The following is a 112,225-nucleotide window of genomic DNA, read 5'->3' on the forward strand; positions in this document are numbered from 1 at the left end:
CGATCAGTTGGGCTGTTTTTGGAAGTGAGGGGGGGATTTACGTCGGTCGACGCCGGTCGTGCGGGCGCTACGCCTCGACGCGGACGTCCGCGCGGGCCGGGATCACCACGGGGTGCACGCCGGACATGCGCTCGAGCACGCGGACCACCTGGCAGGAGTAGCCGTACTCGTTGTCGTACCAGACGTAGAGCACGAGGTTCTGGCCGTCGGCGACGGTCGCGAGCCCGTCGACGATGCCGGCGCGGTGCGAGCCGACGAAGTCCGTCGAGACCACCTCGGGCGACTCGATGTAGTCGACCTGCTGGCGCAGCTTCGAGTGCAGCGAGACGCGACGGAGGTAGTCGTTGACCTCCTCCTTGGTGGTCGGCTTCTCGAGGGTCACGTTGAGGATCGCCAGCGAGACGTCCGGGGTGGGGACGCGGATGGACGAGCCGGTGAGCTTGCCTTCGAGCTGCGGCAGCGCCTTCGAGACGGCCTTCGCGGCGCCGGTCTCGGTGATCACCATGTTCAGCACCGCCGAGCGGCCGCGCCGATCGCCCTTGTGCAGGTTGTCGATCAGGTTCTGATCGTTGGTGAACGAGTGCACCGTCTCGACGTGGCCGCGCTGGATGCCGTAGGCCTCGTCGAGGGCCGCGAGCACCGGGGTGATCGCGTTCGTGGTGCACGACGCCGCCGAGAGGATCGTGTCCTCGTCGGCGATGGTGTTGTCGTTGATGCCGTGCACGATGTTCTTCAGCGGCGCCTTGCCGGGCGCGGTGAGCAGCACGCGCGCGGCTCCCTTGCTCTTCAGGTGCTGGCCCAGGCCCTCCTCGTCGCGCCACTTGCCGGTGTTGTCGACGATGAGCGCGTCCTTGATGCCGTACGCGGTGTAGTCGATGGCCGACGGGTCGTCCGAGTAGATCACCTGGATGCGGGTGCCGTTGGCGATGATCACGTCGTTCTCGGCGTCGATCGAGACCGAGCCGGCGAACGGGCCGTGCACCGAGTCCCGGGCCAGCAGGCTGGCGCGCTTCTCGAGGTCGTTCTTGACGCTGCGGCGCACGACGATGGCGCGCAGGCGCAGGCCGTGGCCGTTGCCGGCGTGGCTGATCAGGATGCGGGCCAGCAGGCGGCCGATGCGGCCGAAGCCGTAGAGCACGACGTCGGCGCCGTCACCGTCGGAGACGGGCACGTTGCGCTTGGCGATCTCCGCGCGCAGCAGCTCCTGCACGGCGTCGTCGGACTCGAGGTCCGCGGCGAGGACGGCGAGGCGGGCGATGTCGATCGACGCGGGCTCGGGCTCGATGGCGAGGAGGCCGCGCAGCACCTTCTCGGTCTGCGAGAGCGTCAGCGCCTGGTGCCCCAGCTCCTCGGCGCGTTCGTGCGCCGAGATCACGGCCGAGGTCGAGAGGTTGATCAGGCGATGGCCGTGGATCGATGAGACGACGCCGTGCTGGCGGTACAGCCGGCCGATCATGGGAATGAGGCGCTCGGCCTGCTCCTCACGAGCGACCCAGGCGTCGCGATGGCTGTCGTACGCGCCGCGGGCGGTGGCGTCGTAGGAAGGGGATTCCGGATCCAGCTGTTGCGTCATGGGTGACATTATGCGTGGGCCGCTCAGCGGGTCGGACACCCGCTGCCGATGCGGCCCCGCGGTCAGGTTCCGCAGTCGCAATCGCAGCAGTCCCCGCAGTCGCAACAGTCCCCGCACTCGCAGCAGCTTCCGCAGCCGTCGCAGGTCTCGCAGTCGCATTCCTCGCACCACGAGCAGCCGTTCTCCCGCTGCTTGCCGGTGCACGGATCGGTGTGATCGCAGCACAGGGCGTAGCCGGTGCAGTAGACGCCCACCCACGCGAGCGTCCGGTACGGCAGCGAGCGCTCGGTGATCGGCCGCTTGTTCTTCGTCCCGCCTCCGGCCGCGGCGGCGATGGCGCTGCCCATCGCCGCGAGCAGCAGCGGCCGCACCAGCCGGTCGTCGCGCAGTTCGACCTCCGCCAGGCGGTCGACGACCCTGCGGCGCAGCTCCCGCATCCGGCTCACGGCCTCGGCGGGGGTGGTGCCCGTCGCATCGAGCGGGTTGTAGGCGCCCCGCGCGCGATCGCTCTCCAGGTCTTCGAGCGCGTCGGCGAGGTGCGCGAACTCGCCGTACGCCCGGCCCGCGTCGGCGAGGGCGGTGGCGTTCTGGGGCCGGCCCGCGAGATCCGCCGAGGCCGCGAACATCGCCGCAGCCGCGTCCGCCGACGGTGCCGTGACCTCCGCCAAGGTGGCCAGGCCGGCCTCGATCGCGGCCTGCGAACGCAGCCGGCCGAGCACGGACTCCACCTTCGCTGCGGACGCCACCGGCGGATCCGCCGACGCGGTGCCGGCCAGGTGCCCCTCCGCCCGCCGCAGCAGCCCGACGGTGCCCGCCCGCCCCGACCGTCCGGCGAGTCCGTGCTCGCGTTCGGCCGCACGGTCACCCACCTTGGCCGATGCGAGCGTCAGCGCCGCGGTCGCGCCGAGCCGGACGCTGAGCTCCGTCGGTGCGATGACCCGGGCCCGGCGCATCCCGCGCAGCGGGCACGGTCCGGCGGTGCGGGTCGCGGCATCGTCGGGCTGCTGCGCCTCGACGAGGACGGACAGCAGCACGGCGTCGGTGTTGGTGACCGCCCGCGCCGGCTGACCCGCGGTGTCGCGGAGCGTGAGGCACAGGCCGCACAGGTGGGCGCGCCAGCGGTCGCGGAGCTCCGCGTCCAGGTGCGTGGAGCAGGGACGGACGAGTCCGAGCACGGTGGTCTCCGATCAGTGCGCGGGTAATCGGGGCGGCGGGTGGCGCTACAGCCGCGCGGCGACCAGGACCAGCGTCAGGACACCCAGCAGCGCGATCACCCCGGACATCCCGCTGGCCAGGGACCTGGGCAGGGAGGGATCCCGATCGCGCAACCTGGTGACCTGCTGCCGGTGCTGGAGCCAGGCCAACACCAGGCCGACCAGCCCGATCACGATCATCGTCATGCCGATCGCCCACGGGCTCGCCAGCGTCTGGCGGTGCTCTTCGGCGATCAGGGTCTGCGCGAACTTGTAGATGGTGAACCCGAAGCCGATCAACGCGACGGCGGTGCGGACCCACGCCATCATCGTGCGCTCGGCGGCCAGGTAGGTCCGCTCGATCGCCAGCTGGGTGTTGGTGTCCAACGGCGGACGCTCAGACACCGGCCGGCCCCGCCTCCACCGCGCTCGGCGGTTGGATGTGTCGTGCGCGGGCGAGCAGCAGCACGGAGACCACCGCGACCCAGATCGGGAACGCGAGGGCGGCGGCGGGGTTGTTGTCCGCGATCACGAGCAGAACGATCGCGCCGAGGTAGGTGACCACGGCGAGCCACTTCGGCATGATCGAGGTCTTGAGCCAGATGGTGGCGAGCGAGATCATGAACACCGCGCCCATCCGGAGCGCGTAGGTCTGGCTGATCGCGACGAACACCGACTTGCCGAATTGCACGACCTCGACGTGCGCGCGCGGATCGATGACGACGTCGTTGCTGGCGATCAGTCCCGCGGCGACCGATGTGGCGACGAACATCATCGCCAGGAAGAGGATGCCGGCGGCGAGGAACACGGTGGAGAAGAACCGGTCCTCGAACCGGCCGAAGCCGTCACGGACGACGGCGAGGAACCACAGGAAGGCGATGCCGGCGAAGGGCATCAGCACGGTGGCGGTCTTGATCCCGGTGTGCTCGTTGTTGAGCCAGTCGATCACGTCGTTGGGCCCGTCGGGCATCCGGGTGTGGTAGAGGATCAGCGCGGCGCTGAACAGTACGGCGAATGCGACACCGGCGAGTGCGGCGGCGTGCGGGGTCTCGAGTTGGGTGGGGGCGGAACCAGTTTTCTTCGGCACGAGCGTCATCGTGCCAGACGGTGCGGTCGGCGTAGCCGCATCCCTCAACATATGGTCCCGTGCTCACGGCTGACGGTGACACCCGGGTCGCGGGCGGGCCAGAGTCGACGGCGTGCGCTTCGGCTCGGAACGGGATGACGAACGGCGGGACGGATCGTGAAGTCCGTCCCGCCGTTGACCGGATCGAGTCCGGTCATGAGGGCGGCGATGTTCATCGCACGGTCCTGCGACGCGGATGTCCGACCGCCGGCTCTCACTCGTCGTGGGACCCGCGGCCGTTCTTGAAGTACGTGAGGACGAACGCCAGGAGTCCGGCGATCGACGACATTCCGAAGACGTACGGACCGGCAGCGTCGGCCACGTCGCTCGCCCCGGCGCCGTCCGCGGCGACGACGAGAACGGTCTGTGCGAGAACGATTCCCACGCCGCCGATGATGAACAGGACGGTCGTGAGGGCGAAGAGGTGGCTGATGATGGCGTGCGGACCGCTGCGAGCGGTCCCGGCGCCACCCTGATCGTCAGACATGGGCTGATTCCTTTCGTGTCATTGAGGGCTTCACACCGGGAGTATTTGCAGCGCTATCAGCGTGCCGAGGCCGAGGAGGGGTATGCAGTAGTACTTGATCAGGGGCATGAAGGTCTTACTCGGATCCACTTCCGCGATACCGGCGGCCACGTAGATGGGAGCACCGGACGGCGGCGATGCCCCCTCGGACGACGCGAAGATCAGTGCGGCGGCCGCGGCGACGGGGACCGGAACGCCGGTGCTGGCCAGCGTCATGACGGCGACGGGGCCGATCGCGGCCATCGTCGCGCTCGCCGTCAGCGGGATGGCGATGAGGATGATGATCACGCCGATGGCGATCGCCATGAGCCACTTCGGAACATCGAGCCCCTCGAGGAGCGACTTCAGCTCGCGGGCGAGACCCATGTCGCCGAGCAGGTTCGCAGCGGCGAACGCCGCCACGATCGTGATGCCGATGACGCCGAAAGCGGGGGCCGACTTCTCGATCAGGTTCCACCAGCCCGACGCGCGGCGCGGCAGCGACTTCCGGCCGAGGAAGAGGACGAAGGCGATCATCAGAACGGGGATCCACGTGAGCAGGCTGATGACATCGGCCATGGTGAGCGATGTCGGGCTGAGCTTCGTTCCGTCGCCGAGAACCCTGCCCGGAACGGTGATGCCCGAGATCCCGGTGAAGTTCCCCAGGAACGTCGCGAGCGGCCCGTGGGTCAGCACCAGGGGGATGAGGATCGGCAGGACCAGCAGCAGCGTGGTCCATCCCCGCCCGAAGCTCTGCTTGATCGGCATGATGTCCTCGGCCGGCACAGCCGGGATCTTGTACTTCCGGATGATCCAGTACGCGACGACGATGCGGTAGACGAGCGCCCACAGCCCCGCGAAGAACAGCGGGACGATGATCTCGTCCGATGTCATGGCTCCCTGGGCGACCAGCCCGCCGACGAGGATGAACATCGTCCCCGAGAACGGGAAGCTGACGCCGAAGCCGGCGAGGCCCGAAGCAACGGTGGCCGCGATCTCCGGTTTGACTCCCGACTTCTTCATCCAGGGGATGGTGATCGATCCGACCGCCGCGGTGATGGCCGCTCCGATATGGGCGATCGCGCCGAAGATCGCGCCCGCGATCGTCGTGGTGTAGAGGCTTCCGCCGCGCAACCGACCGAACACCGAGTTGAGGAGGTCGACGAGCCGGGGGAGGACGGGCGTGTGTTCGAGTACGTACGCCATGAAGACGAACGCGAGTGCCGCGAACATGATCTCTTCGGTCAGCGCCTTCTCGATCGCCGTCCAGATCGTTTCGGGGAGGGGGTGCTTCCCGTGAGCCCCGGTGATGGCGGCCGTGATGCAGATGACCACGAAGCCGAGCGACATGGCCTCGCCGATATTGCGCTTGACCACGGCGTTCCAGAAGATGATCGTGACGATGAACGCCACCAGAGCGATGACGGCACTCATTCCGACACCATGTCGAGAATCGCCTTCCGGCGATTCGCCTCGTCGACGTTGATGGCCCGGGCCCGTGCCAGAGTGGCGGCGGCCTCGGAGGCGGGAACGACGATCACCCCGTCGTCGTCGGCGACGACCAGATCGCCCGGTGCCACCACGACCCCGCCGATGGCGACGGGGACGTTGATCTTGCCCGGTCCGTTCTTGAACGGACCGGCGGGCGTGATCGCCCGGGCCCAGGCGGGGAAGCGCATCTCTTCCAGGTCCTGACGGTCCCGGAGGGCACCGTCGACGACGATGCCGACCGCGCCGAGCTTCTTGGCCCGCTCGGCCATGAGTTCGCCGAGCAGTGCGCGCGCGGTGTGGCCGTGTCCGTTGACGATGAGGAAGTCGCCCGGGCGGACCTCCGCCAGCGCGGCGTGCAGGTACTTGTTATCCCCGGCGGTCACCCACACCGTCTTGGCCCAGCCCACCGCCTTCGCGCCGGGCCAGATGGGCCGGATGCCGCCGTCGAACATACCCATACGGTCCCGCGCGTCACCGATGTTCGCGACCGGGATGCTCGCATATTCCCGACGGAGCTGGTCCCGGGGCAGGAGATCGGCATCGGCCTGCTCATGGTGGGACAGCGCCGCCGCGCGGGTCATCGTGGCCCGTGCGCCAAGGCGATCGAGCATCTCGGCCGCTTCGGCGGCCTCGTGCCCGCGCCGGTCGGCGTGCTTGATCGTCCCCGCGTAGAGGCGTTCGACCGCTGCCACGCCGCCCGAGTGCTGTTGCGCGATCTGCGCGAGCGCCCAGTCCCGCGCGCCCATGGCGGCTCCGGCGTCGAGGGTCTCGACGATCAGGGCGCCCAGCCCCTTCATGAACGAGCTCCGGAGCAGCTTGCGCTCCGCGGCGTCACCCGGTTCGCCATGAATGTCCTCGACGGGAGCGCCGAGGGCGGTGAAGACCTCGGCGGCCTTCGTCGATGCCCGGCCGCTGATGACGACGGCGGTCGCCGCCCGCCCCTCCGGGACCGACCCTACGACGGCGACGTCCGCGTAGGCGTCTTCGCCGACGGCCGACGCGACCTGTTTCTTCGTCGCGGCCGACGCCGAGTTCATGTCGATGAAGATCGTGCCATCGCCGATCAGGTCCACTACCGACTCCGCCGCCGGCACCGCAGCCCGCCCGCCGACGAGGCACAGCACGGCGTCCGCATCGGACGGCAGGTCACCGGGGGAATCCACCCGGGTCACCCCGGGCGGGGTGTCGACATCGCCCGGGTCGTAGCCCGTCACTCTCCACCCCAGATCGACGAGCCCCTGCGCATACAGCGCCCCGGCTTCGCCCAATCCGATGATCACACCATGCATATGACTTCCATTCTATGGTAGAAAAAATTACACAGTGATGGTGGCATGGCTCACAAACGAGTGTCAAGAGCGACCGTCGACACGCTGAGCTCTCCTGGTGGGGGCTGAAGATGCCGAGGTGGGTGGGCGATACGGCTGAACGACGACACGCTGCGGCCTTGGGAGAGGGGCCGGCGATGGCGCTTGATCGGGCGGCGTATGGCGGGTGCCAGGAGCCGGGTGCGTGAGATGTCTAGCGCGCAGGCGAGACGGCGGCGACTCTCAGTGCGCGCGGCCCGCGGCGGCTGGGCGTGCCGCACTCTCCGGACTGATTTCGAGAAGGTCGAACGAAGCCGCGCACGCGCGAATGCCCGATAGGGGCGCTACAACGGGAGAGCGGGCGGACGGGTGGAGAACCGACGGCGGTCAGGCCGCGGTCAGCTTGAAGACCCGCAGCTGTCGATCCGTGCGGGCCAGGTACGTGCGATAGGTCTCCACCATGTCGACGAAGGCATCCAGGATGCGCTGCCGTTCGTCGCCCTCGAGCAACTCGGCGGTGACCGGGATGTCCGCGCCGATCCGCACGGCCGCCGGGCCTCCGGCCAGGAGGTTGTACGTCCACCCCGGGTGCTTTGCGCCGCCGAAGTTCGAGCCCACCAGGTAGAGGTGTGGATCCTCCCGGTAGTACAGCAGTGGGCTGACGCGCTCTTCGCCCGACTTCGCGCCTGTGCTGACCAGCAGCATCACCGGTAGCCCGAACGGTCCGAGAACCGTGAGCTTGCCGCGGGACCTCTCCAACAGCCACCGGTCCAGCGGAGCGGCCGTGCGGATCGTGGCGGACCCGACGCCAGTGGACGCGAGCCGCGCCACCAGGTCGTTTACCACCGGGATCTCGCGGCCCCACCGCACATCCGGGAACGGGCTGTCAGCCATAGCGGAAGTGTAGGCGGGTTCGACGTCGCGGCGCGGCGGATCGACGGCGGTACGCCGCCCAGTTCCGCTCGGGAGGAGGAGACGACGGCCGGAAGTCCTGCGCCCCCGGGCCGTCGGCGTATCTTTAGCCCGTTTAGCTGCGTCGATGTGGTGGGGCGGGCGGGGCTCGAACCCGCGACCTACGGATTATGAGTAATAGCGCTCGCCTCCGTCGGCAGCGCCGCGACCAGGGATATTTCGTCGGCGAAAAGCGGATATGTCCCGCGTAACGCTCTCGACCAGTACGGATTCGGTAGGGATCGGGTCGGCTCCGGTCGCTCTCGCGTCGGGTCCGGTAGGTTCTGGTCTCCCGCACGGGGGATTAGACGGGGATAAGACCACGACGCCCCGAACTTGTCGGTGACGCATGCAAGGATCGCCGTATCTGGCAAGGCTTCAGGAGGCAGGCATGTGGGTCTGGATGAGCATTGTATGGCTCTGGATAGGCATGTGGGACTGGGTGGACGATGTGTGGGACTTCTTCTTTGCTCTGAGTTCAGGTGCGTGGAGCGCGCTGGCTGCATGGTTCGCTGTCGGTGCGGCTCTCATCGCAGGAGCAATCGCATATAGACAACTGAGAGTGGCTCAGACGCTCCGCAAGGAGCAGGCACAACCGAACGTCGTGGTCTTCATGGAGCCGACCAAGGATCATTGGGGCTTCATCGACCTCGTGGTGAAGAACTTCGGCTCCACTCCGGCGCGTGACGTGCACCTGTCGTTTACGCCAGAGCTCAACGTCGCCCCGATAAGCGACACGGCTGGTGAGCTGATGACCAAGATGGGACATCCGGAAGTGATCCCCTTCCTCGCTCCGGGCCAGGAGTGGCGCAGCCTCTGGGATCAGGCGCGTCGCCGGAATGAGGCCATTGCGGAGACGACGCGCAAGAACGAGCTAGTCGGGGAGGCAGAGCGCGAGCCGGTGCTGGCGAACAGCTTTCTCGCAAAGGTTAAGTTTGAGGACTCAAATCACACGGTTCTGGAGACCGATAGCATCCTTGATTGGGACCACCTGAACACAAGGATGACGGTCGACACCAAGACTATTCATGACGTGGCGAAGACTCTGGACAAGCAGCTTAGGGAGGCAAACAAGAAGCTCGGAAAAGTTGAGGTTGCGGTGAGTGCTCTCCCCGATGAGCGCGCAGGGCTATGGGTGTACGTCGGTGACCCGCAGCAGCTCCGTGCCGACCATGCTGCCGCGCAGGAGCAGGTGGCAGCGGAGTTGCAGCGCATGACTGACGAGATGTGGCGTAGCCGAAGAGGGGGGCAGCCGGCGCGAGGTGCGCCGAATCCTCCTGCCGATCCTGGTCAGGGTGAGGCTGCGGAGCGGTCACAATCTGAGGGCGCGTGAGCGGTGCGGCCTTGCCGCCCTCCTCGCTGGAAATGTAGTCGCCATACATGTTCAGCGCGGTGGTGAACTGGGCGTGGCTGAGCCACTTCGACACCTGCATGTAGTACTCCCCGGCGGATATGTTCAGCACCGCGAAGGGTGTGGTGGAGGTCGTGCCAGCGGGAGTTCGGCATGCCCAGCTCCGCGAGCGCTGTCGAGTTCGAGGGCCTGAAGCTCAGCCCTCGCGGAGGCCGGTGTACGTGGAGGACAGCACCGCAAGCGCATAGATCGGGTGGCCCTGGCGATCGGTGATGTCCGCGGCCACGGCGGCCGCAGTTAGCGGGCGCGCACTGAATCGCTCGGTACGGGTAGTCCGGACGACCGGCGTGGGGGTTTCTGTCGCGGAGGTCTTGGGGGTGGTATCGGCACTATTGTTGGCCACGAGCTCCATGACTTCCTGGCCCGCGTGGACGGTGGTTTGGCGCGGGAACGGCAGCGAGTGGACCGGGTTCGATGGCAGCGCACCATCAACCACGGCCACATCGAGAATCGGGTCTGCCGGGAACTTTGGGTAAGAGCTGTGGCGTGTGGTCCCAGGTCTGAGTCTGGGGTGGGAAGAGATCACGTTTATGCGCGAGCACCGTGAGCCGATGTAGTCGGCGCAAGAGAACACCGACCTGCCGGGGTTGCCGGCGTCGGACCTTTCTGAGCTGGCGCAGCAGCTGGTGGCGGCGTCAGGTCAGGGCGTCGGCTGCAAGGGTTTCGTGACGTCCTCGGGTTGTGGGTCGGTCCCTCGGGAGGTGGACGGGCTAAGCAGTGGGTGAACATGCTGACCGACTTGAGAAGCCGTGGCATCGTGGATGCATGCATCGCCTGCTGCGACGGCCTCAAGGGACTCAAGCGATCGAGGCGACCTGGCCGCAAGCGACTGCGCAGACCTGCGTTGTGCACCTGGTTCGCGACAGTCTGCGCTACGCGTTGAAGAAGCGCTGGGGCCAGATCAGTCGCGATCTCAAGTGGATCTGCCACAGCCCCACGGTGGCAGCGGCCGAAGCCGAGTTCGACGAGTTCGCCAACAGCTGGGGCGAGAAGTACCCGGCCATGATCGCGGTATGGCGAAGGTCCCGGCCCGAGTTCATCCCGTTCCTCGACTTCCTGATCGCGATCCGCAAGCTGATCTACACCGCCAACGGCACCGAATCACTGGACGTCCGACTCCGGGCCGCGACCCGACGGCGCGGGCACTTCCCCGACGAACAATCAGCATTGAAGGTGCTCTACCACGCTTTCCTCGAAACGCAAGCCCAACCGGCCCAACCCCACCGGCCAAATCGCCGGCTGGAAGTCCATCCTCAACACCCTCGTCATCACCTACGGCGACCGTCTTGAGGTCGATTAGCCATGGCCTCTTACGGAGAAAATCTGGCAGACTCATACTTTAACTCGAAATAGATAGGGCTGAGATGGGATTTGATTCTGCTGGTATGCGCATTACGGACCTGTTCCAGGTTGCGGTCGGCGCAGACGCGGCGTCGGTAGCGAGTTCTGAGGTGTTCGGAACCGTTGAGGTGGAAGCACTCAGACAATGGCATGCAGAGTGGGCATCCAATCCTGAAACCTTCACGCATTTGCCAGGCGAGCTTTGGCCACTTATTAGCCACCACGGGGACCCTGGTCTCGCGCTTCGGAATTTCGGTTTGGAATCTAGACATCTGGAAGGGGAAGCGTACCTACACGGACTTACAACTCATCTGATGGCGTGCCATGGTGTTGTTCTAGCTGATCCGCTGCAGCGGATCTTCTTTAATGCGGACGGGCAACCGATTTTGTCGCCGAGTATCGCTAGTGTTCAGACCGCTGCAAGGGCAATCGCAAGGGTTGCGCCGCTGATTGATTCAGGCGTGGTGCAGGTTACGCGTGTGCATCCTGCTCTGTGGACAGAGGAAAGGCAGAGGTGGATTCGTCCATTCAATCTCGGACCGAGGCTCAAAACGTTAATAGATGTCATGCAGCAGGGCGAGTTAGACGCCAGTCCCATGGAGAATTGCACTTTTGAGTCGAATGCCTCTGAGCTACTCCGGGTCTGCGGGATTAGGGAGCGAGGTTTCGCCGAAGGAACCGGAGGACGGGATCGGCTGCAACAGTTCGCCAGAGCGTTAATGGAAGTCTCGTGGCAGCTAGCGAATGTGACCGAGACCGATGCAGATCTATATCTCACCAGCAGTCTTGAGATTAGAGTTTTCGAGGTGCTCCTCGAAGACGCTTTGGATGAGCAGGCGGCGGGCATAGATGTTCCCGTCAATGCTGCATACCGCGCTTTTGGCGAGGGTCGTCACCTTCAGAGAATGGCAAGATTCGGACTGCCGGCACTTGACGCAAGCAAAGTCTCTTCAAAAGAGCTCGTCGACATCCGGATGTCGGATGAGTTCTCAGACTGGCGCACTACTCTAAATGGTGCGCTCGACAGGTACAGTCATGCGACTAGCTCCGACCGGACGGAGTCGTGGCGGCGGTCAGAGAATCGATCGTTGGGTGAGTTCCGTGACGAGATGCGCGCTGCTGAACATGCACTGCGGCGTAGGGCGAAGACTGCAAGCTGGCGTAGCGCGGCGAGTGACATACGAGGGGAGGCATCGATTACGCTGTTGAGTACGGCGACGGCGGCTACGCTCACCGGATCCTCCTACGTCACTGCCCTTGTTGCAGCAACCGCTACTGCGGCAGGCAGACTACGCAAGTATCTGAATGCGCGAAACGCCGGCGAGCGCGCTGCAGTTCGATTCATCGCCGCCTTCGATCTGTGACGCGATGTCGAGGTATTCACATAATTGGGCACGAGCTGATCCGCGAGCGCACCCGTGCAGCTGCAGCGAAGGCCCGCAGCCCGTCAGAAGTTGTCCGGAATTTGGAGGACGCCGAGGTCGGCCGTGATGTGCTCGCCAACGACAAGTACGTCGGCACCGGCTCGCGGATTAGCGTGTCGCGGAGACTCTCCCGTTTGGGCACTACGCGCAGGAGTTTTAGCCCAGCCGCCAAGTCTGGTATCTTCATGCTCGCGCGAAGTAGTAGTCACAATACTACAACGTCGTCTTCGAGTGCGAAATTGAGGCCTAGTTCCTTCCTTGTGGCTCGAACGAAATCGGAGTATGCCAGAGAGGCATGGGCCTGTGCGAGTTCCCGTCGCTCGCGCAATTTCTGCTGGTCGAACTCGAGTTGCTGCTGTTCCTGGACGGTTATATTTTCTTTCCTTAGGCTGCTCTTCCACTCTGAACGGCGCTCATCGACCAACGCGTCAACGACTATCTTCAACTGCGTCTCCACTAAGAATAGGGAGCTCATGAGATTGTATGAGAGGACAGAGAGCTTTGCCGCAGATTCGCGAATCATCCCGACGTCCTCGTGGTACTTATTTAATATTTTCGGTCCGGGGTCGGTGGAGGAAGATATCTTGAGTTGAACCAACCTGAATTGAAGGTCTCTACATAGGTTTAGTGATTCCAGAGCGGCAGCCAGAATCTCATTCCTTCGCCACTTCTCCAAGTCGCGCTTGTCGGCGGCAGCGATTGCTTCGCGGTTGGTCCTATTGTTCCGCCACATGGCTACTAAGGCGACGATGGCGACCATCGCGGAGCCCAGTACTGGTAGCCAGGGGAGCCACCATGCGGAGCTGTTGATGATTTCGATCTTCACAGGCTCACCCATGCCCGTAATCATCCCACGCGTCACCGACACCTCGGCTGGGTTGCGCCTTGCAAACTCCCCGCGCCGGGTGGCGGGACGGTAAGCCAGGGAAGACCGGGCGAAACCCTGCCTACCTGCGTCGATGTGGTGGGGCGGGCGGGGCTCGAACCCGCGACCTACGGATTATGAGTCCGCGGCTCTAACCGACTGAGCTACCGCCCCGCGTCGACATGACTCCATCGACGGCGGAGCAAATCCTACCCAGCCGGTACAGTTCCCGGTCGGCTACCCTGCCGCGGCGTGCGGACGGGGCTGGCGTCGGCGGTAGTGGCCGGTCTGCGGGCACTGCAGGACGGGCGTCTGCCACTCCCGCCGGCCGTCGGCGTCCTCGGTGTACGGCCGGCGGATCACCATGAGTCCGCCGCACACCGGACAGGGTTCTGACGTGTGCGATTCGGTGTACATGAATCCGACATTACGCCCGTCCGCGCTGCCTGTCAGGACCCTCGAGCACGGCACCGTCGGGCGACGGACCGGGTCGTCCCTGCCGGACAGGAACCGGTCGCTCGGCGCGTCGTGACCGAATCGCTCGCCGGACGCCGCCGCACCGACTTACGCTGTGAGCCAGATCACTGAAGGCATGGACGAAAGGTGCGGCTGTGCTCGACCACTACGACGTCCGGAGCGGAGGCTTCAGCCTCGGGATCCGGCCAGCCGCGGGGCGGAAAGCCGGGTTCGGGCTCTGGCGGGTCGTCAAGGCGGTGCTGGAGTCCGCGGCGGATCTCGACGCCCACGTCTACGGCGCGCGGCTGTGTGCGCAGGCGGGCCGACGGGCGCCGTCGTAAGGCCCGGGGGCACCGTCGCACCGGGATAGTGTGTCTCCCATGCTGGAGGACGCACGCGACGTGCCCGACGATGCCGGGGCCGCGCCGCAGGGGAAGGGCCGGGCGCTGCTCGCCAAGGGGGCCGAGGCGGCGCACCGGGCGAACCGGAGTAAGGCGATGACGGGGCTGGTCCGTTCCGCCCGTGAGAACCTCCCCGGCGGTCCCAAGAAGGAGCTGTTCGAGCCGGACGCGGCGTCGACGGAGCGGCTGACCAAGCTGCTCGACCGGATCGTCGGCGACGAGCCGACCGTGACGCGCGAACTGGGGAACCTGGCGACGGCCACGTGGCAGGCGATGATCAGCCGGCGCGATCGCGACTACCTGCCGCCGCAGCCGATCACCATTCTCTTCACCGACCTCGTGAGCTTCTCGACCTGGGCGCTCGAACGCTCGGACGACGACATCGTGCGCCTCCTGCACAGGGTGAACCGGACGACGAAGGAGATCGTCGAGCGGCACGGGGGAGTGATCATCAAGACCATGGGCGACGGTGCCCTGATCGCCTTCGACGGCGACACCGCGATCGAGGCGGCGTGCGAGGTGATCGAGGCGGTGGTCGCGATCGACATCGCCGAGGGCTACCGGCCGACGCTGCGCGCCGGCCTGCACACGGGTACTCCGCGGCGGGTCAAGGGCGACCTGATCGGGGTCGACGTGAACATCGCCGCCCGGGTGGCGGAGGCGGCGAACGGGGGCGAGGTGCTCGCGTCGGAGACTGTTTTCACGATCGCAGACAGGTCCCGCTACCAGGTGCGACCTCGACGTTTCAAGGCCAAGGGAGCCCCGCAGAAGCTGCAGGTCTTCTCCGTGCGTCCTCGGTACTGAGCGCCCCGGATCGACTTCGAGTTCGCAACTTCCTCGGATCGGGCTGTAACGAACCGGTGCATCGTCCCTATAGACGCTGTGACTTGAGTCGTAGAGTCCAGCGGCGGCCAGCGTGCCCCGTCTCCATTTCCAACGATGGGATCGAAGATGAATACGAAGAAGATCGGTGCTGCGTCGTTCGCCGTCGTGGCCGCCGCGGGTCTTCTCGCCGGTTGTGGCAAGTCGACCGAGGGTGACAGCCCCGTCGCCTTCTCGCCCGTGACCGGCGACCAGTTCACCGCGAACCCGGGCGCGTTCCAGACCGATGGCATCGCAGTCCCGGCGAAGGGCGTGACGATGGTGGGCAACCCCGTCGCCGCCCAGGCCGTCGCGAACTCGGGCCTGCCGCAGGGCACGATCACGTCGACCTCGAACAACACCACCGTGTACTACCCGCCGGTGCCCGCCATTCCGGGCGTGCAGGTCGCGGCTCAGGTCGCGCCTCCCGCGCCGATGGTGCGCCCGGCGAACTACCGGCCGTGGAACTACCCGCAGCAGCAGGTCGAGATCTACCAGCAGATCTGTGAGACGGGTTCGTGGAAGCAGACCACGACCACCCCGGGTGGCACCGTCAGCCGCGAGGTGCAGACCCAGACCTGCTACTCCCTCTACGGTCGCCAGCTCGGCGTTCGGCCGTGGGTTCCCGGCCAGCCGAAGCCGTGGCTGCGCGCCGACTACCCGAAGCCGTGGTTCTCCGCCGACTTCAAGGCCGACGTCCCCGTCATGTGGGTCTACCCCAAGGACTGGACCCAGCCGAAGCCGCAGCCGCTCATCTCGGCGTCGATCAGCCTGAACCTGGGCAACAACCCGTACCGCCGCGTGAACCCGGCCTACGACCAGCCGTACTACCCGATCTGGGCCGTCACGCCCGGCCGCGTGGTCGATGCCGGTGCCCAGGCTCGCGTCGTCGCGCCGATCTACACCGGGATCTCCGGCTCGGGCTCCGTCGGGGTCAACGCCCCCGTCTTCCCCGGCACGGTGCTCGCGCCGCTGCCGACGTCGGCGACGGTCACCCCGATCGTGGCGCTGCCCGGTGCCAAGGTCGCCGGCAACGTCAACCTCGACGCCAACGTGACCGCTCCGACGGCCGCCGCGCTCAAGGGTGCGACCATCCAGGCCGGCTCCACCGCGTCGCTGAACGCGGCCCTCGGCACCTCCGTCGAGGCGACCGTCGCCAAGCCCAGCGCGGACAACGCCAACCGCGTCCTCCTCGAGGGTGACGCCGGTGCCGCGGTCTCCGGTGGCGCGAACGCCACCGGCGGTGCCGGTGCGAACGTCACCGGTGGCGCGGGTGCGAACGCCTCCGGCGGTGCGGGCGCAGGTGCGACGGTGACCGGCGGCGCCGGTGCGTCCGTGGGGCGCTCGGGTGGCTCGGTGTCCGGTGGCGTGGGCGCGACGGTGACCGGCGGTGCCGGCACCACGACCACCACCAAGCCGACCGAGCGTCGCGTGGCTCCGACCCAGGACACCACGGAGCCCACGAACACGCAGCCGCAGCAGACCACGACGCAGCCGACGACCACCACGACGACTGCGCCGGCCGCGACGGAGACGCAGGAGGCCACGAAGCCGGCCACCAAGCCTGCGACGAAGCCCAACTGCACGCCGGCCCAGGTTTCCGCGGGCACCTGCCCGACGGGCTCCTAGCCGGTATCTGAACCACCGCTCTCGGGGAGGTTCTTCGGTGCGCCATCCGCGCTCCGGAGGCCTCCCCGAGGTGGTTCGGAGGAGTGCTTCGCCAGTGGTGTGGAGACGAGGCGTCGATACCGCCCCTGACCAGGCGATTGGTGTCGCCGCCCGCCTATGCGCTAGAGTCTCTTCTCGGTCAAAGTTCAATCCCCCATAGCTCAATTGGCAGAGCATTCGACTGTTAATCGAAGGGTTACTGGTTCGAGTCCAGTTGGGGGAGCAGGTGAATAGCAAGAGGGCGGGGTCTTCGGACCCCGCCCTCTTGCGTTTCTTCTCATGGCCGCGTACGTGCTGGTGCGTACGGTGCGACCCCGCTCCGATCCGATCGTCTTTCCGGCGCTCGTGCGAGGGCATCGGAGGATCAGCCGGCGCCGCCCGACGAGCCAAGCGGGCGCTGCCGGCCGGAGGCGACGGTGACGGCGGCGTCGATCCATTCCAGGACGGTCGCGCCCGACGTTCGGCGGGGCAGCCGCGCGAGCCGCAGGGTCAGCGTCGACGCGCCGGCCTGATCGCACATGGGGACAACGATGGACGCGATGTCGTACGTCGCTTCCCGCTCGGGTTTCCGGGGCGTGTAGTCGATCGTGGCGCGGGTGATCGCATCCCGGACCCGGCGTTCGCGGGCGGGCGTCACATTGCGGGAGTCGTACTCCCGCGTCGCCTCGTTCACTCCCGCGTAGGCGGTAGGGGAGTCGACCTCGCCGTCGGGCAGGAACGCGAGTACCCATCCGTGCTCGCGGAGGAAGTCGAGGCGCGCACGGCAGCGATCAATGACGGACTGATCGACGTCCTTGCCGAGACGGCGCAACCATCGTTCCTGTTCGGCGGTGTCGCGGTCGAAGACGACCGAGTCGCCGAACGGAGGTATCAGGGGGATCCGGCTCGCGAGATTGGTACTGTGGCTTTCGCCCGGCGCGGCGGCCGAGATCACGGCGGCCATCTCGTTCGGTCCGACCTCGGTGAAGACGGTGGCCTCGCAGCCGATCTCCAGGGCCAGGCGCTCCACCTCCGGTCGCAACGCCGCCAGGGACTCGGCGATCGGGGCCATCGAGTGGTCGAGCCGGGCGACCAGCGAGCTGCACACGAAGGTGCCGTAACCGCCCTGGAGGAAGATCAGTGGCGGCTCGGGCTCGGTGACCTCGACGTCGTGTACCGCGCACAGAACGATCCAATGGTCGCCCGCCTCGATGATCTGGGAGATCGATGTCTCCAGCCACGCGATCGAGACGTCGAGGACCGGGGCGCCCGACGGGAGCGACCGCCAGCCGATCCCGTCGAGCTTGTTCTCCCAGCGGCGGGCGATGTTCCCGACGATCTCCTCGTCGCCGCCGCCGACCACGTTGATGCACAGCGAATCACACTCCCTGAGCCGATCGAACGTCTTGGACGTGCGCATCGGCATGAAGGAGACGAGCGGCGGGTCGAGTGAGACCGAGCTGAACGTACCGACAACCATCGCGAGGATCTCCCCGTCCGGTGCCCGGCCGGTGACCACCACGACGCCGGTGGGGTAGTGCCCCATCACTTCACGTAGCCGAGACCCGTCGAGCGCCTCGAGGGCGCGGTTGTTCGCGCGTGTCGAATCGATGGCCATGTCACTCCTTCTCGGTGAGGGTCTGGAGCTTCGCGCCGAACCGCTCCGGGCGGAGGAAGGCGATGCAGAGGACGCCGCCGACGATGAGGAGCACGCCGGTCATGGTGAACGCCTGGTTCACCCCGGAGGCCATCGCGTCGGTCATGGCGGCTGAGGGTTTGGTGCCCTTCGGCGGTGCGATGTAGCCGGCCCGGTCCATCAGCCAGCCCACCAGGGTCGGGGAGATCACCGCGCCCACGGAGGCGATGCCGCCGAGCGTGGCCAGCACGAGCGGTCGTTGCCGTGCGCCGACGGCGTACGCCAGGGCGGAGGCCACCATCGGGTAGACGATGCTGCAGCCGGCTGCGACGGAGAGGAGTACCACGGCGACGGTGCCGGACGATGCGGGAACCAGGAGGAACGACGCGCCGGCGACGAGCGCCGCGGCCCCGAAGGGGACGGCGATCGCGGTGTAGGCCGTAGCCCCGCGAGCGAGGAGTCGCTGTCCGACGGCACCGAGCCCCACCAGGAGCACCGCGCCGACCACCCAGGGGGCGACGGTGACCGTGCCCACGGCGCCGGTACTGAGCCCGATGACGGTGCCGAGGTACTGCGGCAGCCAGGTGGTGAGGAAGCCCTGCACGAAGAAGTTGGAGCCGCCGCCCACGACCGCGGCCAGGAACGTGAGGCTGAGGAAGATCCGCAGCACGGGCACGGGCCGCTGGGTGTCGATGGTCGCCGCCTCGAGGGGCTCATCGCCCCGTGCCTCGGCGCCGTTCGGGCCTTGCCGCACCCGCTTCTGGCCGAACGGTCCGTCGCCCCCGAACAGCAGCCAGGCGGCGGTCCACACGAGGCCGACGATGCCGAGCACGCCGAACGCCCAGCGCCAGCCCCAGGCCACGATCACCATCGTCAGGAGCGGCGCGGCGATCACGGGTCCCAGGGCGGAGCCGGCGGCGACGAGGTTGGACGGGAGGGCACGCCGGTCGGGGGCGAACCAGGAGTGTGCCGAGGTCAGCGACATCGCGGTGGCGGGGCCCTCCGCGCCCCCGAGGACGATGCGGGTCACGAGCAGAACGGCGGCACCGCCGCCGAGCAGCATCGGGAACTGCATCACCGCCCAGACGATGCCCAGGGTCAGGAGCACCCACCGGACGGCCACGCGAGTCGCGATCACACCGGTCAGGATCGAGACGATGGCGTACAGGAAGAAGAAGGCGCTGCCGATGAAGCCGAATTCGACTGCGGTGAGACCGAGATCAGGGATGGCGCGGGAGGCGACGAGCCCTAGGACCGCCTTGTCGGCGAAGGCGATGATCTGGAACAGGACCAGCAGGGCGATCACGACCCACGCGGTTCGGCTTCCGGAGGACGCCGTCCTCGCCCCGAGCGACGGTACGGACGAAACAGATTGGGTCATGAGCTTTCTGGGCCTTCCGGGGGCGGAAACGGCGGGCCGGCTGCGGGCGCACCGATCGCCTCGATCGGGAGGCGATGACACCGGAATCTATGACCGGGATCACTTAACCCGATAGGGGGGAAACCCTTACTAGTAATCCCCAGCACATGTGATGACACTGGGAGGGTGAGCAGTCCGCAGCCCCACTCCGTCGCGCGAGCCGTCCACCGTCGTTCGGTCCGCGCGCAGGTCAATGCCGTCCAGTCCGGTACGACATCGGCCCTCGACTCGGCCCGCGCCGTCCGTTCCCGGATCGAGGAGCGCGAGCCGGAACTCCGGGCGTGGACAGCGCTCTCCGACACGCTCGACGCCGATGCGGCGGAGGTGGACCGCCGGATCGCCGATGCCGGCGACATCCTGTCCCTCGCCGGCCTATCGGTCGGTGTGAAAGATCTCATCGATGTGGCCGGATTGCCCACGCGCGCTGGGTCGGACGTCACTCCGGAGGCCGCGGCCGCCCTTGACGCCCCGTGCGTCGACCGGCTCCGCTCCCTGGGTGCGGTGGTCCAGGGGAAGACGGTGACCACGGAGTTCGGCTACTTCCGGCCGGGAGCCACTCGTAACCCGCGCGCCGTCGGCCACACACCGGGAGGCTCCTCGAGCGGCTCCGCGGCCGCCGTCGGATCCGCAACGGTACCGCTCGCGCTGGGCACGCAGACCGCAGGGTCGCTGACGCGGCCGGCGTCCTTCTGCGGGGTGGCCGGGATGGTGCTGGCCCACGGGAGCACCGACACCTCCGGGATCACCGGGCTGAGCCACTCCCTGGACTCGCTCGGGCTCCTCACCCGGACGATCACCGATCTCCAGTACGCCTTCGAGGCGTTCACCGGAGCGGTGCTGACGCCGCCCGCGCTCGCGGGGATCGAGGTCCGGCTCTGGTCCGGCAGCGCGCTCGACGTCCTCTCGGAGGAGATGCGACGCCTGCTGCACACCCTGCCGGTTCTCCTGGGCGAGGCGGGGGTGACGACTACCGCGCTGCAGCGCGACGACCACATCCGTACCCTCACCGAGGACCAGATGACGGTGATGGCGTACGAGGCGGCGCGGACGCGCGCCATGGAGGCGCGTATCCACGCGGACCGGCTGAGTGCACAGCTCCTGGAGCTGCTGCGAACCGGGGCGAGTGTCTCGACCGAGGCGTACCGTGCCGCCCTCGTCCGTCGGGACCGCTCGCGCTCGATGGTCGCAGATGCGCTCGGCGATCACGCGGTCATCGTCGGCCCGGCCGCTCTCGGGGCGGCACCGAAGGGGCTCGGTGCGACGGGATCTCCGGTACTGAGCCGGGCCTGGCAACTGCTCGGGTGCCCGGTCGTGACCGTGCCGGGCGCGCGTACCAGGCAGGGGTTGCCGATCGGCCTGCAGGTGATCGGCGTCGCCGGCGGCGAGGCCGGTGTGTTCGCCGTCGCCCACGCGCTGGAACAGCGACTCGGCTCGATCGTCGTCTGACGATCACAGCCGCCCCATCGGATCACCGTGAAAGGATCGCCACCATGTTGCTCCCTCCCCGCCCGATCGAGCACCACCGCATGTTTCTCACCTGCTACGAGGACACCTTCAGGTACGGCTGGCATCACGTCGACCTGTTCGTCCACGACGCCCACGGGCGCGAGGTGAACTGGGTGCACTGGACCGTGGAGGCCGACGGCCCGGAGGCGGCGGACGAGTCCGTCCGGCGCGAGGAGCCGCAGCTGCGCCGACTCTCCGACTGGGAGCATCGGGTGAGCGCTGCGGGGCAGGACTACTGGACCGCCGACGCCGCCTGGGGCGATGATGTGTCGATGGGAGCCGCATGAGCTGCGCAGGACCCGCCGATCCCGCCGATACGGCCGTGTACGTAGTGGACGACGATCCCGCCCTGTGCGACTCCGTCGACTGGCTTCTCGGGAGCATCGGCATCCGCCCCGTCATCTGCCATAGCGCCGATGAGCTGCTGGAGCACTACGACGGCAGCGGACCCGCATGCATCGTGCTCGACGTCCGGATGCCGAAGACCAGCGGAACCCGCCTGCAGGAGACGCTCAACGAGATCGCCCCGCATGCGGCGATCATCTTCGTCTCCGCACATGGCGACATCCGGATGTCGGTGTCGGTTCTGCAGGCCGGTGCGATGGACTTCCTCGAGAAGCCCTACGACCCGCAGCGACTGCTCGACACGGTCCAGGCGGGGATGCAGCGAGCCGCGGAGTCCTTCACGGAGTTCTGCAATCGTCGTGCCGTGCAGCGCAGGGTGGCGCTGTTGACCCGTCGCGAGCGCGAGATCCTCGCCCTCGTCGTCGAAGGGATGCCCAGCCAGAACATCGCGCGCCGCTTGGAGATGAGCGTGAAGACCGTGGACGTGCACCGCGCGCGGATCAAGGCGAAGACGGATGCGGAGTCGATCAGCACACTGGTGCGCGACATCCTCCGTTTCGATGTCGACGTCCCGGCCGACCTGACCACCGACTGAGCCGGCGACGACCGCGCCGTCGGCTCCGCGGGGATCAGTAGTAGTCCAGGACGATCCGGTCGTCCCTCGTCCTTGACACGCAGACCGCCATGGTCTCGCCGGCGGCCTTCTCCGATGCGGTGAGCACGTTGTCCCGGTGTTCCGGAGTGCCGGAGAGGACCTGCATGATGCAGGTGCCGCAGATGCCCTCCTGGCATGACGTGTCCACGTCGCAGCCGTTCTCCTGCAACACCTCCACGATGCTGCGGTCCGCGGGAACGGTGTACACCTCTCCCTCGAGCTCGACCTCGAACGAGGTGTTCGCGGAATCGTCCACCTCGGCCGCGGAGAACCGCTCGGAATGGATCGCCGTCTCGGGGAACCGTTTCTCCGCGGCGATGCTCACCTTGTCCATGAACGGACCCGGTCCGCACATGTACACGTGCGAGCCGTCCGGCGCCTGTTCCACGATGGATTCGAGCCGGGCGTCGTGATCGTCCCACGCCACACCGAGGTTGGCGTGCAGCTTCTCCGGGCACCTCTCCTGGAGCAGCGGCAGGAACGCCGCGTGCTCCGCGCTGCGGGCGAAGTAGTGCAGCTCGAACGGGATGCCGTGGACGTCCATGTACCGCGCCATGCTCAGCATCGGAGTGATCCCGATACCAGCGGCGATCAGCACGTGATGGGTCGCGCCGTCATCGATGCGCAGGACGTTGCGGGGCTCGCTGATCTGCAGCGTGTCCCCCACCTTGAGGTCGTGCAGCGCCGCGGACCCTCCGCGCGACTCCTCCTCCCGCTTCACGGCGACGGTGAACGAGTCGGGTGCGTCCGGTGTACTGCACAACGAGTACTGCCGGGTGATCGCGGTCGGCCCCACCACGTCGATGTGGGCGCCGGGTACGTACGTGCCCAGCGGCGTGCCGTCGGTACGTACCAATCGGAAGGACTTGATCGTCGGGGTCTCCTCGACGATCTCGGCGACGGTGACGTCGATCAGGGACATGGCGAACTCCTGGACTGAGAGAGAAAAAAGGGCTGTGTGACCGTCCGTCCGGATCCCCGGCCGGACGGTCCGCGTCACCGGACGTACAGTCCGCCGTTGACGTCCCAACACGCGCCGGTGACGAAGCCCGCGTCCGGTGCGGCGAGCAATTCCACCATCTTCGCGACGTAGCCCGGGTCGCCGAGCCGGCCGACGGGGATCCCGGCGATCACCTTCTCGAGCTTCTCGGCGGGCACCGTCCGGCGCACGATGGGCAGGTCGTGCGGGCCGGGGGAGATCGCGTTCACGGTCACCCCGCGGCCGGCGAGTTCGCGGGCGAACACCTTGGTCATGGTCAGGATGGCGCCCTTGGACGACGCGTAGTGCCCGCCGGTCGCGGTACCGCCGTTCTGCCCGGCCAGCGAGGCCATGTTCACGATCCGGCCGTACCCCGCCTCCGCCATCGCGCCGCCGATCACCTGGCAACCGAAGAAGATGGCGTTCGAGTTCGTGGTGAGCACCTTCTCGAAGTCGTCCTGCTGGAGCGTCATCAGGTCGGCCGCCTGCGTGATCGCAGCGTTGTTGACCAGGATCGTGGGTGTCCCCCACAGGCGCCGCGCCTCGGCCAGCGCATCCACGAAACTCGTCCGCCGGCCGACGTCGAGCCGGAATCCGCGCGCCGTGGCCCCCGACGGATCGATGTCACCGGCCAGCGACTGCGCTGCCGCCTCGTCGATGTCGGTCACCAGCACGCGGTTCCCCGCGTCGTGCAGCCGCCGGACGAAGAGCTCGCCCATGCCTCCGGCCGCACCCGTCACCACCGCGATGCCGGCAGAACTGCTCGCGTCTGTCATCGCTGCTCCTTACACCAGGTATCCGGAGGCGCGGGTCGCGTCCTCGCTGTCGAGCATCCGGACCACCTTGCGCTCGATCCGGTCACCGTCGGGCCGCAGCGCGATGGTGTGCTCGGTGTGCGCGCCGATGGTGACGAACTCGTTGCGCTTGAACGAGCTCAGGATCTGCACGCCGCGCAGGACGATGCGCTCGTCACTGAGCGAGTCGACCGTGAACCGCGAGACGATCCGCGCGGTCCGGGCCGCCGCGACGGCGGACGGCGAATACCCCTGGAGCAGGCGCTGGACCCGCAGCATCCGCATCCGCTTGTCGTCGTAGATCATGTTCAGCGTGCCGGCGAAGTCCGTGGTCTCCGAGTCGATCGGCACGATGTAGAGCCCGTCGTCGGTGAAGAGCTCCTGCCACGCCTCGTAGTCCTTGTCATCGAGCAGCTTCGCCTCGTGCCAGACCAGTTCGATGGCGCGCGCCACCCGCTGGTCGGAGAACAGCGAGCCCGCCGTGGTCGTTTCAGTCATCGCTCATCATCGCCTTCCACATCGCGTAGGACTCCCGCATGCCGGTCTCGTCGGTCACGTGCGAGGTGAGCCACCCCTCGGGGGACGGAACCTCGCGCGCCTCACCCCGGTTGACCAGGATCGGCATGTGCGGATCACCGCTGGCGCCGAGCTGGACCCGGTCCCAGCCCTCGGCATCGTCGGGGCTGCCGAACCCGAACGGGCCCTGGAAGTGCTCGTGGATGCGGAGCCGTTCCCGGTTGATGGACTCCGGGCCGCCGTCCATGCCGATCGCCATGTGCCACACCTCGGTGACGTCGACGGAGATCGGGATGATGACCCGGAAGAACGACGACGACATCGCGATGTTGGGGAACATGTTCAGGTTGAACCCGCAGCCGTGCATCGACCGCATGTACCGCCGGATCCGCGCGGGATCCTCGCCGGCGGCGACGAGCTCGTCCACCAGGTGCTGGAAACGGGGCTGCACCTCCTCGGTGCCATCGTCGACGTCGAGGTCGGCGTGCGCCGCCGCCATGATCGCCACGCTGTGCCCGTTGCCGAGCGCGTGCGTCACGGCGGCGGGGTCGTCCATGAACGACATCATGTTGGCGGTCTCGGCGTCGACCGAGGTCATCCACGACTTGTGCACCATCGGGAAGTGGTAGCCGTCGGTGGTGTTCTCGAGCTGGATCTTCCAGTTGCCCTTGAACCGGAACTTGTGGGTGCCGATCACCTTCGTCGGGAAGCCGTTGGACTGCTTGAGGAAGCGATCCATCCAGATCTTCGCGTCGCCGAGGAAGTCGGTGAGCGGCTCGGCGTCCTCGTTGAACGTCGCCCAGATCATGCCCAGGTAGCTCTCGGTGCGCAGCGTCTTGAGCGGATAGTCCTTCTTGTCCACGACCCCCTCGTAGCCGTCCGGGTACGGGATGCCCCGCAGCCGGCCGTCCAGGGCGTAGGACCAGTTGTGGTACGGGCAGGTGAAGCCGTTGGCCTTGCCGCTGCGCTGATCGCACACCGACGCTCCGCGGTGCCGGCAGCGGTTCAGCAGCGTGTGGAACGCGCCCTTGCGGTCGCGGCTGACGATCACCGGCTGGTCGCCCACCATGGTGGTCTTGAACGAACCCGCCTCGGGGATTTCGCTCTCGTGTGCCACCCAGACCCAGGTGCGGTCGAAGATGCGCCGCATCTCCTCCGCGTAGATGGCGGGGTCGGTGTACAACCGGCCCGCGACGCGGTCGGTCTCGACCAGGTCCGCGTAGTTCCGCGCGTCGCCGATTTCAGTGCTGGTCATCTCGATTGCTCTCCTTGTGCTGGGCGGGCCTAGACGTCGACGTCGTCGCGGATCGTGAGCTCGCGGCCCATCCGAGCCTCGACCTTGAGGTACCGCCACAGGGCGTGCTCGCCGATCATGGTGGTGCGCAGCAGATTGCAGGCCTCGCGTACCGTCTCCTGATCCCGGACGTCCGCGAGCACGTAGCACGTCCAGGGCCATCCGTCCGACGGGCCGACCATGTGCGCGTCGTCGTCGAAGGTGCCGATCACCTCGACACCGTCCATGTTCTTCAGATTCGAGAGCATTGTGGAGACGCCCACCCAGACCGGGCCGATGTCGGCTTTCGGGAGGTCGAAGAAGTTCTGGTTGTTGCCGAAGCAGAACAGGGTGCGCAGGGGCGTGGACACGGGATCTCTCTTTCGTCTGGCTGGACCGGGCAGGGCGGGCGTGGTCAGGGGAAACTGGGTGCGCCGGAGGGCATGCCGAGGAGCACGGCGCCGGCCGCCTCGTACGTCGCGGTCGCGAGCATCGCGTGCTGGGCGGGCACGATGCCGTCTTGGAGGTACCGCTGCAGGGGGTGCCCGCGGTAGATGGCGCCGGTTCCGGCCAGGTCGAAGGCCTCCATGATCGCCCGCCGGCCCGCGTGCGCCGCCTCGGTCGCGCCGAGCCGGAGCAGGGCGCGGTGCCGGTCGGTGATCTCCTCGTCGCGGACCGCCAGATCCCAGACCTCGTCGGTGATCTCGTAGAAGAAGGACCGGGCGGAACGGAGCGCGGCCTCGGCTCGCGCGAACCCGATCTGATAGGTCGGCTTGGCGCCCTTGCCTCCGCCGCCGGTGATGGAGGTCTTCGCGGCACCGGCACGTTCGGCGTACCGGAGGGCGCCGCGCGCAGCTCCGAGGGTGACCACGGCGAGCACCTGCGCCGCATAGGCGAGCATCGGGTAGCGGGTCAGCGGCTCCGAGACGGTCGGTTCACCGCCGCGGATGAAGGTCATCTCCGCCGGGACGAACACCCCGTCGGCGCGGACGACGTGCGATCCGGTGGCGCGCATCCCGGCGACGTCCCAGTTCTCCACGATCTCCACGTCCTCGGGACGGACCAGCGCGGTGATCGGCTTCCCTTCGGTCTCAGGCCCGCCCGCCAGACCCACACCGAGGAGATCCGCCCCCTTGCAGCCGCTGGCGAACTGCCATTCGCCGGTCACCCGGAAACCGCCGGGCACCGCGTCGGCCTGCTGCATGGGGAACATCCCGGCCGCGAACGCGAGGTCCGGGCCGTCCGCGTACACCTGTTTCTGGGATTCGACGGACAACGCTGAGAAATAGCTGGTGGCGGAGCCGAAACTGGCCACCCAGCCCGTGGCGGGGTCGACCTCCGACACCCGCTCGACCAGACGCATGAAGTCCGACGGGGGTAGGGGCTCGCCGCCGAACCGTTCCGGGGTCGCCACGCGGAAGAGGCCCGCTCGCTTGAGCAGATCGATGTAGTCGCTCGGCACGTAGTGCTGGTCGGCGAACTCGTCGCGCCGCTCCGACAGCACCTCCAGGGCGTGCTCGAACGCCTGGTCGCGTTCTGCGCCGGCAGGGGCGGCACAGACGCGGACCCGGGCCTGGTTGATCGCCATGGGCATCTCCGATTCCTTCTCGATGTCACGGGCTGGGCGTGATATGGACCACGCTATGGAGGTCGCAGTTGGATCGGTATCCGCACTTCCTGCGGCGCGGCTAAGGTAATCACCTATCGTCGCGGCGGGCCCACTGCCGATACCGTCGGTCGATCTCGCGCAGCGGCCACCGCCGAGCGGACGACGATCGGAGGAGAGGCGATGTTCCCGACCCAGCAGGACGCCCTCGAGATGGTGGTGAGAACGTCGACGGGCATTCTCATCCACGACGCCGTCACCAAGGACATCCTCTGGGCGAATCCCGCGGCGCAGAAGATGTTCGGCTTCACCCTCGACGAGCTGACACCGCTCAAGGCGCATCACATGAGCAGTCAGGAGCGGCAGTTCCGGCGCGAGGTCGGCGTGGGTTGGTTGCACGACGCGGTCCTGCACGGATCCAGCCGGCGGCAGTGGAAGTACCGAACGAAGTCCGGGCGGGACTTCCTCACCGACGCGAGCGCCACCCTGGTGGAATTCGATACCGGTCCCGTCGTCATGGTCGAGTTCCGCCTCACCGCAGCGATGGAGCTGCAGCAGGAGCTGGACCGGGTATCGGATTCACTGCAGCGGTTGATGACCTACACCGCGGCCGGCATCGTCGTGCTGGACACCGACGGCGTCATCGAGGACATCTCCCCGGGGGCGGCGCGGCTCTTCGGCCGGGCGGCCGACGAGCTGATGGGCGTCGCCGTCGAGGAACTGGGCGACTGTGATCCGCGGCCATCCGCGCCGGAGGTCACCGCCCGCCTCGTCGCCGGGACCGGCTCCGTCAACATCAGCCAGCGGCTGATCTCAGCGGACGGCGAGATCACCTGGCTGGCAGGAGAACTCGAGCGTGTGGCGCATGACGGGATCACCTCGCTCGTGCTCACCGTGCGCGACGTGACCGACCGGGTCGAACTCGAGCGTTCGCATGCCTACCAACAGGCGAACCTCCAGTACCTGAGCCGCTACAACGCCATGGGCGACATGGCGATGATCCTCGCGCACGAGCTGGGGCAGCCGCTGGCCGCGAGTACGAACTTCCTCCGGGGCCTGCAGGCGCGGACCGTCGACGGTGCGCCCGCACCCGAGGCCCTGGCGTACGGGCTGGACGCGATCGCCAAGCAGCTCTCCCGCGCGGGCGAGATCGTCGCCTCGGTCAAACGCTACGTGCGCCGGATCGAGAGCACCATGGCCACGATCGACCTCCGGACGACCGTCGACGAGTGCCTGTACTTCGTCCGGCTGCGCGCCGCCGAGCGCGGCGTCGACCTGGACGTGCAGCCACATCCCGAGGCGCTGCTCATCGAGGGGGAGAGCGTGCTCATCGGCCAGGTGATCATCAACCTGTGCTTCAACGCGATCGACGAGATCGTGCTGCCCTCCGTCGCCGACAAACGCCTGACGGTGCGTGTCTTCGTCGAGGACGGCACCGCGTGTGTCTCGGTGATCGACCGCGGGAGCGGCATGCCGGTCGCGGGCGCGCGGTCCGACGGGGACCGCCTCGCGTCGGGCGCGTTCAGTACCAAGCACGACGGTGCCGGGATCGGCCTGATCCTCTCCGAGCACATCGTCGAGCGGCACAACGGTGAGCTCCGGTACGCACCGAACACGCCGACGGGCACCGTCGCCACCATCAGGCTTCCGCTACTGGTCTCCAGGCCCAGTGCCGACGGGTAGCCGGCGCAGCGGCCGTCCCCGATGCCGGTCGTCGCTGCACCGCCTGCGTCGGTGCAGCGACGATCCGCACGTCACGACGCGTCGAGCAGTGCGATGTCCGACGGGTGGGTCGACAGCGGTGTCACCTCGATGGTCATCCAGCGGAATAGGGGCAGGCCCCAGAGGATTTCGTGCAGTCGCTCATTGTCGGTCACGTCGAAGACGGAGATGTTCGAGTACTGACCCACGACTCGCCAGATGTGCGGCCACTCGCCGCTGCGCTGCAACTCGTGGCTGTACGCCTTCTCCTGGGCGATGGTCTCGGCCCGTAGATCGGGATCCACGTCGTGCGGGATGGCGACGTCCATGCGGACCGCGTACAGCGGCATCAGACGGTCTCCGGATCCAGCACGAAGTCGTAGACCACGACCTCACCGTCGCCCGCGGCCTGCGGGTCGAGCATGAGTTCGGGCTTGACGGCCGAGGCGATGTCGTCGTCGTTGTGCGGGTCACCCGGGAAGTACAGCTGCGCGGTGAGCAGGTCCATTCCCGGTGCGGAGACCTTGAGATGCAGGTGCGCCGGGCGCCAGGCGTGCCAGCCCGCTGCGGAGATCAGCTTGCCGCAGGCGCCGTCCGTGGGGATCATGTACGGCGCCGGGCGCACGGTGGTGATCTCGAACCGTCCGTCATCGTCGGCGACGATGGTGCCGCGCAGGTTCCATTCGGGCAGACCGGGCGCGTACTGGGAGTAGAACCCGTGCGCATCGGCGTGCCAGATCTCCACCTTCGCACCGGCCAAGGGGGCCCCGTCGAGGTTCCGGACCTGGCCCCGGAAGACCAGCGGCGTGCCGGCCTCGTCGGCGCGCATGGGCAGCGCGCCCTTGCCGTTCTCGCTGACGACGGGTGAATCGGGCACGTAGTAGGGGCCCTCGATGGTCCCCTTGTTGCCCTTGTGGTGCGCGTTGTTGACCTCCTCGACGGCGTGTTCGATCCACACGTCCAGGAACAGGGGCCACTCACCGTCGTTGCCCACGTTGATGAGCCAGGACTTCAGCGCGTCGTACTCGGCGTAGGTCACGTTGTGGCGGCGCACCACGTCGTGCACGGCGGTGATCACCTCGGTCGCGAGTGTCGAGACCCGCTCGGGCGGTGTGTCGGCGACGGAACCTTGCTTCTTGAGGAAGGCGGCGGTGGCCCCGGCGCCGGACTCGGCGGCCTTGGCATCGAATTCGGTACTGGTCATGGTGTTCTCCTTCGTTCTGGGGCTGAGGGGTTCGGGGAGTGGACCGGTCAGGCGAGTCGGTAGTGCGCGAGCTTGTCGGGATCGACGGTGACGCCCAGTCCGGGCCCGGTGGGCGCGGCGATCTCGCCGCCGACGATGTGCAGGGGCTCGGTGAGGAGATCGTCGGCCATGTCGAGGAAGTTCGACAGCTCGCCGGCGCGGGCGCTCGTCGCCGCGTGGGCGGCGCCGAAGGCGAGGGTGCAGGCGGTTCCCAGTTGCCCGTCGATCTGATTGCCCATCACGACCTCGATGCCGAGGCCGGTGGCCAGGTGCAGGATCTCCTGGGAGCCGGTGAATCCCGTGCGCGCGGTCTTGATCGAGACGGCTGTGGCGCCGCCACCGAGGAGCTCGCGGGTGACCTCGGCGGGCGTGGTCACGGATTCGTCGCCGACGAACGGGATACGGCAGTTCGCCACCAGTCGGCGCCGCCCGAGGACGTCGTCGGCGGGGCACAACTCCTCCGCCAGGGTCAGGCCGACATCGCCGAGCAGGTCCAGCGCGTGCTGCGACTGCGAGGCCGTCCACCCACGGTTGCCATCGATGTAGAGTTCGGCCTTGTCGCCCAGCGCGTTCCGCAGCGCGCGGACCACTTCGACGTCGAGGTCGACAGGATGACGACCCACCTTCACCTTGAACGTGTTGATGCCGTGGCGGTCGCGGATCTCGCAGGCCTCCTGGGCCATCGCCGCGGGGGCGTCGAAGCCGAGCATGTGGCATACGCGCATCCGATCGGTGTAGCCGCCCAGGGCCCGGCTCACTGAGACTCCCCACGCCTGCCCGAGCACGTCCCAGAGGGCCATGTCGATGGCGGATTTCGCGGCGGGATTGCCGATCGTGCGGTGCATCCGATGCTTCGCGAGCTCACGATCAGTGGCGTCCAGCCCCATCAGGGCCGGCGCGAAGACGCCGTCGATGACGGCCACGATCCCGGCCTGGGTCTCGCCGTAGGTGAACGGCCGCGGGGGAGCGTCCGCGTGACCGACGAGCCCGCCGGCGGTGCGGACCCGCACCAGCACGTGATCCGCGTGCGTCACCTCCCCGGAGGCGAACTTCAACGGTTTGACGTACGGGATCCGGTAGGGGATCGCGTCGATCGCGGTGATCCGCAGGTCGGGGTCCGTCGGGCTCATGCCGCGGTCTCCTGTTCGTCGGTGAGGTCGGTCGTGCCGAGTGCGTGTAGGACGCGAGTCAGCAGGGGGGACACGCCGTCGGCGCGCCAGGCGAGCGCGAGCTCGACCTGTTCGGTGTCGGGCACCGCGGTGAACCGCACGCCGGGCAGCTGTACCGAGCTCGCGCTACGCGGGACCAGGGCGATGCCCAGGCCCGCCGCGACGAGGGTCAGCAGGGTCGAGGTCCGGCCGACCTGATGCGCCCGCCGCGGCGTGAATCCGGCAGTGGCGCAGGTGCGGACCACGGCACCGTCGACGACGGAACCGGTGTCGGCCGGGTAGGTGATGAAGGGCTCGTCCGTCAGATCGGCGACGGTGACGTCCCGGCGTCCGGCGAAGCGGTGTCCGTGTGGCAGTGCCAGGATCAGCGGTTCGCTGAAGAGCACGCGATGGGCTATCCCCGCGACGGCGACCGGGGTGCGCAGGAGCGCGAGGTCGAGCCGGCCGTCCGTGAGGGCCGCCGCCTGGACGGGGGTGAGGAGCTCGGTCTCGATCGCGAGCTCCACGCCGGGCAGCTCGGCCGTGATCCGGCGCACTACGCGAGGGAGGACCCCGTAGGAGGCGGAGCCGGTGACGCCCACGCGGAGCACCCCGCTTGCGCCCTCACCGATGAGCCGGGCGCGGTCGACGGCACCGTCGAGCTCGGTGAGGAGGGCCCGGACGTCGCCGGCGAAGACCCGTCCGGCCTCGGTCAGCTCGACCTGCCGGGTGGTCCGCTCGAAGAGGGGTGTACCGATGTGGTCTTCGAGCTGCCGGATCGTGCGGGACAGCGCCGGGCCCGCGACGTGCAGGCGGTCCGCGGCGCGTCCGAAGTGCTCGGTCTCGGCCACGGCGAGGAACTGGCGCAGATGCCGTAGGTCCATGGTGTCCTCCCTCGATCTGTGAGCTGCATCTCATACGCTAGGAGGCCTGATTGGGAAAGACCAGGACCTATTTGATTACGATTAGGACCTTCTGAGCACCAAAGGGGCCGGGTGGGTGAGCGCTACGTCAGGGCCGCAGGAGCACCGACGTCGACGGGTAGTCGCTCGCGAAGCCGCTGGGCAGCGTGGCGACGAAGACGTTCTCCGTACGGGTGCGACTGATGTACCAGCGACCGTCCTCACGGCGGAAGGCGTTGTTGAGGCGGCTCGAGCGGAGCAGGCCGGTCCCGTCGGCGAACAGCCACGGCTGCATGTGGATCCACTGTCCATCGGCCTCGTCGCCGCGCACGTGGATCTGCTCGGCGGTCAGGTAGTGGGCGTTGAGCACGAGGGTGGGATCGCGCTTCGGCGACCAGAACTGCTCGAAGTGCTCGCGGATGGCGGCCGCGCCCTCCAGCCGGCCGAACTGACGGTCGTAGTACTCGCCGACTCCCTCCCAGACCGCGTCGGGCGTGTAAAGGGCCATGATGGCGTCGATCCGACCGGCGTCGTCGAGGCCGTACTCGGGACAGGGCGTGTCGCAGAGGAACATGTAGCGGGACTGCAGTCGCCGGATGTCGGCCTCGGATTCCAGCCTGTCCACCCGCAGGCGCAGTTCATCGATGGCGTCCGTGTCGGTCACGGCCCCTCCTCGTTGGTCGGAAGTACGCGCGTGACGACCACTTCCGCCTCCGCACTCCGTCCGATGCTGAACCGATTCGGACGATGACGACTACGAGAACACATCGATTGTGTTCGGGGCCAGAGGAGTAAGGGTTCCCGCAGTCCGCGGAAGGGAAACCGCCGCGGACCGCTGCCGGGGACGGGAACGGGACCGTCGCCCTCGGCAGGCGATGGCGGTAACGCGTGGCGGCGGCCGCGAACGAGGCGATACTGGTGCCATGGCGACCCAGTACGACCAGATCACCGAGCGGCTGCAGGAGTTCATCGCGGCCCAGCAGATGTACTTCGTGGGCACGGCGGCCCCCGACGGGCGGGTCAATGTCTCCCCGAAGGGTCTCGACTCGCTGCGTGTGCTGGGACCGAACCGGGTGGTCTGGCTCAACGGCACGGGCAGCGGCAACGAGACCGCCGCGCACCTGCTGCGGAACCCGCGGATGACGTTGATGTTCTGCGCCTTCGAGGGCAAGCCGCTCATCCTGCGGCTGTACGGCACGGCGCGCGCCGTCCACGCCGGTGACGCGGGCTGGGACGAGCTGCTGGCGCTCTTTCCGCCGATGCGCGGCGCGCGCAACGTCTTCGACATGGCCGTCGATCTCGTGCAGACCTCGTGCGGCTTCGGCGTCCCGCTCTACGAGTACGAGGGGCAACGGAGCCTGATGGACTCGTGGGCGGCCAACAAGGGCGCCGAGGGTATCGAGAGCTATCGGCGCGACCGCAACACCCACAGCATCGACGGCTTCCCGACGGGGCTGCCCGTGCAGTAGACGGCGACGACCGGCCCGGAAGGATGCCCGGGCCGGTCGCCGTGGTCGGGGAGTGTCAGGCGGCCTTGTCGGTCCCGGTTTCGTTCGTGCTCGTGCTCACCGAGGTCGTCGAGGGCGAATCGTCCGTCGACGGTGCCGTCCCCGCCACCGTTGCGGGCTGCTCCGGGGCGGCCGGCGTCGCCGGGGTCTCGGGCTTCGCCGGCTCGGGCGCAGGAGCCGGCGCGGGGCTCGGGTTCGGCTCGGTCTTGCCCGCATCGGCCGGCTTCGCACCCTGGAGACGGGCCAGCAGGTCGGGGAACGGCTCCCCGCCCTTGTCGAGGCTGTGGTCGCCGGTCCCCGTCGCCGGAGTCGTGGTCGGAGCCGGTGTCGGCGCATCGACGGTGCCGGAATCGCTCTGGCCCGTCTCTGCGAAGCTCGCTGCACGTGCCGCGTTGTTCGCACCCGCAGCGTTGTTCGACTCCGCGCCGGACGGCGCACCGGGGAGGCTCCCGGTCCGCTCGGACAGCGTCTTCGACAGGTCCAGGAGCTGCGCCGCCGAGCCGTTGACGAACGGGCCGTACTGGCTGGTCGCGAAGTCCGACAGCGGCGTGAGCGTGACCGCCGAGACCACCTGGTAGACGGGACCGAACGCGGTCATGACCGGCTTGATGATCGCATCGAGTCCGAGGACCTGCGTCAGCGAGCTCACCCCGAGCGGCCCGGTGATCCCGGTGATGAAGCCGCTCATCGGATCGGTGGGAAGCAGAACGGGAGGAATCACGCCGGCGGACGAGTTCGGCCCCGCCTTCGTGCCCACCTGCAGGAGATCGTCCGAGAACAGCTTGAAGCCGAAGAGCGACGGCGAGGTGAGGCCCGCTCCCGTGACGCCGACGTTGTAGCCGCCGAGCCCGTAGATCAGCGGCAACGGAATGCCCAGGGGATTCTGGACGAGCAGGAGGTTCTGGCCGTTGTTGACGTTGATGCCGTTGGTGCCGACGTAGTTGCCCGTCGTCACGTTGATGTTGGTCAGGCCGAACGGCAGGATCGTGTTCAGGTTCGTCATGGTGAGGCCGACCGGGGAGTACACCCCGTTCGCGGTGGGGAGCAGAATGTTCGCTCCGACCACGCCGGCCTCGGCCAGGTTGAACGGGAGGCGGGCGCCTGCTGCGTAGATCGGTACCGAGATCACCGTGTCGATGGCATCGCCGCCGGTCAGCCACGCGGGGAGCTTGAGCGCCGCCGTCGGCGCAGCCGCCCACCAGCCGAGCTGGGCGCCGAGCGGAAAGTTGTACGTCCCGTCGCCCTGCGGCACCCACACCGTTCCTGCCGGTAGCGTGCCCTCCGGCAGGATCTCGACGTCGGAGAGGTTGTTCCCGACGATCGCCTTCAAGGCGAGTTGCAGCGTGGGGCTGTTCGCGACCGCCGGGATGCTCAGCAGATCGAGCGAAACGCCGCTCGGAGTCTGGAGGAAGGTGTTGAGGAAGTTCGTCTCACCGTCGAGGCCGAGCAGCTTCCAGGAGTACCACCCGCGGTAGTCGGACTGCGTGATCTCGAGACCGTTGATCAGCTCGCTGGCAGGTGGCAGCTCGTCGAGGATCAGCTGCACGGCCGGGTTGCCGAGAACGAGGTCCAGCTGGTCTGCGATCTGGATCAGCAGTTGCCCGCCCGGAATGGACGAGGTCACAGGCAGAACGATCTTGCCTCCGCCGGGGAGCACGACGTTCGGCACGGTGCCGGGCACGGACGTGGGGAGCGTGAGCCCGCCCAGATTCCTGAGGATCTGCGGAAGATCGGAGAGTTTGGTGGCGTCCGAGAGCGTGAAGGTCGAGCCGAAGGTCGGGAGGATGCCGCCGGAGCCGTTGGCGATCGGGCCCCACACGCTGTTCAGGCTGCCGTTGACGTTGTTCGAAGCGCGCAGGAAGTTGTCCAGGGCGTGCGAGTAGTCGCTGATCGCCTTGCTGTAGTCGGGCGGGGCGGCCGCGGCCTGCGCCGGTGCGCCCATCAGGCTGATCCCGGCGGTGGCGCCGATGGCGGTCGCGGCGACGGATGCCCGTTTGACGGCCAGTTTCGATGCCCTGCGATGCTTCGCGCTCATGCTTGCTCGTGTTCCTTTCGAACGAAATGCAGACGCGGCAATGGCGCATCCCTAGATGAGGATAGAGCCGGTGAGCCTCGTCGGTGTCCGTTTCCTGCGATCACAGAAATCGGTCGTTATTCGGGCATGCGGGACGCCGGTGCCGGCGCTGAGCGGTCGCGGGGAGGAAGGGGGCTCGCGATAGGGTGGCGGCAACGATCGAAAGGATGCGGATGAGCCTCGCGGAACTGTCCGACTGGCCCGTCGACAACGCGGCCGGCGCCCTGCTGCGGATCGACGCCGGGCGCACCGTCGAGACCCACGGCGATGTGGAGCGGCAGTTCGAATTGGCCTCCGTCACCAAGCTTCTCGTCGCATACGGGGTTCTCGTGGCCGTGGAGGAGGAGGCGGTCGCGCTGCGCCAGCCGGCCGGGCCGGAGGGGAGCACCGTCGAACACCTCCTGGCGCATGCCTCGGGGCTCGCCTTCGATTCCGAGGCCGTGCAGGCCCCGCCCGCGACCCAGCGCATCTACAGTTCGTACGGCTACGAACTGCTGGCGCAGCTGATCGAGCAGGAGACCGGCATTCCGTTCGCCGACTACCTGCGTGAGGCCGTCTTCGAGCCCCTCGGTATGCGGCGCTCGGAGCTCGTCGGCCCCGCCGGTCACGGCGCCCGGTCGACGGTGTCCGATCTCGCCCGGTTCGCCGCGGAGGTCGCCGCGCCCACCCTGCTCGCGCCCGCCACCGTCGACGGTGCCCGCACCGTCCACTTCCCGGGCCTGCCGGGCTTCGTGCCCGGCTACGGCAAGTTCGCGAACAACAGCTGGGGCCTCGGCTTCGAGGTCAAGGGTGACAAGCGGGCCCACTGGACGGGTACCCGGAATTCGCCGCGCACCGTCGGGCACTTCGGGCAGGCGGGCACGTTCCTGTGGCTCGACCCGGACCTCCAGCTGGGTGCGGTGGTCCTGACGGACCGTCCGTTCGGAGCGTGGGCCAAGCCGCTGTGGTCAGAGTTCAACGATCGGCTGATTTCTCAGGAACTCCAAGGCGGCGAGTAACTGGCGCAACACGCGCATCATGGTGCACAATGGCTTCATAACTACATGGATGTGATAAAGCGCGGCTGGTAGCACCGCACGTTTCGACAGGTGGCTTGGGGAAGACGTCCTCGTCGAAACGAAGAAGGTGGCAACCATGCAGCAGCTGAATCAGTTTGCAGAGGTGACGACGGGAGTCGTCTGGATTCACGCCGCACCTGCTGCTCTGTGCCCGCACGTGGAGTGGGCACTGTCGAGGACCCTCGACGCCCGGGCCACCCTCAAGTGGTCGGCGCAAGAGGCGATCCCCGGCATGCAGCGTGCTGTTGTCGACTGGGTTGGCCCGGTCGGCAGCGGCGCGCGGATGGCGAACACCCTGAGGGAGTGGAACTCCATCAGGTTCGAGGTCACCGAGGACCCCTCCGAGGGGGTCGACGGTGAGCGGTTCTGCTATGCCCCGGGGCTGGGGCTGTGGCGCGGCACCATGAGCGCGTCCGGCGACACCCTGCTGGGCGAGGCGCAACTGCGCTCGATGATGCTCGAGCAGGGGCCCGAGGGCATGCAGACCGCTCTCGACTCGCTCCTGGGCACGGCTTGGGACGAGGCGCTCGAACCCTTCCGCATGGGCGGCCAGGGCGCCGAGGTCACCTGGCTGTCGCAGGCCGTCGGCTGACGGCCGGACCGGACCAGCCGGAAACCCGGCCCCGGCGGGCGAGCGCGGCCATCGTGCTGGCGCCCCGTCGGGACCGGGGTAACGGCCTTACTTGTCGGACCGTTCTGCCACCATCGGGCCATGGCACTCGCATCGCTCCAGAAACAGGAATTCCTCGCGCAACCGCACGTCGCGGCGTTCTCCGTCGCCGAGCCGGGCAAGGGCCCGCTGACGGTGCCGGTCTGGTACTTCTACGAGCCGGGAGGTAGGCCGTGGATCACGATCGGCCCCGCATCCCGCAAGGCTCGCGCACTCGAGGAGGCCGGGCGGTTCTCGCTGATGGTCGACACGGTCGAGCCGCGCACGATGTACGTGAGCGTGGAGGGGCCCGTCGCCGAATCCCGCTTGTCGTCGGAGACCGAGATCCGCGCCATGGCCGCCCGCTACCTGTCCGGGCCGGCGCTCGAAGGCTACCTGGAGTTCGCCTTCGGCCAGTTGGGAGAGCACCTCACCGTCGTCCTCGAGCCCGAACACTGGCTGGGCGCGGATCTCACCATGTGAGGCGCCGGGGTCGCCGGTAGTCGACTACTCGCGTTTCGCAGAACACCGTCTGCGCTGCAGGAACAGGTCTCGCGGGATGGACGGGCGGACGTACGATCGGGCGATGACGGTGGCGTCGAGCGCACTGGTCGGCCGGCAGGACGAGATCGCACTCGCCCGCGAGGCGTTCGGTGCACAGCAGGGCGTGCGGGGAGTGTTGCTCGTGGGCACCGCGGGCGTGGGGAAGACGATGCTGGCCCAGCACCTGGTCCGGGAGCTGGCCGCCACCGGAGGACACCGCACCGTCGTCGGAACCGAATCGACCCGGGCCATCGCTCTGGGGGCGATGGGACACCTGGTGTCGGTCCGCGGTGAGCAGGACCCGGTGTCGCTGCTCAGTGCCATCGCGATCCATCAGCTCGTGTTGGCCGGCGGCACACCGATCGTCGCGACGGCCCGCACGGACGAGTCGCAGCCGGACCCGGTGACGTCGCTGTGGAAGGACGGTTTACCTGCGCCGGATGGACATCGCCGCCTTCCGCGAGGAGCAGACGGCCGAGCTGATCGAGACGCTGCTGGACGGCCCCGTCGAGGCCCGGACCGTGCGCGAGCTGCAAGGGGATGAGCAACCGCGCCATCGCCGAGGAACTCTCGGTCTCCGTCCGCACCGTCGAGGGACACCTCTATCGGGTGTTCGCCAAGGCGGGGGTGTCGGATCGGCGCGCGCTGGCGCGGCTGCTCTAGCCCGACGGTGCCGGGGTCGTCCGGATGCGACCCGTCAGTAAGTGACGTAGCGGGACACGGTGTAGGCGTTGCCGCAGTCCACCGAGATCACGTATTTGGTCCCGGTGGGATAGGCACCCGGGATGTACACCTGGTAGGTGGCGCTCGGGCCCAGCCGGAACGGAATGTTCACGGTGTTGATCTGCCACGTGATGGGGCGCGAGCGGTAGGTGCACCATCCGGCATCCTGGGTGGTGAAGTTTCTGACGGTGACCATGGCGCCGACCGCGCTGGATATGGGCGAGCCTAGGGATAAGTTTGCCTTCGCGGACGCGATGCCGGCCCCGGCGAGGCCGGCCAGGGGGAGCAGGGCGAGGGCGCCGACGGTCGTGGCTGCGACCCTGGTCGTGATGTTCATGGGAGTGTCCTCTCCGAGACGGTTCGAATCTGGCTCCACCAGAATGCGATCCGTGCCCTGCGCGAACACGCGTAGCGGGCTACTCGAAAAGACGGGACGTGCCGTGCGGACTACTCGGGCGGCATCGTCGGGAAACGCGAAACCGGCCGCCGGGGGTATCCCCGACGACCGGCCTCTGGAGTAACGCTCTAGTACTTGCCGAACGCCAGCGCCACGTTGTGGCCACCGAACCCGAAGGAGTTGTTCAGCGCGTAGTTGATCTCGCCCGTGCGGCCTTCGCCGTGGACGACATCCAGCTCGATCTCCGGATCCTGGTTCTCCAGGTTCAGGGTGGGCGGGATGATCCCGTCCCGGATCGAGAGCACCGTCAGCGCGGCCTCGAGCGCGCCCACGGCACCGATGGAGTGCCCCAGCGCGCCCTTCGGCGCGTAGATCGCGGCATCCGTGCCGACGACCGCGTTGATGGCCTTCGCCTCCGCGATGTCGCCGATCGGGGTGGCCGTGGCGTGCGCGTTGATGAAGTCGATGTCGGCGCGGGACAGGCCCGCCGTCTCCATCGCCCGCTTCATCGCGCGCGCCGCGCCGCCGCCCTCCACGTCGGGGGAGACCATGTGGTACCCGTCGGAGGTGATGCCGGCGCCGAGCAGCCGGGCGATCGGCTTCGCGCCGCGCGCCAGTGCGTGCTCCTCGGTCTCGATGATCATCAGCGCCTGCGCCTCGCCGAAGACGAAGCCGTCGCGGTCCTTGTCGAACGGACGCGACGCGGCGGCGGGATCGTCGTTACGGGTCGACAGCGCGCGCATCATCGCGAAGGACGCGATGGGCGGAGAGTCGATCCGGCCCTCCACACCGCCGCAGACCGCGATGTCGGCGTCGCCGAGCACGATCTGACGCCAGGCGTGCGCGATGGCCTCGTTGCCCGTCGAGCAGGCGGAGACCGGCGCGATGGCACCCGCGCGAGCACCGATCTCCAGCGCCGAGACGGCGCAGGCGCCGTTCGGCATGGACATCTGCACCGCGAACGGGGAGACCTTGCGCACGCCGTGGTCGCGGAGCGCGTCGACGGCCTGCACCATCGTCTCGCCACCGCCGAGCCCGGTGCCGACCACCGCGGCGAGGCGGTTCGGGTCGACGTCCGGGCGTCCGGCCTTGTCCCACAGCCGCTTGGTCATCACATGGGCGACCTGCTCGACGTAGGACATGCGCCGCTTCGAGACGTGCTGCTTGCTGATGTCCCCGGCGTGCGCGCGGTCGGGCCGCTCCGGCACGTCGTCCGACGGGTCCGACAGCAGCTGGCCGCCGAACCGCACCGGCAGATCCGGGATCTGCACGCCGATGAATTCTCCTTCGAGCGGGCGGATGCCGCTCTTGCCGGCGAGCAGTCCCTGCCAGGTGGAGTCGGTATCGACACCGATCGACGTGGTCAGCTCGATGGCCGTGACGACGACGCTGGGGAAATCACCCCCCAGCGTCGAGAAACTCCTCAGCGACGACAAGGGCCTACTTGCCCTTCTCAGCCTCGTACTTGCCCTTCAGCTCGGCCGCGAGATCAGCGTTCTCGGCCTCGAGCTTCTGGATGTACGCCACGGCGTCGCCGACGGTCTTCAGGCCCGCGAGGTCCTCGTCCGGCACCTTGACGCCGTACTTGTCCTCGAGCTGCACGGCGATCTCGACCATGGAGAGCGAGTCGATGTCCAGGTCGTCGATGAACGCCTTGTCCAGGGTGACCTCGGAGGGCTCGATGCCGGTGACCTCTTCGATGATCTCGGCGATGGCGGCGACGATTTCGTCCTGGCTGGTGGCCACAGTGGGTCCCTTTCCTTGTGTGACCCGACCCGCGGTTTCGCGGAGACGGGAGAATCTGTGCGACGTGTGCGTCGCAGTGTTCGACGGTGCCGGACGGCCCGTCGGGTGGTCTCGACGCTACTGCGCGGCGGCGAGCAGCTCGGCGAGGTCGGCCGGGGTCTTGACGGCGACCTGCGGCACACCCTTGAGCTCGCGCTTGGCGATGCCCACGAGGGCGCCGGCCGGCGGCAGCTCCACGAGCATCGAGACCTCGGCCTCGCGCATCGTGGCGGTGCACAGGTCCCAGCGGACCGGGCGGGTGACCTGCGCGACGATCTGGGCCAGAGCGGCCTCGCCGGAGGTGACCGGCTTGCCGTCGCGGTTCGACAGCAGCGTCAGCTGCGGGTCACGCGGGGTGATGGACTGCGCGGCGGCCGCGACGGCCTCCTGCGCGGGAGCCATGAACTCGGTGTGGAAGGCGCCGGCCACTGCGAGCGGGCGCAGGCGCGCCTTCTCGGGGGCGTTGTCGGCCAGCTTCGCCAGGTTCTCGACGGTGCCCGCGGCCACGATCTGCCCGGAGGCGTTCATGTTCGCCGGGATCAGGTCGAAGGACTCGAGGGTGGCGAGGACGTCCTCCTCGACGCCGCCGAGCACGGCGGTCATCGACGTGGGGACGAGGGCGCAGGCGGCGGCCATCGCGCGACCGCGGATGGCGGCCAGGCGCACGGCCTCGTCGGCGGTGATGACGCCGGCGACCGCGGCGGCAGCGAGCTCACCGACGGAGTGTCCGGCGACGACGGTCTCGGCCGGCTGCGCGCCCATCTGCTCGAAGGCGAGCAGAGCGGCGGCCACCACGAGGGGCTGGGTCACGGCGGTGTCCGTGATCTCGTCGGCCTCGGCGATGGTGCCGAGGCGGACCAGGTCGAGATCGGCGATCTCGGACCAAACGCGCAGGCGCTCCACGGCAGAAGGCTGATCGAGCCATGCCGTCAGCATGCCGGGCTTCTGGGAACCCTGTCCGGGTGCGAGCAGTGCAATCACGTGTTCCAGGAAACACCCCGGGAACCTGAAAAGAAGGTGTCGGAGCCTGAGAACCTTGCTCATCGAATTTGTGGGGTTTCCACAAAAGTGCTGCTCAGCGAGGCCTGGCTGTTACCAGAGTGTTACGTGTGACTGGATCAGTTCAGCGTGATGTCTGTGATTCGGGTCATAGCGGCGGGCGTGAACCGCTCCGGATTCGCCGCGGCGAGGCGCCCGATCGTCGCCGCCACGCGCAGGACGAAGGCGTCGCGGGGGTCCTGCGGATCGCGGCCGGTGATCTCCGCGATCTTCTTCAGGCGGTAGCGCACGGTGTTCGGATGGACGAACAGCTCGCGGGCGCACGACTCCACCGCGCCGCCCGAATCAAGGTAGGCGTCCAGCGTGTCGGACAACGCCGAGCCGGCCTCCTCGAGGGGCTTGACGAGGAGCTCGTACAGCGTGCGGCCCGCGTGCGTGTCGCCGATCAGCGCCCGCTCCGGCAGCAGCTCCCAGCTGTGCACCGGACGCGGTGCGCCGGGCCATCCCGCCACGGCGTTGACGCCCGCGATCGCCTCGACCGCGGACGCGTGCGCGTCCTCCAGCGTGGCGGTGGTGTGCCCGATCACCACGGGACCGTCGGAGAAGTGCCGCATCAGCGCGTCGGCGAACGGCCCGCCGGAGGTGACTGCGCCGCTGACGATGACCACCAGCTTGGTGCCCTGGACGACGGCCAGGGCCGACCGGCCGTGCGAACGAGCCGTGTCGTGCACGGACCCCGCCACCGAGACGTTCTGGTCCGGCGGGGGGTTGCCGACGATGACGGTGGCCGACGCCACCGGGTCCCAGTTGAGCGCCGCCGCCCGGGAGAGCAGGTTGGCGCCGGTGTCGCCGCGGACCACCGCGTCGACCACCAGCGCTTCCATCCGTGAGTCCCACGCGCCCCGGGCCTCGGCGGCCGAGGCGTAGATCGACGCGGCGCCGAAGCCGATCTCCCGGCCGTACCGGAGAACGGCCTCGGTGAGCGCGATCAGCTGTTCCTCGTTCCGCGCGAGCAGGGGCAGCCAGCGCTCGAAGAACTCCATCGCCACCCGGACCATCTCCACGGTCTGCAGGAGCGAGACCTTGCGGGCCAGGTCCTGCGGCACCGTCTGGAAGGAGGCGACCGTGTACTCGACGTTGCTCGGGTTCTCGATCCACTCCGCGAAGTTGACCACCGCGGTCTGGACGACCAGCTGGATCGATGCCCGCTGGCTGGCCTCCAGATCCGCGAAGTACGGCAGCTGCTCCTCCATGGAGCGCACCGCCTCCGTCGCGACGCGCCCCGAGTACTGGCGGATCCGGGCGAGGATCGCCTCGGGGAGGACGTCGCGAGGCTCGGGTCGCTTCCGGTTGAAGCTCCCCTTCCCCGGCTTCCCGGGGAGCGGGAACGAGCCCGTATCGGCGGTCATGGATCCCTAGGCTACGCCGGGGTCCGATGTCTGCTTCGGGGCGGCGAGCACGTCGTCGATCCGGTACCGCTTCGCGGCGTCCGCGGCGACCGAGAAATCGAGCGCACCCTCCCGCGCGAGACCCAGGAGAACGGCCACGACGATCGACTCGGCGTCGACGTTGAAGTAGCGCCGCGCCGCCGGTCGCGTGTCCGAGAAGCCGAAACCGTCCGTGCCGAGGGTGATGTACGTGCCCGGCACCCACTGGCGGATCAGGTCCTGCGTGCCGCGCATGAAGTCGGACGCCGCGATGGTCGGACCCTCGGTATCCGCGAGGACCTTCGTCACGTGCGGAGTGCGGAACTCCTCGCCGGGGGCGCGCAGTGCCGCCTTCTCCGCCTCGATGCCGTCGCGCGAGAGCTCGACCCAGCTGGTCACCGAGAACACGGACGCGGAGACGCCCCACTCGTCGGCCAGCATCTCCTGGGCCTTGAGCGCGTCGGGCATGGTGACGCCCGAGGCGAGGATGTTCGCCTTCTTCTCGTGGTTGCTCTCGGCGGGCTTGAACAGGTACATGCCCTTGAGCAGGCTCTCGACATCGAGATTCTCGGGCTGCGCCGGCTGGTGGATCGGCTCGTTGTAGACGGTGATGTAGTAGTAGATGTTCTCCGGGTTCTCGCCGTACATGCGCCGCAGGCCGTCGATCACGATGTGGGCGAGTTCGTACGCGAACGCGGGGTCGTAGGCGACCACGGCCGGGTTGGTCGACGCGAGGACGTGGCTGTGGCCGTCGGCGTGCTGCAGGCCCTCACCGGTGAGGGTGGTGCGGCCGGCGGTGGCGCCGAGCACGAAGCCGCGGGCCATCTGGTCCGCCGCCGCCCACAGGCCGTCGCCGGTGCGCTGGAAGCCGAACATCGAGTAGAAGATGTACAGCGGGATCATCGGGACGTCGTGCGTGGCGTACGAGGTGCCGACCGCCGTGAACGACGCCGTCGAGCCGGCTTCGTTGATGCCCTCGTGCAGGATGACGCCCTGCGGGTTCTCCTTGTACGCCAGCATCAGCTGGGCGTCGACCGCGGTGTAGGTCTGGCCCAGGCGGTTGTAGATCTTCAGCGTGGGGAACCAGCTGTCCATGCCGAAGGTGCGTGCCTCGTCGGGGATGATCGGCACGATGCGCGGCCCGACCTCCTTGTCGCGCAGCAGCTCCTTGAAGATGCGCACGACGGCCTGCGTGGTGGCGACCTGCTGCTTGCCCGAGCCCTTGAGCATCACCTTCACCGCGTCGATGCCGGGCGTCTTCAGCGCCTGCGCCTGCGTGCGGCGCGAGGGCAGGAAGCCGCCGAGCTGCTTGCGGCGATCCAGCATGTACTGGATCTCCTTCGACTCCGGTCCCGGCGTGTAGTACGGAGGCAGGTACGGGTCCTTCTCGAGCTCGGCGTCCGAGATCGGGATCCGCAGGTGGTCGCGGAAGGCCTTGAGATCGTCGAGGGTGAGCTTCTTCATCTGGTGCGTGGCGTTGCGGCCCTCGAAGTTGTGACCGAGGCCGAAGCCCTTGACGGTGTGCGCCAGGATGACGGTCGGCTGGCCCTTGTGCTCCATGGCCGACTTGTAGGCGGCGTACAACTTGCGGTAGTCGTGGCCGCCGCGGCGCAGGCCCCAGATCTGCTCGTCGGTCATGTCCTTGACCAGTTCCTTGGTCCGCGGATCGCGGCCGAAGAAGTGCTCGCGGACGAAGGCGCCGTTGTTGGCCTTGAAGGTCTGGTAGTCACCGTCGGGCGTGGTGTTCATGATGTTCACCAGGGCGCCGTCGCGGTCCTTGTGCAGCAGCTCGTCCCACTCCCGGCCCCAGATCACCTTGATCACGTTCCAGCCGGCGCCGCGGAAGAAGGACTCGAGCTCCTGGATGATCTTGCCGTTGCCGCGCACCGGCCCATCGAGGCGCTGGAGGTTGCAGTTGACCACGAAGGTGAGGTTGTCGAGGCCCTCGGTGGCGGCGATCTGGATCTGGCCGCGCGATTCGGGCTCGTCCATCTCGCCGTCGCCCAGGAACGCCCAGACGTGCTGCTCCGAGGTGTCCTTGATGCCGCGGTCGTGCAGGTAGTGGTTGAACCGCGCCTGCTGGATGGCGTTGATCGGGCCCAGGCCCATCGACACCGTCGGGAACTCCCAGAAGTTGGTGAGCAGCCGGGGGTGGGGGTAGGACGGGAGGCCCTTGCCCTTGTCCTCGTGCGACTTCTCCTGGCGGAAGCCGTCCAGGCGCTCCGCGGGGATGCGGCCCTCCAGGAAGGCGCGGGCGTAGATGCCGGGGGAGGCGTGGCCCTGGATGAAGATCTGGTCGCCGCCGCCCGGGTGGTCCTTCCCGCGGAAGAAGTGGTTGAACCCGACCTCGTAGAGCGACGCCGCGCCCGCGTAGGTCGAGATGTGGCCGCCGACGCCCACGCCCGGTCGCTGCGCGCGGTGCACCATGATCGCGGCGTTCCACCGGATGTAGGCACGGTAGCGACGCTCGATCTCCTCGTCGCCCGGGAACCAGGGCTCGAGATCGGTGGGGATGGTGTTGACGTAGTCCGTCGAGGTGAGCGACGGGATGGAGACGCGCTTCTCGCTGGCGCGTTCGAGCAGGCGCAGCATCAGGTAGCGGGCGCGCGCGGGCCCGTGCGTGGCGATGAGGTCGTCGAGCGACTCGATCCACTCGCTCGTCTCCTCCGGATCGATGTCCGGCAGGTACGAGGCAACGCCCTCGCGGATCACGCGGACGCGGTCGGGCCGACCGTCGTTCGACGGCGCGGGGCCCTCTCCTGGGGCGGGTGCCGGGGTGGTGGCGGTCGAGTCTGTCACTGGTGCTCCTCACGGGTCGCGAAGGCGGTGCTGGTATGCCGGGGGTGCGCGGTGTGTCGCAAGTCCCATCCTGCCGCATACGCAAGCTACTCGACAGTCGTATTCCGCGTGGTGGAATTCGGCAGGTCTGCGACGCCACTTCGGTGTACCGCGCTTGCGCGGGGGCGTAGGTGCCGTAAGTTGACACGGAACAGTGGTATGCGGACGGCATCGGGCCGGCCGCGCGAACGCGAGGAGGCTCCCACCGGTGTCCACGAACGGGGCATTCGCCCAGAAGATGGGCCTGCAGCCCGGAAACATCGTGCAGGAGATCGGCTGGGACGAGGACACCGATGACGACCTGCGGTTGGCCATCGAAGAAGTCATCGGCGGCGAGATGCTCGACGAGGACACCGACGAGGTCGTCGACGTCGTCGTGCTGTGGTGGCGCGACGACGACGGTGACCTGGTCGACACCCTCATGGATGTCATCACGCCGCTCTCCGACGACGGCTACGTCTGGGTCCTCAGTCCCAAGACGGGGCAGCCCGGTCACGTGCAGCCCAGCGAGATCGCCGAGGCGGCGCCGACCGCGGGGCTGATGCAGACGTCTTCGACGAACCTCGGCTCCTGGATCGGCTCGCGCCTGGTGCAGCCCAAGTCCAGCCGCGCGGCCAAGAGGTGACCTCCGCGTCGTCCGCAGGTCCGCTGGCGGTCGGTGCCGTCGCGCCGTCGTTCACCCTGCGCGACCAGAACAACCGCGCCGTCTCCCTGGAGAGCTACCGCGGGCGGAAGAACGTGCTCCTGGTCTTCTTCCCGCTCGCCTTCACCGGTACCTGCGAGAGCGAGCTGGGGGGCATCCGCGACTCGCTGCCGTCCTTCGAGAACGACGATGCCGCCGTCCTCGCCGTGTCCGTCGGCCCGCCGCCCACGCACAAGGTCTGGTCGGGGTCGCAGGGCTACCTCTTCCCGATCCTGTCCGACTTCTGGCCGCACGGCGAGGTCTCGCGCGCGTACGGCGTGCTCAACGAACGCAACGGCTACCCCAACCGCGGGACCTTCGTGATCGACCGCGACGGCGTGATCCGGTTCTCCGAGATGAACGAGCCCGGCGTGCCGCGCGATCAGTCGCTTTGGGAAGACGCCCTCGCTGCGCTAGCCTCATCCGGCAAGCGCACATAGCTCAGTTGGTTAGAGTCCCGGTCTTACACACCGGTTGTCGGGGGTTCGAGTCCCTCTGTGCGCACGTCCGGCGTCACCGGTCCCGGTACGCCTCGAGCAGCCGCAGCCAGACCTCGCTGATCGTGGGGTAGGCGGGAACGGCGTGCCACAGTCGGTCGATCGGCACTTCGCCCACCACGGCGATCGTCGCCGCGTGCAGCAGCTCCGCGACCGCGGGGCCCACGAGCGTCATACCGACCACGACGCCACGCTCCTCGTCGACGATCATCCGCGCCCGGCCCGCGTAGCCGTCGGTGTACAGGCTGGCGCCCGCCACCCAGCCCAGGTCGTAGTCGACCACTGCGACGTTCCGGCCGGCCGCGCGCGCCTGCGCCGCCGTGAGACCGATCGCCGCGACCTCCGGATCAGTGAAGATCACCTGCGGCACCGCGCCGTGGTCGGCCGCGGCGACGTGCGCGCCCCACGGGCCGTCGTCGATCGGCGCGCCAGTCGCCCGCGCGACGATCGCCGCGCCGGCCGCCCGCGCCTGGTACTTGCCCTGGTGCGTCAGCAGGGCACGATGGTTCACATCGCCCGCCGCGTACAGCCAGTCGAAGCCGTCGACCCGCAGCGTGTCGTCCACGGCGAGCCACGAGCCGGGCTCCAGCCCGACCGTCTCCAACCCCAGGTCGACGGTGCGCGGCGCGCGCCCGGTAGCCGCCAGTACCTCGTCGGCCACGACGGTCCGCCCGGCCGAGGTCTCGATCGTCACCTCGCCGTCCGCGCGGGTGACCCGGGTCGGGGACTCGCCGGTGACCACCTCGACGCCGATCCCGCGCAGGCCCTCGGCGACCGCCTCGCCGGCGAAGGGTTCGAGGCCGGTCAGCAACCCGCTGCGCGCGAGCAGCGTCACCTGCGAGCCGAGACCCGCATAGGCGGTGGCCATCTCGACCGCAACCACGCCGCCGCCGATCACCGCCAGCCGGCGCGGCGCGGCCTTCGCGCTGGTGGCCTCACGGCTGGTCCACGGCGTTGCCGCGCGGAGACCAGGAATGTCGGGGACGGCAGCGTCGGTGCCGGTCGCGAGGACGACGGCGTGCCGCGCGGTCAGGCGGGTCTCGGCACCGTCGGGCCCGGCGACGGTGACCCTCCGCGGCCCGGCGAGTCGTCCCTGACCGCGGATCGTGGTGATGCCCGCGCCCTGCGCCCACTGCACCTGGCCGGCGTCGTCCCAGTTCCGGACCACGGCGTCCCGCCGGGCGAAGACCTCGGATGGATCGAGCACCGCCCCGTCGGCGAGTGCACCGCGCACGTGTTGCGCCTCGCGCAGCGCCTGGCCCGGCCGGAGCAGCGCCTTCGAGGGCATGCACGCCCAGTACGAGCACTCGCCGCCGAACCGCTCACCCTCCACCAGTGCCGCGGTGAAGCCGCCCTGCACGACGCGGTCGGCGACGTTCTCACCGACCGGTCCGCCGCCGATCACGATCACGTCGAATTCCTGCATGGCACACCTCCTTCGACCACCGTACGGGCGCCCGACGGCGAGGCGCCCGAAAATCAGGTGCGGGCGACGGGGGTAGCGCCATATGCTCGATGCAACCGTGACAGGCTGGAGGAGGTGAGACCCGTGAACGTTTCATGCATGTGGTGCTCCCTGAAGTTCTCACGGTCGACCTAGGTGTCATCGCCAGGAGCGCCGCACGCAGGCACTCCTGGAAGGCAACACCATGAACGATTCCCCACTCACCCTGCGGCGAGCGGACGACGGCGACTGGCTCGCCGTCGACGCCGACGACCGCATCATCGGCCGCGGAGGCACGTCGCGCCGCGCCGGATACATCAGCGTCGATGCGTGGACCGCAGAAGCTTTCGACGTACTCGCCGCCAAGCTCCTCGACGAGCTCCCGTCGCCGCTGTTCACCCTCGTGGCCGACGGCGACACCGACCTGCTCGGAGCTTGGGGCCGCCACGGCTTCGCCCCGCACAGGCGGGAGACGCTCTACCGCATCCCACTCGACCCGCCGCCCGTCGTCGTACCACCGGGAGCGTGGCGGGTGCGACTCAAGCCCGGGGTCGCGCCCTTCCTCGCGGCGCAGGCCGACCCCGGGGACGGCGCCGCCGTCGCGGTGATCGAGCAGGCCGGCGGACGCCCGGTCGAGACCCTCGTCGAGCTGGTGCGGCGATGACGAAGACCGCACGCGGTATCGAGGCCGCCGGGACCGTGGTGGAAGGACTCCGGAACGCGACCTTCCGGGTCGAGCTCGACAACGGCCACGTCGTCCTGGCGCACATCAGCGGGAAGATCCGGAAGAACTACATCAAGATCGTGCCGCTGGACCGGGTCCTCGTGGAGATCAGCCCGTACGACCTGAGCCGGGGGCGAATCGTCTTCCGCTACCGCGGCTGAGCGATCCGTGCCGCGGATCCGCACCGCGGATCGGGTGCCGTTGGCCACACCAGGGTGGGGTCAACGGCACACGATCGGTACGGCCCCGCGGGGCCGCGGCCGGAGCGGATCGATCAGGAATCGAGAAGCATCCCGAACGCACAGGTCATAGCGTTGCGGACATGACAACCTCGCTCTCCACCCCGATCCGTTCCCTCACCCTGGAGGTGGCCGATCCGGCCGCCGCCCGGGACTTCTACGACACCGCCTTCGGCCCCGGCCACGGCCTGCGCTTCACGACGTCCGAGGAGCCCTCCACCGGCTTCCGCGGCTTCGTGATCTCGCTGGTCGTGGCCGAGCCCGCGGTCGTCGACTCCTTCGTCGAGCCCGCCCTGGCCGCGGGCGCGACGGAGATCAAGCCCGCGCGGAAGTCCTTCTGGGGCTACGGCGCCGTCTTCCGCGCACCCGACGGCACGCTCTGGAAGGTCGCGTCCTCGTCGAAGAAGAACAGCGGCGCGCCGCTGCGCGTCATCGATGACACGGTCCTGCTCCTCGGCGTCGACGATGTGGCCGCCACCAAGGCCTTCTACGTCGAGCACGGCCTCACCGTGGCGAAGAGCTTCGGCCGCAAGTACGTCGAGTTCGATGCCGCCCCGGGCGCGGTGAAGCTCGCGCTGTACGGGCGCAAGGCCGCCGCGAAGGACGCCGGCGTGCCCCAGGAGGGTATCGGTTCGCACCGCCTGCGCATCGACGGTGCCCTGGGCGCGCTCACGGACCCGGACGGCTTCATCTGGCGGTGAGACGCGGCTGCGTACTCGGCCGGTAGCGTGGACGCCCGTGAACCGCACCACCGAACTCGCTCTCGGCGTCATCGCCGACGAGGTCTTCGGCGACCCGCGCCGCTACCACCCGGTCGCGGGATTCGGCACCGTCGCGCAGGCGCTCGAACGGCGGATGTACGCACCGTCGAAGCTGCGGGGCGCGGCGTACACCGCGATCCTGGTGGGCGGTGCCGCGGCGGTGGGCTATGCGGCGCGGAACGTGCCCGGAGCCACCGCCGTCGGCACGTGGGCGGTGGTCGGGGGAGCGGGATTGCGCAAGGTCGGATCCGCGCTGGGCGCCGATCTGGAGCGCGGCGACATCGACGGTGCCCGCACCCTGCTGCCCAGCCTCTGCGGCCGCGATCCGTCCGTGCTCGACGCCGCGGGGCTCGCCCGCGCCGCCACCGAGTCCGTGGCCGAGAACACCTCCGATGCTGCGGTCGCTCCGCTGTTCTGGGGCGCCGTCGCCGGCCTGCCCGGCCTGCTCGCGTACCGCGCAGCGAACACGCTCGACGCGATGGTCGGCTACCGGAACGAGCGGTACGGCGAGTTCGGCTGGGCCTCCGCCCGACTCGACGACGTGCTCAACTACCTGCCCGCCCGGCTGGCGGGGGTTGTCACCGTCGCCCTGGCGCCCACGGTGGGCGGCGCACCGTCGGACGCCCTGCGCGCGTGGCGGAACGACGCGGCGAAGCACCCCAGTCCCAATGCGGGCGTGGCGGAGTCGACGGCGGCGGGCGCTTTGGGTCTGCAACTCGGCGGCCGGACCCAGTACGCGCACGGCGTGGAGCTGCGGCCCACCCTCGGCGACGGTCGGGCACCCGCGCCGCGCGACCTGGCCCGCGCGGCGGCCCTGTCGCGCGCCGTCCAATTCGGGGCCCTGGCGGCTACTGTCCTTTGCGTCCGTACCGGTCGGCGAGCCTGGCGGCGCGGGCGGCCTCGGGGGTGACCTCCACGGGGGCCTCGGACGCCTCCGGCTCCGCCGTGCCCGCCTCGTACACCTCGCGGTCCTCACGCCGGCGTTTGACCTCGGCCCACACGAAGTAGCCGATCGCGAGCGGCGCCATGATGCCGAATGCGAGCCACTGCAGGCCGTACGACAGGTAGGGGCCCGCGTCGAGCATCGGCAGCGGAACCGGGTCGAGGCCGCCGGGCTGGTCGTCGCTGAGATTCAGGTAGCCCGGAGCGAAGGTGATGCCCTGTGCCGGCCCGATGGCCGACGGGTCGATCGCGAAGACCTGGAGGTAGCCGGATTCGGTGCGCGGGCCACGGGCCGGATCGGTCTCCTCGGGGGCGCGCACCCGCGCCTGGATCGTGACCTCGCCCGACGGTGGCGGTGCGAACTCCGGCACCACGCCACCGGTGGGCGTGGCCACGAAGCCGCGGTCCACGAGGTAGGTCGCGCCGTCGTTCGCGGCGAACGGGACCAGCACCTCGTAGGCCGGCTTGCCGTCCTGGTTCCGCAGCCGCGCGAGCGATTGCTTGTCCGCCAGGTAGTGGCCGGTGAGCACCACCCGGCGCCACTCGGCGTCCTTCGGGACGTCGGCCCGGCCGCCGAGGAGCTGCGCCGCCGGGACGGGTTGTGCGTTCACGGAGTCGGCGATCTGCTGGTTGCGGTGGCTGGTCGAGGTGTTCTTGCCGAGCTGCCACGGCGCGAGCACCGACCAGCACAGCGCGGTGAAGGCCAGCGCGGCGACGGCCAGGGCGATCCACCGCGGCTGGAAGACCACCCTGACCCAACTAGGCAAGGTTCGCTCGCGTCCACTCGAGGAGGCCGGGCATCGTCGCCTCCACCTGGGCCAGGGTGGTGCGGAAGTCGTCGTGGTCGCCGTAGAAGGGGTCCGGCACGCTCTCGTGCGAGGCGTCCGGGTCGAAGCTGCGCAGCAGCCGCAGCCGTTCGTCGGGAACGCCGAGGGCGCGGAGCGGCGCGACGTGCGAGCGGTGCAGCGCGACGACCAGGTCGGCGCCCAGATGGTCCTCGGTGACCTCGGCGGCGATATGTGAGGTGGGGTAGCCGGACTCGGCGAGCACCTCGCGCGCCCGCCGATCCGCCGGCTCGCCCTCGTGCCAGCCGTCGGTGCCCGCACTCGTGACCCGCACCGCGCCGGCCAGCCCCGCGTCGGCGACCGCCTGCTCGTAGACGATCCTGGCGATCGGCGAACGGCAGATGTTGCCGGTGCACACGAACGTGACATGCAGCGGAGTACTCACCCCTCCATCTTGCCCGACCGCGGCGAGCCGCGAATCCGGCGATGTCCGCGAGCGCCCCGCCTACGCTGGCGGATATGAAGCTGGCAGAGGTCATCGACGTGCTCGAGCAGGCGTACCCGCCGCGACTGGCGGAGGGATGGGACAGCGTCGGGCTGGTGTGCGGCGACCCCGAATCCGACGTGACCCGCGTGCTGGTCTGCGTCGACGTCACGGCCGCCGTGGTCGACGCGGCGCTCGCCCGGGGCGCGCAGCTCGTCATCGCCCACCACCCGCTGCTCCTGCGCGGCGTGGACACGGTGGCCGCGAGCACGCCGAAGGGGGCCCTGATCCATCGGCTCATCCGCGGCGGCTGCGCGTTGTTCACCGCGCACACCAACGCCGACCGCGCGCGGGGCGGTGTCAACGACGCCCTCGCCGCCGCGCTCGGCCTCACCGTCACGGGCCCCGTCGAACACCTCGACGCGCCCCTGCCGCTGGACCGGTGGGGCGTCATGGTGCCGCCCGCGCAGGCCGACGAGGTGCTCGCGGCGATGTTCGAGGCCGGGGCCGGCGAGGTCGGGGAGTACTCCGAATGCGCCTGGCGGGTCGACGGTGTCGGCCAGTTCCGGCCCGGCGCGTCGGCGAATCCTGCGATCGGCGCGAACGGTGAGCTCACGACGGTCGCCGAGACCCGGGCGGAATTGGTGGCCGCCCGCGGCCGCCGCGCCGAGGTCCTGGCGGCGCTGCGCAGTGCCCATCCCTATGAGGAGCCCGCGCATGACATCGTCGAACTCGTCGGCGGCGATCGGGAGTGGGGCCTCGGCCGCGTCGGCGTCCTCCCCGAGCCGATGTCGCTGCAGGCCTTCACGGCCCACGTCGCCGACGCCCTGGGTGCCCCGGCCCGCGCGGCGGGCGATCCGGGCGCGATCATTCGCACCGTCGCCGTGTGCGGGGGTGCGGGCGACTCCCTGCTCGGCACCGTCGCGCGGCTCGGGGTTGACGCGTACGTGACCGGCGACCTACGGCATCACCCCGTCGACGAGCACCTGCGCGCCGGCGGGCCCGCCGTGATCGACGCGGGCCATTGGGGCACCGAGTTCCCCTGGTGCGCAGCCGTCGCCGAGCTGCTGTGGCCGTACCTCGACGTCGCGGTCCACGACGCCCCCACCGATCCGTTCACGGTGCGGGCCGCGCCGACGGCGGATGCGTAGAGTGACGCAGATGAACGCTGATCCGGCCGCCCAACGCATCCTGCTGGACCTCGCCGAGGTCGACGCGGAGATCGCCCGCCTCGCGCACCGCACCACCCACCTGCCCGAGGACGCCGAGATCGCCGAGCTCGAGAAGCGCGCGACCGTCGAGCGCGACGAGTCGGTGCGCGTCGCGATCCTCGTCGAGGACCTGGACCGCGACATCGGCAAGCTCGAGAAGGAGGTCGAGCAGACCCGGCTGCGCGAGCAGAAGGACCGCGAGCTGCTGGCCTCGGGGAAGGTGCCGGCCAAGCAGCTCACCGAGATCGAGCACGAGCTGCGCGGCCTCGAGCGCCGCCAATCCGTGCTGGAGGACGAGGAACTCGAACTCATGGAGAAGCGCGAGGCCGTCGCGCTCGATCAGCAGCGCGCGGAGGCCGTCGTGAACGCGACGAACGACGAGATCGCCGCGGTGGCGCGCCGCCGCGAGGAGTCCCTCAAGGACATCGACGTGGCGAAGGCCCGCACGGCGAGCACCCGCGAGGAGACCGTCGCCTCGCTCCCGCAGGACCTCTACGCGGAGTACGAGCGGTGCCGGCGCAACTCCGGCACGGGCGCGGGGCTCCTGCAGGCCCGACGGTGCGGCGCCTGCCGCCTGGAGCTCGACCGGGGGTTCCTCGACTCCGTGAACCGCAGGCCCGCGGACGCCGTGGTGCACTGCGACGAGTGCGGCGCGATCCTGGTGCGGACCTTCGAATCCGGTCTGCCGCAGCCGAAGCCCGAGGAGTGACGGCCCCGCAGCGCGGGGGCTGGACGGTCTCCGCCCAGGAACCCACCCGGCTGATCCTGCTGCGGCACGGACAGACCGCCGCCTCCATCGGGCGGCTCTACTCGGGCCGAGGCAACCCGTCGCTCACCGACCTCGGTCGGGAGCAGGCGGCGCAGGCCGCGGAGCTGCTGCGCGACACTGCGATCGACGCGATCCTGTCATCCCCGCTCGCCCGTGCCCGGCAGACGGCGGACGCCGTGAACGCGGGCCGCGGGCTCACCGTCGAGATCGAGGCCGGCCTGATCGAGACGGACTTCGGTGCGTGGGAGGGGCTCTCGTTCGGCGAGGCGCGCGCCCGGGATCCGGAGCTGCACGCGCGGTGGCTCGGCGACACCTCCGTCGCCGCGCCCGGCGGTGAGAGCTTCGACGAGGTGCACGCCCGCGTCGCGGCGCTCCTGGACCGGGTCACCGTCGAACATGCGGGCCGTACCGTCCTCCTCGTCTCGCACGTCACCCCCATCAAGACCGCACTGCGCATCGCCCTCGACGTCGGGCCGCAGCTGCTCTACCGGTTGCACCTGGACCTGGCGTCGATCTCGATCGCCGACTTCTACCCCGATGGCGGTGCCTCGGTGCGCCAGGTCAACCGCACCGCCGGGATCTGAGCGGCCGCGCCGCGGGGTATCCTGGTCGACGCGGACGAGCTGACCGGGCGGCCGCGACCACGGGAACGGCTGGAGCACCAGTACGCCCGGGTCGAGGAAAGTCCGGACTCCACAGGGCAGGGTGGTTGCTAACGGCAACCCGGGGTGACCCGCGGGACAGTGCCACAGAGAACAGACCGCCCGGGCTCCGGCCCGGGTAAGGGTGAAACGGTGCGGTAAGAGCGCACCAGCGCGGCGGGTGACCGTCGTGGCTCGGTAAACCCCACCCGGAGCAAGGTCGAAGGCGCCACCTCACGGTGGCGCTGCGCACGTGCATGAGGGCTGCCCGCCCGAGCGTGCGGGTGGACCGCTCGAGGCACCCGGTGACGGTGTGTCCAGATGGATGGTCGCCACCCCGGCGCAGCGATGCGGCGGGGGACAGGATCCGGCTTATACGTCAGCTCGTCCGCCCTTCAGTCGGCTCCGGCCCGCCGGAGCGCGAGCTGGGAACACCGGCGCTAACCTGGATCGATGGACCTCTCCGTGCTCTCCTGCGGCCTCCGCGGGCACGTCACCTACGCGCCCGCCGAGGCCGATCTCCGCGACCGCGTGCACGCGGCGACGCCCGAGGGCGAGGCCTGGCGCTGCCTGCGCTGCGACGACTTCGTCGTCGGCGAACCGCACGGCTCCGGTCCGGCGGCGCAGGCACCGTCGGTCCCGCGTGGACGGGCGCTGCGCGACGAACTGCTCCTGCGCTTCCTCGCCGTCGAGCGCGTGCTGCGCGGCATCGTCTTCGCGGCGGCGGGCGTGGTGGTGTGGCAGGTCCGCGGGTCGAAGGAGCATCTGTACGAGGTCTTCCAGTCGAAGCTGCCGCTGCTCAGTCAACTCGGCTTCAACGTCGGAGATTCGAAGATCGTGCACACCGTCGACACGGCGCTCGGCCTCTCGGGCACCGCGCTGATGTGGATCGCCGTCGGGCTGATCGCGTACGCCGTCATCGAGATGGTCGAGGCGGTGGGGCTGTGGCTCGGCGCCCGGTGGGGCGAGTACTTCGCGGTGGTCGCCACCTCGGCCTTCCTGCCGCTGGAGATCTACGAACTCACCGAGAAGATCACGGTCCTGCGCGCCGGCGCCCTGGCGATCAACATCGCCGCCGTCGTCTGGCTGCTGTGGAGCAAGCGGCTGTTCGGGATCAACGGCGGCGCCGCCGCGTACCGCGCGGAGCGCGAGTCCGAGAGCGTGCTGACGGTGCGCCGCGCCGGCGAGTAGCGTCGCGGAGGTGACCGAATCGAGCGCGCGCGAGGCCGTCATCGCCCTCCTGCGGGACCTGCCGGATTCCACCGTCGAGACGATCGCGCCCGGGGCGGTGGCCGCCGACGGGACCACCCCCGTGCCCGAGATCGCCTGGGGCGACACCTTCGTCTACGCCACGCCGAACGGCGTGCCCGGCGTGATGCCGTACCTCACGATCATCACCAAGAACTATCCCGGTGACGAGCTGTCGCGCCTGGACCGCCCCGGCGCCTTCCGGCTCAACGCGAACGTCGGGCGTGAGGCCTTCGCGGACCTCATCGGCTATCCACCTGCAGAGCATGAGGCGCGGGCGGGGGAGTGGGACTACGCGGCCGACGGCGTTGTGGTTCCGCACCCCGTGTACGCCAAGCTGGGCTGGGTGTCCGTGGTCAACCCCGGCACGGGCGACGACGTGCGGGCGCTCATCGCGCACGCCCACGAGCGAGAGCCGCGGAAAGGTGTCGGACCGGTCCTCTAGTCTTCTCGATGGGTTCACAACCCATTATTCAATCGATCTCGAAGAAGGCGGGGATCAGCGTGAAGACACTCAGGTACGCGGTGCTGCCGGACGGTGCGGTCCGATGTGAGGTGCGGTCGCTCCAGGGGCGGCTCCTGCGTCTCACCGGGAGCGTGGACGACGTGGAGCCCGAGCGCGCGGGCGACGAGGTGATGGTCGCCAATGTCGCGCTGGAGCACAACGCGTGGGCGTACGCGAAGCTCCGCTACGCGGAGGGACTGACGGACGACAAGAATGAGGTCGATGCGCTCCGCAAGCGGGCACAGGCGCACGAGAAGGTCGTCGAGGACATCGCGGGTCTGATCGACGACCTGGGGGCGGAGTCGCGGGACGGCTGGTGCTCGGCGTGCTTCGCCTTCGCCGGACACCGCAAGGTCGAGCGCACGGGCCTGACGACGCCCGCATACCTCTGCGCGGAGTGCGGCTCGCCGACGGCCAACTGCGTCGCGCCGAGGTGCGGCAATATGGCCGTGCGCCCGCGCGGGTCCGTTCGCGCGCCGCGGTTCTGCGCCGAGCACAAGCACGAGATCCCGAGCTTCGAGCGGTCGACCGACACGGTCGGCGCGCTCGAGGACTGGGAGAAACTCTTCGTCTACGACAAGCCCAACCTCGCCAAGGGAGCGACGATCGCGGCTGCCGGGGTCGTCGCGGCGGGGTTCGCGACCGGTGCCGCAGTCGCGGCCGCGCCGGCGATCGGCGGGGCCGTCGGAAGCACCTTCCTCGGTCTGAGCGGTGCCGCGGCCTCGAGTGCCGGCTTGGCGACCCTGGGCGGGGGCGCCGTCGCCGCTGGCGGCCTCGGGATGGTGGGCGGCACGTACGTCGTCGCCGCGGTCGGGGGAGCCCTCGGGTCGGCGGTGGGCATGCGGTTCACCAACGCCTACGTAGGTCAGGACAAGTCGTTCACGATCGAGCTGTTCCGGCCGGGTGTGGGCACCCCGGTCATCCTCGCCCGCGGCTTCACCACGCAGAATTCGTCCGATTGGCGGGCGATGGTGGAGCAGGTCGAGAAGCGCTACCCGGGCCAGCCGATCTACAAGCTGCACTGGGGCAGCAAGGAACTCGCATCGCTCGGATTCGTCCTCGCGAGGGGGATCGGGGTCCGGCAGGGAGTCGGTGCGGCTGCGGTCGCCGCCGCGAGGGCCGGAAAGATGGCCGCGAAGAAGCTGGGGCCTCTCGCGCCGATCCTCCTCGCCGTCGACGTGGCGAAGAACCCATGGCACGTCGCGAAGGCCCGCGCCGACCGGACGGGCGTCGCCTTGGCCGGCATCATCGCGCGCACCGAGAGCGAGGGCTTCATCCTCGTCGGCCACAGCCTGGGCGCTCGCGCGATGATCGTCGCCGCACAGACGCTGGCCGGGAAGGCCGGCGGCCCGCGGATCGAGGCCGTGCACGTCATGGGGGCTGCGATCGGCCGCAACCAGGATTGGCGAACACTGAGTGAGGCCGTCACCGGCGAGGTGCACGACTACCACTCCAGCAACGACAAGGTGCTCCAGTACCTGTACACCGTGGCGCAGGCGGGGAGCATCGCCGTGGGGCGGTTCGGGTTCGGCGCGCCGTACGCCAACCTCGTGGACCACGACGTCTCCGATATCGTCGACGGCCACTCCGAGTACGTGGAGAAGGTCGATCTCGTATAGCCGGGGTTCACGCGGACTGCGCCGGTGAGCCGGCCGGACAAAACCGGTAGAAACCTGTCAGTGGGGCGCACTACCGTTCACCCCATGACACACGGTGAGAGCGGTGACTGGGCGATCGAAGCGATCGGCCTGGTGAAACGGTTCGGCGATTTCACGGCGGTGGACGGGGTGAGTTTTCAGGTCCCCCGCGGCTCGGTCCTCGGCCTCCTCGGACCCAACGGCGCGGGCAAGACCACCACGGTGCGCATGATGACCACGCTGTCGCCACCCACCGAGGGCACCGCGCGCATCGCGGGGTACGACGTGCGGGAGAACCCCATCGAGGTGCGCCGCCACATGGGGCTCACGGGTCAGGCCGCCACGGTGGACGAGATCCTCACCGGCCGGGAGAACCTGGCGATGATCGGTGGCCTCTACGGCATCCCGCGGGCGGTGCTGAAGCGGCGGAGCACCGAGCTGCTCGAGCAGTTCTCGCTGACCGCGGCTGCGGGTAAGCAGGTCAAGGCGTACTCGGGCGGCATGCGCCGCCGGCTCGATCTCGCCGTCAGTCTGCTCACCGCGCCGCCCGTGCTCTTCCTCGACGAGCCCACCACCGGTCTGGACCCGCGGGCCCGCTCCGAACTGTGGGACGTGCTGCGCGAGCTGGTGGCGAACGGCACCACGCTGCTGCTGACGACGCAGTACCTCGAGGAGGCCGATCAGCTGGCGGACGAGATCATCGTCATCGACAAGGGCCGGATCATCGCCCAGGGGACTCCGCTCCAGCTCAAGGAGCGCGCCGGCGCCGCCAGCCTGGTGCTCACGGTGTCCGACGCGGAGGATCTGCCCCGTGCGCAGGAGATCCTGGCGCAACTCGGCGGAGAGGTCTTCGTCGACGTGGGGGCCCGGCGGGTGAGCAGCCCCGCGGGCGGCCTCGGTGACCTGAACCGGGTCGCCGCGCTGCTCGCCGAGAGCGGTATCGAGGTCGATGACCTCGGCCTCTCCCGGCCCAGCCTCGACGACGTCTTCCTCTCCCTCACCGGCCACCGCACCGAGACCGACGCCCAGGACACCGAGGAGGCCACCGCATGACCGCCACCACCACCGAGCCCGCAGGCGTCGGCGGCGTCGAGACCCACCAGACCAGCCTGTGGCGGCAGTCCTGGATCATGGTCCGCCGCAGCATGATCCACACCAAGCGGATGCCCGAGATGCTCTCGGACGTCACGATCCAGCCGATCATGTTCACCGTGCTGTTCGCCTTCGTCTTCGGGTCCGCGATCCCCACCCAGGGCGTCTCCTACCGGGAGTACCTGCTCCCCGGCATCCTGGGGCAGACGATGGTCTTCACCTGCTTCGTCGTCGCGGGCGGCCTCACCACCGACCTGGAGAAGGGGGTGATCGACCGGTTCCGGTCGCTGCCGATCAGCCGCGCGTCGGTCCTCATCGGCCGCAGCATCGCGAGCCTGTTGCACTCGTCGATCGGCATCGTCGTCATGTGCGTCACCGGCCTCGCGATCGGCTGGCGCATCCGGACGAACCCGGTGGACGCGGTGCTCGGCTTCCTCGTCCTGCTGCTCTTCGGCTTCGCCATGATCTGGTTCGGCATCCTCGTCGGGTGCATGATGCAGTCGATCGAGGCCGTCAACGGTTTGATGTTCGCCAGCATCTTTCCCATCACCTTCCTCTCCAACGCGTTCGTGCCGACCGAGGGGATGGTGCCCTTCCTGCGGGTGATCGCGGAGTGGAACCCGGTGTCGTCGCTGGTCCAGTCCATGCGCGTGCTCTGGGGGAACGACATGCCGTTGCGGCCGGACGCGCCGTGGTCCCTGCAGCACCCCGTGCTCGCCACCGTGATCTGGTCCGTCGCCCTCACGGCGCTCTGGGCACCGCTGGCCGTCCGGGCGTTCAACAAGCGCACGGTCGATTAGGCTCGGTCGGGTGATCGGAGAATCCCTGCCCCCGCGCATCACCGAGCCCGAGCGGCGCCGCGAGCTCCTGCAGACCGGTGCCATCTACACGGCGCAGCGGTCCGTCCGGGGTGACGCCGTCAGCCCCGACCGCCGGCTCAAGTTCGACGGGGTGGCCCGGTACCTGCAGGACACGGGGCAGGACCACCTGCGGCACGTCGACTACGAGGACGTGCACCCGTACTGGGTGGTGCGGCGCACCGTGATCGAGATCCTCGAGGGCGGTGAGCAGCCCGACATCCTCACCGTCGAGCGCTGGGGCTCGAAGATGGGATCCCGGTGGTGCAACGTGCGCATCGGTATCGACGGACAGAAGGGCACACGGATCGAGACCGAGGCCTTCTGGATCAACTTCAACATCGACACGCTCACCCCGTCGGCGCTGAGCGAGGACTTCCTGTCGACCTTCGGCGCGGCCGCCGAGCCGGGGGTCCTGCGCTGGAAGCAGTGGCTGGACCCGAAGCCGCACCCGGATGCCGTCGAAGTGCCCTTCCTGCTCCGCGCCGCCGACCTCGACATCATCCAGCACGTCAACAACGCGGTGTACTGGACCGCGCTCGAAGAGGTGCTGGCCACGCAGCCCGACCTGCGCGAGCGGCTCCCGCTGCGCGGCATCGTCGAGCACAACTCCGCACTGCAGCTCGAGGACGAGCCGAAGCTCCTCGCGTACCGCGACGGTGACGTGCTCTACGCCTGGCTGGTCGCGGGCGAGCGCACCGCGGCCGCCATGAGCGTCGAGGCGCTGGCGGACTAGGCGTGTCCGGGATCCCGATGCGCGGCCCCGTGCCGTCGAGCGCGGTCGACTTCGGATCCGTGCGTACCGAGTTCGGCCTCGTCGAGGACTTCCCGGCCGCGGCGCTCGCCGAGGCGCAGGCGGTCACGGACCGCTGCGCGGAGGGCCGCGAGGACCGCCGTGACATCGACTTCGTCACCATCGACCCTCCCGGCGCCAAGGACCTCGACCAGGCGGTGCACGTCGCCGCCGAGGGAACCGGCTATCTCGTGCACTACGCGATCGCCGACGTCGGAGCGCTCGTCGTTCCGGGCGGCGCCCTGGAGGCGGAGACCCGTCGGCGGGGACAGACGTTCTACCTGCCCGACGGCTCGGTGCCCCTGCACCCGCGCTCGCTGTCCGAGGGCGCCGGATCCCTGCTGCCCGAGCAGGATCGCGCCGCCGCGCTGTGGGAGATCCACCTCGACGCCGCGGGCGAGGTGACCGCGGCGACGGTGCGGCGGGCGCTCGTCCGCTCCCGCGCCCGGCTCGACTACGCAGGCGTCCAGGCGGACTACGACGCGGGCAGGGCGCACCCGAGCATCGCGCTGCTCGCGGAGGTCGGCGAGCTGCGCGCCCGGTGGGGCCGCGCGCACGGCGCCATCGACCTGCGGCTGCCCGCGCAGGAGGCGGTGCAGGGGCCGGACGGCTGGACCGTCCGGATCGAGCCGCGGACCGACTTCGATGCCCACAACGCGCAGATCTCGCTGCTCACCGGCGTGTGCGCGGCCGCGATCATGCTGGACGCGGGGATAGGGCTGCTGCGCACCCTGCCGGTGGCGCCCGATGATGCCGTCGCCGACCTGCGGCGCACCGCGGCGTCCCTCGGCCTACTCTGGCCCGCCGGGGTCCCGGTGGGCGACTTCCTGGCCGGCGTCGACGTGACCACCCCCGCTGGGCTGGCCGTGATGACCGACGCGGCCCGCCTGCTCCGCGGATCGGGCTACGCACCCTTCGGTACCGCGGCAGCGCCGCAGCCGCCCGCCGATCGCGGACACGCCGGTGTCGGGGCGCCCTACGCCCACGTCACCGCGCCGCTGCGGCGCCTCGCCGACCGCTATGCCACCGAGGTGTGCCTCGCCGCGTGCGCCGGTACGCCGGTCCCGGACTGGGCGAGATCCGCCATCGACGACATCGCGGAGACGATGCGCCGCACCAACACCCTGGCGAACAAGGTGGACCGCGCCTGCATCGATCTCACCGAGGCCGTGGTCCTGGCGGACCGGGTGGGGGAGGAGTTCTCCGCCGTCACCATGCGTGCCGACGAGGTGCTGCTCGACGAGCCCGCCGTGATCGCGCCCTGCACCGGCGGGCCGCCGGAGGGCCGGCGGGTGCGGGTCCGCCTCGACACGGCCGATGTGACCTCGCGAAAGGTGTCCTTCACGTACGAAAAGGCGCTAGCGTGACGGCATGAGCCGTCGCATCGTCCTCATTCCCGCCCTCGCCATCCTGCTCGCGCCCCTCGCCCCGGCGCTCGCCGCACCCGCCGCAGCGGCCCCGGACTGCACCGACTACACCTTCATCGGCGCTGCCGGCTCCGGCGAGGGACACTCGGCCGGAGGCCTCGGCACCACCGTCAGCGCCGCCGCCCAGGCCTTCGCGGGCCGCGCCCGCGCCGCCGGCAAGACGGTGGGTATTCGCCCGATCTACTACCCGGCCGCGCCCGTGCCGACCGGGCTCGACCAGCTCGGTGGGTTCCTCTCCAGCATGAACGCCGGCGCCGCGAACACGCAGGGCGACGTGGAGATCGTCCTCAAGGCGTGCCCGTCGACGAAGATCGTGCTGGCCGGGTACTCGCAGGGCGCCGCGGCGGTGCACCGCGCGCTCCAGCGGCTCGGCGCCCGCCCGCAGATCGCCGCAGCGGCCCTCATCGCCGACCCCGACCGCATCCCGAACGACACCACGCGGTACCTCGGCTCGGCGCCGCGCACGCAGGGCATGGCCCAGGCGGCGGCGATGATCAGCGGCGCGAACCCGGCGCCCCTGCCGCCGGCGCTGGGCGCGCGCACCATCTCGGTCTGCAATACCGGTGACCCGGTGTGCCAGTGGACCGGCGATCTCGGTGCGACGGTACCGAATTCGCACTCCTCGTACTCGGGTGCGGACATCGGCGGACGGCTGGCGGCCATCGCGGGGCTCTGACTGGCTCAGCGCAGCCTGCGCAGCAGCGCCGGCAGGCTCGCGCGGGCCTGCGCGGCACGGAGTTCTTCGACGGCGTCGATCCGCCCGAGCCGGAAGGCGATCGCCGGATCGGTCGTCTCCGCCGCGAGATCGGCCACCGCGCCGCGCGCGATGGTGGCGTCCTGGAACTCGCCGAGCCGGGCCTGCACCGCCGACAGCCGCTTCACCTCGGAGCGCAGGTCACCGCGGACGACGGGATCCACGACCGCCGAGGCGTAGCGCAGCCGCTTGGCGTGCTTGCGGATCGCGTGCACGTCGTGGTCGGTGCAGGCCGGATCGGCGAGCAGGACGAGCGACTGCCGCGCGAACGAGCGGATCCGCTTGTCCAGCAACGGCGCGAGGCTCTTGGTCGCCACCTGATCCGCGCGGCCCCGCAGCGGCGGGTCGGCGACGAAGGCGTCGATCGCGTCCAGCAGGACGAAGTACCGATCCGAGTCCAGAGCCAGGTCCACGCGGCTCCAGGCGCGGGCCTCGGCCGCGCGCTGGCGCCGCGCGAGAGCGGCACCGGCGCCACCGAGTTCGCCGTCGGGGTCGACGTTCTCGAAGCGCTCCGCGAGGACCTCGGCGTCCCGGAGCGCGCCCAGGATCGAGGCCAGCAGCTTGAGCTCCGAGCTCAGCGCGGCCCGCGCCGGGCCCTCGAAGAAGCCCGAGAACTCGGTGAGCACGCTGCGCAGCTGCCGGGTGGCGATCCGCATCTGGTGGACCGCATCGTCGTTCCGTGCCCGCACCCGCGGATCCTCCCGGAGCAACTTGTCGCGGTAGGCGGCGAGGGCCGCGGTGAGCAGTTGTCCGGCGGTGGCGCGGGCGACCTTCTTCGGCAGGGCGACGGGTGCGCGCGCGACGTCGGTGTCGATGGCGCGCACCAGCTTCGACGCTGCGTCCGGTCGCTTCCCGCCGGCGGCGCGCAGCGCCTTGTCGACCACGATCGCGGTCTTGCGTCCCAGAGAGGTGTCCGGCACCTCGAACTCCCACTCGCGCCAGGACTGCTCCGGCCCGTCGGGCAGGAGCGAGACCGAGTGCACGTGATCGTCGACGAACTCGCCGAGGAGCTCTCCGTCGGCCGCGTGGCAGTAGGTGGTGTGCCGCTCGTTCTCGACGATGGCGATGGGGGCGAGGGCGCGCCCGCGCACGAGGGCGCGGACGCGTGCCACCAGTTCCGCGGGCACCTCCGCGGCGTCGCCCTCGGTGCCCTCCGACGGCGCACCCTCGTCAGCGGGCGTGCTGCCGTCGGTGGGCGAACCGCTATCGCCGAGAGGCACCGTCACCTCGCGGCGGGCGGCACCGTCGGGCAGCTTGAGGTGCCACCCGTCGTCCTTGCCGCCCGTGCGGCGGCGCAGCGTGATCCGGTTCGCGGCGAGGTCCAGGGCGTCGGTGTCGTAGTACACCGCCACCAGGTGGAAGACCTCGTCGGTCGAGACGTGGTCGACCCCGGGCAGCGCCGCGAGCGACGGCGCCGCCGTGTCGGGACCGACCTCGTACTTCGTCTCGATCTCACGCTGCTCCGCCATGTTCAGTCCTTCGCGAATCGGTCGGTGGCCTCGATGAGGGCCGATCGGATGCCGGGCTCGAAGGCCGAGTGACCCGCGTCCGGCACCATGATCAGATCCGCGGTGGGCCAGGCGCGGTGCAGATCCCACGCGCTGCGCGCGGGGCACACCACGTCGTAGCGGCCCTGCACGATCACGCCCGGAATGCCGGCCAGCTTGTCCACATCCCGCAGGAGCTGCCCCTCGTCGAGGAAGCCGCCGTTGACGAAGTAGTGGTTCTCGATCTGCGCGAACCCGGTCGCGAACCGCGGTTCGTCGGCGTCCGCCGAACTCTCCGGGGTGTTGATCAGGTGGCTGGTACTGCGCTCCCACATCGACCACGCCTTCGCGGCCCGCAGCGCCGTCTCCGCGTCGTCCGAGTGCAGCAGCCGGTGGTACGCCGCGATCTTGTCGGCCGACGGTGCCCGGTCCGCTTCCGCGAGCGGGGCGAGGTAGCCCTCCCAGTTGTCCGGATAGACATGGGAGGCACCGTCGTTGTAGTACCAGTCCAGCTCGCTGCGCCGCAGGAGGAAGATGCCGCGGAGTACCAGCTCCGTGACCCGCTCGGGATGGGCCTGCGCGTAGGCCAGCCCCAGGGTGGAGCCCCAGGACCCGCCGAAGACCTGCCACCGCTCGATCCCCAGGTGCTGCCGGATCCGCTCGATGTCGGCGACGAGGTGCGGCGTGGTGTTCACCGCGAGCCGCTCGGCGAGCGAATCCCCTTCGCCGGACGGCGGATCCGCGATGTGCGGCCTGGACTGCCCGCACCCGCGCTGATCGAAGACGACGATCCGGTACGCAGCGGGGTCGAAGAAGCGGCGGCAGTCGGGGGAGGTGCCGCCGCCGGGGCCGCCGTGGATGAAGACCACCGGCTTACCGTCGGGGTTGCCGCTCTGCTCGATGTAGAGGAGCTGGCCGTCGCCCACGTCCAGCAGTTCGGTGCGGTAGGCCTCGATGGCGGGATAGAAGTCGCGCATCAGAACCCGTGCTCCGGGCCGGGGAACTCACCCGAGGCGACCTCCGCCACGTACTCCTGGGCGCCGCGCAGCAGCTCGTCGCCGATGTTCGCGTACTTCTTGACGAACCGCGCGGTCCGGCCGCGGTTGAGCCCGGAGAAGTCCTGCCAGACCAGGACCTGTCCGTCGCACTGGTTCCCGGCACCGATCCCGATCGTCGGGATCGAGATCTCCCTCGTCACCTGCGCGGCCACGTCGGAGGGCACCATCTCCAGGACCACGGAGAAGGCGCCCGCGGCGTCCACGGCCTTCGCGTCGAGGCGGACCTTGTGGGCCGCGTCGTCGCCCCGGCCCTGAACCCGGTTGCCGCCCAGCGAGTTCACCGACTGCGGGGTGAAGCCGATGTGCGCCATCACGGGGATGCCGCGACGCTGCAGGAACTCGATGGTGGGTGCCATGTGTTCGCCGCCCTCGAGCTTGACCGCCTCGGCGCCGGCCTTCATCAGTGTCGCGGCGCTGCGGTAGGCCTGCTCGGGGGATTCCTCGTAGCTGGCGAAGGGCATGTCCGCCACCACGAGCGCGTACTTCGTGCCCCGGCGCACCGCCGCCACCATCGCGGCCATCACGTCCAGTTCCATCGGCAGCGTGGAGTCGAACCCGTACACGGTGTTCGCTGCGCTGTCGCCGATCAGCAGGGCGGTGACGCCGGCCTCGTCGAAGATCGAGGCGGTCATGTAGTCGTAACTGGTGAGCATGGCCCATTTCTCGCCGCGCTCCTTGAGCTCGGCCAGGTGGTGGATGCGCACCTTCTTCCGGGCCGGCGCGCTCGGCGCGCCGGAACCGCTTCCGTAGACGGGCGTTTCGCTCATTGTTGTTTTCCCTTCATGTCCCAGCCGGTCTTTCCGGTCCGGGCAGTCTCTAGGCCGGGTCGTGCCACCTGTTCGTGATCGGCATCCGGCGGTCGCGGCCGAAGGCCTTGGGCGTGACCTTCGGGCCCAGCGGGTACTGGCGTCGCTTGTACTCGGCGCGGTCCACCAGGCGGGCCACCTTCCGGATCAGGTCCGGGTCGTAGCCCGCCTCGGCGATCTCGGCGACACCCTGGTCCTGTTCGACGTAGCGGCGCAGGATGTCGTCGAGTACGTCGTAGTCCGGCAGCGAATCGCTGTCCTTCTGGCCGGGGCGCAGCTCCGCCGACGGCTCCTTGGTGATCGACGATTCGGGGATCGGCGGCGTCTCGCCGCGCTCGACCGCCACCTCGTTCCGCCAGCGCGCCAGGTCCCAGACGAGCGACTTCTCGACATCGCGGATGGGGGCGTAGGCGCCCACCGCGTCGCCGTAGATCGTCGAATAGCCCACGGCCAGTTCGCTCTTGTTGCCGGTGGCCAGAACCAGGTGCCCGTCGAGGTTGGACAGGGCCATCAGCGTCATACCGCGGCAGCGCGCCTGGATGTTCTCCTCCGCCAGACCCGTCAGGTGCAGCTGGTCCACGAAGGTCTCGACCATGTGCTCGATCGGCTCGGTGCGGTAGTGGATGCCCATCCGCTGCGCCTGATCCGCGGCGTCGTCCTTCGAGTGCTCCGAGCTGTACTTCGAGGGCATCGAGACGCCGTAGACGTTGTCGGCGCCCACCGCGTCGGCCGCGATGACGGCGACCAGCGCCGAGTCGATGCCGCCGGACATCCCCAGCGCGACGGTGCGCCCGCCCACCTTGTGCACGTAGTCCCGCGTGCCGGTGACCAGGGCCGCCCAGACCTGCGCCCGGTCGTCGAGGTGGGCCCAGTCGGTGGCGACCGGGACGAGATCGGTGGGCCGCGCGGGCAGGGGCACCTCCTGCACCGCCCATCCGTCGACGGTGCCGGACCGCTCGCGCCCGAGCGGCGTGACATCGGTGAACACGGTCGCCTCGACGAACTGCGGCCCCGGCGCCCAGTCCGAGGCGTTCGTCGCGGTGAAGGAGTCACCGTCGAAGACGAGCTCGTCCTGCCCGCCGACGAGGTTGACGTAGATCACCGGTGCGCCGCCCTCGGCGACGCGCGCCGCGACCACCCCGCGCCGCTGCGCGGGCTTGCCGACCTCGTACGGGCTCGCGTTGAGGCACAGCACCGCATCGACGCCCAGCGCGCCCAACCCGGCCACGGGACCGTCGGGCCACCAGACGTCCTCGCAGATGGCCAGGCCGAGCCGCACACCGTCGACGTCGAGGACCACCAACCGGTCGCCGGGGGTGAACCAGCGCTTCTCGTCGAAGACCCCGTAGTTGGGGAGGAAGTGCTTGTCGTAGCGGGCGACCAGCTCGCCGCCGTGCAGCACGCCGGCGGCGTTGCGCGCGCCGCCCGTGGGGTTCGTGCTGGTCTCGGGCGCGTCGGGATCGCGGTCGAGGAAGCCGACCACCACGATGAGGTCCCCGCAGCCCGCCGCGTCGAGCGACCGGGCGAGCTCGTGCACCGCTTCCCGGGAGTCGACGGCGAAGGACCGGCGGAGCAGCAGGTCCTCCACCGGGTAGCCGGTGAGGGCCATCTCGCCGAAGACGGCGACCTGCGCGCCGCGCTGCGCGGCGTCCCGGGCTGCGGCGGTGATCCGAGCAACATTCGCGTCCAGATCACCCACGACGGGGTCGATCTGGCACGCCGCGACACGAAGGGGCGTCATGGTTCAACCCTAGCGTCCCCGGGACAACGGGCGCCGCGTGGCAGGATCGGAAGGATGACGGCAGGTAAACCCCTCCTGACCGCGATCGCGGTCCTCTCTGTGACCGTGCTCGCGGGATGCTCGATCCCGATCGGAGGGTCCCCGGAGCCCGCACGCGAGTCGGCCCCGTCGAGCACCGCCACGCAGACATCGACCGCGGAGCCGGGCGTCCCCGCGTCCCTGCAGAAGTACTACGGGCAGCGGCTCGCGTGGGGGTCGTGCACGGAGATCGCGAGCGCCGACGACATCACCGAGTACGACCGGACCACGCTGCAGTGCGCGCGCCTGACGGTGCCGATCGACTACAACGATCCCTCGGCGGGGGAGACCCGGCTCGCCGTCGCGCGGGTCGCCGCGACGGGGCAGCGGCAGGGCTCGCTCCTGATGAACCCCGGCGGGCCCGGCGGCTCCGGCGTGCAGCAGGTCGCGGGCAAGTCCATGGAGCAGGGCAAGTACGAGATCGCCCGCACCTTCGACATGGTCGGATGGGACCCGCGCGGTGTCGGCGCGAGCGCCCCCGCCGTGAAGTGCTTCAGCGACAAGCAGCGCGACGAGAACCGGCTCTCGACCGTGAACTCCGACAACACACCCGCGGGCATCACGAAGCAGGAGGCCTTCAACAAGGCGCAGGCGGACCTGTGCACCGAGAAGATGGGCAAGAACTTCCTCGCGCACGTCGGCACCGCCGACACCGTCCGCGACCTGGACGTGCTGCGGTCGGTCCTCGGCGACCGGAAGCTGACCTACCTCGGCTACAGCTACGGCACCTTCATCGGGGCGATCTACGCGGAGACCTTCCCCGAGCGCGTGCGCGCCATGGTCCTCGACGGTGCCGTGGATCCGGCGCTGGACCAGATCACCTCGAACGTGCAGCAGATGGCGGGCTTCCAGACCGTCTTCGACGACTGGGCCAAGGACTGCGCCAAGTACCCCGACTGCCCGGTGGGCACCGACCCGTCGAAGGCCACCGAGCGGTACCAGCAACTCGTGCGCCCGCTCATCGACCATCCGGTCCGCGGCCAGGGCGGCCGCATGCTGAGCTACAGCGATGCCACCACCGCCACGATCCAGGCGATGTACGCGCAGCAGCTCTGGGAGCCGCTGCGGCGCGGCCTGATCGGCCTGCAGAAGGGTGACGGCGCCCTCCTGCAGCGCATCGCCGACCTGTACCTCAACCGGGACGAGCAGGGCCGGTACTCGCCGATGATGGATGCCAACACCGCGATCAACTGCGTGGACGGGCCCGCCGTCACCGACCCCGCCGAGCTGTCCCGGCTCGACACCGAGATCCGCAAGGCGGCGCCCTTCCTCGACGACGGCCGCGGCACCGGGCGGGCGGCGAAGGGCACGTGCGCGTACTGGGCCGCCGCGCCCACCCTCAAGCCGCACGAGGTGCACGCCGTGGGTGCGCCGAAGATCGTCGTGATCTCGACCACCCACGATCCGGCGACGCCCTACGAGAACGGCGTCAGCCTGGCCAAGCAGCTGGGAGCGTCGCTGATCACCTACGAGGGCAGCCAGCACACCATCTCCCTGGAGGGGAACACCTGCATCGACAACGCGGTGACCGCCTATCTCCGCGACCTCACTATCCCCGCCGAGGGGCTGCGCTGCGCGCCCTGAGTTCGCGGCGGGCACGCCGTCGTCAGAACTGACGCGAGACGACGGCGCTGGTGGCGAACCGATCGCCTCCGGTCGCGTAATGCAGGTGCACCTGGGCGTACACCTCGTCGGTGAAGTCGAAGGGGCCGTCGTCCTCGTTCAGGTACTCCCGAGGCACGTCCATGACCTTGAGGTAGTGCAGCCCGCTCCCGGTGGCGACCAGTTCGCCGCCGGGGTAGGTACCGGTGCCGCCGGCGAACCGCTCGAAGAGGACGGGGTCGTTGGTCCCCGGATCGTCGCCGCGCAGGGTGTACGTGACACCGCCGGAGCGGTTGTCGTTCATGTATCGGATGATCGTCTTCGCGTCCTCGACGCTCATCCGGAAGGTCCCCTCGACGGTGACTCGGATGTTGAAAGCGTTGGGCGCCGATACCGTGAGGTTCGCGCCCGTCGCGGGCGGCGCGGCGACGGCGGCGGCCGGGACCAGCAGGGTGGCGCCGGCGAGCGTGGCCGCGGAGGCCAGCGCGATGACGGTGCCGATGGGGGAGATGCGCTTCATGATGTCGCTCCTGGGGTGAGGTGATTTCGACCGCGTCGGTCGATGCGGATCACTCTCGCCGGGGCCGCTCGGAAGCTCATCGGGAGTCGCTCCCCATGTTCGCGCGGCTCTTCAGTCGACGATCCCCAACTCCCGTCCGCGCCGCACGGCGTCGCGCCGGTTGCCCACGCCGAGACGCGTGAGGATGGCCGAGACATGATGATCGACGGTCTTCTCGGACAGGAACAGCCGCCCGGCGAGCTCACCGTTGGTCAGGCCCGCCCCCATCAGGGCGAGTACCTCCTGCTGGCGCGTGGTCAGCCCGGCCGGATGGGCGAGCGTCGAGCGCCGGCGCCGGGCGGGTACCCCGGGCATCCCGGCGGCCCGCAGATCCCGCCGCAACTTGTCCGCCACCGCGTGCGCGCCCAGTCGGTCGAGCGTCGCCAGCCCATCGGCGACCGCTGCCGGATCCTTGCTCGCCACCCGGGCCAGGGCACCGTCGTACGCGGAGCCCCCGCGGTCGAACTGGTCGGCCGCGCCGGCGCGGTCGCCGTCGAGCCAGGATCGGTACGGAGCCGCGATACCGTCGGCGGCGGTCTCGATTCCCACCCTGGCGAGCCAGACCGCGAGATCACCGCGGGCCCATTGGACTCCGACGGTGTCCCGCTCGAGCAGAACGGGGAATCCGGCGAGGCGATCGTCCCGGACCCCGGTGAGCCACTGTTGCTCGACCAGCGCCGCCGCGGCCGGGACCACCCGGAGTGGCTCACCGTAGCGCGCCGCCAGCTCCCACGCGGTGTCCAGTTCCGCTGCGGGTTCGGCGGTCGTCCGGATCCGGATCAGGCCCCGGACCACCAGCGGCCAGAACTGCGCGAGCGGCGCCGACGATTCGTCGAGGACCGCCGACGAATCGGCGAGAGCGGCGTCCCAGTCGCCGCCGATCAGGCGCAGCCGGCTCCGCGAACCCATCTGCCATGCGCGGCACACCGGGAGGTCACGTTCGACGGTCATCTCGATGCTCCGCGCGAGGAGTTCTCCGGCGTCCCCGAGCCGGCGCTGCTCGACGTCGAGGTAGGTGAGGTTGCTGTACCCGCTGGAGTAGATCTCGTCGAGATGTGCCGGGCCGCGGGCGAGAACGCCGAGCACCGCGTCCCTCCCGGCCGGCACGCCTTCGAGCACGTCGCACACCCCGGTGATGATCGCGACCCTGGCGCGCAGCTCGTCCGCGGCCGTCGCACGGGCGATCTCCCTCGCCTGGTCGAGCGCGTCCCTCGCCCGGTCGAGCAGTCCGGACTGCATCGCCAGATGGGCCCGCATGGCGAAGGCGTGACCCAGCGCGACGGAGGCCGCACCGTCCGCGCTCGCGATCGCCCGGGAGACGTGCTCGTCCGCGGCGGACCGGTTCGCGTTGTACCAGTGGTAGACGGCCAATGCGTTGTGCAGGGCGCGGGCGTTCTCGGTGTCGCCGGCCGCCGCGCGCATCGCGAGAGCCCGCTCTCCGGCGTCGATCGCCTCGTCCAGCCGGTCGATGAGATAGCACTCCGCCGCAAGGGCTTCCAGCAGTTCCGCGTCGCCGGTGCCCGTGCCCGCCCCGGCGTCGACACCGAGTTCGTGGGAGTTCGCCAACGCCAGTCGGTAGAACTGCGCGCTCTGCCGGTGCGCGCCGGAGCGCGCGGAGTACCGCGCCGCGCTGATCGCAGCGGCTCGCAGCCGGTCCCGGTCGCCCGACGCCTCCGCGTGGTGCGCGACGATCACCGGGTCGGTGCCGCCCACGGCGTCGTACACGTCCAGGAGCCGGCGATGCAGCTCGGGCTCGGCGCCGGGCGGGATCACCTCGCGCATCGCGAGACGACACAGGTCGTGATGGAAGCCGACCCCGCGGTCGGTCCGCCGGATCAGCTGCAGCTCGTGCAGACGTCGCAGGGCCCCGGACGTCACCCCGAGGGGCTCGAGCACCGCCTCGACGATCGGTCCCGGCGCGCAGGTGAGAAGGTGCAGCACGTCCCAACACCCGGGATCCAGTCCCACCGTGCGGGCGAGGATGGCGTCGCGCACCGTCGCGGGCAGGTCGTGCCCACGGTGTTCGATCATCTGGGTCACGAAGAAGGCGTTGCCGGCGGTCAGGCGGTGCAGGTCCACCGGGTCCAGGTCGGCATCACCGACCAGCTCCGCGACGCCCTCGACGGTCAGCGGCCGAACGGCGATCGAGGTGGCGCCGGTGGTGCGCGCGATGTCGCCCAGCAGCGCTCGCACAGTGTCGTTCGACTCCTCCGTGCGGGCGCTCAGGACGACCAGGACGGGGCTGTTCCGGATCCGTCGCAGGAGGTGGCGCAGCAGGTCGGCGGTGCCCTGGTCGGCCCAGTGCACGTCGTCGATCACCAGGAGCGTGGGCTCGCTCGCCAGATCGGCGGTGATCGCATCGAAGATCTGGTACGCGTGTTCGGCGTGCGCCAGGGCCGACCGGGTCGACGCGGCGAGCCCCGCGGCGACGTCGAACACCGGGCCGAGCGGGCGCGGCGTGGTCAGTGGGTCGCACGCTCCCCACAGCACGCGCAGGCCGGACTGCGTGCGGCGCGTGAACTCCTCGAGGATCGAGGACTTTCCGGCGCCGGCCTCACCGGTCACCACGACCATGCCGCCGTGGCCCGCACGAGCCCGACTCGCCAGCGTGACCAGCGCCGACACGTCCTCGTCGCGTTCGATGAGCGTCACCTGCCGACCATACGCGGGCGTGCATCCGGCCGACAAGATCGACAGATGGGGAGGTTCTCCCGATGCCCGGGGGCGCCGTTCGGACGGAAGGTGATGGCGCACCAGTTCATCCGCACAGTTCATCCGACAGAGGAGAAGATGCCATGTCCACCACGTTGAAGACCTTCGTCATCGAGCGCGAGCTCCCCGGCGCCGGCGATCTCGACGGCGCCGCGCTGGCCGAGATCGCGAAGACCTCGAACGCCACCGCCGCATCACTGGGTGTCCCCTACGAGTGGATCACCAGCTACGCGGCGGGAGACAAGGTGTACTGCGTGCACCGGACCGACACCGAGGCCACGGTGCGCGAGCACTCCCGGCGCGCGGGTTTCCCCTGCACCGCGGTCACCGAACTGAGCACGGAGTTCGGACCGCAGACCGCCGGGTGACGGTTAGGGCGCCTACGGGCGCGGCCCGGCGAGAGCCGGGTCGCCCCGCTCCGGCGGGGCGCCCGCGGTGCCGGGCATCGTCGCCCGTCGGCGACCGGGGCCTCGGGCACGGCGCAACCGACCCGGACGGGTCGGGCATATGTAACACGCAATTAACACCTTCTCGCTTAGGGTCGACACATGGACCGGCAGCAGGAGTTCGTGCTTCGCACCATTGAGGAACGGGACATCCGCTTCGTGCGGCTGTGGTTCACCGACGTTCTCGGGATGCTCAAGTCCGTGGCGATCGCCCCGGCGGAGCTGGAGGGCGCGTTCACCGAGGGCATCGGCTTCGACGGGAGTTCGATCGAGGGCTTCTCCCGCGTCTCGGAGGCCGACACCGTCGCCAAACCGGACCCGTCGACCTTCCAGGTGCTCCCGTGGCTGAGCAACGACGGGGAGATGCACTCCGTCCGCATGTTCTGCGACATCGCCATGCCCGACGGGACGCCCTCGTGGGGCGACAGCCGGCACGTGCTGCGGCGCCAGCTCAACCGCGCCGCCGACCTCGGCTTCTCCTGCTACGTGCACCCGGAGATCGAGTTCTACCTGCTCAAGAAGGAGCCGGGGCCGAACGGCGGGCCCGTACCCGCCGACGACGGCGGCTACTTCGACCAGGCCGTGCACGAGGCGGCACCGAACTTCCGGCGCTCGGCGATCGAGGCCCTCGAGGCGATGGGGATCTCCGTCGAGTTCAGCCACCACGAGGCGGGCCCGGGCCAGCAGGAGATCGACCTGCGCTACGCCGACGCGCTGTCCATGGCGGACAACGTGATGACCTTCCGGTACATCGTGAAGGAGGTCGCGATGTCCGAGGGCGTCAAGGCGTCCTTCATGCCGAAGCCCTTCACGCACCACCCGGGCTCGGGCATGCACACGCACATGAGCCTGTTCGAGGGCGACTCCAACGCCTTCCACGACCCCGACGACGAGCTGCAGCTCTCCGCCACCGGCAAGGCCTTCATCGCCGGCGTCCTGCACCACGCGCCCGAGATCTCCGCGGTCACCAACCAGTGGGTGAACTCGTACAAGCGCCTGGTGACCGGTGACGAGGCGCCGACCGCCGCCACCTGGGGCGCCGCCAACCGCTCGGCGATGGTCCGGGTGCCGCTGTACACGCCGAACAAGTCCAGCAGCCGCCGCATCGAGGTGCGCTCGCCGGATTCGGCCTGCAACCCCTACCTCGCCTTCGCCGTGCTGTGCGCCGCCGGCCTGGAGGGCATCAAGGGCGGCTACGAGCTGCCCGAGGCCGCCGAGGACGACGTCCGGCAGATGACGGCGCGCGAGCGCCGGTCGATGGGTTTCCGGGATCTGCCCGCCAGCCTGCACGACGCGCTGCTCCTCATGGAGAAGAGCGAACTCGTCGCGGAGGCGCTGGGGGAGCACGTCTTCGAGTACTTCCTCCGCAACAAGTGGTCCGAGTGGAACGACTACCGTTCGGTCGTCACCCCGTTCGAGCTCGACCGCTTCCTCTCCCTCTAGGCCGGGGGTCGACGGTGCCGCCGACGAGTCGCGAGGTCCGCCGCCCGAGTGCGGGCCGCCTGGGTCTGCTCGACCCGAACGCCGAGGCGAACCTCACCTCGCTCGGGTGGGCGAACGCCGAGTGCGCCGACGTGTTGTGGGCGCTCTCGCGCGCCGCCGACCCGGACTGGACGCTGCGCGCCCTGGTGCGGCTGCGCGAATCCGCCGGCGAGGAGTGGGCGGAGATCGGTGAGCTGATCCGTTCCGACACCACCTTCCGCGGCAGGCTCTTCGGGCTGCTCGGCGCCTCCGATGCGCTGGGTGACCACCTGATCAGCCACCCGTCCTCATGGCGGCTGCTGCGGGACACCGCGCCGCTGCGCTCGCGCGACGACCTGATCGACGCGATGCTCGCCACCGTCGACGCCGTGAAGGTTCCGGGGCGGCGCGACGACGACCTGCTCTACCGTGCCGCGGTGACCGGGGGCGCGGCGATCGCCCGCCTCCGGGACGGGTACCGCGACCTGGTGATGGTCCTCGCCGCCCGCGACCTCGCCGAGCTGGTCGAGAACGAGCCGACGCTGCCCTTCTCGATCGTGGCCGCGCATCTCGCCGATCTCGCCGACGCGGCGCTCACCGCGGCCCTGTCGGTGGCGGTGGCCACCGCCTTCCCCACCAGCGATCCGACCGGCCGCCTCGCGGTGGTCGCGATGGGCAAATGCGGTGCGCGGGAGCTGAACTACGTCTCCGACGTGGACGTGATCTTCGTGGCGGAGCCGGCCGACGGCCCGTCGGCGCGGCTGGCCGGGGAGATGATGCGGATCGGCTCCGCGGCGTTCTTCGACGTGGACGCCGCCCTGCGCCCCGAGGGCAAGGCGGGCAGCCTCACCCGCACGCTGGAATCGCATGTGACGTACTACAAGCGGTGGGCGAAGACCTGGGAGTTCCAGGCGCTGCTCAAGGCTCGCCCGCAGACCGGTGACATGCAGCTCGGCTACGACTACCTCGCCGCGCTCAGTCCCATGGTGTGGGAGGCGGCCGAGCGCGAGGACTTCGTGCAGGACGTGCAGGAGATGCGACGCCGGGTCGAGGAGAACATCGCGCCGGCGCTGCGCGAGCGTGAGCTGAAGCTGGGGCGCGGCGGCCTGCGCGACGTCGAATTCGCCGTCCAGTTGCTGCAGCTGGTGCACGGCCGCACGGACGAGACGCTCCGCGAGCGGAGCACCGTCGACGCCCTGGAGGCGCTCACGACGGGCGGTTACGTGGGCCGGGACGACGGTGCCAACTTCACCGCGTCGTACGAGTTCCTGCGGCTGCTCGAGCACCGTCTTCAGTTGCGGCGCATGGAGCGCACGCACCTGTTGCCCCCGCCCGATCACGAGGAGGCCTGGCGCTGGCTCGCCCGTGCCGCGCACATCCGGCCCGACGGTGACCGGGACGCCGCCGGCGTCCTGCGGGCGGAACTCAAGCGGCAGTCGGCGCGCGTGCGGAGGCTGCACACCAAGCTGTTCTACCGGCCGCTGCTGGATTCGATCGCGAACCTCGACGCGGATGCGGTGAGCCTGACCGACGATGCGATCGTCTCCCGGCTGGGCGCGCTGGGCTTCCGGCAGGCGCAGCACGCCCTCGCGCACCTCAAGGCGATGGCGGACTCCTCCCGGCGCGGCCGCATCCAGACCATCCTGTTGCCCACGCTGCTGGAATGGCTCAGTGAGACCCCGAACCCCGATGCCGGGTTGCTGAACTACCGCAAGCTGTCCGAGGAACTGCGCGACGTCGAGTGGTACCTGCGCGTGCTGCGCGACGAGTCGGTGGTGGCGCAACGCCTGATGACGGTGCTGGGCTCGTCGACCTTCGTGGCGGAGCTGCTGGCGCGGTCGCCGGAGGTGATCCGGCTGTACTCCGACGGTGCCACCGGCCCCAAACTGGTGGAGACCTCGCCGCAGGAGGTGTACAACGGGATGCTCGCCGCGGTCAGCCGCGCGCATCACCGGGACCGTGCGATCGCGGTGGCGCGGGCCATGCGGCGCAGCGAGATCGCCCGCGTCGCCTCCGCCGACATCCTCGGCATGATGACGGTGCCCGAGGTGTGCGCCGCGCTGTCCTCGGTGTGGGGTGCCGCGCTCGATGCGGCGCTCGTCTCCGAGGTCGCGACGTCCGTGGCCGAACGAGAATCCAGCCGTAGCGCCTACCCGGCCGGCGCGCCCGCACGGATCGCGGTGATCGGCATGGGACGCCTCGGCGGCCACGAGATCGGCTACGGCTCCGACGCCGATGTGCTCTTCGTGTGCGTGCCCAACGAGGGCTACGAGGAGACGGACGCCGTCCGGTGGTCGAACCTGGTGGCGGATGCCGTGCGGACCCGGCTCGGCGCACCGTCGGTCGATCCCGGCCTGGAGGTCGATACCGGGCTGCGGCCCGAGGGACGCAACGGTCCCGTCGTGCGGACGCTGGCGGCGTACCGGGCGTACTACCGGCAGTGGGCGCAGCCCTGGGAGGTGCAGGCGCTGCTGCGCGCCACCCACGTGGCGGGCGACAAGGACATCGCGCTGGAGTTCCTGCACATGGTGGACGAGATCCGCTACCCCGAGGGCGGCGTCTCGGCCGCGACGGTGAACGAGTTGCGGCGCATCAAGGCCCGCGTGGACTCCGAGCGCCTGCCCCGCGGCGCGGACCCGGCGACGCACACCAAGCTCGGTCGCGGCGGGCTCTCCGACGTGGAGTGGACCGTGCAGCTCGAGCAACTGCGCCACGCCAGCGACGTTCCCGCACTGCGCAACACGTCCACGCTCGAATCGCTCGACGCGATCGGCGCGGCGGAGCTGTTGCCCGAGTCCGACGTGGCGCTACTCCGGGAAGCGTGGCTCACGGCGACCCGGGCCCGCAACGCGCTGTTCCTGGTGCGGGGCAAGCCCATCGACCAACTGCCGGGACCGGGCGCGGTGCTCTCGAACGTCGCGTACGTGGCAGGGTGGCGCGGCTCGTCCCTGGACTTCCTCGAGGACTACCTCCGCACGACGCGACGCGCCCGGGCCGTGGTCGACCGGGTGTTCTGGGGCGAATAGCCCCTCTCCGGGCAGGATGGACCCATGGGGATCATTCTGCGGACCGTGGCGAGCATCGTCGGCACGCTCTCGCTGTTGGCCGCGCTCGCGACGATCGGGCTGCACTTCTGGCCGGGGGAGCAGAAGGCCACCGTTGCGGCTGCTGCGATGGTGCCGGTGCTGCTGCTCGGCACGCTGACCCTCGCTCTGGTCTGCCTGCTGTTCGCGCGGGCCTTCCTCCGGCTGGTGCTGGCGATCGCCGTGGCCGCCGCGGCGGTCTGGGTGCAGGCGCCGCTGTGGCGGAGCGGGCCGGCGCCCACCGGGGCGACCCTGACGGCGCTGACCGCGAACATCCAGCTGGGCCGCGGCGACGTGGGCCAGCTTGCGAAGCTGGTGCGCGACAACGCGGTCGACTTCCTCGCGGTGCAGGAGGCGACCCCGGACGCCGTCGCGCGGATCGCCTCGTCGACGATCGCGACGGACCTACCGCACTCCTTCGCCCACCCCGCCGAGCTCGCCTACGGTACGGCGCTCTACAGCCGGCACCCGCTCTCGAGCACGGCGACGGTGCCGGGCTTCGCGCTGGCCGCGCTCACCGCCGTCGCGGCGGTGCCGGGCCGGGGCGATGTGCAGCTCTTCGCGCTGCACCCCGTGCCGCCGTTGGTGCCCTCCGACTGGGCGGACGAGTTGAAGAAGATCGAGGCCCTCCTGCAGGGCGTGCCCGAGCCGCGGCCGGTGATCGCGCTCGGCGACTACAACGCGACCTACGATCACGTGCAGTTCCGCCGGCTCCTGAGCGGCGGCTACCGCGACGCCGGACAGCTCGCCGGCGTGGGCTTCACGCCCACCTACCCGACCGACAAGCCCTATCCGCCCCTGGTCGGCATCGACCACATCCTGCTCCGCGGCCTCGGTGCCGCGGATGTCACGACGCATGAGATCTCCGGTGCCGATCACCTGGCGGTGCTGGCGCGGGTGGGTTGAGCCTTCCGGGGTGAGCGCGACGGTGAGGGCTATGCCACGCGCAGTTCCAGGCACTGCGCCACGTCGAACATCCGGAGCGTGCGCCGGGCGCGGGGCGGGAGTTCACCGACGATGTCGGCAGTGGCGACGATCCGGGGATCGGTCGCCGTCATCGCTACGCCGTGCCGCAGCAGGTCGACGGTGCCCGCCGCTCGGATGTTGCGGACCCAGTCGGTATCGGAGCCGTAGGGGAGGGCGATGATCACCGCGCCGCGGTCCGTGGCGAACGCGTCGACGGGAGTCTCATACGCCTTGCCGCTCCGTCGACCGACGTGGCGTACCACCGTGCGCGTCGAATCGGTGGACTCGGCGGCGTGCACGGCGCGCGGATTGGTGAAGTCCCGGTTGATCCGGCGCACGACGTCGAGGACCGGGCGGATCCGGAAGCGGATGCCTGCGAAGATGACCGCGACCGCTGCGAGCGGGAGAAGCACCACGGCTCCGATGACGAAGGACAGTACGCGCATGACGCCTCCTGGTTGGTTGTGCTCCCAGTCTTGTCATGTGGCGTCGGCGGCGCCTCCGGTGAATCCCTGAGATCTGTTCACGTTCACCGGCGCGGTTACCGGCGTTCGCCAACTCAGTAGATGCGGTCAGGAAGGGGCCGGCTACGACGCGGAGAGGATCTTGACCACGAAGATGATCGTGTCGCCGCCCTGGATCTTTCCGTCTGGGGTGCCAGACGGGTAGCCGTCCATCGGTCCGACCGCTACTCCCACCGTGGTCCCGACCTTCTGCCCGGCGATGGCCTTCTTGAAGCCCGGGATCACGCCGTCGAGAGGGAAGGAGGCGGGCTTGCCGCGGTCGTAGGTGCTGTCGAAACGGTCGCCCGTGCGGCCGTTCACGCCGAGGTAGCAGACGGAGACGGTCGCCGTGTCCGCGACTACGGCACCGTCGCCGGGCGGGTTGAAGGCCTGGACGTGGGTCTGCTCCACCGCGAAGGGCTTCTCGACGGTGATCTGCGGCGACGCCGTGTCGGTGGGGCCGGTCACCACGATCGAGCCGGTCTGCCCCTGGTAGGTCCAGTCGGGGGAGTTCGCGGTGCTGGGCGCCCCCGTCGGGCAGGCGGCGGCCGCATCCTTCGCGCCGCAGGAGGTCAGTGCCCCCGTCGCGAGGACGGCGGTGACGGCGACGAGGACGGAGCGGGGAGCGCACATGGGATATGAACCTACCGGTTCGCCGCAGCCGCGCGGCAAGGGTCCCGGCTTGAGCACGGGCGGGGGTTGCGGGCTGCGACGAGGCTACTCGGGATCGGGGCGGGCCGAGGACTCGCCGAGGTTCTTCTCGTCCTGCCGGCGGCTCATCTCCGCGGTGGGAATGACGAGCACCTCGCCGTTGGGGAGCGTCGCGCTCACCCGTGGACGTTCCGGGCCGCGTGGGCCGGCTCCCGACCGGTCCACCACGTCGTTGCCCTTGAGTTTCACCTCGAACATCGTCGCCTCCTCTTCTCCCTCGACGATACGCGCGGCGGCGCGGGGGAGGAGGGACCGTCGGGCCCCCGAACGCAGGCCGGCCCCGCACCGTCGAACGACGATACGGGGCCGGAGAGTCCCTACGACTTACACGTCGTAGTACAGCTGGAACTCGTACGGGTGCGGGCGGAGGTTGACCGGGGCGATCTCGTTCTCACGCTTGTAGGAGATCCACTCCTCGATCAGGTCCTCGGTGAAGACGCCGCCGGCGGTGAGGTACTCGTGGTCCTCCTCCAGGCGATCGATCACGGCGGACAGCGAGGTGGGGGCCTGCGGAATGCCCTTGGCCTCCTCGGGCGGCAGCTCGTAGAGGTCCTTGTCGACCGGGGCGTGCGGCTCGATCTTGTTCTTGATGCCGTCCAGGCCGGCCATCATCATGGCGGCGAAGGCCAGGTACGGGTTGCCCGAGCTGTCGGGGCAGCGGAACTCGATGCGCTTGGCCTTGGGGTTGTTGCCCGTGATCGGGATGCGCACACAGGCCGAGCGGTTGCGCTGGCTGTAGACCAGGTTGATCGGGGCCTCGTAGCCCGGCACCAGGCGCTTGTACGAGTTGATCGTCGGGTTGGTGAACGCGAGCAGCGACGGGGCGTGGTGCAGGATGCCACCGATGTACCAGCGCGCCAGGTCCGACAGGCCGCCGTAGCCGGCCTCGTCGTAGAACAGCGGCTTGCCGTCCTTCCACAGCGACTGGTGCGCGTGCATGCCCGAGCCGTTGTCACCGAAGAGCGGCTTCGGCATGAACGTGACGGTCTTGCCCTCCTGCCACGCGGTGTTCTTCACGATGTACTTGAACAGCTGGACATCGTCGGCCGCGTGCAGCAGCGTGTCGAACTTGTAGTTGATCTCGGCCTGGCCGCCGGTGCCCACCTCGTGGTGGCCGCGCTCGAGCGTGAAGCCGGCGTTCTGCAGGTTGGTCGAGATCTTGTCGCGCAGGTCCACGTAGTGGTCGTACGGCGCGACGGGGAAGTAGCCGCCCTTGGCGCGGACCTTGTAGCCGAGGTTCGGCGAGCCGTCCTCCTCGAGGGGGCGGCCGGTGTTCCAGGAGCCCGAGATCGAGTCGACCTCGTAGAAGGAGCCGTTGATCGACGAGTCGTAGGAGACCGAGTCGAAGATGTAGAACTCGGCCTCGGCGCCGAAGAAGCAGGTGTCGGCGATGCCGGTGCTGAGCAGGTACTCCTCGGCCTTGCGCGCGATGTTGCGCGGGTCGCGGCTGTACGCCTCCCGCGTGAAGGGATCGTGCACGAAGAAGGAGATGTTCATCGTCTTCGCAGCGCGGAACGGGTCGATGCGCGCGGTCGTGACATCGGGAAGGAGCATCATGTCGGACTCGTCGATCGACTGGAAGCCGCGGATCGACGAGCCGTCGAACGCGAGGCCGTCCTCGAAGACGCTGTCGTCGAACGCCGACGCCGGGATCGAGAAGTGCTGCATGGTTCCCGGCAGGTCGCAGAAGCGGATGTCGACGTACTCGACGTTCTCCGTCTTCAGGTAGTCGAGAAGTTCCTCTTTGGTAGTGAACACCTGTTACTTGCTCCTTCGTCGTCCGGCGGTGGGGCTTCGCGGTCGTACCGCTCGCACCACCACCGAGGTTACGAGATGGAACGTTATGGACGAGGTGTTGCCCGAGAACTAACGCAATGTTTCAGCGGTGTTACACATCGGCGGACCTCTCCGGAATCGAGGATCGACCGCCCCACGTACCCTGGGGCCATGCGTCGAGAAACGGGTTCATGGCTGTCCGGTGCCTCCGCGGCACTGCCGGAGGGCTCGCACGGCGAGTACCGGGGCGAGGCGCTCGGGCTCCCGCGTGACGGTGTCGGGTCGGCCGCCGGGTCGGGGCGGCGGGTGCTCGCGTTGTTCCTGGACTGGGTGCCGTCCGCGCTGATCGCCGTGGCGATCATGGGTCCGAGTCGCGTCTTCGGTGGGGAGCCCACGGCCTTCGACACGCTGGCGCTGGGGATCTGGTTCGTGGTCGGCGTCCTGTCGGTCACCCTCTTCGGGTTCACGCCCGGGCAGTTCTTCGCGGGCCTGCGGGTCGCCCGGATTGAGAACCCGCAGATGCGGGTGGGTATCGTCCGCGCGCTCGCCCGCAATCTGCTCATCGTCTTCATCGTCCCGCCGCTCATCCAGGACGTGGACGGCCGCGGTATGCAGGACCGGGCCACCGGCACCGTCGTCGTCAAGAGCCGGTAGCAACCCGACGAAGGCCCCGGAACGGGCTCGGGGCCCGCGATGCGGGCCCCGAGGGGATCAGTTCGAGCCGGTCTTGCGCCGGACGGTGCGCTGCACGCTGCGCATCTTGGCGCCCTGCGGCAGCGGGCCGCGGGGCATCTGCGCGCCGCCGCTGCGGCTGGACAGTGCCGCCAGTCGCCCCTCGAGCTCGTCGATCTTCTTGCCGTTGATGTTCGCCGGGAGCTTGTTCAGGTTCTTCTGCAGCTGGCGCAGCGGGACCTGGCCCTCGCCGTTGCCCACGACGAACTCGTAGATCGGCGTCTGGCCGACGACCCGTGCCGTCTTCTTCTTCTCCTGCGCGAGAAGGCCCTTGATCCGGCCCTCATTGCCCTCGGCCACGAGGATCACGCCGGGCTTGCCGATCACGCGGTGCACCGCGTCGGCGTGGGTGGTGCGGGCGACCGCCTGCGTCACGCGCCACGAGCCGCGCATGTTGTCCAGCGCCCAGCCGGCGGCGCCGAGCTGGCCCTCGTTCTTGCTGTAGACGCTGCGCTCGAGCCGGCGGGTGAAGACGATGAACGCCCCCAACGCGCCCAGCAGCAGGCCGAGGACGAGGAACATCCACCAGGGCTGGCCGATGAGGAGACCGAGGGCGATCGCCAGCACGACGGCGCCGACGAGCACCCCGACCATGATCGGAACCAGCGCCTTGTCTTCCTTGCGCTGCATCTGGAACGCCTGCCACATCTGCTTGCGACGTTCCTTCGAAGCGGCCCTGCGTACCCGCTTCGCCTCGGCCTTCTGCGCCTTGAGCTTGTCGGCCGCTGCCTTGTCCTGTGCCATGTCTCCCAGCTTAATGTTCTACTTCGCGGCGGCCGCGAGGCGCTCCAGTACGGACGTGGCCTCCTGCGCGGCGTCGCCCTCCGTGGTCAGATGCGCCATGTTCTCCGGGATCGGACGGCCGTGGTGCGCCATGGCCTTGGCGTAGAGCTTGCCCGCGCGGTAGGACGAGCGGACGAGCGGCCCGGCCATGACGCCGGCGAAGCCCATCTCCTCGGCGGCCTGCGTGTGCTCGACGAACTCCTCGGGCTTGACCCACCGCTCGACGGGGTGGTGCCGCGGCGACGGCCGCAGGTACTGGGTGATGGTGATGATGTCGCAGCCCGCGTCGTGCAGGTCGCGCATCGCCTCCGTCACCTCCTCGGGGGTCTCGCCCATCCCGAGGATCAGGTTCGACTTGGTGACCAGGCCGAAGTCCCGCGCCTGGCGGATCACGTCGAGCGAACGCTCGTAGCGGAAGGCCGGGCGGATCCGCTTGAAGATGCGCGGCACCGTCTCCAGGTTGTGGGCCAGGACCTCGGGGCGCGACTCGAAGACCTCCGCCAGCAGCTCCGGCTTGGCGTGGAAGTCGGGGATCAGGTTCTCGACGCCCGTGTTCGGGTTCAGCTTGTGGATCTGCCGGACCGTCTCCGCGTACAGCCAGACGCCCTCGTCGGGCAGGTCGTCGCGCGCCACGCCCGTGATCGTCGAGTACCGCAGGCCCATGGCCTGGACCGACTCGGCGACGCGCCGCGGCTCGTCCCGGTCGAGCTCCGCCGGCTTGCCCGTGTCGATCTGGCAGAAGTCGCACCGCCGGGTGCACTGCTCACCGCCGATGAGGAAGGTGGCCTCGCGGTCCTCCCAGCACTCGTAGATGTTGGGGCAGCCCGCCTCCTCGCACACCGTGTGGAGGCCCTCGCGCTTGACGAGGCCCTTGAGCTCGGTGAATTCAGGGCCCATCTTCGCGCGCGTGCGGATCCAGTTCGGCTTGCGCTCGATCGGGGTCTGTGCGTTACGGACCTCGAGGCGGAGTAGCTTGCGGGGGTTCTCCGGGGTACTCACCCGGTCCATGCTACGCCCGGCCCCGCCGCCCGACGGTGGCGCGGGTCACGCGCGATGGCTCCGGTTTATTTGATGATCTAATCTCATGCGGAGAGGAGGCGCGACGATGGTGCAGGGCAGAACCCCGTGGGGCGTCTTCGTCGTCCTCTACCTGGTCTTCTTCCTCATGGGCGCCGAGATGAACCTGGTGGCCCCGCTGCTTCCCGACATCGCGCGGGCCTTCGGCGCCTCGACCGGCGCGGCGGGCAACGTCGTCATCGCCTACGTCCTCTGCTACGCCGTCACCGGTCCGCTGTTCGGCCGGCTCGCGGACCGCCTCGCGCGGCGGCACGCGATCGCGGCCGGGATGGCCGTCTTCGCGGTGGCGGACCTGCTCAGCCACGCCGCGCCGTCGCTGGCCCTGCTCGTCGCGGCGCGGGCGCTGTCGGGGCTCGGCGCGGCGCTGGGCGCACCGTCGATCTGGGCCTACCTCGCCGAGAACGCCGCCCCCGCGCAACGCGGCCGGGCCGTCTCGCTGGGTGCCGCCGCGTACGCGGGCGGGCAGGTGCTCGGCGTCCCGCTGGGCGCCTTCCTGGCGACCGGCCTCGGGTGGCGCGCGCCGTACCTGCTGATCGGCCTCCCGATGCTCGTCGTGGCCGCGGTGATGGCCGCGCGGCTGCCGTCGGACGGGACGGTCGAGCCCGGCGCACACGGCGGCGGCCTGTTCGCGCCGTGGCACGATCGCCGGATCGCACTGGCGTTCACGTCCTCACTGCTGCTCCAGGCCGGTCGGCTCGGCGCGTACACCTACGTGGGAGTCCTTCTCTCGCAGCGGTTCGGCTACGGCCTCACCGCATTGGGCCTGGTCGGCCTGGTCGTCGGGATTGGATCGATGATCGGATCGGTGGGAACCGGTGTGCTCGTCGACCTGCTGGCCCGGCGGGGCGTCCACCCGGCCTGGGTGCCCGCGGGGGCCGCGCTCGTCGTCGCCGCGGGCGTCGCGGTGGGGACCACGGCCACCGTCCCCGCTGTCGCCATCGCCGCGGTCGCGGTGTGGTGCGCCGGCGGCGGGGCGTTCTTCTCCGCGCAGCAGACGTACCTCTCCTCCGCCGACCCCGACCATCGCGCAGCGGTGCTCGGATGGAACAATGCGTGCACGAACGCCGGTGTCGCGTCGGGCACCGCGGTCCTCGGGGCGCTCGTCGTCGGTGGACCGTGGTTCACCGCCGTGGCCACCGGCCTCGCGCTGGCCGCCGCGTTGCTGTGCTTCGCCTCGGTACGACTCGGTCCGGCGGTGGCCGGGCCGGTCAGGGCCTCGACGGCCACCACACGCGGTCTCCCAGTGCGGTGATCGCCGCCGGGACGAAGACGGTGCGCACCACCACGATGTCGATCAGCAGGCCGATGCCGATGGTCGAGCCGATCTGCAGCAGGTTGATCACGCTGCCGCTCATGAGCGCGAACATCGTGATCGCGAAGACCAGTCCGGCGGTGGTGATCACGCTGCCGGTGGTGCCGAACGCGCGGAGCACGCCGCGCACCGTCGAATCCCCGGCGGCCTCCTCGCGGATGCGGTCCGCGAACAGCATGCTGTAGTCGGCGCCCACCGCCACCAGTGCCATGAAGGCGATCGGCAGCACGGACCAGTCGACGGGGATGCCGAGGCCGTGCTGCCAGAGCAGCACCGAGGCGCCCGCGGCAGCCGCGAAGGAGAGCACCACCGTGGCCACCATGAGCAGCGGAGCGATCACCGAGCGGAGCAGAACCAACAGCACCAGGAAGACGCCGATCACCGCGACCAGGCCGAACAACAGGAAGTCGCGCAGCACCTGCGCGCGCATCTGCGCCGAGATCGAGGCCAGGCCGAAGCCGTCCATCGTCGCGGACTCGAGCACGGTTCCGTGCGCCGCTGCCCGCGCCGCGTCGGGGATCGACGGCGCCGTGTTGAGGGCCTCGTCCGAGTACGGGTTGATGCCCCACACCACGAGCATGCGGGCGGACTTGCCGTCGGGCGACATGAGCACCCGCGAGCCTTCGACGAAGCGATCCGACTGCAGCCCCTGCGCGGGTAGGTAGAAGCCGCGGCCGGGTCCCTCCGTGGTGCCGGCACTGAGCCCGGTGAGGTAGTCGGCGGCGGTGCCGAGGCCCTCCTGGAGGCGGCCCGTCATCTCCACCACCTGGTCGGTGCCCGTCTTGACCTTCCCGAGGCCCGTGCTCAACTGGGCGAGGCCGGTGGAGAGCTGGGTGACGCCGGCATTGAGCTCGGCGAGCTGGGCCTTGACCTGCTCGGGGCTGAGCCCGCCGAGACCCTTGAGCAGGCCCTGCAGCCGGGCGAGCGCATCGTCGGCCTGGGCGAGGGCGGTCGCCGCGCGGTCCGTCGTGCCGGCGGGCAGGACGACGGTGGCCGCGCGCACCGCCGTCGAGGCGCGCCCGGACGTCGCGCGGTCGAGATCCGCGAAGGCCCGGCGCGCGGCGGTGCAGTTCGCGTCGGCGGCGCAGGCGGGGGAGGCCGGACCGACGAGCGGGCCGAAGACCTCGCCGATCCCGGCGTTCTGCTGTTGCGCCGTCCGCACGGCGTCGGCGGCGGTGGTCAGGGTGGTCACCGCGCTGCGCAGGAGGGCGGTCGCGGCGTTCACATCGACGGTGCCGCCGCTCGCGGTGGTGAGCGCCTGCTGGGCCGAGGTCAGCGCGTCGAGCACGCCGGACGCCAGCCCGGTGACGCGCTGGGTGCCGGCGACGAGCTCCGGGACCCGGCGGGACGCCTCGCCCGCGCCCGCGTTGAGCTGATCGACGCCGGAGGCGAGCGCCTTGAGCTGCGGCGAGGCCTCTTTGAGCTGGCGGTTCGCGTCGCCGAGACCGTTCGCCACCAACTGTGTCTGGTAGCCGACGGCCGACTCGGGGATCGGTTTCCCGTCGGGCCGGGTGATCGACCGGACGTAGGCCACCTGCGGCAGGTTCGACACCCCGATCGCGATCGACTCGAGGGCGGCGAGGTCGTGCGTGTTGCGCATGTCGTGGTCGGCGCGGATGAGCAGGAACTCGGGTACGGCCTCGTTGACGCCCCAGTGCTTCATGACCGTCTCGTAGCCGGTCCGGGAGTCGGTGGCCCGTAGCTGCATCCGGTTCTCGTCGAAGCCGATCACCATGCTCGGCAGCACCGCCGCGGCGGCGAGCAGCACGACGAGCGCGGCCGCCGAGAGCGGCACGGCCCGCCGCATCACACGCGCGCCGATCCGGCGCCAGCGCTTCTCGGTGCCGGGCCGCGGCTCCACCCAGCCGCGCGCGCCGAGGTAGCGCAGCAGGGCCGGCGGCAGGGTGAGCGCGATGAGGCAGGTGACGGCGATCGAGATCGTCGTCGGCAGTCCGGCGGTGACGAAGATGCCGACCTTGCAGAAGATCATCGCGCCGCTGGCCACGGCGATGGTGAGCGCGGACGCCACGATGATGCGGCCCACGCGGGTCGACGCGGCGACCACGGCCTCGTCGGAGAGGGCGCCGGCGCGGCGCGCCTCGTGGTAGCCCGCGACGGCGAAGATCGCGTAGTCGGTGGCCGCGCCCAGCACCATCGCGGTCATGATCGCGATGGAGAAGTTGGACACGGGGATCACCTCGTGCTCGCCGAGCAGCGAGACGATGGGCCGCGCGACGGCGAGCGAGAGCCCGATGGTCAGCAGCGGCACCAGCGCCGCGCCGATCGAGCGGTACGTGACCAGCAGGAGCGCCATGATCAGCACCACCGAGATCGCTGTGATCACCAGCAGCGACGCGTCGATCGCGGTGAACAGGTCCGAGAGCGTGGGCGCGGTGCCCGTGAACTCGACGGTGGTCCCAGCCGGCGCGGGGATCGAGCGGATCGTCGCGCGGATGGCCTCGGTGCTCGACTGCGCCCGGGTGGAACCGATGTCGCCGACCTCGGCGACGAGCAGGTTGATCGCCTTACCGTCGGGGCTCAGGCCCACCTCGCGGGCGGCCGGCTTGCCGAAGGTGTCGATGACATAGGCGACGTGCTCCTTGTCGGCCTCGAGGGCCGTGGTGAGGGCGCGGTAGTACTGCTCCTGCTCGGGGCCGATCCTCCCCTCGGCCGCGACGATGACGTTGCCCTGCGCGGTGGACGACGGCGTGCCGAACTCCTGGGCCATGGCGCGCAGGCCGTCGACGCCGGGCAGGTCGCCTGGGATGAACGGTGCGGAGTGCTTGTGGACGGTGACCTCGAGCTGCGGCACCGCGACGTTGAGGACGCCGGCTAGGCCGACCCAGAACAGTAGGATCCACGCCGCGTAGCGCACGCAGAATCGCCCGAGCCGGGTGAAGGAGGGCTGCGTCGCTGCGGAATCAGTACGGGCGCCGGTCACGGTTGCCTTCCGCTCCGCCGGAGGAGGTCCGGCCGTGGTCCACGAATGATGGACTGATAGATACAGACCGTATCTCTATCAGGGAGCGGCGCCTAGTGCTTCCCGATGTGGGGTCCGCCGCAGAGCGACCGAAGAGTGGTGTGGGTCACATCGAGTGTGACGTCGTCCGGCCGATCAGGCGTGATCGGCGGCGTGCAGCGACTCGTCGGTGACGGGCAGGTCACCGTCGAGCGCGCGCTGGACGGCGTCGACGACCGCGTCGTGCACCTCGCCGACGGTGACGTCCCGGCCCAGCTCCGCGCTCAGCGTCGTCACGCCCGCATCGGGGATGCCGCACGGGATGATCGCATCGAAGCCGCCGAGCGTGTTGTCGCAGTTGAGAGCGAAGCCGTGCAGGGTCACGCCGCGGGCCACGCGGATGCCGATCGCGGCCACCTTGCGCTCCGGGCGGGCACCGTCGGCGGGGAACCAGACGCCCGAGCGTCCCTCGACCCGGCCCACCGTGAGCCCCAGGCCGCGGCAGACCTCGATGAGCGCCTGCTCGATACGGCGGACGTAGTCGACGACGTCCATCGCGGAGCCGAGCTTGATGATCGGGTAGCCGACGAGCTGGCCGGGACCGTGCCAGGTGATCTTGCCGCCGCGGTCCACGTCGATGACGGTGCTGCCGTCCGTGGGCAGGTCCTGCGGCTCGGTGCGCTTGCCCGCGGTGAACGTGGGCGGGTGCTCCAGGAGCAGCAGCCGGTCGCCGATGGCGCCGTCGGCGCGCTGGTGCGCGAGGTCGTGCTGGAGGTCGAAGGCCTCCTGGTAGCCGACGGTGCCGAGGTCCTCGACCACGAGCGGGGCGGAGTCTGCGCGGGCGGAGCGTGCGGGCATGGCATCGACGCTACGCCCGTCCCGTCAAACGCGGAACGACGGGTCGCCCCGGGGTGGGGCGACCCGTCGTTCCAGGTCGGGCGAGCGGCTACAGGCCGAGATCGGCCTCGAAAGCGCCCTCCTCCAGACGGTGCTTGACCGTCGTCAGGAAGCGGCCCGCATCGGCACCGTCGATGAGACGGTGGTCGTAGGTCAGCGGCAGGAAGGCCATCGGGTGGATGCCGATGGACTCGGTGCCCGCGGCGTCCTTGACCACGACGGGGCGCTTGACGATCGCGCCGGTGCCCAGCATCGCCGCCTGCGGCGGGACCAGGATCGGGGTGTCGAAGAGCGCGCCCTCGCTGCCGATGTTGGTGATGGTGAACGTGCCACCGGACACCTCGTCGGGCTTGAGGGCGTTGTTGCGGGTGCGCTCGGCGAGGTCCACGATGGCGCGGGCCAGGCCGGCCAGCGACAGGTCGTCGGCGTTCTTGATGACGGGCGACAGGAGACCCTGCGGGGTGTCGACGGCGATGCCGAGGTTCACCACGCCGTGGTAGGTGATCTCCTTGAAGTCGTCGCTGATCGACGCGTTGACGTTCGGGTGCACCTTGAGCGCCTCGATGACCGCCTTCGCGATGAAGGGCAGGTACGTGAGGTTCACGCCCTCGTTGGCCTTGAAGGAGGCCTTCGCCTGTGCGCGCAGCGCGACGATCCGGCTGAAGTCGACCTCGAAGACCTGGGTCAGCTGCGCGGCGTTCTGCAGCGATTCCCGGGTGACCTTCGCGGTGATCTGGCGGATGCGGTTGGTCTTCTGCGACGTGCCGCGGAGCGCCGCCAGCTCGGGGCGCGCGCCCTTGGGGGCCGCGGGCGCCGGGGCCGCCGCCGGTGCGGCAGCGGCGGGGGCGGCAGCCGGAGCGGCCGCGGGGGCCTTCGCGGCCTCGGCCGCCGCGAGCACGTCCTGCTTGCGGATGCGGCCACCGACGCCGGTGCCCTTGACCGTGCCCAGATCCACGTTGTTCTCCGCTGCCAGCTTGCGCACCAGCGGGGTCACGTACGGGGTCGAGTCCGACGAGGACGCGGCCGGAGCCGCGGGGGCAGCCGCCGGTGCGGCGGCGGCCGGGGCGGGCGCGGGAGCCGGAGCGGCGGGCGCGGGAGCCGGCTCGGGTGCCTTGGCAGGCTCGGGCTCGGGCTCGGGCTCGGGGGCCGGCGCCGGGGCGGCCGGGGCCGCGGGAGCGCCGGAACCGACGATCGCGAGGACGCCGCCGACGGCGACGACATCGTCCTCGTCGGCCTTGATCTCCAGCAGCGTGCCGGCGACCGGGGACGGGATCTCGGTGTCGACCTTGTCGGTGGAGACCTCGAGCAGCGGCTCGTCGACGGCGATCTCGTCGCCGACGCTCTTGAGCCAGCGGGTGACGGTGCCCTCGGTGACCGACTCGCCGAGCTCGGGCATCTTCACCTCGGTGCCGGAGGCCGGAGCGCCGGACGCGGCGGGGGCGGCCGGTGCGGCGGGCTCCTCGGCGGCGGGCGCGGGAGCCGGCTCGGGCTCGGGCTCGGCGGCCGGGGCGGGCGCGGAGGCCTCGGGAGCCGATTCGCCGGCCTCACCGATGGTGGCGAGGTCGCCACCGACCTCGACCACGTCGTCCTCCTGGGCGAGGATCTTCAGCAGCACACCCGATGCCGGAGCGGGGATCTCGGTGTCGACCTTGTCGGTGGAGACCTCGAGCAAGGGCTCGTCGACGGTGACCGTGTCGCCCTCCTGCTTGAGCCACCGGGTGACGGTGCCTTCGGTGACGCTCTCGCCGAGTGCCGGCATCTGGACGGAGAAGGCCATTTCCTCTGACTCCTCAGGATCGGTTATCTGCTGTGATACGAGCTGACGCGGGCTTCGGCTGGTGGCCTCCGCCGACTCCAGACCCTACCCTCAGGGCCCGGGTCCGCGGGGCGGTTGGGGGCTTACTCACGGGTAACTCCCAGAGTGCGAGACGTCAACCGCGCTGCGCGATGTCGCGAAGCACGGCGAGCATCGTCCGAACCGGGACGCCCGTACCACCCTTGGTGATGTACCCGAAGGGGCCGCCGGTGTTGAACGCCGGGCCCGCGACATCGATGTGGGCCCACTGCACCCCGTCGGCCACGAACTCCTTGAGGTACACGCCCGCGGTGAGCATGCCGCCCCACCGGTGCGGGCTCACGTTCGCCAGATCGGCGACGCGCGAGTTGATGTCGGCGCGCAGCTCCTCCGGGAAGGGCATCGCCCAGCCGTTCTCGCCGACCGACCGGGAGAGCTCCGCCACGCGGTCCCGGAAGTCGTCGGTGCCCATCACGCCGGGGGTGCGGGTGCCGAGGGCCACCATCTGCGCGCCCGTGAGGGTCGCGGTGTCGATCAGGTAGTCCGGCCCGTCCTCGCAGGCGCGGACGATCGCGTCGGCCAGGATCAGCCGGCCCTCGGCGTCGGTGTTGATCACCTCGACGGTGGTGCCGCCGTACTGCGTGAGCACGTCGCCGGGGCGCTGGGCGGTGTGCGAGGGCATGTTCTCGGCCATCGGGACCGTCGCGGTCACGTCCACCCCCAGGCCCAGCTGCGCGGCCAGGATCACGGTCGCGATGACCGCCGCGGCGCCGCCCATGTCCGAGGTCATCTGCTCCATGCCCGCCGCCGGCTTGATGGAGATGCCGCCGGTGTCGAAGGTGATGCCCTTGCCGACCAGGGCGACGTGCCGGGCACCGTCGACCCCCGAGACGTGCCGCAGGCGCACGAGGCGCGGCGGGCGCGAGCTGCCCTTGCCGACCCCGACGATGCCGCCGTAGCCGTTCGCCTCCAGGTACTGCTCGTCGAAGACCTCGACCTCGAGCCCGGCCTCGGTGCCGAGGCGCTGCGCGCGCTCGGCGAACTCGCCGGGGGAGAGGACGTTCGGCGGGGTGTTGACGAAATCGCGGGCGAGCGAGACGGCCGCGGCCGTCAGCCGGGCCTGTTCGACGGTGCCGCGCGCCTCCTCGGCGAGGGCCTCCGACGCGGGGGAGGAGAGCAGCGCGAGCGCGCCCAGCGTCGCCTTCTTCGGTGCGGAGGTGGAGCGGAACTCGGCGAACCGGTACGCGCCGAGGAAGGCGCCCTCGACGGTGGCCGCCAGGTCGAGCGACGAGAGGGTGGTGGCCGCCGCGGCCGCGCCCTCGAGCGCGCGCGCCGCGACGCCCGCGGCCCGGCGGACCGTCTCCGGCGTCACCGCATCGCGCGCGCCGAGCCCGACACCCAGCACCGTCGTGGCGCCGATGCCCGCTCCGGCCGGGGCGGGCACGCGCACCGCCTCACCGGCCTTGCCCTCCGCGCCGAGCAGTGCCAGCGCGTCGGTGATCGGGCCGCGTGCCGCTTCCGGCACCCCGCCGTCGAGCGTGATCGCCGCCCCGTCGCCCTCCGCGGAGAAGACGCCCACGATCAGCGCATCGGTCGTGGCCGCGAGGTCGTCGGTCAGCGTGAAGGCGGGTCCGGTGAACGGCGTGCTCAAAGGGTTTCCTCTCGTCGGGGCGGTGGATGTGCTTGCCCGTACGGATGTTACGCCGGGGGCGTGGGCCCGCGCCGCGCTGAGCAGCGGCCTCCGCACGTACGATCGGTGCTCATGACGGGGAACGGACCGGGTGCGACCACGACCGGGGCGGGCGAGCTGGACCTGGCGGCGCCGTCGCCGCCCGACCGCGAGTGGGAGCTCGACCCCGCCTCCTACTGGGCCACGATCGACGCGGCCACGCACGGCCTGGACGCGCCGATCCTGGCCGCCGACCTCGCCGCGCTGCGGTACAACGTCGCCGACATGCTGCGGCGGGCGGCGGGCAAGCCGATCCGGGTGGCCTCGAAATCGATCCGCTCCCGGCCCGTGCTCGATGCGCTGCTGCGGGTGCCGGGGTACGCGGGCGTCCTCGCCTACGATGTCGCCGAGGCGCACTGGCTCGCCGTCGACGGTGTCGACCACACCGGCGCGCCCCGCCCGGGCTGCACCGACGTCCTGGTCGCGTACCCGAGCGCCGACCTCGGCGCGATCGCGGCGCTGGCCGCCGACGCGGCGGCGGCGATGCGCGTGACCCTGATGATCGACGACGCCGAACAGCTCGACCTCATCGACGCCGCGGCCCCGCCGAGCCGCCGACCCGAACTGCGCGTCTGCATCGACGTCGACGCCGCCTACCACGCACCCGCGCTGGGCGCGATCGGCGCGCGCCGGTCCCCGGTCCGCAACCGCGCCCAGGCCGCGGTCCTCGCGGCGACGGTCTCGGGGCGCAAGGGATTCCGCCTCGTCGGCGTGATGACCTACGACGCCCAGATCGCGGGTGTCGGTGACCTCAGCATCCACCGGCCGGGCGCCGGCGCGCTGCTGCGCACCATGCAGCGCGCGTCCTGGGACGAGCTCGTCGCGCGCCGCAGCGAGATCCTCACGGACCTGCGCCGCATCGCCGACCTCGAGTTCGTCAACGGCGGCGGCACCGGCTCCCTCGAGCGCAACGCCGAGGACCCCAACGTCACGGACATCGCCGCGGGCAGCGGCCTCTACGGCCCGCACCTCTTCGACGACTACTCGCACTTCCGGCCCGCTCCCGCGATGGGCTTCGGTCTCGCCGTGGTGCGCCGTCCCGACGAGAAGACCGTGACCTGCCACGGCGGCGGCTGGATCGCCTCCGGCGCCGCGGGCACCGACCGCCTGCCGCAGCCGGTGTGGCCCGACGGGCTCTCGCTCACCGGGCGGGAGGGCGCGGGCGAGGTGCAGACCCCGCTCACGGGCGACCGCGCCAGGCGGATCTCGCTCGGCGACCGGGTCTGGTTCCGGCACACCAAGGCCGGGGAACCCGCCGAGCACGCCGACGACCTGGTGATCGTTTCCGACGGTGCCGTGCACGCCACGGTCCCGACCTACCGCGGTGAGGGGAAGTGCTTCCTGTGAACAAATGGATCCCGGGGCTGGATCAGCTGACCGGAACAGTGGGCGAGTGGCGCAACTGGGGACGCACCGCGTCGGCCTTCCCCTCGTACGTCTCCCGCCCGGGCAGCATCGAGGACGTGGTCCGCACCGTCGAACGCGCCCGCGAGCGGGGCGGCACCGTCAAGGCCGTCGGCGCCGGGCACTCCTTCACGCCGATCGCCGCGCCGCGCGACGTCGCGCTCGCACCCGACCACCAGAGCGGCCTCGTCACCGTCGACGTCGATGCGAAGCGGGTGACGGTGCGCGCCGGGACGCGCCTGTACGAGATGCCCGCCCTGCTCGAGCCCTACGGCCTCGCGATGGCGAACCTCGGCGACATCGACCGGCAGACCGTCGCCGGCGCGATCTCGACCGGCACCCACGGCACCGGCCTCGGCTTCGGCGGCATCGCCACGCAGGTCGTCGGGGCGACCCTGGTCTCCGGCACCGGGGAGATCGTCACCGTCGGCGAGGGGGACCCGCGCCTGAAGGCCGTCGCTCTCGGGCTCGGCGCGCTGGGCATCCTGGTCGAGGTGACCCTGCAGTGCGTGGACCGGTTCGTGCTCGAGGCCACGGAAGCCCCGCTGCCGCTGGCGGAGACGATGGACGGGTTCGTCGAGCGTGTGCGCGGGGTGGACCACTTCGAGTTCTTCTGGTTCCCCGGGACCGATGTCGCGCTCACCAAGTCGCAGGTCCGCCGCCCGGGGGACCACAAGCGCAGGCCGATCGGCGCGGTGCGCCGGTTCGTCGACGACAAGGTGGTCGGTACCGGCGCGCTGCTCGCCGTGTGCGAGGCGGGGCGCGCGGTCCCGTCGCTGACGCCGCGGCTGGTCTCGCTCGCCACGTCGATGCTCTCCGAGCACACCGAGATCGACTACTCGGCGAACGTGCTCACCACCGACCGGTCGGTGCGCTTCCGGGAGACGGAGTGGGCGGTGCCGCTGGAGAACACGATGGCCGCGTTCGGCGAGGTCAAGGCAGCGACCGAGAAGCACGACTGGAACATCACTTTCCCGGTCGAGGTGCGGGTCGCGGCCGCCGACGACCTGATGCTCTCCACCGCGTCGGGCCGGCAGTCCGGGTACATCGCCGCGCACCGGTACGTGCGGGACAAGCCGAGCGACTACTTCGCCGAGGTCGAGCGGATCATGATCGACCACGGCGGGCGCCCGCACTGGGGCAAGATGCACACCCGCACCGCCGAGTTCTTCCGCGCCGCCTACCCGCGCTTCGACGAGTTCCTGGCCGTCCGGGACGAGCTCGACCCGGACCGGGTCTTCGCCAACGACCACCTGGACGCCGTGCTCGGACGGTGACTCATGCATGATTGCCCGCCATGACGACATTCGGGTGGACCCCGATCTCCGAGGGCGGCGCCGACGACCGGGACGTGGTCGGTCCCGGTGAGCGACTGAGCTGGCCGAAGACGCTCGGCATCGGCGTGCAGCACGTCGTGGCGATGTTCGGCTCCACGTTCCTGGTGCCCGTGCTCACCGGCTTCCCGCCGGCGACGACGCTGCTGTTCTCCGGCGTGGGGACGCTGCTGTTCCTGGTGATCACCGGGAACCGGCTGCCCAGTTACCTGGGGTCGAGCTTCGCGGTGATCGCGCCGATCACCGCGGCCACGGCCTCGCATTCGATGGGCTCGGCGCTCGGCGGGATCGTCGCGGTGGGTGTGCTGCTCATGCTGGTGGGCGCGGTGGTGCAGGTCGCGGGGACGGCGTGGATCGAGAGGCTGATGCCGCCCGTGGTGACGGGTGCGATCGTCGCGCTGATCGGGCTCAACCTGGCGCCGGCGGCGAAGGCCAACTACGAGAAGGCGGCCGTCACGGCCACCATCACGCTGGTCTGCCTGATCGCCTCACTGGCGCTGTTCAAGGGCATGCTGGGCCGGCTCGCGATCTTCACCTCGGTGCTCATCGGGTACGCCGTGGCGTCCTTCCGCGGCGAGGTCGACACCTCGAAGATCGCCGCCGCGTCGTGGGTCGGCTTGCCGGAGTTCCACGCCCCGTCGTTCTCCTGGGCGGTGCTGCCGATGTTCCTGCCCGTGGTGCTCGTGCTCGTGGCGGAGAACGTCGGGCACGTGCGGTCGGTCGCGCAGATGACGGGGGAGGACTACGACCCGGTGATGGGGCGCGCCCTCGCCTCCGACGGCCTCGCGACGGTGCTCGCCGGTGCGGGCGGCGGTTCCGCGACCACGACGTACGCCGAGAACATCGGCGTCATGGCCGCGACCCGCGTCTACTCGACCGCCGCGTACTGGGTGGCCGGTGTCGCCGCGATCCTGCTCGGCATGTCGCCGAAGGTGGGGGCCGTGATCGCGTCCATCCCGCCCGGTGTGCTCGGTGGGATCACGACGGCCCTCTACGGCCTCGTCGGGATCCTGGGCGTGCGGATCTGGGTGCAGGCGCGCGTGGACTTCTCGCAGCCGATCAACCAGCTCACCGCCGCGGTGCCGCTGATCATCGGGATCGCGGACTTCACCTGGTCGCTCGGGGAGGTCGTTTTCACCGGCATCGCGCTGGGCTCCGTCGCGGCGATCGTCATCTACCAGGGGATGCGGCTGCTGGGCCGATCCGGCAGTGCGGCCCTGGACTAGAGTGCCGGGCATGAGCGAGACGTTGATCGAGGGACCCCTGAACGCCGTGCACGTCGAGCTGGGTGCGGCGTTCGCGCCGTTCGGCGGCTGGTCGATGCCCGTCAAGTACGCGGGCACCGTCGGCGAGCACACCGCCGTCCGCGAGGCCGTCGGGATCTTCGACGTCAGTCATCTCGGCAAGGCCACCGTCGCCGGGCCCGGCGCGAAGGACTTCGTCAACCGGGTGCTCACCGCGGACCTCGGGAAGATCCACCCGGGCAAGGCGCAGTACACGCTGTGCACCAACGAGTCCGGTGGGGTGATCGACGACCTCATCGTCTACTACGTCTCCGACGACGAGCTCTTCCTCGTGCCCAACGCCGCGAACACCGCCGCGGTGGTCGAGCACCTGCGCTCCCGGGCTCCGGAAGGGGTCACCGTCGTCGATCAGCACCGCGACTACGCCGTGCTCGCCGTGCAGGGCCCGAGGTCGGCGGAGGTGCTGCAGGCCGTGGGGCTGCCGACGGACATGGAGTACATGGCCTACGAGGACGCGTCCCTGAACGGCACGCCCGTACGAGTCTGCCGCACCGGCTACACCGGTGAACACGGATACGAGCTCATCCCCGCCTGGGACGATGCCGAGACCGTCTTCCGGGCCCTGCTGCCGGAGATCACCGCCCGCGGTGGCCAGCCCGCCGGCCTGGGCGCCCGCGACACCCTGCGCACCGAGATGGGCTACCCGCTGCACGGGCACGAGCTGACCGTCGACATCACCCCAGTGCAGGCGCGCGCGGGCTGGGCCGTCGGCTGGAAGAAGCCGGAGTTCGTCGGGCGCGAGGCGCTGCTGGCGGAGAAGGAGGCGGGTCCCGCCCGCCGGCTCTGGGGCCTGCGGGCCACCGGCAAGGGCGTGCTGCGCGCCGACCTCACGGTCCTCTCCGCCGACGGTGCGCCGATCGGCACCACCACGTCGGGTACCTTCAGCCCCACCCTCAAGACCGGAATCGCCTTGGCGCTCATCGATTCCGCGGCCGGCGTCGAGAAGGGCACCGTCGTCAGCGTGGACGTCCGCGGCCGTGCGATCGAGTGCGAGGTCGTGCTGCCGCCGTTCGTCGAGGCGAACACGAAGTAGCGGCGCGGAGGACGTGTCCCGGCCCCCGAAGAATTAGTCGGGGTTCCTACTGATAGGCGCCCGCGCCCGCACGCGCGAGTCGTAGAATCATGTCCCATGACAACTGGCACGGCCTTCGCCCTCACCCGCAACGACCACCCCCGCTCTGCGGCTGAGCGCTCCGAGATCTTGGCGAACCCGGGATTCGGCAGGTACTTCACCGACCACATGGTCTCGCTCCGCTGGAACGAGGAGAAGGGTTGGCACGACGCGGAAGTGCTGCCCTACGGCCCCATTCCGATGGAGCCGTCGGCGTCGGTGCTGCACTACGCGCAGGAGATCTTCGAGGGGCTCAAGGCCTACCGCCAGCCCGACGGTTCGGTCGCCACCTTCCGGCCCGAGGCGAACGCCGCCCGGTTCCAGCGGTCCGCCGAGCGCCTCGCGATCCCGCCGCTGCCCGCGGACGTCTTCGTGGAATCGCTCAAGCAGCTCGTGGCCGTCGACGGGGAGTGGGTGCCCGCCGCCGGCGGCGAGGAGGCCCTGTACTTCCGCCCGTTCATCTTCGCCGACGAGGAGACCCTCGGCGTCAAGCCCTCGAACAGCTACCGCTTCCTGGTGATCGCCTCGCCGGCCGGCGCCTACTTCGCCGGGGGCGTGAAGCCCGTCTCGGTGTGGCTCTCCCGCGAGTACGTGCGCGCGGCACCCGGCGGCACCGGTTTCGCCAAGTGCGGCGGCAACTACGCCGCGTCGCTGGTGGCGCAGGCCCAGGCCGCGCAGCAGGGCTGCGACCAGGTCGTCTGGCTCGACGCGCTCGAGCACGAGGCGATCGAGGAGATGGGCGGGATGAACCTGTTCTTCGTCTTCGGTTCGGGCGCCGAGGCCCGGGTCGTCACGCCCGAGCTCACCGGCACCCTGCTGCCCGGCGTCACCCGCGACTCGCTGCTCCAGGTCGCCCGCGACGCCGGCCTCGAGACCGAGGTCCGGCGGATCACCGTCACCGAGCTCAAGGAGGGTGTCGCCTCGGGCGCCATCACCGAGGTCTTCGCCTGCGGCACCGCCGCCGTCATCACGCCCGTGGGGCGGGTCAAGGGCGCGTCGGAGGACTTCACCATCGGCGACGGCGAGCCCGGTGAGATCACCATGGCCCTGCGCGAGACCCTCACCGGCATCCAGCGCGGCACCGTGCCGGACAAGCACGGCTGGATGCACACGCTCGGCTGATATCGGCACTCACGCTCGCGGCCCGCACCGATTCCGGTGCGGGCCGTTCGCGTTCAGTAGTAGTCGTCGGGACCACGGCTTCCTTCCCGTAGTCCCTGATATCGGTGTCGAAGATTCCGCGCTCACAAGACAAGATGACAGCCTCGATCCACGTTTCCAGGTTCGGGGCGTGGACGGGCCGGAGCTCGTCGGCATGGTGGAACTCGAGGACCTGGCCGGCAACGCTCGGATAAGGACGTGAATCGCCTCCTGGCAGTCGAGCCTCACCTGCCATATCGACGACCAGTTCTGGACCGCCGTGCTCCATGAGCGGGAGAAAGTACTCGCCCCACCATGTCGATTCGATCCAACCCGGTTCGTCCGCGCGCAGCTCCCGAAGCATCGTCAACTTCTCGATCGCGTTACGTGCTGACGTCAGTTCGTGGTAACTGATCATGTACGCCGTGCACGGATACTCGTCGTAGGGATTCGGCCCGTGCCATCCGAGGAAGTCGCGATACAGCTGCGGCAGTGGCATACCGAAGACGCGTTCCAGCTCATCGAGATCCTCCGGTGAGGACCCTATCGGCGCACCATCTTTCGAAGCGTTCTGCGATGAATTCCGTGTGGTCCGTCGCAGAACGCTTCGAAAGATGTCGGCTAATGGGTGACTTCGCCTGGCTGCGGCCGCCGGGGAGCTGATTGAACACGGTATCGACCAGGCGGTAGGGGATCCGGAGGGCCGGGTACCAGGGGAGGGTCGACGGAACGACGAGCCCGGTGAGATCACCATGGCTCTGCGCGAGAGTCTCACCGGCATCCAGCGCGGCACCGTGCCGGACGAGCACGGCTGGAGCCGGCTGGCTCAGGGGCGGCGCGGCGCTGCGAGTTGCGGGTGGTTCGCATCTGATGCGCTCGCCACACGGAGACGTGCCGCCGTACCCGGTCTCCTCGGTCGTCCCCCGCGCGGCACCGATCCGCGGCCTCCACGTTCGTTCCCCCACAGGGAGCCGGTCGTCCGGGATGGGCTCGGCCGACCCCCACGCGGCGCCCATTCCCCCACCACACGCCACACCCCGCTCACCAGACGCCGATTCCCCCACCAGACGCAGCCACGCCACGAGGGGGAGCAGCCGACCCCCATGCGGCGCCCATTCCCCCACCGCACGCCACACCCCTCGGATGCACGATGCTCTGTTAGCGGCGGCGGGGCGGGCCGGAGGACGAACGGGGGATGAGGGTCGGCAGGACCTTCCGGATCGGGTCGTCCGGGGCGGGCTGGGTGAGAACGAGTTCCACTGCGCTCGCTGCGATCTGGTCGAACGCTGTACGCATGGTGGTCAGCGGGACGGGCAGATGGGCGGCCAGCGGGACGTCGTTGTAGCCGACCACCGCCAGGTCCGTGCCGATGGCCACGCCGTGCCGCTGCGCCGCGGAGTACAGCCCGACCGCGAGGTTGTCGTTCGCCGCGAAGACCGCCGACGGCACGCTCGGCGCCGTCAGGAGGCGCTCGCCGCCGGAGGCGCCGTCCTCGACGCCGTAGCCCGTCTCGAGCAGCCACTCCGGACGGATCTCGACGCCGGCCTCCTCGAGCGCGCGGGTGGCGCCGGCGAGCCGTCCCGCCGCGCTCGACGCGAACTGCGGCCCGGTGAGCAACCCGATGTCGGTGTGCCCCAGGTCGAGGAGGTGGCGGACCGCGAGATAGCCGCCGGTCTCGTCGTCACCGATCGAGGACGGGCTGATGCCGTCGGTGCGCAGCACCAGTGCGTGGGGGATGCCGCGGGCGCGCAGCCGCGCCGGAAGGCTGTCGAGCCGGCGGGTCGAGGCGATGATGACACCGTCGATGTTGCGGGCCAGCAGGGTCTCGACGGCGTCCCGCTCCTCGGACGGGCTGTCGCCGCTCGTGGCCACGACCGCGAAGTATCCGCTGCGGGAGGCGACCCGCTCGATGGCCTCGAACATCAGGGCCATCACGGTGTCGCTGAGGCGGGGGACCACCACGCCGAGCGTGCCGGTCTCGCCGCGCCGCAGGTTCGAGGCGATGGTGTTGCGCCGGTATCCGAGTTCTCGCGCGACCTTCCGGGTGTGCTCGGCCGCGGAGGAATTGGATCGGCCGGGGCGGTCGTCGAGCGCGCGGCTGGCGGTCGACAGGCTGACCCCGGCGGCCTTGGCGACATCACGCAGGGTGACGGTGGCGTTCTGCCTGCGCTGCTGAACCGGTTCCATCGTCACCCCGCCCGTTATCGGCGCCGCGGGAAGCTTCCGCGCTGCCGCGGATCGGCGCTGTTCGAAGACCATGGTAGCCGCGGCGGGAACGTCGTCGTCCCCGCCGCGGCTACTGGGCCGGGCGCTCGTCGCGCTCCGTTACGGAGACAGCTCCTCGAGCGCGACGCCCTGGGTCTCGATCCCGAACCGCAGCACCGTCAGGCCCCCGACCAGAGCGATGAGCGCGAAGGCGATGAAGACCCAGCGGATGCCCACGCCGGCCACCACGAACCCGACCATGGCCGGCCCGATGGACGAACCGATCCGCAGCCACGCACTGCCGAAGCCCGTGCCGACGGCGCGCAGGCGCGTCGGGTAGAGCTCCGCGGAGTACAGGTAGAGCGAGAACGAGATCGTCTGCAGGATGGCGTACGCGAGGGTCGCGCCGACGAGGACCTGCACCGCCGAGGTCGCGCCGAGCACCGCGAGCACCGTGAGCGGGACGATCGCGAGCAGGAACGCCGCCGTGTACCAGCGCTTGCGACCGACCCGGTCGATCAGCAGGGCGCACGCGACGGACGCGAGTACGCCGACCGCGGAGGTCGTCCACCCGTAGAAGATGCTCTTCTGCAGGTCGAGATGGAAGTGCGACTTGTACAGGGTCGGCAGCCAGGTGACCATGCCGTTGTTGATCGTGTACGCGCTGATCCACAGCACCCAGATCATCAACGTGCGCCGCAGGTAGACCCCGCGGAACAGCTCCCGCCAGTCCGACTTGACCATCGCGCGGGGATCGACCGCGACCTCGGGGACGGCGGGCAGCTCCTTGCCCTCCCGGATCGCCTCCCGTTCGAGCATCGAGACGACCTTCTCCGCCCGCTCCGTCCGCCCGGTGGCGGCCAGCCAGCGCGGTGATTCCGGCATGAAGATCCGCAGCGGGATCATCAGCAGCGCCGGGATCATGCCGACGATGAACAGCGCCCGCCAGCCGAACTGCGGCACGAGGAAGTACCCGGCGATGCCGGCGAACATCAGGCCGATCGGGAAGATCAGCTCGTAGAGCAGGAAGAACCGGCCCCGCTTGCGCGCACCGATGAACTCGTTGATGTACGCCGAGGCGACGGGCACCTCGCCGCCCGTGCCGACGCCCTGGAGGAAGCGGAAGACCAGCATCGACGTACCGCTCCACGCGAACAGGCACGCGACGTCCATGGAGACGAACAGGACGATGGTGATGAGCAGCGTGGGGAGGCGCCCGATGCGTTCGGCCAGCCATCCGAATCCGAGCGCGCCGACCAGTTGGCCGAGGTACCCGGCGGAGAGGATCATGCCGACCTGCGAGGGGCTCAGGCCCCACTGGTCCTTGAGCTGCGGCATCGCGAAGGCGATGACCAGGACCGTGTAGGCGTCGAAGAAGGTCGCAGAGCCGATGATCACGCGGATCATCAGGAGCCGGCGGGTGATCGGGATGCGTTCGAGCCGTGCGGTCAGCTGCGCGTTCGCGGCGGCCGCCGCGGTGGACGCGCTCGTGGTGGCGGACATGGTGCGTGACCTTTCGGCGGGGTGCTCAGAGGAGACCGGCGCTGGAGAGCGCCGCGGCGATCTCCTCGTGGGCGCCGGGGCCGAGCGGGAGCAGCGGCGATCGGACCGTTGCGTGCTCGAGGATTCCGCGTGCGACCAGGCCCTCCTTGAGCGCGACGGTGCCCTCCATGTGCGAGCCGCGGTGGTAGACCGCCTTGGTGATGGGTAGGAGCCGGTCGTGGATCGCGCGCGCGGCGGGGTAGTCCTGGGCCTTACCGGCGGCGATCAGCTCGACGAGCGGCTCCGGGGCCAGCCCGCCGTAGCCCACGAGCAGACCGTCGACGTCGAACATCGTGTGCAGAAGGTACTCGTCGTGGCAGCTCATGATCACCAGATCCGGGTTCTCCTTGCGCAGCACGGGGATCTCGGTGTCCCAGCGACGCATGTTGCGCACGCCGTTCTTGGTGGCGAAAACGCCTTCCTGCGCCGCGATCTCGAGCTGGGTATCGAGGTTGTAGGTGGCCTTGGTCGCGTCCGGGTACTGGAACAGGATCAGCGGCAGGCCGGTCTCCTCGTAGATGGCGCGGTAGCGGTCCTGCGGGGCGCCCGGTTGGTACCCGAACCGCAGCCACCCGTGCGAGGGGTAGACGAGGCCGGCAGCGGCACCCGCTTCGACGGCGCGCTTCGCCTCGGCCACGGCGACCGCGGTGCCCTCGCCCGTGATGCCCGCGATGATCGGCAGGTCGACGGCGGCCTTGAGGTTGCGGATCAGGTCCGTCTGCTCGGTCTGGGTGAGGAACGTCCCCTCGCCCGCGTGGCCGAGGACGACGAGGCTCTTGACCCCGTCGACGCCTGCGAGCCAGGTGCCGAGCTTGGCCATCGCGGCGTGGTCGACGGCACCGTCGCGGGTGAACGGGGTGACGGGGGCGGGGTTGAGGCCACGGAGGTCGGGGAAGGCGGTCATGCTGTCGGGCTCCTTGCGTCTGGGTGATGAAAACGTTCCCGGGAACGTTTTCACTATGACGCGCGCAACAGGACCGTGTCAAGAGTGGTGGAGATCTCAGTGATGCATCGCCGAGGCGCCGACGGTCGCGTCGGCGCCCAGGGTTCGCATGAATCGTGCCTGGCTGCGGTCGCCGCGCCGGGCGGCGCGTTCCCGGCCGCCGGGGAGCTGATTGAACACGGATTCGATCAGGTGGTAGGGGATCCGGAGGGCCGGGTACCAGGGGAGGGTCGACGGGACGCCGAGCTCCTTCATCGCCGTCCTGCCGAGGTAGGCCGTCGCGACGGACAGGTGCTGCGATCGGGCGATCCGGCGGCGGATCCCCTTGAGGCGGCGGTAGTTCCAGGTCATCGGGTCGTCGGCCATGGGCCGGGCGAGGGCCCTGCTCGTCTCGTCCGGCGTGGACAGTGCGCGCGAGGTCTGGAAGAGGATCCGCAGGCTGTCGCGGAAGCTGTGCGGCAGGAAGTCGTCGTGCACCCCCATCAGGTGTCCGACGTAGCGCGTCAGGTGCGCCGCGGCCTCGTACTCGCGGGGGTGGGCGAGCATGCCCATCCCGGTGCCCGTCGTCACCGGGGCGATGAGGGCGCCGACCAGGGTGGCCGCCATGTCGGTCTGATTGATCGGCAGGCCGTGCGTCTCGCCGTCCCAGTCGGGGAGTGCCGCGACGTGCCGGCGCACGATCGCGTGGATGAACCGCACGTGCAGGGTCGAGCGATAGCCGGCGCCGCCCGGTCGCAGCCCGCCGGGGGTGATCACGTCGAGCGCCCACTGCGAGGTCTCCGCGAATCGCTTGTTCGAGCCCTTCTCGAGCGCACCGGTGCGCAGCAGTGTCTGGTTGAAGCCGGAGAACAGGTAGCCGCCCATCAGCGCTACGTCGCGCGCGATGGCGAAGCCGTCGGCGCCGCCGCTGCGCAGGAGCTGCCCGCCGAGCAGGATCTTGTCCCAGTCGACCCAGTCCGGGGCGGACTCCATGTCCGCGAAGAAGTCCCGCAGTTCCGACGGTGCCTCGGGGACCGCGGCGATGCCCTCGTTCAGGGCGCGGTCGAAGAGGGGCCTGCGCGCATCGCGGTCCTCGTGGATCCATTCCACGAGGTCGTCCATCGGCGCGTCCCCGACCGTGAGCAACTCGCCGAACCGGCGGAACTCCGCCGGTGTGGGCTCGGCGAGCCGGAGCAGCCGGCTGACCATCGCGATGCCGGGAGGTACCGGGCGCGGGGAGGCCGGGTGCCGAGCGGGTACCTGCGTCGGGACGGTTGCGGTCATGGCGGCCTCGCGGATCGTCGTGTGACTACGTGTGTTGTCAGACTATGTCCGCGTTCTCCACGTCGTCAAGACCGGTTTCCGTTCCGCGCTGGAGGGGTGGGGTGGCGGCCGCGGCGGGGGGAGCGGGAAGGCGGGTGCGTGTCAGGGGGTGACGCACATGCCGATCACCGCGGCCACCGTGGCGAGCTCGATGCCGAATCCCAGGACGTCGCCACTGATCCCGCCGAATCGCCGCACACAGTGCCGCATGACCAGGAGCGCGAGGGCGAGCGCGATCAGCACGGCGACGGGGCCCTGCCAGGGGCGGGCGGGCACCGTCGGGACGGCGGCGGCGAGGGCGGCCAGGAGCCAGAAGCCCTGCGCCGCAAGGCCCTGGGTGCCGGCGGTGAGCGCGCCGAATCCGTCGGGGTTCGACGGTGACCACCCCCGCCGGCAGCCGAGCACGGCCGCGACCCGGGCGGCGCCCACGGCGACGCCGAGCGCGAGCCACAGGCCGCGTTCGGCGAGCGCGCCCGCCGCGGCCGCCTGGGCCACGAGGAGCAGCACGAGGGCGGCGGCACCGAACGGGCCGACCGTTCCCTGCCGCATGATCTCCCGCGCGCGCTCGGGCGGCCCGTAACTGCCGAGCCCGTCGACGCAGTCCGCGAAACCGTCGAGATGCATGCCGCGCGTGAGCAGCGCCGCGGCGCCGACGGCGAGCGCGCCGACGAGCACCGTCGGCAGGCCCGCGGCGTGCGCCGACCAGCCGACCGTCACCACGAGCGCCCCGACGAGCGCCCCCGTGACGGGTACCAGGGCGAGGATGCGGGCACCGTCGGGCCGGGCGATCCGGCTCGGCTGCACCGAGCCGGGGACGGGCAGGACCGTCATCCAGGCGACGGCGGCGGCGAGGTGCCGCACGTCAGTCGGCGGCCTTCCCGGAGACCCCGGCCGAATCGAAGGTCGCCATCTCGCCCAGGACCGCCACGGCGGAGCGGACCAGCGGCAGCGCGAGCGCGGCGCCGCTGCCCTCGCCGAGCCGCAGGCCCAGATCGAGCAGGGGCTCGAGGTCGAGGCGCTTGAGCGCGAGGGAGTGCGCGGGCTCGGGGCTGCGGTGCCCGGCCACCCACCAACTCACCGCTCCGGGGGCGAGATCGTTCGCCACCAGCGCGGCGGCCGTGACCACGACGCCGTCGAGGATCACCGGGGTGCGCCGCACCGCGGCCTGCGCCAGGAACCCGGCCATCGCGGCCAGGTCGGCGCCGGCGATGGTGCGCAGCAGGGCCTTCGGATTCCCGACGTGCGGCCGGGCGCGGTACATGCCGTCGCGCACCGCGGCGGCCTTGCGCATCCAGGCGTTGTCGTCGATGCCGGTGCCGCGGCCCACGACGAGCACGGGCTCGGTGTCGGTGAGCGCACCCACGAGGATCGCGGCGGGCGTGGTGTTGCCGATGCCCATGTCGCCCGCGATGAGCAGGTCCGCGCCGGAATCGACCTCCTCGTCGGCGATCCGGCGGCCGGCGGCGATCGCGGCGATCGTCTCCTCGTCGGACATCGCGTCGGTCACGGCGATGTCCCCCGAGGAGCGGCGGATCTTGTTGCGGCTCAATTCCTCGGCGGTGTCGCCCGCGACGGCGATGTCCTCGACGCGGACCGTCGCGCCGGCCTGCGCGGCGAGCACGTTGATCGCGGCGCCCGCGGCGGCGAAGTTCGCGACCATCTGCGCCGTGACCTCCGGCGGGTACGCCGAGACGCCGCCCTGGGCCACGCCGTGATCGCCCGCGAAGACGACGATGCGCGCCCGCTCGAACTGCTTCGGCGGGCACACGCCCTGGCAGCCGGCGATCCACTCGCCGAGTTGCTCCAGCCGCCCCAGCGAGCCGGCGGGTTTGGTCAGCTCGAGCTGCCGGTCCCGGGCCTCGCGGGCGACGAACGGATCCGGCGGCGAGAGCGGCGGGAAGGCCAGCGGGTCCGCGCCGGGCTCGAACGGCGGCAGCACGATCGGCGGCGGCGCGGGGACCTCCGGCACGGGCTTGGGCCGCGCGACCGGGGTGGGCGCGGGGGCACCGTCGGCGGACGGGCCGGCGAGGGCGACGGGGATGCCGGCCACGACGAGCTCGGCGCGGTCCGCGATCGCGGCGAGGCGCGCGTTGAGCGCCCCCAACAGATCCTGGAAGAGGCGCCCCGCGTGCGTCGCGGGCACGACCGACAGGCCCACCTCCGGGCTGACGAGGACCAGCTCGCCCGGGTAGGCCGCCGCGGCGGCGACGAGACCGTCGACGTCGGCGTTCACGTTGTCCGGGGTCTCCCACCCCGCCGCGTCCAGGCGGGCGGCGAGCCAGCCGCCGAGGTCGTCGACCAGCGTGGGGGCCGAACCCTCGGACAGTACCGCGCGCAGGTCCTGCGTCTCGACCGTGGACCACGACGCGGGGCGCCGCGCCCGATGGGCGGCGACCCGGGCGGTGAGGTCGGGGTCACCGTCGGGCCGCGGCGCGGTGGCGATGTAGCGCACGGCACCGGACGGCATGGCCGCGCCGATCAACTGCTCGGCGCGCGCGGACTTGCCGGAGCGGACCCCACCGAGGACCAGGGTGAGGGCCACGGCCTAGACCGCGTCGCCCGGCGAGACCCGCGGCCGCGGGATGCGCATGCGCCGCAGCTGGGTGGTGCGCATGAAGGCGTACCAGCCGAGGCGGAAGCCGGTCTCCGTGGTGTCCGGCCAGCGTTCGCGGACGCGGTTGTTGATGCGACGGCCGGTCAGAGTGCCCTCGATCGCCATCACGGCCACCATGACCAGCAGGATCAGCATCGGTATGCCGGCCAGCGTGGGCATGTTGACGGTGATGAACATGAACATCATCACCGCGACGGCCAGCGGGATGAACATCGTCGAGACGTGGCGCTTGGCGTCGACCAGGTCCCGCACGTAGGCCTTGACGGGGCCCTTGTCGCGGAGTGGGAGGTAGCGCTCGTCGCCCTGCATCATGAGCTCGCGGCGCTCGTTGGCCTGCGACCGGCGTTCCGCCGCGGCGGCCTTGCGCTCCTCCTTGCTCATGGAGTTGCGCAGTTCCTTCTTCCGGGCGCGCGCCTCCGCCCGCGTCATCGGAGCGGGGGCGACGGGGCCGCGCTTGCGGCCCTGCGCCTCACGGCGGCTGGGCGTGGGGCGGCCCTTGCCCGGGGTCTGCGTGGGCTTGCGCGCAGCATCCGCAGCGGTCTCGTCGACGGTGCCGGCCGCGGACTCCGCCGCCTCGGAGGTCGATTCGTCGGCCTTCTGCCAGGGGAGTTTCACATCGTCCAGCCTATTCGATCGGGTCGGGTCCGCGTCGATGCGGGTGAGACGATGCGCGCGAGGCGTGGCGGGCGGGAATGGTTGGTGGGGGAGTACCGTTGAAGCAGACACCGACGTGCGTCTGTGAGGAGAACCATGACTACTGCTGAGACCGAAACCACCGGTGTGGTGCTGACGGAGGCCGCCGCTGCGAAGGCCAAGGCGCTGCTGGACCAGGAGGGTCGGGACGACCTGTCCCTGCGGATCGAGGTGCAGCCCGGCGGGTGTGCCGGGCTCCGGTACCAGCTGTACTTCGACGATCGCACGCTCGACGGTGACGTCGTCTCCGAGTTCGGCGGCGTGAACCTGTCGGTCGACCGGATGAGCGTGCCGTTCCTGATCGGCGCGAAGATCGACTTCGTCGATACGATCGAGAAGCAGGGCTTCACCATCGATAACCCCAACGCCACCGGCTCGTGCGCCTGTGGTGACTCGTTCAACTGACGCCTGCGAGGCGCCCGAGACCCTTCCGCGGTTAGGCTGACTGGATTCGTCCGTCGCCGACCACGGGAGGGTTTCGTCGTGTCGATCGCCGTTTCCGGTTCCATCGCCACCGATCATCTGATGCGTTTCGAGGGGAAGTTCTCCGAGCAGCTGCTCGCCGAACACCTCTCCCACGTCTCGTTGAGCTTCCTGGTGGAGGAGCTCGTCCTGCAGCGCGGCGGCGTGGGTGCGAACATCAGCTTCGGCATGGCGCGACTGGGGGGCCGGCCCGTGCTCATCGGCGCGGTCGGGGCCGATTTCGACGAGGGGTACCGCGGCTGGCTCGAGGAGGCGGGTGTCGACACCCGCGCGGTGCGGGTCTCCGAGACCGCGCACACCGCCCGCTTCCAGTGCACGACCGACTCCGAGATGGCGCAGATCGCGTCCTTCTACTCCGGTGCGATGGCCGAGTCGCGGGAGATCGCGATCGCCGACGTCGTCGGCACCGTCGGGGAGCTGGACCTGGTGGTCGTGGGCGCGAACGATCCCGCGGCGATGACGCGGCACACCGCGCAGTGCCGGGAGGCGGGCATCCCGTTCGCGGCCGATCCCTCGCAGCAGCTCGCGCGACTCGACGGCGAGCAGGCGCGGGAGCTGGTGGAGGGCGCGAAGTTCCTGTTCACGAACGAGTACGAGTGGGGCCTGCTGCAGCAGAAGACCGGCGTGAGCGCCGAGCGGCTCACGGCGATGGTCGAGGTCCGGGTGACCACGCTCGCCGAGAAGGGCGCCGAGATCGTCGTGAACGGTGCCGACGGTGAGGTGGAGCAGCGGATCCACGTGGACGTGGTGCCCGACCGGGGTCGCGTCGACCCGACCGGCGTCGGCGACGCCTTCCGGGCCGGCTTCCTCGTGGGCCTCGACGCGGGCCTGTCGTACGAGCGGTCCGGCCAGCTCGGCTCCTATGTGGCGGTCAAGGTGCTCGAGACCGTCGGGCCGCAGGCGTGGGACTACGACGCCGACGACGCGCGCGAGCGGCTCGGCGAGGCGTACGGTGCCGCGGTCGCCGCTGAGATCCTCGGAGCGCTGTAGCTCACATTCTGCATTACCCATGAGTAACCTACGGTATCGTAGGTTGCATGACGACCGTGGGAATCCCTGACGTGAAGCCGCGGCTGCGAGGCGTGATCCACCAGTTCGGGGCGCTCGGCGCCGTCCTCCTGGGCATCCCGCTCGTGGTGGCGGGGTTCCTGCAGTCCGCGAGCGCCGGGTTCGCGCTGCTGGTGTACGCGATCACCGTCTTCGGGGTGTTCGGGGTCAGCGCCGCGTACCACCGCGGCCGCTGGACCGAGGCGCAGCGGATCTGGATGAAGCGCGCCGACCACTGCATGATCTTCGTCTTCATCGCGGGCAGCTACACGCCGATCGCGGTGCTGGCGCTGCCCTCCGGCGTCGCGCACTGGGTACTCGCGGTGGTCTGGGGCGGCGCCGTCGCCGGGGTCGCGCTGAAGCTGCTGTGGCCGCACGCGCCGCGCTGGGTGGGCGTGCCGCTGTACATCGCCCTCGGCTGGGTGGTCGTGGCGGTCGCGGGCGACCTCGTGCGCGGCGCGGGCTGGACCGTCGCGATCCTGCTCGCGATCGGCGGCGTCCTGTACAGCGGGGGAGCGATCCTCTACGCCACGCGCTGGCCGAACCCGTGGCCCGGCGTCTTCGGGCACCACGAGTTCTTTCACGCCGCGACCGTGATCGCCGCGCTCTGCCACTACGCCGCGATGTGGATCGCCCTGCTGCGCTGAGCGCGCCGCTCCGGCCGGACCTGATGATCCGGCTCGATCACGAGGCCCAGCCGGAGCAGAGGTGCTCGACGAGGCGGGCACGAGTGGGATGCGCGAAGACGTCGGTGGCACTCACCGCGTCCAGGCCCGGTATCGCCCGCAGCTCCTCCGCCAGCGCCACGACCTGGATCGAGGTTCCGCCCGCTTCGAAGAACGAATCGTCCGGCCCGATGCTCGCTCCCAGCGCCCCGCCCCAGAAGCCGTCGACCGCCCGCGCGATCATCTCCCGGTCGGCGCCGGCCGCGCGCGTCGTCCCGGCCCGCTCCGCGCGCCGGGCGAGAGCGTTCCGGTCCGCCTTCCCGCTCGGACCGGCCGGAATCGCATCGATCGCCACCACCCGGCTGGGACGCAGGTGCTCGGGGAGGCGCGAGCGCA

At 70.0% G+C, this 112,225-nt stretch carries 105 protein-coding genes, 3 tRNA genes, 1 other RNA gene and 2 pseudogenes (1 of these 111 running past the window's edge); 51 read left to right on the forward strand and 60 right to left on the reverse strand.

What is annotated here, in order from left to right; all coding sequences use genetic code 11:
- Positions 1-67: 67 nt before the first annotated feature.
- From AC21LY_RS09085 to AC21LY_RS09120, 8 genes are all read right to left on the reverse strand, one after another.
- Positions 68-1,573, reverse strand: coding sequence for a glyceraldehyde-3-phosphate dehydrogenase (locus AC21LY_RS09085; RefSeq protein ID WP_489046128.1), 1,506 nt, complete (start codon positions 1,571-1,573; stop codon positions 68-70).
- Positions 1,574-1,635: 62 nt separating this feature from the next.
- Positions 1,636-2,748, reverse strand: coding sequence for a DUF5685 family protein (locus tag AC21LY_RS09090; RefSeq protein WP_489046130.1), 1,113 nt, complete (start codon positions 2,746-2,748; stop codon positions 1,636-1,638).
- Positions 2,749-2,793: 45 nt separating this feature from the next.
- On the reverse strand, positions 2,794-3,153 hold the full coding sequence (locus tag AC21LY_RS09095; RefSeq protein WP_489046132.1) for a YidH family protein: 360 nt from the start codon (positions 3,151-3,153) through the stop codon (positions 2,794-2,796).
- Positions 3,154-3,163: 10 nt separating this feature from the next.
- A complete protein-coding gene (locus AC21LY_RS09100; RefSeq protein WP_489046134.1) occupies positions 3,164-3,853 on the reverse strand; it encodes a hypothetical protein in 690 nt (229 codons plus the stop codon).
- 253 nt (positions 3,854-4,106) lie between these two features.
- Positions 4,107-4,379 (reverse strand): hypothetical protein, encoded by a 273-nt coding sequence (locus AC21LY_RS09105; RefSeq protein ID WP_489046136.1) that lies wholly within the window; start codon positions 4,377-4,379, stop codon positions 4,107-4,109.
- Positions 4,380-4,409: 30 nt separating this feature from the next.
- Positions 4,410-5,831, reverse strand: coding sequence for a TRAP transporter large permease subunit (locus AC21LY_RS09110; protein WP_489046137.1), 1,422 nt, complete (start codon positions 5,829-5,831; stop codon positions 4,410-4,412).
- Positions 5,828-7,177 (reverse strand): RraA family protein, encoded by a 1,350-nt coding sequence (locus AC21LY_RS09115; protein ID WP_489046138.1) that lies wholly within the window; start codon positions 7,175-7,177, stop codon positions 5,828-5,830. Before AC21LY_RS09115 ends, AC21LY_RS09110 begins: the two co-directional genes overlap by 4 nt.
- 405 nt (positions 7,178-7,582) lie before the next feature.
- On the reverse strand, positions 7,583-8,089 hold the full coding sequence (locus tag AC21LY_RS09120; RefSeq protein WP_489046139.1) for a nitroreductase family deazaflavin-dependent oxidoreductase: 507 nt from the start codon (positions 8,087-8,089) through the stop codon (positions 7,583-7,585).
- Positions 8,090-8,537: 448 nt separating this feature from the next.
- Between AC21LY_RS09120 and AC21LY_RS09125 the strand changes: the two genes are divergently transcribed.
- The gene (locus AC21LY_RS09125; RefSeq protein ID WP_489046140.1) at positions 8,538-9,479 is read left to right on the forward strand and encodes a hypothetical protein; all 942 of its coding nucleotides are present in this window, start codon (positions 8,538-8,540) and stop codon (positions 9,477-9,479) included.
- 214 nt (positions 9,480-9,693) lie between these two features.
- On the opposite strand, the gene AC21LY_RS09130 is transcribed toward AC21LY_RS09125, so the two are convergent.
- The gene (locus AC21LY_RS09130; protein ID WP_489046141.1) at positions 9,694-9,999 is read right to left on the reverse strand and encodes a hypothetical protein; all 306 of its coding nucleotides are present in this window, start codon (positions 9,997-9,999) and stop codon (positions 9,694-9,696) included.
- A 237-nt stretch (positions 10,000-10,236) separates the two neighbouring features.
- Here AC21LY_RS09130 and AC21LY_RS09135 point away from each other — a divergent pair.
- Both AC21LY_RS09135 and AC21LY_RS09140 read left to right on the forward strand, forming a co-directional pair.
- Positions 10,237-10,847 (forward strand): annotated as a pseudogene (locus AC21LY_RS09135) (IS256 family transposase).
- A 95-nt stretch (positions 10,848-10,942) separates the two neighbouring features.
- Positions 10,943-12,262, forward strand: a complete 1,320-nt coding sequence (locus tag AC21LY_RS09140) for a hypothetical protein (RefSeq protein WP_489046142.1) — start codon at positions 10,943-10,945, stop codon at positions 12,260-12,262.
- Between the two features lie 265 nt (positions 12,263-12,527).
- On the opposite strand, the gene AC21LY_RS09145 is transcribed toward AC21LY_RS09140, so the two are convergent.
- From AC21LY_RS09145 to AC21LY_RS09155, 3 genes are all read right to left on the reverse strand, one after another.
- Complete coding sequence (locus AC21LY_RS09145) at positions 12,528-13,160, reverse strand: hypothetical protein (protein WP_489046143.1); 633 nt, start codon at positions 13,158-13,160, stop codon at positions 12,528-12,530.
- A gap of 124 nt (positions 13,161-13,284) precedes the next feature.
- Positions 13,285-13,361 (reverse strand) — tRNA-Ile (locus AC21LY_RS09150).
- A gap of 63 nt (positions 13,362-13,424) precedes the next feature.
- Positions 13,425-13,604, reverse strand: a complete 180-nt coding sequence (locus tag AC21LY_RS09155; protein WP_489046144.1) for a hypothetical protein — start codon at positions 13,602-13,604, stop codon at positions 13,425-13,427.
- Between the two features lie 194 nt (positions 13,605-13,798).
- Between AC21LY_RS09155 and AC21LY_RS09160 the strand changes: the two genes are divergently transcribed.
- The 4 genes from AC21LY_RS09160 (at position 13,799) to AC21LY_RS09175 (ending at position 16,796) form a co-directional block, all read left to right on the forward strand.
- Positions 13,799-13,984 (forward strand): hypothetical protein, encoded by a 186-nt coding sequence (locus tag AC21LY_RS09160; RefSeq protein ID WP_489046145.1) that lies wholly within the window; start codon positions 13,799-13,801, stop codon positions 13,982-13,984.
- Between the two features lie 39 nt (positions 13,985-14,023).
- Entirely contained in the window at positions 14,024-14,848 is an 825-nt protein-coding gene (locus AC21LY_RS09165; RefSeq protein ID WP_489046146.1) for an adenylate/guanylate cyclase domain-containing protein, read from the forward strand.
- 147 nt (positions 14,849-14,995) lie between these two features.
- Positions 14,996-16,534, forward strand: coding sequence for a hypothetical protein (locus AC21LY_RS09170; protein WP_489046147.1), 1,539 nt, complete (start codon positions 14,996-14,998; stop codon positions 16,532-16,534).
- 189 nt (positions 16,535-16,723) lie between these two features.
- A tRNA-Asn gene (locus AC21LY_RS09175) sits at positions 16,724-16,796 on the forward strand.
- 141 nt (positions 16,797-16,937) lie between these two features.
- On the opposite strand, the gene AC21LY_RS09180 is transcribed toward AC21LY_RS09175, so the two are convergent.
- Entirely contained in the window at positions 16,938-18,170 is a 1,233-nt protein-coding gene (locus AC21LY_RS09180) for a flavin reductase family protein (protein WP_489046148.1), read from the reverse strand.
- Between the two features lies 1 nt (position 18,171).
- Positions 18,172-19,569, reverse strand: coding sequence for an MFS transporter (locus AC21LY_RS09185; RefSeq protein WP_489046149.1), 1,398 nt, complete (start codon positions 19,567-19,569; stop codon positions 18,172-18,174).
- A gap of 165 nt (positions 19,570-19,734) precedes the next feature.
- Here AC21LY_RS09185 and AC21LY_RS09190 point away from each other — a divergent pair, with 165 nt between their 5' ends.
- From AC21LY_RS09190 to AC21LY_RS09200, 3 genes are read left to right on the forward strand one after another with little or no spacing between them, the layout of a single operon-like run.
- Positions 19,735-21,054 (forward strand): amidase, encoded by a 1,320-nt coding sequence (locus AC21LY_RS09190; protein ID WP_489046150.1) that lies wholly within the window; start codon positions 19,735-19,737, stop codon positions 21,052-21,054.
- Positions 21,055-21,098: 44 nt separating this feature from the next.
- Complete coding sequence (locus tag AC21LY_RS09195) at positions 21,099-21,401, forward strand: hypothetical protein (protein ID WP_489046151.1); 303 nt, start codon at positions 21,099-21,101, stop codon at positions 21,399-21,401.
- Entirely contained in the window at positions 21,398-22,054 is a 657-nt protein-coding gene (locus tag AC21LY_RS09200; protein ID WP_489046152.1) for a response regulator transcription factor, read from the forward strand. Before AC21LY_RS09195 ends, AC21LY_RS09200 begins: the two co-directional genes overlap by 4 nt.
- A 34-nt stretch (positions 22,055-22,088) precedes the next feature.
- Here the strand turns inward: AC21LY_RS09200 and AC21LY_RS09205 are convergent, their stop codons facing one another.
- From AC21LY_RS09205 to AC21LY_RS09230, 6 genes are all read right to left on the reverse strand, one after another.
- Positions 22,089-23,036 (reverse strand): PDR/VanB family oxidoreductase, encoded by a 948-nt coding sequence (locus AC21LY_RS09205; RefSeq protein ID WP_489046153.1) that lies wholly within the window; start codon positions 23,034-23,036, stop codon positions 22,089-22,091.
- A 74-nt stretch (positions 23,037-23,110) separates the two neighbouring features.
- Positions 23,111-23,869: an SDR family NAD(P)-dependent oxidoreductase gene (locus AC21LY_RS09210; protein ID WP_489046155.1), complete on the reverse strand. Its 759-nt coding sequence runs from the start codon at positions 23,867-23,869 to the stop codon at positions 23,111-23,113.
- A gap of 9 nt (positions 23,870-23,878) precedes the next feature.
- Positions 23,879-24,385 carry an aromatic-ring-hydroxylating dioxygenase subunit beta gene (locus tag AC21LY_RS09215; RefSeq protein WP_489046157.1) on the reverse strand — a complete coding sequence of 169 codons (507 nt, stop codon included), beginning with the start codon at positions 24,383-24,385 and terminating at the stop codon, positions 23,879-23,881.
- Positions 24,378-25,658, reverse strand: coding sequence for an aromatic ring-hydroxylating oxygenase subunit alpha (locus tag AC21LY_RS09220; protein WP_489046158.1), 1,281 nt, complete (start codon positions 25,656-25,658; stop codon positions 24,378-24,380). Before AC21LY_RS09220 ends, AC21LY_RS09215 begins: the two co-directional genes overlap by 8 nt.
- 29 nt (positions 25,659-25,687) lie before the next feature.
- The gene (locus AC21LY_RS09225; RefSeq protein ID WP_489046159.1) at positions 25,688-26,047 is read right to left on the reverse strand and encodes a hypothetical protein; all 360 of its coding nucleotides are present in this window, start codon (positions 26,045-26,047) and stop codon (positions 25,688-25,690) included.
- Positions 26,048-26,091: 44 nt separating this feature from the next.
- Complete coding sequence (locus AC21LY_RS09230) at positions 26,092-27,264, reverse strand: acyl-CoA dehydrogenase family protein (protein ID WP_489046160.1); 1,173 nt, start codon at positions 27,262-27,264, stop codon at positions 26,092-26,094.
- Positions 27,265-27,465: 201 nt separating this feature from the next.
- On the opposite strand from AC21LY_RS09230, the gene AC21LY_RS09235 reads away from it, so the two are divergent.
- Positions 27,466-28,965 carry a PAS domain S-box protein gene (locus AC21LY_RS09235; RefSeq protein WP_489046162.1) on the forward strand — a complete coding sequence of 500 codons (1,500 nt, stop codon included), beginning with the start codon at positions 27,466-27,468 and terminating at the stop codon, positions 28,963-28,965.
- Between the two features lie 71 nt (positions 28,966-29,036).
- Here the strand turns inward: AC21LY_RS09235 and catC are convergent, their stop codons facing one another.
- From catC to AC21LY_RS09260, 5 genes are all read right to left on the reverse strand, one after another.
- On the reverse strand, positions 29,037-29,333 hold the full coding sequence (gene catC, locus AC21LY_RS09240; RefSeq protein ID WP_489046163.1) for a muconolactone Delta-isomerase: 297 nt from the start codon (positions 29,331-29,333) through the stop codon (positions 29,037-29,039).
- Complete coding sequence (gene catA / locus AC21LY_RS09245; RefSeq protein WP_489046164.1) at positions 29,333-30,187, reverse strand: catechol 1,2-dioxygenase; 855 nt, start codon at positions 30,185-30,187, stop codon at positions 29,333-29,335. The genes catC and catA overlap by 1 nt, the downstream gene beginning before the upstream one ends.
- Positions 30,188-30,234: 47 nt before the next feature.
- Positions 30,235-31,335: a mandelate racemase/muconate lactonizing enzyme family protein gene (locus AC21LY_RS09250; protein ID WP_489046444.1), complete on the reverse strand. Its 1,101-nt coding sequence runs from the start codon at positions 31,333-31,335 to the stop codon at positions 30,235-30,237.
- Positions 31,336-31,352: 17 nt separating this feature from the next.
- Positions 31,353-32,258, reverse strand: coding sequence for a LysR substrate-binding domain-containing protein (locus AC21LY_RS09255; RefSeq protein ID WP_489046165.1), 906 nt, complete (start codon positions 32,256-32,258; stop codon positions 31,353-31,355).
- A 127-nt stretch (positions 32,259-32,385) separates the two neighbouring features.
- A complete protein-coding gene (locus tag AC21LY_RS09260) occupies positions 32,386-32,940 on the reverse strand; it encodes a nuclear transport factor 2 family protein (protein WP_489046166.1) in 555 nt (184 codons plus the stop codon).
- A 259-nt stretch (positions 32,941-33,199) separates the two neighbouring features.
- Here AC21LY_RS09260 and AC21LY_RS09265 point away from each other — a divergent pair, with 259 nt between their 5' ends.
- Complete coding sequence (locus AC21LY_RS09265) at positions 33,200-33,745, forward strand: pyridoxamine 5'-phosphate oxidase family protein (RefSeq protein ID WP_489046167.1); 546 nt, start codon at positions 33,200-33,202, stop codon at positions 33,743-33,745.
- Between the two features lie 55 nt (positions 33,746-33,800).
- Here AC21LY_RS09265 and AC21LY_RS09270 read toward each other — a convergent pair whose 3' ends face one another.
- On the reverse strand, positions 33,801-35,819 hold the full coding sequence (locus AC21LY_RS09270; RefSeq protein ID WP_489046168.1) for a hypothetical protein: 2,019 nt from the start codon (positions 35,817-35,819) through the stop codon (positions 33,801-33,803).
- Between the two features lie 212 nt (positions 35,820-36,031).
- Here AC21LY_RS09270 and AC21LY_RS09275 point away from each other — a divergent pair, with 212 nt between their 5' ends.
- From AC21LY_RS09275 to AC21LY_RS09295, 5 genes and pseudogenes are all read left to right on the forward strand, one after another.
- Positions 36,032-36,856 (forward strand): serine hydrolase domain-containing protein, encoded by an 825-nt coding sequence (locus tag AC21LY_RS09275; RefSeq protein WP_489046169.1) that lies wholly within the window; start codon positions 36,032-36,034, stop codon positions 36,854-36,856.
- A 136-nt stretch (positions 36,857-36,992) separates the two neighbouring features.
- Positions 36,993-37,508 carry a DUF3145 domain-containing protein gene (locus tag AC21LY_RS09280; RefSeq protein WP_489046170.1) on the forward strand — a complete coding sequence of 172 codons (516 nt, stop codon included), beginning with the start codon at positions 36,993-36,995 and terminating at the stop codon, positions 37,506-37,508.
- A gap of 120 nt (positions 37,509-37,628) precedes the next feature.
- The gene (locus AC21LY_RS09285) at positions 37,629-38,048 is read left to right on the forward strand and encodes a pyridoxamine 5'-phosphate oxidase family protein (RefSeq protein WP_489046171.1); all 420 of its coding nucleotides are present in this window, start codon (positions 37,629-37,631) and stop codon (positions 38,046-38,048) included.
- Between the two features lie 103 nt (positions 38,049-38,151).
- Complete coding sequence (locus tag AC21LY_RS09290) at positions 38,152-38,652, forward strand: AAA family ATPase (protein ID WP_489046172.1); 501 nt, start codon at positions 38,152-38,154, stop codon at positions 38,650-38,652.
- A pseudogene (locus tag AC21LY_RS09295) lies at positions 38,646-38,771 on the forward strand (LuxR C-terminal-related transcriptional regulator); the annotation flags it as partial. The gene AC21LY_RS09290 and the pseudogene AC21LY_RS09295, both read left to right, overlap by 7 nt.
- A 34-nt stretch (positions 38,772-38,805) precedes the next feature.
- On the opposite strand, the gene AC21LY_RS09300 reads toward AC21LY_RS09295, so the two are convergent.
- The 6 genes from AC21LY_RS09300 to aceE all read right to left on the reverse strand — a co-directional run bounded on the left by AC21LY_RS09300 (position 38,806) and on the right by aceE (position 46,238).
- The gene (locus AC21LY_RS09300) at positions 38,806-39,168 is read right to left on the reverse strand and encodes a hypothetical protein (protein WP_489046173.1); all 363 of its coding nucleotides are present in this window, start codon (positions 39,166-39,168) and stop codon (positions 38,806-38,808) included.
- Between the two features lie 188 nt (positions 39,169-39,356).
- Complete coding sequence (locus tag AC21LY_RS09305) at positions 39,357-40,664, reverse strand: KasA/KasB family beta-ketoacyl-ACP synthase (RefSeq protein WP_489046174.1); 1,308 nt, start codon at positions 40,662-40,664, stop codon at positions 39,357-39,359.
- Positions 40,665-40,668: 4 nt separating this feature from the next.
- Positions 40,669-40,974 (reverse strand): meromycolate extension acyl carrier protein AcpM, encoded by a 306-nt coding sequence (gene acpM, locus AC21LY_RS09310; protein ID WP_068530048.1) that lies wholly within the window; start codon positions 40,972-40,974, stop codon positions 40,669-40,671.
- Between the two features lie 117 nt (positions 40,975-41,091).
- Positions 41,092-41,994 carry an ACP S-malonyltransferase gene (locus tag AC21LY_RS09315; RefSeq protein ID WP_489046175.1) on the reverse strand — a complete coding sequence of 301 codons (903 nt, stop codon included), beginning with the start codon at positions 41,992-41,994 and terminating at the stop codon, positions 41,092-41,094.
- A 137-nt stretch (positions 41,995-42,131) separates the two neighbouring features.
- Positions 42,132-43,421, reverse strand: a complete 1,290-nt coding sequence (locus AC21LY_RS09320; protein ID WP_489046176.1) for a PucR family transcriptional regulator — start codon at positions 43,419-43,421, stop codon at positions 42,132-42,134.
- Between the two features lie 6 nt (positions 43,422-43,427).
- The gene (aceE, locus tag AC21LY_RS09325) at positions 43,428-46,238 is read right to left on the reverse strand and encodes a pyruvate dehydrogenase (acetyl-transferring), homodimeric type (protein WP_489046177.1); all 2,811 of its coding nucleotides are present in this window, start codon (positions 46,236-46,238) and stop codon (positions 43,428-43,430) included.
- A gap of 277 nt (positions 46,239-46,515) precedes the next feature.
- On the opposite strand from aceE, the gene AC21LY_RS09330 reads away from it, so the two are divergent.
- The 3 genes from AC21LY_RS09330 (at position 46,516) to AC21LY_RS09340 (ending at position 47,463) form a co-directional block, all read left to right on the forward strand.
- Complete coding sequence (locus tag AC21LY_RS09330) at positions 46,516-46,902, forward strand: DUF3052 domain-containing protein (protein WP_489046445.1); 387 nt, start codon at positions 46,516-46,518, stop codon at positions 46,900-46,902.
- The gene (locus AC21LY_RS09335) at positions 46,899-47,399 is read left to right on the forward strand and encodes a peroxiredoxin (protein WP_489046178.1); all 501 of its coding nucleotides are present in this window, start codon (positions 46,899-46,901) and stop codon (positions 47,397-47,399) included. The genes AC21LY_RS09330 and AC21LY_RS09335 overlap by 4 nt, the downstream gene beginning before the upstream one ends.
- Positions 47,390-47,463 (forward strand) — tRNA-Val (locus AC21LY_RS09340). The genes AC21LY_RS09335 and AC21LY_RS09340 overlap by 10 nt, the downstream gene beginning before the upstream one ends.
- A gap of 9 nt (positions 47,464-47,472) precedes the next feature.
- Here AC21LY_RS09340 and AC21LY_RS09345 read toward each other — a convergent pair.
- Positions 47,473-48,882, reverse strand: a complete 1,410-nt coding sequence (locus tag AC21LY_RS09345; protein WP_489046179.1) for a dihydrolipoyl dehydrogenase family protein — start codon at positions 48,880-48,882, stop codon at positions 47,473-47,475.
- 223 nt (positions 48,883-49,105) lie between these two features.
- Here AC21LY_RS09345 and AC21LY_RS09350 point away from each other — a divergent pair, with 223 nt between their 5' ends.
- The 4 genes from AC21LY_RS09350 (at position 49,106) to AC21LY_RS09365 (ending at position 51,534) form a co-directional block, all read left to right on the forward strand.
- Positions 49,106-49,564 (forward strand): hypothetical protein, encoded by a 459-nt coding sequence (locus AC21LY_RS09350; RefSeq protein ID WP_489046180.1) that lies wholly within the window; start codon positions 49,106-49,108, stop codon positions 49,562-49,564.
- Complete coding sequence (infA, locus tag AC21LY_RS09355; protein ID WP_489046181.1) at positions 49,561-49,785, forward strand: translation initiation factor IF-1; 225 nt, start codon at positions 49,561-49,563, stop codon at positions 49,783-49,785. The genes AC21LY_RS09350 and infA overlap by 4 nt, the downstream gene beginning before the upstream one ends.
- 161 nt (positions 49,786-49,946) lie before the next feature.
- Positions 49,947-50,564 carry a glyoxalase gene (locus AC21LY_RS09360; RefSeq protein WP_489046182.1) on the forward strand — a complete coding sequence of 206 codons (618 nt, stop codon included), beginning with the start codon at positions 49,947-49,949 and terminating at the stop codon, positions 50,562-50,564.
- Between the two features lie 37 nt (positions 50,565-50,601).
- Complete coding sequence (locus AC21LY_RS09365; protein WP_489046183.1) at positions 50,602-51,534, forward strand: cobalamin biosynthesis protein; 933 nt, start codon at positions 50,602-50,604, stop codon at positions 51,532-51,534.
- On the opposite strand, the gene AC21LY_RS09370 is transcribed toward AC21LY_RS09365, so the two are convergent.
- The gene (locus AC21LY_RS09370; protein ID WP_489046184.1) at positions 51,473-52,315 is read right to left on the reverse strand and encodes an SURF1 family cytochrome oxidase biogenesis protein; all 843 of its coding nucleotides are present in this window, start codon (positions 52,313-52,315) and stop codon (positions 51,473-51,475) included. The genes AC21LY_RS09365 and AC21LY_RS09370 overlap by 62 nt on opposite strands.
- A 10-nt stretch (positions 52,316-52,325) precedes the next feature.
- Complete coding sequence (locus AC21LY_RS09375) at positions 52,326-52,796, reverse strand: low molecular weight protein-tyrosine-phosphatase (RefSeq protein ID WP_489046186.1); 471 nt, start codon at positions 52,794-52,796, stop codon at positions 52,326-52,328.
- Between the two features lie 74 nt (positions 52,797-52,870).
- Here AC21LY_RS09375 and AC21LY_RS09380 point away from each other — a divergent pair, with 74 nt between their 5' ends.
- From AC21LY_RS09380 to AC21LY_RS09435, 12 genes are all read left to right on the forward strand, one after another.
- Complete coding sequence (locus AC21LY_RS09380) at positions 52,871-53,986, forward strand: Nif3-like dinuclear metal center hexameric protein (protein WP_489046187.1); 1,116 nt, start codon at positions 52,871-52,873, stop codon at positions 53,984-53,986.
- 10 nt (positions 53,987-53,996) lie between these two features.
- On the forward strand, positions 53,997-54,755 hold the full coding sequence (locus AC21LY_RS09385) for a zinc ribbon domain-containing protein (protein ID WP_489046189.1): 759 nt from the start codon (positions 53,997-53,999) through the stop codon (positions 54,753-54,755).
- Positions 54,752-55,399: a histidine phosphatase family protein gene (locus tag AC21LY_RS09390; RefSeq protein WP_489046190.1), complete on the forward strand. Its 648-nt coding sequence runs from the start codon at positions 54,752-54,754 to the stop codon at positions 55,397-55,399. The genes AC21LY_RS09385 and AC21LY_RS09390 overlap by 4 nt, the downstream gene beginning before the upstream one ends.
- A 35-nt stretch (positions 55,400-55,434) precedes the next feature.
- Positions 55,435-55,847, forward strand: an RNA gene (gene rnpB, locus AC21LY_RS09395) — RNase P RNA component class A.
- 62 nt (positions 55,848-55,909) lie between these two features.
- Complete coding sequence (locus AC21LY_RS09400; protein ID WP_489046191.1) at positions 55,910-56,647, forward strand: DUF2127 domain-containing protein; 738 nt, start codon at positions 55,910-55,912, stop codon at positions 56,645-56,647.
- Positions 56,648-56,657: 10 nt separating this feature from the next.
- On the forward strand, positions 56,658-57,149 hold the full coding sequence (locus AC21LY_RS09405) for a DUF6194 family protein (RefSeq protein ID WP_489046192.1): 492 nt from the start codon (positions 56,658-56,660) through the stop codon (positions 57,147-57,149).
- Positions 57,150-57,208: 59 nt separating this feature from the next.
- The gene (locus AC21LY_RS09410) at positions 57,209-58,828 is read left to right on the forward strand and encodes a DUF726 domain-containing protein (RefSeq protein WP_489046193.1); all 1,620 of its coding nucleotides are present in this window, start codon (positions 57,209-57,211) and stop codon (positions 58,826-58,828) included.
- Positions 58,829-58,912: 84 nt separating this feature from the next.
- Complete coding sequence (locus tag AC21LY_RS09415; protein ID WP_489046194.1) at positions 58,913-59,899, forward strand: ATP-binding cassette domain-containing protein; 987 nt, start codon at positions 58,913-58,915, stop codon at positions 59,897-59,899.
- Positions 59,896-60,738, forward strand: coding sequence for an ABC transporter permease (locus tag AC21LY_RS09420; protein ID WP_489046195.1), 843 nt, complete (start codon positions 59,896-59,898; stop codon positions 60,736-60,738). The genes AC21LY_RS09415 and AC21LY_RS09420 overlap by 4 nt, the downstream gene beginning before the upstream one ends.
- Before the next feature lie 10 nt (positions 60,739-60,748).
- The gene (locus AC21LY_RS09425; protein ID WP_489046196.1) at positions 60,749-61,531 is read left to right on the forward strand and encodes an acyl-[acyl-carrier-protein] thioesterase; all 783 of its coding nucleotides are present in this window, start codon (positions 60,749-60,751) and stop codon (positions 61,529-61,531) included.
- Between the two features lie 17 nt (positions 61,532-61,548).
- The gene (locus AC21LY_RS09430) at positions 61,549-62,955 is read left to right on the forward strand and encodes an RNB domain-containing ribonuclease (RefSeq protein ID WP_489046446.1); all 1,407 of its coding nucleotides are present in this window, start codon (positions 61,549-61,551) and stop codon (positions 62,953-62,955) included.
- Positions 62,956-62,959: 4 nt separating this feature from the next.
- On the forward strand, positions 62,960-63,691 hold the full coding sequence (locus tag AC21LY_RS09435) for a cutinase family protein (RefSeq protein ID WP_489046197.1): 732 nt from the start codon (positions 62,960-62,962) through the stop codon (positions 63,689-63,691).
- 5 nt (positions 63,692-63,696) lie between these two features.
- Here the strand turns inward: AC21LY_RS09435 and AC21LY_RS09440 are convergent, their stop codons facing one another.
- Genes AC21LY_RS09440 through AC21LY_RS09455 form a run of 4 tightly spaced genes read right to left on the reverse strand, consistent with a single transcriptional unit; the run spans position 63,697 to position 68,861 of the window.
- Complete coding sequence (locus tag AC21LY_RS09440) at positions 63,697-65,238, reverse strand: CYTH and CHAD domain-containing protein (RefSeq protein ID WP_489046198.1); 1,542 nt, start codon at positions 65,236-65,238, stop codon at positions 63,697-63,699.
- Between the two features lie 2 nt (positions 65,239-65,240).
- Positions 65,241-66,233 carry a prolyl aminopeptidase gene (gene pip / locus AC21LY_RS09445; protein WP_489046199.1) on the reverse strand — a complete coding sequence of 331 codons (993 nt, stop codon included), beginning with the start codon at positions 66,231-66,233 and terminating at the stop codon, positions 65,241-65,243.
- Positions 66,233-67,081, reverse strand: a complete 849-nt coding sequence (panB, locus tag AC21LY_RS09450) for a 3-methyl-2-oxobutanoate hydroxymethyltransferase (protein ID WP_489046200.1) — start codon at positions 67,079-67,081, stop codon at positions 66,233-66,235. Before panB ends, pip begins: the two co-directional genes overlap by 1 nt.
- A 49-nt stretch (positions 67,082-67,130) precedes the next feature.
- Positions 67,131-68,861, reverse strand: coding sequence for an NAD+ synthase (locus tag AC21LY_RS09455; RefSeq protein ID WP_489046201.1), 1,731 nt, complete (start codon positions 68,859-68,861; stop codon positions 67,131-67,133).
- Positions 68,862-68,915: 54 nt separating this feature from the next.
- Here AC21LY_RS09455 and AC21LY_RS09460 point away from each other — a divergent pair, with 54 nt between their 5' ends.
- Positions 68,916-70,523 carry an alpha/beta hydrolase gene (locus AC21LY_RS09460; protein ID WP_489046202.1) on the forward strand — a complete coding sequence of 536 codons (1,608 nt, stop codon included), beginning with the start codon at positions 68,916-68,918 and terminating at the stop codon, positions 70,521-70,523.
- Positions 70,524-70,545: 22 nt separating this feature from the next.
- Here AC21LY_RS09460 and AC21LY_RS09465 read toward each other — a convergent pair whose 3' ends face one another.
- Positions 70,546-71,061 (reverse strand): hypothetical protein, encoded by a 516-nt coding sequence (locus tag AC21LY_RS09465; RefSeq protein ID WP_489046203.1) that lies wholly within the window; start codon positions 71,059-71,061, stop codon positions 70,546-70,548.
- A gap of 111 nt (positions 71,062-71,172) precedes the next feature.
- Complete coding sequence (locus AC21LY_RS09470; RefSeq protein ID WP_489046204.1) at positions 71,173-73,752, reverse strand: AAA family ATPase; 2,580 nt, start codon at positions 73,750-73,752, stop codon at positions 71,173-71,175.
- 143 nt (positions 73,753-73,895) lie between these two features.
- On the opposite strand from AC21LY_RS09470, the gene AC21LY_RS09475 reads away from it, so the two are divergent.
- The 4 genes from AC21LY_RS09475 to AC21LY_RS09490 all read left to right on the forward strand — a co-directional run bounded on the left by AC21LY_RS09475 (position 73,896) and on the right by AC21LY_RS09490 (position 79,708).
- Positions 73,896-74,180 carry a DUF4242 domain-containing protein gene (locus tag AC21LY_RS09475; RefSeq protein WP_489046205.1) on the forward strand — a complete coding sequence of 95 codons (285 nt, stop codon included), beginning with the start codon at positions 73,896-73,898 and terminating at the stop codon, positions 74,178-74,180.
- A gap of 180 nt (positions 74,181-74,360) precedes the next feature.
- Positions 74,361-75,701 carry a glutamine synthetase family protein gene (locus AC21LY_RS09480; RefSeq protein WP_489046206.1) on the forward strand — a complete coding sequence of 447 codons (1,341 nt, stop codon included), beginning with the start codon at positions 74,361-74,363 and terminating at the stop codon, positions 75,699-75,701.
- 14 nt (positions 75,702-75,715) lie between these two features.
- Positions 75,716-78,745 carry a bifunctional [glutamine synthetase] adenylyltransferase/[glutamine synthetase]-adenylyl-L-tyrosine phosphorylase gene (locus AC21LY_RS09485; protein WP_489046207.1) on the forward strand — a complete coding sequence of 1,010 codons (3,030 nt, stop codon included), beginning with the start codon at positions 75,716-75,718 and terminating at the stop codon, positions 78,743-78,745.
- Between the two features lie 24 nt (positions 78,746-78,769).
- Positions 78,770-79,708, forward strand: coding sequence for an endonuclease/exonuclease/phosphatase family protein (locus tag AC21LY_RS09490; protein ID WP_489046208.1), 939 nt, complete (start codon positions 78,770-78,772; stop codon positions 79,706-79,708).
- 29 nt (positions 79,709-79,737) lie between these two features.
- Here AC21LY_RS09490 and AC21LY_RS09495 read toward each other — a convergent pair whose 3' ends face one another.
- The 4 genes from AC21LY_RS09495 to glnA all read right to left on the reverse strand — a co-directional run bounded on the left by AC21LY_RS09495 (position 79,738) and on the right by glnA (position 82,740).
- Complete coding sequence (locus AC21LY_RS09495) at positions 79,738-80,214, reverse strand: nitroreductase family deazaflavin-dependent oxidoreductase (protein ID WP_489046209.1); 477 nt, start codon at positions 80,212-80,214, stop codon at positions 79,738-79,740.
- Positions 80,215-80,355: 141 nt separating this feature from the next.
- Positions 80,356-80,904 carry an FKBP-type peptidyl-prolyl cis-trans isomerase gene (locus tag AC21LY_RS09500; RefSeq protein ID WP_489046210.1) on the reverse strand — a complete coding sequence of 183 codons (549 nt, stop codon included), beginning with the start codon at positions 80,902-80,904 and terminating at the stop codon, positions 80,356-80,358.
- A gap of 84 nt (positions 80,905-80,988) precedes the next feature.
- Positions 80,989-81,180, reverse strand: a complete 192-nt coding sequence (locus AC21LY_RS09505) for a hypothetical protein (protein ID WP_489046211.1) — start codon at positions 81,178-81,180, stop codon at positions 80,989-80,991.
- A 126-nt stretch (positions 81,181-81,306) separates the two neighbouring features.
- Positions 81,307-82,740, reverse strand: a complete 1,434-nt coding sequence (glnA, locus tag AC21LY_RS09510; protein ID WP_489046212.1) for a type I glutamate--ammonia ligase — start codon at positions 82,738-82,740, stop codon at positions 81,307-81,309.
- Positions 82,741-82,929: 189 nt separating this feature from the next.
- Here glnA and AC21LY_RS09515 point away from each other — a divergent pair, with 189 nt between their 5' ends.
- Positions 82,930-83,412: an RDD family protein gene (locus AC21LY_RS09515; protein WP_489046213.1), complete on the forward strand. Its 483-nt coding sequence runs from the start codon at positions 82,930-82,932 to the stop codon at positions 83,410-83,412.
- 57 nt (positions 83,413-83,469) lie between these two features.
- Here the strand turns inward: AC21LY_RS09515 and AC21LY_RS09520 are convergent, their stop codons facing one another.
- Positions 83,470-84,234, reverse strand: coding sequence for a DUF4191 domain-containing protein (locus tag AC21LY_RS09520; RefSeq protein ID WP_489046214.1), 765 nt, complete (start codon positions 84,232-84,234; stop codon positions 83,470-83,472).
- A gap of 18 nt (positions 84,235-84,252) precedes the next feature.
- Positions 84,253-85,281, reverse strand: a complete 1,029-nt coding sequence (gene lipA, locus AC21LY_RS09525) for a lipoyl synthase (RefSeq protein WP_489046215.1) — start codon at positions 85,279-85,281, stop codon at positions 84,253-84,255.
- A 97-nt stretch (positions 85,282-85,378) separates the two neighbouring features.
- On the opposite strand from lipA, the gene AC21LY_RS09530 reads away from it, so the two are divergent.
- Positions 85,379-86,602, forward strand: coding sequence for an MFS transporter (locus tag AC21LY_RS09530; RefSeq protein ID WP_489046216.1), 1,224 nt, complete (start codon positions 85,379-85,381; stop codon positions 86,600-86,602).
- Here the strand turns inward: AC21LY_RS09530 and AC21LY_RS09535 are convergent.
- The 4 genes from AC21LY_RS09535 to AC21LY_RS09550 form a co-directional block, all read right to left on the reverse strand.
- On the reverse strand, positions 86,559-89,603 hold the full coding sequence (locus AC21LY_RS09535) for an MMPL family transporter (protein ID WP_489046217.1): 3,045 nt from the start codon (positions 89,601-89,603) through the stop codon (positions 86,559-86,561). The genes AC21LY_RS09530 and AC21LY_RS09535 overlap by 44 nt on opposite strands.
- A 174-nt stretch (positions 89,604-89,777) precedes the next feature.
- Positions 89,778-90,479, reverse strand: coding sequence for a lipoyl(octanoyl) transferase LipB (gene lipB, locus AC21LY_RS09540; RefSeq protein ID WP_489046218.1), 702 nt, complete (start codon positions 90,477-90,479; stop codon positions 89,778-89,780).
- Between the two features lie 88 nt (positions 90,480-90,567).
- A complete protein-coding gene (gene sucB, locus AC21LY_RS09545) occupies positions 90,568-92,295 on the reverse strand; it encodes a 2-oxoglutarate dehydrogenase, E2 component, dihydrolipoamide succinyltransferase (RefSeq protein ID WP_489046219.1) in 1,728 nt (575 codons plus the stop codon).
- 154 nt (positions 92,296-92,449) lie between these two features.
- Positions 92,450-93,964 carry a leucyl aminopeptidase gene (locus AC21LY_RS09550; protein WP_489046220.1) on the reverse strand — a complete coding sequence of 505 codons (1,515 nt, stop codon included), beginning with the start codon at positions 93,962-93,964 and terminating at the stop codon, positions 92,450-92,452.
- Positions 93,965-94,075: 111 nt separating this feature from the next.
- On the opposite strand from AC21LY_RS09550, the gene AC21LY_RS09555 reads away from it, so the two are divergent.
- The 5 genes from AC21LY_RS09555 to AC21LY_RS09575 all read left to right on the forward strand — a co-directional run bounded on the left by AC21LY_RS09555 (position 94,076) and on the right by AC21LY_RS09575 (position 100,317).
- On the forward strand, positions 94,076-95,389 hold the full coding sequence (locus AC21LY_RS09555) for an alanine racemase (RefSeq protein ID WP_489046221.1): 1,314 nt from the start codon (positions 94,076-94,078) through the stop codon (positions 95,387-95,389).
- Positions 95,386-96,723: a D-arabinono-1,4-lactone oxidase gene (locus tag AC21LY_RS09560; RefSeq protein ID WP_489046222.1), complete on the forward strand. Its 1,338-nt coding sequence runs from the start codon at positions 95,386-95,388 to the stop codon at positions 96,721-96,723. Before AC21LY_RS09555 ends, AC21LY_RS09560 begins: the two co-directional genes overlap by 4 nt.
- A 20-nt stretch (positions 96,724-96,743) precedes the next feature.
- Positions 96,744-98,006: a uracil-xanthine permease family protein gene (locus AC21LY_RS09565; RefSeq protein WP_489046223.1), complete on the forward strand. Its 1,263-nt coding sequence runs from the start codon at positions 96,744-96,746 to the stop codon at positions 98,004-98,006.
- 10 nt (positions 98,007-98,016) lie between these two features.
- Positions 98,017-99,117 carry a glycine cleavage system aminomethyltransferase GcvT gene (gcvT, locus tag AC21LY_RS09570; protein WP_489046224.1) on the forward strand — a complete coding sequence of 367 codons (1,101 nt, stop codon included), beginning with the start codon at positions 98,017-98,019 and terminating at the stop codon, positions 99,115-99,117.
- A 96-nt stretch (positions 99,118-99,213) separates the two neighbouring features.
- Positions 99,214-100,317 (forward strand): branched-chain amino acid aminotransferase, encoded by a 1,104-nt coding sequence (locus tag AC21LY_RS09575; protein ID WP_489046225.1) that lies wholly within the window; start codon positions 99,214-99,216, stop codon positions 100,315-100,317.
- Here the strand turns inward: AC21LY_RS09575 and AC21LY_RS09580 are convergent.
- The 8 genes from AC21LY_RS09580 to AC21LY_RS09615 form a co-directional block, all read right to left on the reverse strand.
- The gene (locus tag AC21LY_RS09580; protein ID WP_489046226.1) at positions 100,256-101,116 is read right to left on the reverse strand and encodes an SMI1/KNR4 family protein; all 861 of its coding nucleotides are present in this window, start codon (positions 101,114-101,116) and stop codon (positions 100,256-100,258) included. The genes AC21LY_RS09575 and AC21LY_RS09580 overlap by 62 nt on opposite strands.
- 377 nt (positions 101,117-101,493) lie before the next feature.
- Positions 101,494-102,522: a LacI family DNA-binding transcriptional regulator gene (locus AC21LY_RS09585; protein ID WP_489046227.1), complete on the reverse strand. Its 1,029-nt coding sequence runs from the start codon at positions 102,520-102,522 to the stop codon at positions 101,494-101,496.
- A 138-nt stretch (positions 102,523-102,660) separates the two neighbouring features.
- The gene (locus AC21LY_RS09590) at positions 102,661-104,043 is read right to left on the reverse strand and encodes an MFS transporter (RefSeq protein ID WP_489046228.1); all 1,383 of its coding nucleotides are present in this window, start codon (positions 104,041-104,043) and stop codon (positions 102,661-102,663) included.
- Between the two features lie 25 nt (positions 104,044-104,068).
- Positions 104,069-104,986 carry a dihydrodipicolinate synthase family protein gene (locus tag AC21LY_RS09595; protein WP_489046229.1) on the reverse strand — a complete coding sequence of 306 codons (918 nt, stop codon included), beginning with the start codon at positions 104,984-104,986 and terminating at the stop codon, positions 104,069-104,071.
- A gap of 96 nt (positions 104,987-105,082) precedes the next feature.
- The gene (locus AC21LY_RS09600) at positions 105,083-106,288 is read right to left on the reverse strand and encodes an oxygenase MpaB family protein (protein WP_489046230.1); all 1,206 of its coding nucleotides are present in this window, start codon (positions 106,286-106,288) and stop codon (positions 105,083-105,085) included.
- Positions 106,289-106,429: 141 nt separating this feature from the next.
- Positions 106,430-107,188, reverse strand: coding sequence for an adenosylcobinamide-GDP ribazoletransferase (locus tag AC21LY_RS09605; protein ID WP_489046231.1), 759 nt, complete (start codon positions 107,186-107,188; stop codon positions 106,430-106,432).
- Between the two features lies 1 nt (position 107,189).
- A complete protein-coding gene (gene cobT, locus AC21LY_RS09610; RefSeq protein ID WP_489046232.1) occupies positions 107,190-108,869 on the reverse strand; it encodes a nicotinate-nucleotide--dimethylbenzimidazole phosphoribosyltransferase in 1,680 nt (559 codons plus the stop codon).
- Positions 108,870-108,872: 3 nt separating this feature from the next.
- Positions 108,873-109,556 carry a DUF3043 domain-containing protein gene (locus tag AC21LY_RS09615; protein WP_489046233.1) on the reverse strand — a complete coding sequence of 228 codons (684 nt, stop codon included), beginning with the start codon at positions 109,554-109,556 and terminating at the stop codon, positions 108,873-108,875.
- Between the two features lie 135 nt (positions 109,557-109,691).
- Here AC21LY_RS09615 and AC21LY_RS09620 point away from each other — a divergent pair, with 135 nt between their 5' ends.
- From AC21LY_RS09620 to trhA, 3 genes are all read left to right on the forward strand, one after another.
- Positions 109,692-110,039: a HesB/IscA family protein gene (locus AC21LY_RS09620; protein WP_489046234.1), complete on the forward strand. Its 348-nt coding sequence runs from the start codon at positions 109,692-109,694 to the stop codon at positions 110,037-110,039.
- Positions 110,040-110,117: 78 nt separating this feature from the next.
- Positions 110,118-111,107, forward strand: coding sequence for a carbohydrate kinase family protein (locus tag AC21LY_RS09625; protein ID WP_489046235.1), 990 nt, complete (start codon positions 110,118-110,120; stop codon positions 111,105-111,107).
- A 47-nt stretch (positions 111,108-111,154) separates the two neighbouring features.
- On the forward strand, positions 111,155-111,811 hold the full coding sequence (trhA, locus tag AC21LY_RS09630; protein WP_489046236.1) for a PAQR family membrane homeostasis protein TrhA: 657 nt from the start codon (positions 111,155-111,157) through the stop codon (positions 111,809-111,811).
- A gap of 37 nt (positions 111,812-111,848) precedes the next feature.
- Here the strand turns inward: trhA and AC21LY_RS09635 are convergent, their stop codons facing one another.
- Positions 111,849-112,225 carry the final stretch of an amino acid adenylation domain-containing protein gene (locus tag AC21LY_RS09635; protein WP_489046237.1) on the reverse strand. It continues 5,266 nt past the right edge of the window, so the window shows 377 of its 5,643 coding nt (coding positions 5,267-5,643); its start codon lies off the right edge, out of view — the gene reads right to left on this strand; the stop codon is at positions 111,849-111,851.

This window comes from Tsukamurella sp. II2bb (genome assembly GCF_057815145.1).

What these genes read in the sequence shown, in the direction of transcription:
- AC21LY_RS09085 (WP_489046128.1), bottom strand. Translation starts at nt 1,573, where the DNA reads ATGACGCAACAGCTGGATCCGGAATCCCCTTCCTACGACGCCACCGCC.
- AC21LY_RS09105 (WP_489046136.1), bottom strand. Translation starts at nt 4,379, where the DNA reads ATGTCTGACGATCAGGGTGGCGCCGGGACCGCTCGCAGCGGTCCGCAC.
- AC21LY_RS09110 (WP_489046137.1), bottom strand. Translation starts at nt 5,831, where the DNA reads ATGAGTGCCGTCATCGCTCTGGTGGCGTTCATCGTCACGATCATCTTC.
- AC21LY_RS09115 (WP_489046138.1), bottom strand. Translation starts at nt 7,177, where the DNA reads ATGCATGGTGTGATCATCGGATTGGGCGAAGCCGGGGCGCTGTATGCG.
- AC21LY_RS09120 (WP_489046139.1), bottom strand. Translation starts at nt 8,089, where the DNA reads ATGGCTGACAGCCCGTTCCCGGATGTGCGGTGGGGCCGCGAGATCCCG.
- AC21LY_RS09125 (WP_489046140.1), top strand. Translation starts at nt 8,538, where the DNA reads ATGTGGGTCTGGATGAGCATTGTATGGCTCTGGATAGGCATGTGGGAC.
- AC21LY_RS09140 (WP_489046142.1), top strand. Translation starts at nt 10,943, where the DNA reads ATGCGCATTACGGACCTGTTCCAGGTTGCGGTCGGCGCAGACGCGGCG.
- AC21LY_RS09145 (WP_489046143.1), bottom strand. Translation starts at nt 13,160, where the DNA reads ATGGGTGAGCCTGTGAAGATCGAAATCATCAACAGCTCCGCATGGTGG.
- AC21LY_RS09155 (WP_489046144.1), bottom strand. Translation starts at nt 13,604, where the DNA reads ATGTACACCGAATCGCACACGTCAGAACCCTGTCCGGTGTGCGGCGGA.
- AC21LY_RS09165 (WP_489046146.1), top strand. Translation starts at nt 14,024, where the DNA reads ATGCTGGAGGACGCACGCGACGTGCCCGACGATGCCGGGGCCGCGCCG.
- AC21LY_RS09170 (WP_489046147.1), top strand. Translation starts at nt 14,996, where the DNA reads ATGAATACGAAGAAGATCGGTGCTGCGTCGTTCGCCGTCGTGGCCGCC.
- AC21LY_RS09180 (WP_489046148.1), bottom strand. Translation starts at nt 18,170, where the DNA reads ATGGCCATCGATTCGACACGCGCGAACAACCGCGCCCTCGAGGCGCTC.
- AC21LY_RS09185 (WP_489046149.1), bottom strand. Translation starts at nt 19,569, where the DNA reads ATGACCCAATCTGTTTCGTCCGTACCGTCGCTCGGGGCGAGGACGGCG.
- AC21LY_RS09195 (WP_489046151.1), top strand. Translation starts at nt 21,099, where the DNA reads ATGTTGCTCCCTCCCCGCCCGATCGAGCACCACCGCATGTTTCTCACC.
- AC21LY_RS09200 (WP_489046152.1), top strand. Translation starts at nt 21,398, where the DNA reads ATGAGCTGCGCAGGACCCGCCGATCCCGCCGATACGGCCGTGTACGTA.
- AC21LY_RS09205 (WP_489046153.1), bottom strand. Translation starts at nt 23,036, where the DNA reads ATGTCCCTGATCGACGTCACCGTCGCCGAGATCGTCGAGGAGACCCCG.
- AC21LY_RS09210 (WP_489046155.1), bottom strand. Translation starts at nt 23,869, where the DNA reads ATGACAGACGCGAGCAGTTCTGCCGGCATCGCGGTGGTGACGGGTGCG.
- AC21LY_RS09215 (WP_489046157.1), bottom strand. Translation starts at nt 24,385, where the DNA reads ATGACTGAAACGACCACGGCGGGCTCGCTGTTCTCCGACCAGCGGGTG.
- AC21LY_RS09220 (WP_489046158.1), bottom strand. Translation starts at nt 25,658, where the DNA reads ATGACCAGCACTGAAATCGGCGACGCGCGGAACTACGCGGACCTGGTC.
- AC21LY_RS09230 (WP_489046160.1), bottom strand. Translation starts at nt 27,264, where the DNA reads ATGGCGATCAACCAGGCCCGGGTCCGCGTCTGTGCCGCCCCTGCCGGC.
- AC21LY_RS09235 (WP_489046162.1), top strand. Translation starts at nt 27,466, where the DNA reads ATGTTCCCGACCCAGCAGGACGCCCTCGAGATGGTGGTGAGAACGTCG.
- catC (WP_489046163.1), bottom strand. Translation starts at nt 29,333, where the DNA reads ATGCCGCTGTACGCGGTCCGCATGGACGTCGCCATCCCGCACGACGTG.
- catA (WP_489046164.1), bottom strand. Translation starts at nt 30,187, where the DNA reads ATGACCAGTACCGAATTCGATGCCAAGGCCGCCGAGTCCGGCGCCGGG.
- AC21LY_RS09255 (WP_489046165.1), bottom strand. Translation starts at nt 32,258, where the DNA reads ATGGACCTACGGCATCTGCGCCAGTTCCTCGCCGTGGCCGAGACCGAG.
- AC21LY_RS09265 (WP_489046167.1), top strand. Translation starts at nt 33,200, where the DNA reads ATGGCGACCCAGTACGACCAGATCACCGAGCGGCTGCAGGAGTTCATC.
- AC21LY_RS09270 (WP_489046168.1), bottom strand. Translation starts at nt 35,819, where the DNA reads ATGAGCGCGAAGCATCGCAGGGCATCGAAACTGGCCGTCAAACGGGCA.
- AC21LY_RS09275 (WP_489046169.1), top strand. Translation starts at nt 36,032, where the DNA reads ATGAGCCTCGCGGAACTGTCCGACTGGCCCGTCGACAACGCGGCCGGC.
- AC21LY_RS09280 (WP_489046170.1), top strand. Translation starts at nt 36,993, where the DNA reads ATGCAGCAGCTGAATCAGTTTGCAGAGGTGACGACGGGAGTCGTCTGG.
- AC21LY_RS09285 (WP_489046171.1), top strand. Translation starts at nt 37,629, where the DNA reads ATGGCACTCGCATCGCTCCAGAAACAGGAATTCCTCGCGCAACCGCAC.
- AC21LY_RS09290 (WP_489046172.1), top strand. Translation starts at nt 38,152, where the DNA reads ATGACGGTGGCGTCGAGCGCACTGGTCGGCCGGCAGGACGAGATCGCA.
- AC21LY_RS09300 (WP_489046173.1), bottom strand. Translation starts at nt 39,168, where the DNA reads ATGAACATCACGACCAGGGTCGCAGCCACGACCGTCGGCGCCCTCGCC.
- AC21LY_RS09320 (WP_489046176.1), bottom strand. Translation starts at nt 43,421, where the DNA reads ATGACCGCCGATACGGGCTCGTTCCCGCTCCCCGGGAAGCCGGGGAAG.
- AC21LY_RS09330 (WP_489046445.1), top strand. Translation starts at nt 46,516, where the DNA reads ATGGGCCTGCAGCCCGGAAACATCGTGCAGGAGATCGGCTGGGACGAG.
- AC21LY_RS09345 (WP_489046179.1), bottom strand. Translation starts at nt 48,882, where the DNA reads ATGCAGGAATTCGACGTGATCGTGATCGGCGGCGGACCGGTCGGTGAG.
- AC21LY_RS09350 (WP_489046180.1), top strand. Translation starts at nt 49,106, where the DNA reads ATGAACGATTCCCCACTCACCCTGCGGCGAGCGGACGACGGCGACTGG.
- infA (WP_489046181.1), top strand. Translation starts at nt 49,561, where the DNA reads ATGACGAAGACCGCACGCGGTATCGAGGCCGCCGGGACCGTGGTGGAA.
- AC21LY_RS09360 (WP_489046182.1), top strand. Translation starts at nt 49,947, where the DNA reads ATGACAACCTCGCTCTCCACCCCGATCCGTTCCCTCACCCTGGAGGTG.
- AC21LY_RS09380 (WP_489046187.1), top strand. Translation starts at nt 52,871, where the DNA reads ATGAAGCTGGCAGAGGTCATCGACGTGCTCGAGCAGGCGTACCCGCCG.
- AC21LY_RS09385 (WP_489046189.1), top strand. Translation starts at nt 53,997, where the DNA reads ATGAACGCTGATCCGGCCGCCCAACGCATCCTGCTGGACCTCGCCGAG.
- AC21LY_RS09400 (WP_489046191.1), top strand. Translation starts at nt 55,910, where the DNA reads ATGGACCTCTCCGTGCTCTCCTGCGGCCTCCGCGGGCACGTCACCTAC.
- AC21LY_RS09415 (WP_489046194.1), top strand. Translation starts at nt 58,913, where the DNA reads ATGACACACGGTGAGAGCGGTGACTGGGCGATCGAAGCGATCGGCCTG.
- AC21LY_RS09420 (WP_489046195.1), top strand. Translation starts at nt 59,896, where the DNA reads ATGACCGCCACCACCACCGAGCCCGCAGGCGTCGGCGGCGTCGAGACC.
- AC21LY_RS09430 (WP_489046446.1), top strand. Translation starts at nt 61,549, where the DNA reads ATGCGCGGCCCCGTGCCGTCGAGCGCGGTCGACTTCGGATCCGTGCGT.
- AC21LY_RS09435 (WP_489046197.1), top strand. Translation starts at nt 62,960, where the DNA reads ATGAGCCGTCGCATCGTCCTCATTCCCGCCCTCGCCATCCTGCTCGCG.
- AC21LY_RS09440 (WP_489046198.1), bottom strand. Translation starts at nt 65,238, where the DNA reads ATGGCGGAGCAGCGTGAGATCGAGACGAAGTACGAGGTCGGTCCCGAC.
- pip (WP_489046199.1), bottom strand. Translation starts at nt 66,233, where the DNA reads ATGCGCGACTTCTATCCCGCCATCGAGGCCTACCGCACCGAACTGCTG.
- panB (WP_489046200.1), bottom strand. Translation starts at nt 67,081, where the DNA reads ATGAGCGAAACGCCCGTCTACGGAAGCGGTTCCGGCGCGCCGAGCGCG.
- AC21LY_RS09455 (WP_489046201.1), bottom strand. Translation starts at nt 68,861, where the DNA reads ATGACGCCCCTTCGTGTCGCGGCGTGCCAGATCGACCCCGTCGTGGGT.
- AC21LY_RS09460 (WP_489046202.1), top strand. Translation starts at nt 68,916, where the DNA reads ATGACGGCAGGTAAACCCCTCCTGACCGCGATCGCGGTCCTCTCTGTG.
- AC21LY_RS09465 (WP_489046203.1), bottom strand. Translation starts at nt 71,061, where the DNA reads ATGAAGCGCATCTCCCCCATCGGCACCGTCATCGCGCTGGCCTCCGCG.
- AC21LY_RS09475 (WP_489046205.1), top strand. Translation starts at nt 73,896, where the DNA reads ATGTCCACCACGTTGAAGACCTTCGTCATCGAGCGCGAGCTCCCCGGC.
- AC21LY_RS09480 (WP_489046206.1), top strand. Translation starts at nt 74,361, where the DNA reads ATGGACCGGCAGCAGGAGTTCGTGCTTCGCACCATTGAGGAACGGGAC.
- AC21LY_RS09490 (WP_489046208.1), top strand. Translation starts at nt 78,770, where the DNA reads ATGGGGATCATTCTGCGGACCGTGGCGAGCATCGTCGGCACGCTCTCG.
- AC21LY_RS09495 (WP_489046209.1), bottom strand. Translation starts at nt 80,214, where the DNA reads ATGCGCGTACTGTCCTTCGTCATCGGAGCCGTGGTGCTTCTCCCGCTC.
- AC21LY_RS09500 (WP_489046210.1), bottom strand. Translation starts at nt 80,904, where the DNA reads ATGTGCGCTCCCCGCTCCGTCCTCGTCGCCGTCACCGCCGTCCTCGCG.
- AC21LY_RS09505 (WP_489046211.1), bottom strand. Translation starts at nt 81,180, where the DNA reads ATGTTCGAGGTGAAACTCAAGGGCAACGACGTGGTGGACCGGTCGGGA.
- AC21LY_RS09515 (WP_489046213.1), top strand. Translation starts at nt 82,930, where the DNA reads ATGCGTCGAGAAACGGGTTCATGGCTGTCCGGTGCCTCCGCGGCACTG.
- AC21LY_RS09520 (WP_489046214.1), bottom strand. Translation starts at nt 84,234, where the DNA reads ATGGCACAGGACAAGGCAGCGGCCGACAAGCTCAAGGCGCAGAAGGCC.
- lipA (WP_489046215.1), bottom strand. Translation starts at nt 85,281, where the DNA reads ATGGACCGGGTGAGTACCCCGGAGAACCCCCGCAAGCTACTCCGCCTC.
- AC21LY_RS09530 (WP_489046216.1), top strand. Translation starts at nt 85,379, where the DNA reads ATGGTGCAGGGCAGAACCCCGTGGGGCGTCTTCGTCGTCCTCTACCTG.
- lipB (WP_489046218.1), bottom strand. Translation starts at nt 90,479, where the DNA reads ATGCCCGCACGCTCCGCCCGCGCAGACTCCGCCCCGCTCGTGGTCGAG.
- sucB (WP_489046219.1), bottom strand. Translation starts at nt 92,295, where the DNA reads ATGGCCTTCTCCGTCCAGATGCCGGCACTCGGCGAGAGCGTCACCGAA.
- AC21LY_RS09555 (WP_489046221.1), top strand. Translation starts at nt 94,076, where the DNA reads ATGACGGGGAACGGACCGGGTGCGACCACGACCGGGGCGGGCGAGCTG.
- AC21LY_RS09565 (WP_489046223.1), top strand. Translation starts at nt 96,744, where the DNA reads ATGACGACATTCGGGTGGACCCCGATCTCCGAGGGCGGCGCCGACGAC.
- gcvT (WP_489046224.1), top strand. Translation starts at nt 98,017, where the DNA reads ATGAGCGAGACGTTGATCGAGGGACCCCTGAACGCCGTGCACGTCGAG.
- AC21LY_RS09575 (WP_489046225.1), top strand. Translation starts at nt 99,214, where the DNA reads ATGACAACTGGCACGGCCTTCGCCCTCACCCGCAACGACCACCCCCGC.
- AC21LY_RS09580 (WP_489046226.1), bottom strand. Translation starts at nt 101,116, where the DNA reads ATGCCGGTGAGACTCTCGCGCAGAGCCATGGTGATCTCACCGGGCTCG.
- AC21LY_RS09585 (WP_489046227.1), bottom strand. Translation starts at nt 102,522, where the DNA reads ATGGAACCGGTTCAGCAGCGCAGGCAGAACGCCACCGTCACCCTGCGT.
- AC21LY_RS09590 (WP_489046228.1), bottom strand. Translation starts at nt 104,043, where the DNA reads ATGTCCGCCACCACGAGCGCGTCCACCGCGGCGGCCGCCGCGAACGCG.
- AC21LY_RS09595 (WP_489046229.1), bottom strand. Translation starts at nt 104,986, where the DNA reads ATGACCGCCTTCCCCGACCTCCGTGGCCTCAACCCCGCCCCCGTCACC.
- AC21LY_RS09600 (WP_489046230.1), bottom strand. Translation starts at nt 106,288, where the DNA reads ATGACCGCAACCGTCCCGACGCAGGTACCCGCTCGGCACCCGGCCTCC.
- AC21LY_RS09620 (WP_489046234.1), top strand. Translation starts at nt 109,692, where the DNA reads ATGACTACTGCTGAGACCGAAACCACCGGTGTGGTGCTGACGGAGGCC.
- trhA (WP_489046236.1), top strand. Translation starts at nt 111,155, where the DNA reads ATGACGACCGTGGGAATCCCTGACGTGAAGCCGCGGCTGCGAGGCGTG.